Consider the following 115,343-nt stretch of genomic DNA (forward strand, 5'->3'; position numbering starts at 1 on the left):
TTGTAGGTCTTCGCCGTTCTCAAAACGCTCTTGTAGAGAAGAGAACTGCGCGAATTTATCCTTCATTAGGAAGTCAATACCGTATAGAGCAACACGACGGTAGTCACCGATGATACGACCACGACCGTATGCATCTGGAAGACCAGTCAGTACGCCAGATTTACGACACGCCATGATTTGAGGAGTGTAGATATCGAAAACGCCTTGGTTGTGAGTTTTACGGTATTCTGTGTAGATTTTTTTAACTTGTGGGTCTAGCTCGCGGTCGTAGGCTTTGCATGAACCTTCAACCATGCGGATACCACCGTTAGGGATGATCGCACGTTTTAGAGGAGCGTCAGTTTGAAGACCTACGATAGTTTCTAGGTCTTTTTCGATGTAGCCTGCATCGTGAGCAGTGATGGTAGAGATAACTGAAGTATCAAAATCAACAGGAGCGTGAGTCGCGTTCTCTTGTTTGATGCCTTCCATTACCTTAGCCCAAAGCTTGTTAGTCGCTTCAGTACCTTCAGAAACTAGGAAAGATTCGTCGCCTTCGTACGGAGTGTAGTTCTTCTGAATGAAATCACGAACGTTTACTTCGTTTTGCCAGTCGCCTGCAGCAAAACCTTCCCAAGCTTTAGCAAATTGCTCTGCCATGACATACCTACCTTTTTAGTAGAAAAAAATACGTACTGCTTCGCCGTTGAGCCAGCTATCCCCAGATAAAAGAGGGGAACAGTACACTCTTATGAATAACAATATTTATAGTCTTAAATTTACGTATTCGATTTACAAAACTATAAATATTGTCACTAGTTTTAACGTTTCTCTTTTTAAGCAACAGTTAGAGGTTAAACTAAAATTTTTTTGCAAACCTTAAACTAAATCAATAAATCCTCAAAAATCTCGATAAAAATGGGGTAGCGACGAGCGCTACCCACAAATTTCTGGACTGCTAGCTTATAGCCAAGCTTGGATGCCATACTGGCCTTCAAGCATACCAACTGCAAGCATAGCAACTAAACAGATAACGAGCACGCTTACTGGGATCACAATCTTGTCTACAAATGATAGGCGAGACGCGCGCTCTTTATCTCCAATTAAACCGTTGTTATCTAAAAGCATAGTTAGTGCCCAAGCTAGAACTGGGTTAACAACGGCAGAACCAAAGATACAGATACCTGCTGCTTGTGAGTCTTTTGAGTCCTTCACCATCTGCATGCCAGCTTCAAGCAGTGGTAGAGATACACCAACGAGAAGAGCAACGCGCATAACTGGAGGCCATACTGCAACGTCCATAGGAAAACCAAGGATTGCAACAATAATACATAGAGAGCCTAGTAAGATGGCACCAGCAGGAATAGGGCGTTTCGCGATTGCAGCAGGGATCATGTAAGTCCCCCAAGATGATGTGATGTTACCACCACCCACTGCAGTACCGACCATTTGGCGAACGGAACACATTGTCATTGTGTCATCAACGTCCATCAGCACTTTCTCACTCTTACGTGGGTAGTTCATCTCTTGGAAGATACGGTGACCCAAGAAGTCAGGTGACCACATTGCTACCGCAAGAATGGCGAATGGTAGTGAAGCGATGAAGTGTTCCATATTAGGAAGACCAAGCATCCAACCTTCTTCTGTTGAACCCCACCAGTAGATTGGATTTAGGTTTGGAAGGCCTGTCTCGGTTACGAATTTAATATCGAAGCCTGCGCCAAGAGCAAGTGCGATTGCAAGCCCAGTGAAGGCACAAACAGGGATCGCTAGCCAGCGTTTGTTCACTTTAGCAAGGAACGCGTATAAGCCAATGGTAACCGCAAGAACAATTAGACCGATGTAACCCATGCTACCAGCGGCAACCGTATCGGATTGCAAACCAACAGCCCAAGCTTGAATAGAGTTAATTTGGCTCATGGTTCCGGTTAAACCTAAGAAAATAAGAAGGCCACCAGCCGTACCTTCAGAGGTGAGGTTAACCAGTTTTGACCCACCTTTTAAGAGGCTCAAAATCAAACCAAACACACCAATGAGAATTGCTAATGCAAGAGGGTGAGCACCAGCAAGAGCGATGGTACCAATAAGAGGGATCATTGGGCCGTGGTTGCCTGCTAGGTTGGCTTTAGGGTTAATAAAACCAGAGGCAAGTACACAGAAAAGAAGTGCAGGGATGAGCATTTCTACACGCGCAACTTCGATAGCAAAGTCCTTGCCTAAGTTTACGTGGTCCCATGCTGCAGTAAGACCTTCAGCCCAAGACATCATTACCGCAGAGTACATTGCGATAATACCGATAGTACCAGCAAGCGCTGGAACAAGGTCTTCAAGCTCAAAGCGGAAGTCACGACCTGGCAAGTTCAAGCCAAAACGACGTGGTTTCATAATTTGTAGTTCGTGGTCTAGGTAGTCTGAACGGCTTGCGAACTCAGATGCTGGACGATGAAGCTCACGGTAGCTCTTGGTCTCGATATCTGAATCAGAGTGCGTTTTGTTAACTGCGTCTGACATAGATTCCTCATATATTTAAAAGTTATGAATTCTTCATTCAATTGTGTTAATCCGCATCCTGCGGCACGCTTATGCTAGCTATTGTTAGATTTGTTACACGTCGACACTGTGCCTAAGCATAGCTAATAACTTATTGTGTTGAGGCACAAAAAAAGCCTCATCTTTTGGCAGGAGTCTAGCAAGATAGCCATTTAGGGTGATTGATTTAGATCACTTTAAGAATGGTTGTGAAATAAAACTACAGAAAGTTTCTGGCATGCGAATGAGATGCGGAAATCTTGTGTAATTTCATTACACAAGTTGCATAAAATTAGAACTTTTTGTTCTTTTGCACGAGATGCAGACTAAATGTCAATATTCACGATAATTATATAAAGCTGGCTTTATTCTTGCTTTGGACAGAGCAAAGACAATTTTTTGGCTAATCATTGCCGCTCAGTTTAGGAAAAAGACATGAAACAGCTTAAAGTACTGCCACTAGTGGCAATCATCTCAGGGTTAATGGTCGGTTGCGGCGGCGGTGGCGGCGGTGGCGGTGGTGCAGCGCCGAAAACTGCGTTTACTTTTGATTTTGCTATACCAACAACAATGACTGAAAGTGAAGCAACTACGAAAGGTTGTACTGTATATGACCACAAAACTGAGCTGAACGGCGATAAAACGGTTTTAACCTATAGTGCAGCGTCAAAAGAGCAAGTGACCAACTATGTTATCGGTTACTACTCTGATGCCGATGGCAAAAGATCCGGAGACATTATCAAACCTACCACTGATAACTTTAAGTTTTATCTTGAAGATATCCCTGACGGCGGCTTTGTAACGTTTCAAGCAATAGAATTTAACGGCAAAGAAGCTCGCGTAAACACGTTTTCAAAAGAGTTCTTGCAAGATAAGAAACTACGTAATGCTACTTTTGCACTAAACCGAGACTCTTTGAACAAATGCTTTACTGGCGGTAACTTAGCAAGCAATAAGTTTACTAACTTAGATTACCGAAACGCTGAATCAGGTGGCGGAGATTACAACTTTGTCTCGCAAACCGATATTTTCACGTCTCCGAACCCTGATATGTTGCCTACTGATGAACTGATGGGGCTTAAAGGTGAACCAACGGCATTGTTTCAATATGAATCAGGTTCAAGCGACAAAGCGCTTTACCAATATGGTATTGGTTCGTGGGGAACTGATGAGATAGCCTTAGTTAGAGCGGATAATACGTCAAACATTTATTCGTCTTCTGACTATACTTACGACTCGCTTAACATTGGCTTTGTTACTAACGGCTTTGCATATGACGCGTTGAAGCTGGATAAAACGGCCGTTGAATATAATCGCCCTAGTGCAACGAATAAAGAAACTTGGGTATACATGGCGTTCTCAGAGAATCAAGTTAATGGTTGGGAGTCTCTACTTAACGAAACGATCTCTGACGGATGGGATATTGACGTTGATCCGAGTGCTTACTTAAATATTGATAACCTGCCGAACACAAAGCCAAGTGTATCAACGCAAGGAAGTGCAGAGTCCGTGATTGATCTGGACATGGGCTTAACATCGTCTACTGAAGGCTTTACTCGTGTCGCTTACTTTGCAACTTCAGGCGACTACAGAGTCACACATCGCATTTTCACAACAAGTGATAGTGATTCTGTTGTTGTTCCAGAATTACATTACTACAACTTCCCAACATCGGCCGTTAACGGTTTGAAAGTTTCAGCTTCGGACGATTTTAATCGCACTGCTTTGGTAGTGAATGAAGATAGTAATATTGATTCTAAAGTTTTCATGAGCTTCTTCTCCAATGGTGAAGCGTCAGAGCCTGAACTAGATGAAGACCTAGATGGCATCATTACTTCTGAAAAAGAAGGCTTAGAAAATGAAGTGACATTACGTACTTCAAACTCGTTGGTAGTCAGTCGTTTTAATTAATTCATTGCGACCTCGAATAGGTTTCAATTAACACTTTTGTAAATTTATTAAGCCCCTTTGGAAGGGGCTTTTTTATATTTAATATTCAACTTTTGAAGAATATGTTGCTATATATTGCATATTAATTTGTCTATCGTATCTTTCTATTCGAATTATTTAGGTTAATAATTTGTTGCAAGTTTCAAAGGGCGGTGCTAATTTGTTCCGAATTAGAGAGGGCGGAGTCCCTTAATTGCAGTGACAAAAACACAGGGAGTAGGGCGCATGAATGATGTACCAGCGCTAGATATAAAAGACCTGCACAAAACATTTGGACAAAATGAAGTTTTAAAAGGCATTTCACTTGCCGCGCACAAAGGAGATGTTATCTCCATCATTGGCTCTTCCGGCTCAGGTAAGAGTACCTTTCTCAGATGTATCAACTTGCTAGAAACGCCCACCGCGGGCGAAATTTGGGTAAATGGTGAATTAATCCAAATGAAGAACAACAGAGCAGGTGAATCTGTTCCTGCTAATGAAAAGCAAGTCCAACGTATTCGTTCACGCCTGGCAATGGTTTTCCAAGGTTTCAACCTCTGGTCTCACCTAACCGTACTAGAAAACGTGATTGAGGCGCCTGTTCATGTCTTAGGCGTGCCAAAAGCTCAAGCGATTGAAAACGCAGAAGTCTTGCTTAAGAAAGTAGGCCTATATGAGCGTAAAGACTATTACCCTGGGCACTTATCTGGCGGCCAGCAGCAACGTGCAGCTATTGCCCGTGCGCTAGCAGTTGACCCAGAGGTGATGTTGTTTGACGAGCCAACTTCTGCGCTTGACCCAGAACTTGTAGGAGAAGTTCTGGGGGTAATGAGAGATTTGGCAGATGAAGGGCGAACTATGCTGGTGGTCACGCACGAAATGGCGTTTGCGCGTGACGTATCAAACCATGTGATGTTTTTACATCAAGGCTTAGTGGAAGAACAGGGAAATCCAGCTAAGCTATTTACAAACCCGGATTCAGAACGATTACAGCAGTTTATCTCATCCATTTACTAATATTTGTTAGGCGGCAGACTATTGCCTCCTAAGCCAACACAACAAACAAAACGAAATAAAATAGCAATCACAGGAGTATGGAAATGAAAAAGTGGTTATTAGCAGCAACGATTGCTGCAACGGCAGTATCAGGTGTTGCCCAAGCGAAAGAATGGAAAACAGTTCGCTTTGGTATCGAAGGTGCTTACCCTCCGTTTAGCTGGACAGAAACTGATGGCTCAATAAAAGGCTTTGACGTAGACATGGCAAATGCACTCTGTGAAGAGATGCAAGTGAAGTGCAAAATCGTCGCTCAAGATTGGGATGGTATTATTCCTTCTCTGCTTGCACGTAAGTACGATGCCATCATCGCAGCAATGTCTATCACTGAAGAGCGCAAGAAAAAAGTCGATTTCACTGGCAAGTACGCACAAATTCCAAATAAATTTATCGCTAAGAAAGGTGCGGGTCTAGATTTTGATAATCTTAAAGATGTCAAAATTGGCGTGCAACGTGCGACGACACATGACAAGTACTTAACTGACAACTACGGCGATGATGTTGAAATTGTGCGTTATGGCTCTTTTGATGAAGCGTATCTTGATCTAGAAAATGGTCGAATTGCTGCCGTTTTAGGTGATGCTTCTGCTCTAGAAGAGGGTGTGATCAACAAAGCAGGTGGCGAAGCTTATGAGTTTGTTGGACCATCGTTAACCGATCCAAAATGGTTTGGCGAAGGTATGGGTATCGCTGTTCGTAAACAAGACAAAGATCTAACGAAGAAACTCGACGCAGCAATTATTTCACTACGTGAGAAAGGTGTTTACCAAGAAATTGCTGGTAAATACTTTAACTACGATGTGTACGGTGAATAAACCGTAATTAAGCGACCGTTGGCTTGTTCCTAGAAGTAGTCAACGGTCGATTTTTTGAGTTTAGGGATTAGGAACTCACCTATGCTAGATTTACAAGGATACGAAGCTTCGATTTTGAAAGGAGCTTTAGTAACAATAGAAGTTGCAGTGCTTTCACTCATTCTCGCCATGGTCTTAGGCATGCTTGGCGCATTAGCTAAGTTAGCGCCTTACAAATGGGCAAGGGCGATTGCCACTCTTTACACCACCGTCATTCGCGGCATTCCAGATTTGGTTCTGATGATGCTAATTTTCTTTGGTGGACAAATACTTTTAAATAACAGCCTTTACTCCATCAACGAAACGCTCAACGAGTGGTTTGCCTCGAGTGATCCAAACCATGAATGGACGTCTTACTTACCTGATTATATTGATGTCAGCCCATTTATAGCTGGTGTACTCACGATTGGTTTTATCTTTGGCGCCTACATGGCGGAGACTTTTCGTGGAGCGATCATGGCGGTGGACAAGGGTGAATTAGAAGCGGCGAAAGCTTATGGGATGAGTTCTGCTTTATCGTTTAGAAGAATCTTACTTCCTCAGATGATTCGTCATGCATTACCTGGATTTGGTAATAACTGGTTAGTGTTACTTAAGACCACAGCGTTAGTTTCCATTATTGGTCTGGATGACATGGTGAGAATGAGCTCATTGGCAGCAGGTACAACGAAAATGCCGTTCACCTTTTACATGGCTGTCGCGCTCATCTTTCTATTTTTTACCAGCGTTTCGACCGGGCTACTCAAGCTTGTTGAGCGTAAGTTCAGTATTCATGCGAGGTAAGTTATGGACTTTTCTTTGATTATTGAAAGCTTTCCAACTTATCTTCAGGGACTTTGGACAACAGTTTGGTTAGTGGGATTAGCGTTGGTTATTGGCTTGTGTGTCTCTATCCCATTAGCCGTGGCACGTAATAGTACCAATTACGCTCTAAGCTTACCTTCTTGGGGATTCATTTACTTTTTCCGTGGAACGCCGCTATTGGTTCAGCTGTATTTGATTTACTACGGCATGGATCAGTTTTTCCCTGTGAAAGATACCTTGTGGGAGAACGCTTGGTTCTGTGCTTTGGTCGCTTTTATTCTTAATACATCGGCTTACACCGCAGAAATTATTCGTGGTGCGATTAATGGTTTGCCGAAAGGTGAGGTGGAAGCTGCGAAAGCCTATGGCATGAGTAAGTTTATGACATACAGACGTATTATCTTGCCGAGTGCATTGCGTCGAGCATTACCAGCTTATTCCAACGAGGTCATATTTATGCTGCACGGAAGTGCAGTCGCGGGCATCGTTACCATCATGGATTTAACTGGTGCTGCGCGTCTAGTAAACTCGCGCTACTATGCACCATTTGAGTCTTTCCTGACGGCGGGGCTGTTCTACATGGCACTGACGTTTATAATCTTGTGGTGTTTCAAAGTGGCAGAGAAGCGTTTCTTAGCTTATCTGCGTCCTTTAAGCTAATTATCAATAGAGGCAATAGCACCGGAGTGGGTGCTATTGCTTTTGATAATTTTGTTATCTTCATTCCTATTTTTCCTACCGATACAAAAGACTATTTCTTTTTATTCATGTGCTTACATTAATATTTGATAAACTCATTGTTTAGTAAGTAAAAATGAAAAAAACAATTCTATCGTTGGGCATTGCCGCCTTAGCCACAGGATGTGGTGGGGGAGAGGGAGAATCACAACCTAATGCTCAAGTAAAACCAACGCAAGCTCCAGTTCAACAAGCTCTTGAAACTGGTAATGCACTGCTCGTTTCTGACCCGAGCGAATTCATTCGTAAAAGTCGTCAGGTTGTAGAAGCTCACAAGATGCAGTCGAATACGATCAAATCTGCAATTGCGAAAAACCTTTCAGGTCTTTATTGGGATCCAACCCATGATGCCGCGATCTTGGCACCTCAGTATGGCTTCAACGACACCATCTTGATGACCAATAAGGCCATGGCAAGCGGTTACAAAGATCAAGCTCTGTCAATTGGCGTTGCCGGGGAAAAGTCTAATGGTCAACGTTACGCACTATTAGGTAGTAACCCATTTAGAACGGCACAACGTTTTCCCGACTCTTCCAACGCAGCGATGACGAAATGGTTAAGTAACCTGGTCACTTGGTTGTCGGGCGGAGTTACTTCAAACGTCGTCATCGCGCAAATGGATCAGTCTTATTACTTTCCGGATGAGCAAGCGACTCGGAATTGGCTGAAAGACAATGTTTCACAAGAGTTGGCGTTTAACGAGGCCAACCTATGCGATGGTTCGAAGCTACTTAGCTGCTTGCAAACCAATACTCCAAACTTATTGATCTTGTCACAGCATCTGCAATCTGGAGATACCAACAAACCAGTACTCGAAGCTTTGGAATACGCTGAGCAAGCCCAAATTCCTGTTCTATACCTGCATTGGGATGGAGGACTAACTGATCTTGGCCAAGACATTTTGGAAAAATTCCATGTTGATTATGTGGGAGATAACTATTGGCGTAAGTTAGGCTTGGTCGACTGGGAACCTTCATCGTTGATGAACGTTGTGCCGGACTCTGTCATCACACAACAAGCGCTGTTGTCTCGTTTTGAATCTCAAAATTTCAACGTTGACTTGTCAAAGTGTGATGACAAATCCTGCCCTGACACTGCGAATATGGACAGTCAATTTTATGCAGGGGCAAACAGCATTCGCCATTGGTTGCAAAAGCTTGATGAACAAAAAGTAGATTTGTTTAATCAAAACGGCTACCAATACGAAAAACTCATGGTATTGCTGGCTGATCATTATCGTCAAACGGTTGTCTTCCCGATGGACAAACAATCAACCCAAACGACCGAATTCCTAAAGTCGTACTTTGCCGATTACGTGCAATACAACAGCCGAAGCGTAAACCCAAAACAACCAAATATGGGGAACTTCAGCCGTAGTGAGTTTAGCCCTGACATAAAGAGAATCAGCGCAACGATTAATATGGAATCAAAGCGTAACTTCCGTTCGGCTGGTGTGTATGCGCTTCCTGGGGAAACCTTTACGGTTAAACGTAATGACAGCAATGATGTGGCGACTAAGATTGTCATCAACACTTTAAGAAGTGGTGCAAATCATGAGTTCAGCGAAGATGGATACACGCGACCAAAACTGCTGACTTCATTTGCTTACGAAGTCAAAGCGGGTGAAACCATCACGCTGACTTCTCCTTATGGCGGCCCAGTACAGGTTCACTTTGACAAAAATGATGTTCCGGTTGAACTGAAATTTAATCATGTGGCACAGCATCCAGTTTGGAGAAGTGAGAAGGACAACGACGCTTTTATTCAACAGTTAGAAGCCAATTTATTCGATTGGGCTGAGCTGATCACTCCTGGGTTTGAAGTACACTCAAAGCGCGACAAAATGTTGGAGTCGGTCAACGATGAAATGTGGTCTACCCCTTCGGAAATGGCGCTTGCAACAGAAGAATATGTTCACAACTACCCGCATGTGCTGGCAGGTTTCCAAGGGCCGGGCATAGATGAAGTGCCTGAAATTATTCAATACGCCCAAAACCAAGGTTGGGAAATCGCCAATATTGATACAGTGAAGCACATGAACGCTGACCAAGCGACGTGTGGTTATGGTTGTTCGGGTAACCCTTACGATGCTTACTGGTCATTCAGCCCACTCGGTCACGGTGATTTACATGAGCTTGGTCATGGTTTAGAAAAAGGTCGATTCCGATTTTCAGGCTGGGAAGGGCATTCAACGACCAATTACTACTCGTATTACAGTAAGTCTCGTTTCTTCCAGAATACGGGAAAAGTTTCAACTTGCCAAAGCTTGGATTTCAAAGGCCAGTTTGAATTATTGCAAGCTAGCCGAACTCAAGCGGATCCAAACGCATACATGGCTGCGCAAAATCAAACCAGTTGGAGTTGGGGCGCTCGTGTTTACATTCAAATGATGATGGCGGCGCAGCATGAAGGTGTGCTTAAAAATGGTTGGCATTTATTGGCGCGCTTGCACCTGATTGAACGTGAGTTTAACCGCTTAAAATCGGACGACGCGCTTTGGGATGAGAGACGATTGAGCATTGGTTTTGCCAACTACTCTCGGGAAGAAGCAAATAGCATCTCGAACAACGACTGGTTGCTTATTGCTCTGAGCTACATCTCTCAGCGAGATATGACTAACTATCTCGATATGTGGGGGTTCTCGTTCACAGAAAAAGCGAAACAGCAGGTTGTGGCGCTGAATCTACCGCCGATGCCGCTCACTTACTTTGCAAGTAGTAATACAGGCTACTGTCTGAACGAATTTGCTCAAACACCGATAACTATTGATGGTCAAACGGTTTGGCCGCTGAATCAGTGATTAACTGGTAATTTGTATGAAAAGGGAGACAGAGTCTCCCTTTTTATTGGACTAAGCTTAGCGTTGAGTCTCGCTTATAGCTTTGCAATATATTACTTAAATGTTGACCAGATTGGTGCGTGATCTGAAGGCTTCTCGATACCACGAAGCTCATAGTCGATACCAGATTCAATACACTTTTCCGCTAGAGAAGGGGTTGCCAAAATGACATCAATTCGTAGGCCACGGTTATCATCAAAACCGCGAGAACGGTAGTCAAACCACGAAAATTGATCGTTCACCTCTGGGTATAGCTTACGGAAGGTGTCCACAAAGCCCCAGTCTAGTAAGGTTTTCAACCATTCGCGCTCTTCAGGTTGGAATGAACATTTACCTGTTTTTAGCCAACGTTTACGGTTTGGTTCGCCGATACCGATATCTGCATCAATAGGGCTGATGTTGATGTCACCCATAACAATCAATTGCTCGTCGTTATTGTGATGATCGTTTAGGTAGGTCATCAGATCTTTATAGAATTGGCGCTTGTATGGGAATTTGGTTTCGTGGCTGGTGTTATCCCCTTGAGGGAAATAGCCGTTTAGCACAGTGACCTTTTCGCCGTTTTCATTTAAAAACGTTGCCATGATCATGCGCTTTTGATGTTCCTCGTTATCCGTCGGGAACCCTTTTTGTACGTGTAGAGGCTCTTGCTTACAAAGCATTGCTACGCCGTAATGTGCTTTTTGACCATGGAAATACACTTTGTAGCCCATGGCTTCGACAGCTTCAATCGGGAATGCTTCATCGTGAACTTTAATTTCCTGAAGACCAATCACATCAGGTTGGTGTTTGTCGATTAGCGCTTGGAGTTGGTGCAGTCGCGCACGTAGTCCATTGATGTTAAAGCTGATTACTTTCATTATTTATCCTTTTGGGGGCGTACTTTTTTATGAATAGTATCATTGTGTAAGAGCACTGAAAATGAGTCTCGGTGAAAGGATTGAAACGCTCTGAGCTACTTTGCTTTTAATTTGTTTTCTAAGTCGTTTTGCACGATCTTTAAAGCGTTAAGCGCAACTTCTGGATCTATCTCATTGCTCTCAAGCAAATAGATTAAATCGACAGCCAGTTTGATCTCTTCAGGTGCGTCATCTAAAGGCGAGGTTGGTTGATCAGCCATTATTGATGTTTTTCCCTATGTGTAATTTGGTTCTCTAGCTTAAGAAGTGCTGTTTCACAACGCGCTAAACGTTGCTCGGTTGCTAGTAATACTTTTTGAGCGTCGGCACGCATAAAACTAGGAGCGCTTTCGACAGCACGTTCTTTTTCTAACACCATCTCGCGCAAGCGTCTTGCCCACTCTTGATGTTGAGCGAGCTCCTGATAAAGCACGTTGATAGGCTTACGGAAATGGCTGCTATGTTTGATTTCATTCTTACGAATTTTAGTGGTAGAAATCTCGCGTTGAATCGCACCGATTTGCGCCACTAACCGTTCAGTGAGGTACTCAGCACGCAAAGCGGTGAGCTTACCTTCATTTTGCTCACGCACAATCGCACCCAGCGTGGCTTTTGCTTCTTTTACGCAAGGAGTAAGTAAGCGAGAGCGGCAACCAAATAAACGCTCATCAAAAAGCGGAACATGATGTTCGCCTCTTTGACGGTCAAGAACAGCGGCTTGCTTCGCCATTTGTTCTAGATTTTCCTGGAGTTGAGAAATGTTCATGACAAACCTACAAACCATGCGTCATAAGCCAATTTAATGGCTAGTATGCTGACGGCAGTAACAAATACAGGACGAATGAATTTAGAACCAAATCTAATAGCGGAGTGCGCGCCAACAAAAGCACCAGCCATTAAACATACTCCCATTGTTAAGCCTAGCACCCAGTTGATATGTCCGAGGAATGCAAAAGTGATCAAAGAGGTAAAGTTACTGGTAAAGTTCATTGCTTTTGCTAAGCCAGAGGCGAGCAAGATATTCAGCCGGTACAGCGCCATTGAACTTACTGTCCAAAAAGCCCCAGTTCCAGGCCCTGCGAGTCCGTCGTAGAATCCTATGGATAAGCCTTGCATGTACTGTTTTTTATGAAGTTTTGGGCAAGGCTCGGGTATTGGACTTTGATGAGCAGAGTGGGGTGTTTTATGAAAAACGGTATACAACGCTGCCGCCAAAATAACAAGCGGCAATCCTTTTTCCAGCCAATCCGTACTAATCGCATCTACAAATAGCGTACCTAATGTCGCTCCGACGAGTGTTGCCACGAATGCACGCCTCCAGCATTGAGGTTTGAATAGACGTTTTTTGTAGTACGTAAATGCTGCAGTAGAAGAAGCAAAGGTAGCGGCAAGTTTATTGGTGCCTAGTGCAATATGAGGCGGCAAGCCTAGCGAAAGTAGAGCAGGTACGGTAAGCATGCCACCACCACCGGCAACTGCATCAATAAATCCTGCGACAAAAGCGACAAGCGCCAACACCAACAGCATGGTTGGCTCAATCATTTCCATAAATGGTGATTCTTCTAATATTCTATTTTACGTTTAAATGGAGGTAGTGAGTCGATTAAGGCTTGTCCGTATCGCTTAGTGACTAGGCGTCGATCAAGAATCGTTACTCTACCAGAATCTCTCTCTTTACGCAGTAAGCGACCTACGCTCTGGATCAGCTTTTTGCTTGCGTCTGGTACAGTTATTTGCATAAACGGGTTTCCTCCTTTTTTCTCAATGTATTCGGAATGAGCCTGCTCAACAGGGGAGGTTGGAACGCCAAATGGAATTTTTGTAATCACCAAGTTTTCAAGTAATTCGCCAGGTAAGTCTAGTCCCTCAGAGAAACTGCCAGTACCAAATAAGACGCTGGTTTTATTTGATTCTATTAGCTTTTTATGTTTTTTTAGAATTTCTTGACGTGAGCTTTCACCTTGAACTTGCAACGCCCAGCCTTTTTTTATGAACTCCGAAGAGAGTGCCTTCGCGACTTGGTTCATCTGCCAATAGGATGAGAATAATACTAAGTTGGCTTTCTTGTCTTCCAAGTACTTAGGCAATATCTCGATAAGATATTCAGTAAATTGAGGCGCTGGTGGTTCATATTTCATCGCAGGGATGAGCAATTCTGCCTGGTTTTGGTAATCGAATGGTGACGCAAGCGCTAAAAACTGAGTGCCTGATTCTGGTTTTCCATCAATACCAACCTGATGGCAAAAGTAATGGAAAGAGTTTAATGCACGCATCGTTGCGGAAACCAAAATGGCGCCAATACATCTGCTCCAAATCTGTTGGTCGAGTTGCCATCCAATTTCAAGTGGCGAAACACTCACAATGAAATCACCCTCGCGATCGGGGTGGGTTTCTAACCAGCGAGCTAAAGGCGCACCTTTTTCACGAGTTGGTTCAGCCATTAAATGCCATACTTGCGCTAGGTTTTCTAACCTTTGAATGTAGAAACCGAGCTCTGCAAGCGCTGGTTCAGCCAACCTTGTCGCAAGCTCCCCGTCTTTTACTCTTTCCGCAATAAGGTCGGCAATTTTTGCCACACTCTGATTTGCTTTTTTACTGAACTGTTTTAGTTCTTTGGATTGGTTCTCTAGCCACTCAGGTAGTTCACCGTGTTCGAAGCGGTAGATACCCTCTTCAAATTGAGCTGGGTCGAACTGTTTGGGCAATTGAGTCAGTGCCGGTATCAAGTTCTGAACCGCGTCTTGAAGGTCGTTGCGAAATCGAGCTACGCGTTTCTCGTCTGCGAGTGATGAAAACTTACTAATCGACTGATTTAACTTCTCAAGCCATGCTGCCGCACCTTTTAAACTCGCAGATGCTGAAGCATGGTCACGAGCGACGTGAGGTAAGTGATGTGCCTCGTCGAAGACGTATATTGTATTTTCTGGCTCAGGTAAAATCACGCCGCCACCTAAATCTGCGTCTGCCATGACGAGAGAGTGGTTAGCAATGATGACATCGTTTTTATCCAACTCTGAGCGCGCTTTTTGGAATGGGCAGCCGCGGTGGCCTGGTAAACTGTTATTGCAACTGTGTTTATCACTGACAATCAGTTGCCAAAGCTTATCGTCGATGGGTTTAGGCCAAGAATCACGGTCACCGTCCCATTTACCTTGCGCAAGAGAGCGATGCATTGTTTCTAACAGCTCTATATCTTTTTGCTTAGGTTTGGTTTCAAACATGGCTAACTGGCCACTATCAGCACCGCTAGCAGTGGCGAGCTTTTCTGCACAACAATAGCGTTGACGGCCTTTTGCCAAAATAAAAGAAAACTCTCGGTCGGTAATCCGACGAAAAAGAGGGAGGTCTTTATTTATGAGCTGCTCTTGCAGAGCGACGGTCGCCGTTGAGATAACCACTTTCCTATTGTTATGTACAGCCACGGGAATGGTCGCCATTAGATAAGAGAGCGATTTACCAATTCCAGTCCCTGCTTCTGCAACGAGTATTCGGTTAGATTTGTGATACTGACCGCACAGCGTTTTTGCAATCTCTGCAACAAGGTAGTTTTGTGCTCTTCTAGGCACAAAGTTATCAAGTTGATCTTGAAGGTTTTGATAGCTATTACGAATCGATTTTTGAATGTTACTGGTCAGCATACGGGCCTCAAATGCGTTGGAGGCGAATAGTAGCACACATCACTAGTTGTACAGTAGTTCACAAAACGGAATGCTTTTATAAGGAATGTAGATCTCCTTCACAAAAAAATATTGAACCTTATCTTAATGAAATTAATTTCATTATATGAAAAATATAAAACTCCAACTTGGTCTGATTTGTGGGTTTTTATTCTTTTTTTTGTTTTTTTAAATTTACTTATTGGATTAAAAAACCATTTGTTAATAATTTTGTAAATTACAAATAATAATGGAGATTGGTTAGATGTTCGTCGAATAAATAAAGGTAAACTTATCAAGTTATTGTTTTATAATGGTATTTTGTTTTTTTTACATTGGTATTTAGAAAATTTGACAGCCAGAATAATCTTTTGCACTCTTAGCTCCAGATTTTGAGGAGGTGCTGTATAACGTTTTGTTAACGCTCTACCTCAAACATATAAAAAAAGGGAACCGGACAAGGATATCCCGAACTAAGAAAAGGCAGTGGATTAATTATGAAAAAAACTCTATTAGCACTAGCTGTAGTTGCGTCTGCAACTTCAGTGAACGCAGCTGAAGTATTCAAATCTGAAGAAGGTTCTGTAGATTTCTACGGTCAGCTACGTCCAACTCTTCTATTCACAGAAAAAACTGATCACACAGCAGAGCTAAACACTAGCTCTTCTCGTACTGGTGTGAACGCGGTTTACGTTGTTGACGAAAGCCTAAAAGTTCTGGGTGAAGTTGAAATCGGTGTTGCTCTAGGTGACAACTACGACGCAGGTGCTGATTCAAGCGAGCGTACAGATGACTCTGTATACGTACGTCGCCACATCATCGGTTTTGATATGGGTGATATGGGTACTCTTCGCTTCGGTAAAGAAGGTACTTGGGCTGATGACGTATACTTCGCAGATTACTCTTACTTCTTCGGTGGTAACGCAGCGGAGACTGCATACGGTCACGCTTGGAACAACGATTCTCAAATCAAATACGCTTACGAAAATGACGCGTTCTGGCTAAAAGCTGGTTACGCGCTAGGCGAAAAAGATTCTAACGAAGAAGTACTAGAAGTATTCGTTGGTAAATCTTTCAACGACCTATCTCTACACGCTGGTGTACTTACTGCGAACAACGACATCAACGTAACTAAAGAGAAAAAACTAGTTCTTAATGGTGTAGAGCAAACAGTTTCTCACACAGAGCGTACTGATAACGAAAACCTATCTTTTGAAGTAACTGCTGAGTACGCACTAAACGAGCACACTCTAGGTGCTACGTACTACTACAACGAAAACGAAGATAAGCTAGGTAAATCAACAGTTGATTCACACTACATCGTTGTAGCTGGTATGTTCGCTGTTGCTCCTAAAACAACTCTATACTCTGGTTACGAGTACCTAGCTCAGTCTACTGACGAAGCAGGTAAAGTAGACGCAGACTCTTCTTGGTTCTACGCTGGTGTTGAATACAAGTTCTCTAAATGGGCACGTGTATTCGCAGAAGCGGGTTACACTTTCGAAGGTACTGACTTCGATAACAAAGACACAGACGACGCAACTAACTTCGGTGTTGGTGCTCGTTTCTACTGGTAATCAATACCCAGTTTGATATTGTAAGACCCAGCTATATGCTGGGTCTTTTACTATGAAGATAAGGATGAAAAATTCTATGCAGTTATCATTAAAAGTGGCAATGGCACTGTCTATTTTTGCCAGTACAAACCTCTACGCTGCAACGACTTTAGTGGTTCCAGAAGACGTGAAGTTATTGGCCGTCAACATGGAGAAGCCAGATCTAGAAGGTGGTCTTTTTTCTAGTGAGAAGACAATCGAACTACCTGACGGAACGAATCAAATTGTCTTCAAATATCAACCTACATTCGAAATTAACGAAAACCTTAAGACGGTTTACAGTGATGTAATCGTTGCTAAATTTGATGCTGAAAACGAAAAGCTAACATTTGAACTGCCAGAGTTTAAAACTCTTCGCCAAGCGCAAAACAACATCTCGCCTCTAGATTGGCAATTACTGGATACCAAAGGCCAACCTATTGCTTTGGTCGAAGATGTATTAGAGTCAGATGGTGTTCAAATTGGTCGTAATTACCCTCAAGAATCTCGCAACTACAATATTGCTGGCGGTATCGCGAGTGTTGCCGTTAGTTATGTAACTGTGAATCAGCATCAACAATCAGTAAGTGATATCGAGCCTCGAGTTGAGACTAGTGATTCCCGTTCAACAGCCGCATCGAACGACAGCCCAATGGTTGATGTATTAAAGACGATGTACCAGAAAGCGTCTCAGGCGGAAAAAGAGGCATTTAAAAACTGGCTTGCTGAGCAGTAATCCCTTAGTTCATTAGATAGGGCTTAACTGAAAAAGTACGAATCTAAAAAGCAGGCTTTAAGCCTGCTTTTATCTTTTCTGCTTATTAGAGAGAGATTTCTCTCCATTCACCAGGCATTAGGTCGTTAAGGACGATATCACCCATCGAATGACGAATGAGGCGCAAAGTAGGGAAGCCAATGTGCGCAGTCATGCGACGCACCTGACGATTTCTTCCTTCGATAATGGTAATGGCTAACCAAGTGGTAGGGATATTTGCGCGAAAACGAACCGGAGGAGTTCTGTCCCAGACTTGTGGTTCTGGAATAACTTCAACTTCGGCTGGTAGAGTCATACCATCTTTTAGCTCTACTCCCTTCCTCAATTTTTCAAGATCTTGCTCCTGAGGAGCGCCATCGACTTGAACCCAATAAGTCTTCGGCGATTTTGACTTTGGCTGCGTTAACTTCGCCTGCAAGATGCCATCGTTAGTGAGTACCATCAAACCTTCGCTGTCTCGGTCCAATCGGCCAGCCGCATAGACATTTTTGATTGGGATATAGTCCGCTAACGTTTTGCGACCATCGCCATCGGTAAATTGACTGAGCGTATCGTAAGGCTTATTGAAAATAATGACTTTACGATCTTTAGGGGCCACTTTTGGCTTTTGGCTTTTTGTTGGGCGATTAGGGCGGCGGTCTTGCTGAGTACGAGTCTTCGAGCCATTGCGAGCTCCTGAGTGTTTAAAATGGCCCGTTTTAGACTGGTTACGACTGCGACCTTTTTCCTGACCTGTACGAGATGACATGTTAACTACCCTGCAAAAATGTAAATGAACTGTGTTTGAAAGTTTTAAGTTTTCTCATGATCGGATATGATTTGCGCGCCTAAAACTAACAAACGCGCACAGAATGATAGACTAATTCGTGTTATTTGTTTAATTATATCAGTGCACTCATGGATTCAGAGCTTAGAGCTTCAAACTACAACAAAGAGTGCGAACCGCATGTGGCGTTAGTGAGGAGACATGTACTGCTAACGCGCAGCAATGCGTCAATTAAACCAACTCAGACGCTGAGTTGATCAGCCAACAAGTTGATTAAAAAATAGGGAAATTTCATGCCTACAGAAAAACCTACAATTATCTACACCATCACTGATGAAGCGCCGGCGCTAGCAACTTATTCATTACTACCAATCATTCAATCATTCACAGCATCGTCTGGCATCAATGTAGATACTCGTGATATTTCACTAGCAGGTCGAATTATCGCTAACTTCCCAGAGCATCTAAAAGAAGAACAGCGCATTGGCGATGCGTTGACTGAGCTTGGTGAACTAGCTCAAACTCCAGAAGCAAATATCATCAAGCTACCTAACATTTCAGCTTCAGTTCCTCAGCTTAAAGCGGCGATTAAAGAGCTTCAGGCGAAAGGTTACGATTTACCAAACTACCCAGAAGAGCCGAGCACGTACGAAGAGAAAGCGATTAAAGCGGCTTACGACAAAATCAAAGGTAGTGCGGTTAACCCAGTACTTCGTGAAGGTAACTCAGACCGTCGTGCTCCGACTTCGGTTAAGAACTACGCGAAGAAAAACCCACACTCAATGGGTGCATGGTCAGCAGAATCTAAGTCCCATGTTGCGAGCATGTCAGACAATGACTTCTTTGGTAGCGAAAAGTCTACAACTATCTCTGGTGCAACAGAGGTCAAAATCGAGTTTGTCGGTAATGATGGTACAGTTAAAGAGCTTAAGTCTGCGTTCCCATTACTAGATAAAGAAGTCATTGATACTTCAGTAATGAAGAAGAAGGCGTTGGTTGAATTTTTCGAGAAAGAGATTGCTGAAGCGAAAGCACAAGACGTGCTGCTGTCTCTTCATATGAAAGCGACGATGATGAAAGTTTCTGACCCTGTCATTTTCGGCCATGCCGTAAAAGTTTACTACAAAGACGTTTTCGATAAGTACGGTAAGCTGTTTGAAGAGCTAGGTGTTGATGTAAACAATGGCATCGGTGATGTTTACTCAAAAATTGAGTCTCTACCTGAAGCGCAAAAAGCAGAAATTGAAGCGGCCATTCAAGCGGTTTACCAAACTCAACCAGAACTTGCGATGGTTGACTCTGATCGTGGTATCACAAACTTACATGTACCAAGTGACATTATTGTAGATGCTTCTATGCCAGCAATGCTTCGCTCTTCGGGTCAAATGTGGGGACCAGATGGTAAACAAAAAGACACCAAAGCGATGATTCCAGATCGTAGCTACGCAGGTATTTACCAAGCGGTTATTGATTTCTGTAAAGAGCACGGCGCATTTGATCCAACCACTATGGGTAGCGTACCTAACGTTGGTCTAATGGCTCAGAAAGCTGAAGAGTATGGTTCTCACGACAAGACATTCATTCTAGACGCTGCGGGTACTGTTCGCGTTGTTGATGCTTCAGGTAACGTACTGTTAGAGCAAGCGGTTGAAGAAGGTGATATCTTCCGTATGTGTCAGGTTAAAGACGCACCAATCCAAGATTGGGTTAAACTAGCAGTGACTCGCGCACGTGCAACAGGTGTTCCAGCTGTATTCTGGCTAGATGAAAACCGCGCGCACGATGCTGAGCTCATCAAGAAAGTAAACGCCTACCTACCAGATCACGATACTGACGGTCTAGAGATTAAGATCCTATCTCCTGTTGAAGCTTGTAAGTACTCACTAGAGCGTATGAAAGCGGGCCTAGATACTATCTCTGTTACAGGTAATGTTCTTCGTGACTACCTAACAGACTTGTTCCCAATTCTCGAGTTAGGTACGTCTGCTAAGATGCTATCTATTGTTCCATTGATGAATGGTGGTGGTCTATTTGAAACAGGCGCTGGTGGTTCTGCTCCTAAGCACGTTCAACAAGTAGAAAAAGAGAATCACCTTCGTTGGGATTCTTTGGGCGAGTTCCTAGCGCTTGCAGCTTCGTTAGAGCATTTAAGTGTAGCGACAAACAATCCTAAGGCTCAGGTTCTCGCAGATACACTAGATAAAGCGACCGGTGAGTTTTTAGACACCAACAAATCTCCGTCACGTAAAGTGGGTGAGCTAGATAACCGTGGAAGCCACTTCTATCTTGCACTTTACTGGGCGAAAGCGCTTTCAGAGCAAACGGATGATGCGGATCTTGCTGCTGAATTTGCACCAATTGCAAAAGCGCTGTCAGAGCAGGAAGAAACGATCGTTGCTGAGCTAAATAATGCGCAAGGCGTGAAAGGTGAGCTAGGAGGTTACTACTTACTAGACGATGCATTGGTTTCTAAATTGATGCGTCCAAGCGAAACCTTTAACGCAATCATTAACAAGTAAGTTAGTGTAAAAACACGTCGTTTTCGGCGTGTTTCCTATCCTGTAAGTGCGTTGTAAGTGTTCCTTTTGTAACACGTGCTCTAAATAGTAAGAAACCCGCTATCTTGGCGGGTTTATTTTTCTCTTCAAAACATCAACGTGGCGTTTCGAGAGCAATATTTTTATATTTCGACAGCGCTCTAATTATTTGGCTTGGCCTTCAAGAGGCACGACGCTACTCGCGTGACAGCCTTTGGGACCTTTTTCAATCTCGTAAGAGACTTGTTGGCCTGCTTTCAGTGTACGATAACCGTCCATCTGGATTGTTGAGTAGTGGGCAAAGATATCTCCCTCTTCTTCATCTGAACAAATAAACCCAAATCCTTTGGCATTGTTAAACCACTTTACTGTACCTGTAGCCATGCTTTACATCCCTCATGCATTTTTTACTGATGTTGTTACTGCAACCAAGTTATACCTTTAACTTGGTACTACCATTGTCAGCGAATGCCAACAAACGTCAAATCAATGATAAGTCACATTCATCAAACCACTTAAAGAAGAGAAGTTTCAAAATGATGATTTATGCATCGACACTTTCCACTGTAGTCAATGAATTTCGACAGTCAATAGCAGTGAGCAACAAACAGAAACATAATTGAAAACAAATCACTTTTGAGATTAACAAATTTGCAAACAGTTTTTCGTATATACGCAGAAGTTTAGTCAATTTGCCTATGAAGTGGCTCATACTGAAAAAGCCATACTGTCCGTGTTGCTTATGGGAGAAGAATCCTCTGACTGAATAAAAAATGAAGTTTTCGTGATAATTACCGTATTCTCAATGAGGAAGTGTGATCCAGATAGAAGATGATGGGGTGGTTTGCAATAGTCCGAAAGCAATAAATAGAAAGTTCTTTTATAAGAAAAAATGTGTAACTTATCGACAAGCATCTTTTATTTGCGCCGTATCAAGACGTGCATTAGTCTCTATATTAGGTAGCAACTTTTATCGATCAAAGATCGAATTCGGTGCCATAACTCACTACACCGCGCTGCACGCTTGTGGTAGATTGTTTTTATAGGTCGAAAACATCAACCCTTTGATACGATATCTTTAGATTGCCATGAGTAAAAATTTTGAATGGGTCACTCCGGACTCTGATCTTCTGGAGCGAGAAAGTACGAAAGTCCAGCCACCTAAGCTGTACAATGTCGTACTCAATAATGATGACTATACACCTATGGATTTCGTCATAGAGGTGCTTGAGCGATTTTTCTCACATGATATTGATAAAGCAACTCAAATCATGCTTCAGGTCCACTATGAAGGAAAGGCAATTTGCGGCACATACAGCGCAGAAATTGCCGAAACAAAAGTAGCGCAAGTTACGATGTACGCAAGGGAAAATGAACATCCGCTACTTTGCACTATGGAGCAAGCGTAAACAAAGAAGACTTGCTCGAACAACCCCAGTTGTTTTTTCGGGAGGTACTTATGCTAAATAAAGAACTAGAGTCAAGCCTTAACGGTGCATTTGCTCGGGCGCGAGATAAACGCCACGAGTTTATGACTGTCGAACACCTCCTACTTGCATTGTTGGAAAATGATGCAGCTAAGGAAGCCCTTCTAGCTTGTAAGGCGGATCTTGACGCTTTACGCAACGAACTCGATATTTTCATCGATCAAACTACGCCTCTTATCCCAGATAGTGATGAGACGCGTGAAACGCAGCCGACTTTGAGTTTTCAACGTGTACTACAACGCGCCGTCTTTCATGTACAGTCGTCTGGTCGTAATGAAGTAACAGGCGCCAACGTGCTTGTTGCTATCTTCAGTGAACAAGAGTCGCATGCCGCTTACTTACTGAAGAAAAATGACATCTCCCGATTAGATATTGTTAATTTCATCTCCCACGGTATTACTAAAGCATCAGGTGCAGGTGAGGATTCATCATCAGACTCGTTTAGCTCAGAAAGTGTTGAAGAGCCTAATTCTGAAGAACGCCTAGAAAGCTTTGCGACGAATCTTAATCAAGTCGCTAAAGATGGAAACATCGACCCACTCATTGGACGTGATAAAGAGTTAGAGCGCACTATTCAGGTACTTTGTCGACGCCGCAAGAATAATCCACTACTAGTGGGTGAGGCAGGAGTTGGTAAAACAGCCATTGCGGAAGGTCTTGCATGGCGAATTGTCGAAGGGCAGGTCCCTGAGGTCATTCAAAACAGCGTGATTTATTCACTAGATATTGGCTCTTTGCTCGCTGGTACCAAATATCGCGGTGATTTTGAAAAGCGCTTCAAGGCGATTTTGAAACAACTTGAAAAAGAAGAAGATGCCATTTTGTTCATCGATGAAATACATACCATCATCGGTGCAGGCGCGGCATCTGGTGGTCAAGTCGATGCAGCAAATCTTATTAAGCCTCTTTTAAGTAGCGGTAAGTTGCGTTGTATTGGTTCGACGACATACCAAGAATACAGCAACATTTTCGAGAAAGAGCGTGCGTTGTCTCGCCGTTTCCAAAAGATAGACGTTGTAGAGCCTTCATTGGATGATACAACTAAAATCTTGATGGGTTTGAAGCCGAAGTACGAAGCTCACCATGAAGTACGTTATACCAATAAAGCACTGCGTGCCGCGGTAGAACTGTCGGCTAAATACATTAATGAACGCCATCTACCAGATAAGGCCATTGATGTCATTGATGAAGCTGGTGCGCGTAGTCGTCTTGCTCCTGCAAGCCGTCGTAAAAAAACGGTCGGAGTGGCTGATATCGAATCAATGGTTGCCAAAATGGCGCGAATTCCAGAGAAGTCGGTTTCTTCTTCAGATAAAGACATTTTGAAAAACTTAGATAGCAAAATGAAGATGTTGGTATTCGGTCAAGATAATGCGATTGATGCATTGTCCGAGGCGATCAAGCTGACACGTGCAGGTTTAGGTGTAGACAACAAACCTGTTGGTTCATTCTTGTTTGCAGGCCCAACAGGGGTTGGTAAAACAGAGGTGACGGTGCAGTTATCTAAGCTTCTAGGTATCGAGCTACTTCGTTTTGATATGTCTGAGTATGGTGAGCGTCACTCCGTAAGTCGCTTAATTGGTGCGCCTCCTGGTTATGTCGGTTATGACCAAGGTGGTTTGCTAACCGATGCTGTTATTAAGCACCCACACTCAGTCGTATTACTTGATGAGATTGAAAAAGCGCACCCTGATATCTTTAACCTGTTGTTGCAAGTCATGGATAACGGTACGCTAACGGACAACAATGGTCGCAAAGCAGACTTCCGTAATGTCATTCTTGTTATGACAACTAACGCAGGTGTGGCGGAAACCGAGAAGAAATCAATTGGTTTGATTCAACAAGACAACAGTCACGATGCAATGGCGGAAATTAAGAAGGTGTTTACTCCTGAGTTCCGTAACCGTCTTGATAACATCATCTGGTTTAACAGCCTTGATGAAAGCGTTATCCATCAAGTGGTTGATAAGTTCATTGTTGAACTGCAAGTGCAACTTGATGAGAGAGGCGTTTCAATGGAAGTATCGCAAGACGCTCGCCATTGGTTAGCACATAAAGGTTATGACAAAGCTATGGGGGCTCGCCCAATGGGGCGTGTTATCCAAGAACAGCTTAAGAAGCCTTTGGCTAACGAACTGTTGTTTGGATCTTTAGTTGACGGCGGTACAGTGAAAGTAACGCTGGTCAACGATACGCTTGAGTTTGAATACTTAAGTGAGAAAGAGACAGCGATGCATTAATCGTTAGTCGGTAACAAACGCAAAAGCGCACGAGAAGATCGTGCGCTTTTTTATCTGAACTAAATCGGAAAAAATTGTGCAATAAAAAACGGAGCAGCTTGCTCCGTTTTTTATTGCATCCGAAAATCAGAGATTAACGAGCGCGGAAGACGATGCGGCCTTTTGACAGGTCGTATGGAGTCATCTCTACAGTTACTTTGTCACCCGTTAGGATACGGATGTAGTTCTTACGCATCTTGCCAGAGATGTGAGCAGTCACAACGTGACCGTTTTCAAGTTCAACACGGAACATAGTGTTTGGTAGAGTGTCAAGGACTGTGCCTTGCATCTCGATTACGTCTTCTTTAGCCATTTAATCCTCTTTAGAAATTAGGCAATATTAGCGGGCTATATTCTGCCGCTAAATAGTAATTATGTAAAGTTGAGGCGTATTCTACCCTCGCCAACGCTGATTTACTAGCCTTTGGTGGCGTTGAAAGCGTGTTTTGTAGCTCATTGCTGGGCACTCATCAATCTGATATCCCAAATATAGCCACTGTTGTTTGTTTTCTTGGCAGTATTTAATTTGATAAAGCACCGCTAATGTCCCAAGAGATAACTCGTAGTCAGGGTCAAAGAAAGTATAAAAAGCACTCGAGCATTGTGGCATCAAATCTGTCACTGCAATGGCAAGCAATTGATCTGATTCATCGTAAATGTGTAAAAACGACGTTGTCAGCCAGCTGGTTTGAGCAAATCGAGCAAACTCATCACGCTTTGGTGGGTACATAGTGCCGTTTTTATGCCGTTTGCAGATGTACCGACTGTAAAGCTCAAACCATTCCTCATCCATTTCAGGTTTCATTTCCCAGCGTAAAGACTGTGCTTTATTAAGCAGCCTCTTCTGACTTTTTGATAGTCTAACGTCTGGAATCGAGACTCGAATTGGCTGGCAAGCGGTGCAATGCTCGCAATGCGGTTTATATATGGTATCTCCGCTACGACGAAAACCGTTAGCCATGAGCAACTGGTAATTTTCTTCAGTATGCAGCCTTTCATCAAGCGCCACCGCAACCCGCTCTTGCCGTTCAGGCAAATAACTACAAGGGTGATTATTCGTCAACCCTATTCGAATATGTTGTATATCCGTACTCATACTGAATCCTGCAAAACTTGGGGCTGATAGGCATCAAATAGTGTTTGCTTTTCTCTTAAAGATAGTAGTTTTTGCATAAATTCGTCACGCTCAAGTTCAAATGCGCCAAGTGATGCCAAGTGAGAATTCATAACTTGGCAATCGATTAATTGACCTTGCTTTGACGCCAAATGGTTGCATAAGTACCACAATGCAATTTTGGATGCGTTATCTTTTAGACTAAACATCGACTCTCCGCAAAAAAGTTGGCCCACGCAAATGCCATATAGTCCGCCAATCAGGTTGTTGTCATGCCATACTTCTACAGAGTGACAGTGACCAAGTTTGGCTAACTCAATGTAGGAAGCTTGCATTTCCTCGTTGAGCCATGTTTCCTCTGCAGGGCGTGTTGAAGAACATAGTCTAATCACTTCTTCTGTCGCGAAATTGAGTGTTACTTTATAGTTATGTTTACGCTGAAATTTTTTGAGACTTTTAGATGGCTTAAACTGTAATGGGTCAAACACGGCGCGCGGAGAAGGGCTCCACCATAAAATAGGTTCACCAGGACCATACCAAGGGAAAATGCCTTGATAGTAACCATTGAGGATTCTCATGGGGTTTAAGTCACCACCAAAAGCCAGCAAACCATTGGGGTCGCTGAGTGCTTTATAGGGTGAGGGAAAGTTGAACGTTTCATCGAGTTCAGTTAAATAAATAGCCATAAGAAGTCGTTACCAACATTGGAGTCAGAGGAGTTTATGATGACCTGGTTAAGAAATATCGTAAAAGTATGGCTTGGGATCATACTGTTTTTACCACTTGTCGCCAACGCAGCCTATGAAAGAAATGTTGCCAAGCCAGTTAATGAAGTAGTTTACGGGAAGATTGACTCTGTCCGTTATATTACTCAACAAGAGGTTGTTCAATCGAAAAGTAACGGTTGGAAGACACTACTTGGTGCCACTATCGGTGGTTTAGTCGGTAATCAATTTGGTGGCGGTACGGGAAGAGAAGTCGCGACGGCAGTGGGTGCGCTTGCTGGTGCCGCAGTTGCTCAAAACCAAAGTAATTACCAATACACGGTTGAATATAAGTTAGTTGAGCTACTCATCAAAGTGAAGGGTGATAAGCTAATTAATGTCATCCAAGATGTTGATAAAAATATGTTATTTAGTCGAGGGGATGAAGTTCGTATTTTATATTTTGATGATGGAGTCAGGGTTGATATCACTTATTAACCCTAGGTTGTTTTAGTCTAACGAAGCCTAATCAGGCATGTACAGTCGGGCTGGCTTATAGTCAAATAAAGTCGAAATAGTTTGCTGTTTCGCCGTGCTTCTTTCGCTCTGATTTACATCGCTGGCAATGCCTTTAATTCTGTATCTTTAGGCTGCTTGAGGATATTCATAAATTAGCGCCGATTTACTCTGGTTTTGTCGTGTTTTTTTGGGTAGTCTGAATTCACGAAGAATTGTTTAGCCCTCATAAAAATCGTATGTTGAGGGCACAAAGGATTATCAACTTTTAATGGAAAGCCTAACGTTACAACCTATCAATAAAATTCAAGGGGAAGTGAACCTTCCTGGCTCTAAAAGCGTTTCTAATCGAGCTCTTTTACTTGCTGCTCTTGCTAAAGGCAGAACTCGCCTTACTAATCTCCTCGACAGTGATGATATTCGTCATATGCTGAATGCGCTGACTAAACTAGGCGTTCAATACCAACTTTCCGAAGATAAAACAGAATGTCTCGTTGAAGGCCTTGGGCGTCCGTTTTCTGTCTCAGAGCCGGTAGAGTTATTTCTCGGCAATGCTGGCACTGCGATGCGACCATTAGCTGCGGCTCTTTGTCTTGGAGAAGGGGAGTATGTACTGACGGGCGAACCTCGTATGAAAGAGCGTCCAATTGGTCACCTTGTCACGGCACTGAAAGATGCTGGTGCGAACGTTGAGTACATGGAAAACGAGAACTTTCCGCCTCTCAAAATAATTGGTACTGGCCTAAAAGCAGGTACAGTTTCTATCGATGGGTCCATTTCAAGTCAGTTCTTGACCGCTTTCTTAATGTCTGCGCCATTGGCTGAAGGTGAAATTCGCATCAACATCGAAGGCGATTTGGTTTCTAAGCCTTATATCGATATCACCCTGCATATCATGAAGCAGTTTGGAGTCGATGTGATCAACAATGACTATCAAGAGTTTGTGATCCCAGCCGGTCAGCAATACATCGCTCCAGGTGATTTCTTGGTTGAAGGTGACGCGTCTTCTGCTTCTTACTTCTTGGCGGCGGCAGCCATCAAAGGCGGAGAAGTTAAAGTCACGGGTATCGGTAAAAACAGCATTCAAGGTGATATTCAATTTGCTGATGCGCTTGAAAAAATGGGTGCAGAAATTGAATGGGGTGATGACTACGTAATTTCACGTGTTGGTCAATTAAAAGGCATTGATATGGATTACAACCATATCCCTGATGCTGCAATGACCATCGCGACAACAGCGTTATTTGCCGAAGGCACTACCGCTATTCGTAACGTTTATAACTGGCGTGTAAAAGAAACAGACCGTTTGTCAGCTATGGCGACTGAGTTACGTAAAGTTGGTGCGGAAGTGGAAGAAGGGGAAGACTACATCATCGTCAAACCTGTGTCTCAGTTAAAGCATGCTGCGATTGATACTTACGATGATCATCGAATGGCGATGTGTTTTTCGCTGGTGGCACTTAGTGATACGCCTGTGACGATTAACGATCCAAAGTGTACGTCGAAAACGTTCCCTGACTACTTCGACAAACTTAAGGCTTTAAGCTGCTAAATATTCTGACCTAAAACAGGAAAGCCAGAGTGAATAACACTCTGGCTTTTTTGTTTCCCAATACTATTTAACCAGCGTAAATTCCTTAGAAAGGTGATGCGCTAAGTATTTGAACATATTGAATACTGCAGTCGTATTTGAAGTTGGTAAACCTTTGTCATCAAGGAAGTATTCACCTTTAAAAACTAAAACACCTTCTTTTTCTTCTACACTTGTGGCTCGCATTCCCTCGATGTAATCATCGTGCTCTTGGATGATTTGGTTAGCGATCAAAAGAAGGTCGAACTCTTCGATAAACGTTCTATCAGACATATTCTTTCTACCATCCTATTCAGTTAAGAACGCTGAGTATACCTACAACTAAAATGGGTTTGCATGATTAATTCAGTCAATCGTTCAGTAAGACTAAACAGATCAATTTTTAGAGTATAAGCATGATGCGGAGGAAGATGGCAGAGCATTGAACCAAACTATTTTGTGATGGGTAACAAAATTTATTGCATTGGATTAGCGGATGCTAAGTTTGCCTGTTTAGATATGCCGCTCAATACCTTTCAGAACCCTGTCTCTTTGAAGTATAAAGACGATGAATTGTCAACCAATCGGATCTGAATTTCAAAAAAGCAGTTGATCTTCTTTTCATCTCGCACAATAGTAAAAAAAGAAGCAATGAAATAGAACATTATGCGGGTGGCCTTTAAACAAGGTTTCTACCCGCATTATTATGAAGGACGTTAGAGTCAGTTATGGGTAAATCACTCGTTATAGTGGAGTCACCAGCCAAGGCAAAGACGATAAATAAGTACCTTGGTAAAGACTTTATTGTTAAGTCTAGTGTTGGTCATGTGCGTGATCTGCCTACGGCCGGTCAAAGCACTGGTGAGAAAAAAGCCGCAGCCATCTCAACTAAAGGGATGAGTCCGGAAGAGAAAGCGCGCGTTAAAAAAGAGAAAGACCGCAAAGCGTTGATCAAAAAGATGGGGATTAACCCATATCATGACTGGGAAGCGAATTACCAAATCCTTCCAGGCAAAGAAAAAGTTGTCAACGAACTACAAAAACTCGCCAAAGACGCAGATTGCGTATATCTCGCAACCGATTTGGACCGCGAAGGGGAAGCAATCGCATGGCACCTTCGTGAGATCATCGGTGGCGATGAAGAGCGATACAAACGTGTAGTTTTTAACGAAATTACGAAAAACGCGATCCAACAAGCTTTCCAGACACCTGGCGAGCTGAACATGGATGGTGTAAATGCCCAACAAGCACGTCGCTTCATGGACCGTGTCGTTGGTTTTATGGTTTCACCTTTACTTTGGAAAAAAGTGGCTCGTGGCTTATCTGCTGGTCGAGTGCAGTCTGTTGCGGTGAAATTGTTAGTTGAGCGTGAGCGTGAGATTAACGCGTTTGTACCAGAAGAATTCTGGGACATTCATGCGAATACGAAAACGAAAGACAAAGCGGACTTTAAACTGCTTGTTGCGCAGAAAGACGGTTCTGCGTTTAAGCCAGTTAATGAGGCAGAAACCAAAGCAGCGATGTCTGTACTTGAGAATGCAAGTTACGAAGTATGTAAGCGTGAAGACCGTCCTACAAAGAGCAAGCCTTCTGCACCTTACATCACCTCTACGCTTCAACAGGCAGCGAGTACACGTCTGGGCTACGGTGTGAAAAAGACCATGATGCTAGCTCAGCGCCTCTATGAGGCCGGTTACATCACTTACATGCGTACTGACTCGACTAACCTAAGTGCCGAGGCTGTGGACGCTGTACGTGACTTTATTGGTTCTGAGTTTGGTGATAAGTACCTGCCAGCGAAACCATTGACGTACGGTAGCAAAGAAGGGGCACAGGAAGCGCACGAAGCGATCCGTCCTTCAAATGTGGGTGTTAAGGCGGAAGACCTGCAAGGTGTCGATGCTGATGCGCACAAACTTTACGCTTTGATTTGGAATCAGTTTGTAGCGTGTCAAATGACGCCAGCAGAATACGATTCAACAACCATCAGTGTAAAAGCGGCAGAATACACGCTTAAAGCGAAAGGCCGTATCCTTAAATTTGACGGCTGGACTCGTGTACAGCGTCCAATGGGCAAAAACGAGGATACAATCCTTCCTGCGGTACAACTTGGCGATAAGCTAAGCTTAGAGTCACTTGACCCTAAACAGCACTTTACAAAGCCACCTGCGCGCTACACTGAAGCAGCACTGGTTAAAGAGCTGGAGAAACGAGGTATTGGTCGTCCGTCGACTTACGCATCGATCATTTCTACGATTCAAGATCGTGGCTACGTGAAAGTTGATCAGCGCCGTTTCTACGCTGAAAAAATGGGTGAAATTGTTACTGACCGCCTTGATGACAGCTTTAACGATTTGATGAACTACGACTTTACTGCGCGTATGGAACAGAAATTGGACCAAATCGCTGAAGGTGAAGTGAACTGGAAAGCTGTGTTAGACAACTTCTTTGCTGATTTTACTGGCGATCTTGAAAAAGCGGAGCTGGATGAGTCAGAAGGCGGTATGAAGTTAAACCACATCGTCATGACGGATATCGAGTGTCCGACGTGTAGCCGTCCAATGGGCATCCGTACTGCTTCGACAGGTGTGTTCTTAGGCTGTTCAGGTTACGCGTTACCACCAAAAGAGCGTTGTAAGACAACCATCAACTTGGGTGACGAAGAAGGTATTATTAACGTTCTAGAAGAAGACGTTGAAACCGCAGCTCTTCGTGCTAAAAAGCGTTGTCCGATCTGTGAAACAGCGATGGACGCATACCTGATTGATGACAAGCGTAAGATGCATGTTTGTGGTAATAACCCGAACTGTGAAGGCTACCTTGTTGAATACGGCGAGTTCAAAGTAAAAGGCTACGATGGTCCAGTTGTTGAATGTGACAAATGTGGCTCTGATATGGTGCTTAAGAACGGTCGCTTTGGTAAATACATGGATTGTACGAGCGAAACGTGCAAGAACACTCGTAAGATCTTGAAGAATGGCGAAGTCGCGCCCCCGAAAGAAGATCCTGTTCATTTCCCCGAGTTGCCATGTGAAAACTCAGATGCGTATTTCGTACTTCGTGATGGTGCTTCAGGTCTATTTATGGCGGCAAGCAACTTCCCGAAATCGCGCGAGACACGTGCTCCTTTGGTTGCTGAACTGGCACGTTTTGAAGAGCGTTTACCTGAGAAGTTCAAATACCTAGCGACCGCACCGCAAGAAGATCCTGATGGTCGTCCTGCAGTTGTACGCTTTAGTCGCAAAACAAAAGAGAACTACGTTCGTTCGGAAGAGAATGGCAAACCATCTGGTTGGACAGCGCTCTTTGTTGACGGTAAGTGGGAAGTCACTGATAAGCGTAAAAAAGCGAAAGCATAAAAACGTACGATCTAAGTAATGTAAAAAGGCAGCGATATCGCTGCCTTTTTTGCGTTTTGTTTTTGCGTAAAGGCCACTGTGTTGTTCGTATAGATCTTTGCTGCTTTGACTGAGTTTTGCTGACGCGAGAAGATCCCAGTATCAATATTTCGTAGTCGCTGATGTATTTTTTATGTAAAAAATATTCGTTGTAACTTTCATTTTGCATTCACATATTTGTTATACATTGGGCTAAAAAATCGGCGGTGTAGTGAATCCGTTCGTAAATTGTTTTCACAATGTAATCGTTTGCTTTTCCATGTGTGATCTAGATATCGTCTTGAGTACGCAAGAGCTGTATGGTACACAGAATGGCGTATTAAAAATTGTAATTTAGAACCCGCTTAGATAATTTATTACAAAAATTAGTGCAACTGTGTGCATTGTTTGCGTCAAAAAATAAGGAAAGAGTGGACGTTGCATACTGGAAGTGCCGTAGCTTTTTTATCCGTGTTGTAAGAGTTCACAGAAACTCAGAGACGGTTGCTAAATGTATTCGCTTGACTCCCCGAGTATGACTCATTCAAGCGAGTACCAAATCCAAGCTATAACGATATGGAGAACAACAAATGGCTGGTGTTTTGGGAATGATTCTTGCTGGCGGTGAAGGCTCTCGTTTGAGACCTTTAACGGAATCTCGCAGTAAACCTTCGGTACCGTTTGGTGGTAGTTATCGATTGATCGATTTTGCTCTAAACAATTTTGTTAATGCGGATCTGATGCGCATTTACGTCCTAACCCAATTTAAATCTCAATCTTTATTCCATCACTTAAAAAAGGGGTGGAACATCAACGGCATTACAGACCGCTTTATCGATCCTATTCCCGCTCAAATGCGTACTGGTAAACGTTGGTACGAAGGGACGGCGGACGCGATCTATCAAAACCTGCGTTTTATGGAGTTAGAGGAACCAGAGCAAGTTTGTATTTTTGGCTCTGACCATATCTATAAGATGGATATCAAACAAATGCTGAACTTCCACTCAGAAAAGCAGGCTTCTCTGACGGTATCTGCATTGCGCATGCCACTAAAAGAGGCGTCGCAATTTGGGGTTATCGAAGTGGATAGCGAAGGCCGTATGATTGGCTTTGACGAAAAACCAGCAAATCCGAAGTCGATTCCTGGTGACCCTGATTACGCTTTAGTTTCAATGGGTAACTATGTTTTTGAAGCTCAGGTACTGTTCTCAGAGTTGGTCGAAGATGCGGATAATGAAGCTTCATCACATGATTTTGGAAAGGACATCATTCCAAAGATGTTCCCTAGAGGTGATGTGTTCGTGTATGACTTCAGTACCAACAAAATCAGTGGCGAAAAAGAAGAGGTGTACTGGCGTGATGTCGGAACTATTGATGCGTACTGGCAAGCGCATATGGATCTGCTAGAAAAAGATGCACCATTTTCGCTGTACAACCGTAAATGGCCATTGCATACCTACTACCCACCATTGCCACCTGCGACATTTACCGACTCTGATAATGGTCGTGTGCAGATAATCGATAGTTTAGTGTGTAATGGCAGCTATGTTAGAGGCTCAAGAATCGAAAAGTCGGTGCTTGGTTTTCGCAGTAATATTGCTTCTGCTTGCGATATCAGCGAATGTATACTTCTTGGTGACGTAAAAATTGGCGAAGGATGTGTTTTACGTCGTGTGATTGTCGACAAAGATGCCGATATTGCTCCTGGTACTCAGATTGGTGTGAATCTTCAAGAAGATAAAAAACACTTCCACGTGTCTGAGGAGGGCATTGTTGTTATTCCGAAAGGAGCTCGAGTTGGCTACTAACAACTTATCTATTCTGTTTGTAGCTTCTGAGGTTGAAGGCCTCATTAAAAGTGGTGGCTTGGCAGATGTTGCCAAGGCACTACCGGAAGCCCTTCAAAACCTACAGCAAGACGTAAGAATTACCATCCCTGCGTACAGCAGTATTGATAAACTCGCAGACGCAGAAGTTGTATTAGAAACAGAATTAACATCATGGCCGCATACGGAGTATCGAGTTTTGCGGCTCATGTTAGGTCAAAATCCTGTTTACCTGATTGATTGTCCGCCGTATTTCAATCGACCATCAATGTATGCGGAGAACAACCAAGCGTATACTGATAACGGCGAGCGCTTTGCGTTTTTTAGTGCAGCATGTCTCGATATGTTACCCAAGCTCGCCTTTCAACCTAATATCATACACGCGAACGATTGGCACACAGGTCTTGTTCCATTTTTGCTCAAGCACAGGTATGGCAATGATCCGTTTTTTGCTCATACTAAAAGCGTCATTTCAATTCACAATGCGGTCTTTAAAGGCGTATTTAGTTATGAAGATGTGCAGTGTTTGCCAGAGTTTCATTGTAGAAACGTTCCCGATGCTGCGGTGAGTGCAACGCATATTACGATGCTTAAAGCTGGTGTAATGAATGCAGATAAGATAAACGCGGTTAGCCCTACGTACGCAGAGGAACTAAAAACAGAGCTTGGCAGTCACGGCATGGCTTGGGAGTTTCAGCAACGTGCGCAGGACTTAGTCGGCATCTTGAATGGTTGTGATTACAGCGCTTGGAATCCGGAAACTGATACCTACTTGCCGGTTAATTACTGCGCCGACCAGCAAAGTATGTCGCAAGGGAAGAAAGCTTGTAAAAAAGCATTACAACAACGACTAAATTTGCCCGAAAAAAATGTAGCTATGTTCGGTATGGTTTGTCGGTTGACCCAGCAGAAAGGCGTTCATTACTTGTTGCCTGCTTTGGCCGACTTTTTGAAGCACGATGTTCAGCTAGTTGTCGTTGGGACCGGAGACCCTGTTCTTGCCGCTCAGTTACGAGAGGTTGCCGCGCAGTTTTCTAGCAAATTTGCCTTTGTAGAAGCGTATGACAATGAACTTGCGCATATCGTTGAAGCTGGTTCTGATTTCTTCTTGATGCCTTCTGAGTTTGAACCATGTGGCTTAAACCAAATCTATAGTATGGCTTATGGGACATTACCGATAGTACGCGGTGTTGGTGGCTTAAAGGACAGCGTTAGCGATTATGATGTAAACCCATCTGAAGCAACGGGGTTTGTTTTTTTCGAACCGACACCGCAGGCATTGTTGTTAACGATGCTAAGGGCACTGTTGCTCTACGCTCAAAACGAGCCTGAAGTGAATAAAGTACAGTTGCACGCGATGCAACAAGACTTTTGTTGGCAAAAGGCCGCAGAATCTTATTTGCAGCTTTACCACTCAGCGTTAGTTTGACTTAAAATTGTAACGAAAGGCACCGAATGAGGTGCCTTTATTATCTTGAGTAAGGGGAGTGTGGTAGGATGGCTTTTTACTCAATAGCACGATCTTTTTGATACTCAATATGACCCAGCCGCTACTTTTTCATAAAACCTATTTGCACCCTACTAGTAATGAGTGGGTTGTATTTGTGCACGGTGCTGGTGGTAGCTCTTCTATCTGGTTCAAGCAAATTAAAGCTTACAAGCAACACTTTAACTTATTGCTGATCGATTTAAGAGGTCATGGAAAGTCAAATCAGTTACTTAAAGAGCTCATTGCTAGCCGTTATACCTTTACGGAAGTTACCCAAGATATTTTGAAAGTATTGGACCATTTAAAGATCCAATCCGCTCATTTTGTCGGTATGTCGCTTGGTACTATTATTGTTCGAAACCTTGCTGAATTGTCATCAGAGCGCGTACGTTCGATGGTGCTCGGCGGTGCTGTCACAAGGCTTAACACTCGTTCTCAGATATTGGTGAAATTAGGTAATTTTTGTAAGCATATCCTACCGTACATGTGGCTCTACAAACTGTTCGCTTATATTGTTATGCCTCAAAGAAGCCAACGAGAATCTCGCCACCTTTTTATTCGCGAAGCCAAGAAGCTTTGCCAAAAAGAATTTAAACGTTGGTTTATTCTTGCCGCTGATGTAAATCCGTTAATGAAATATTTTAAAGATCGAGAGTTACCCATTCCGACTCTTTACTTAATGGGCGACAGGGATTACATGTTTATTAAACCTGTCAAAGAAATGGTTGCAGCACATAAGCTCAGCATTCTACGAGAAATCCCGAATTGTGGTCATGTATGCAATGTAGAGCGTCCAGAAGACTTCAATCAACACTCCATCGAGTTTATTAAACAGCAAGCTGTATGTGCTTAAAACTGAGTGCATCCACTGAATAGGAGAGCCGCTATAGCTCTCCTAGTTGATATCCACATTGCCAACATGCACCAAATTGCCCTTCGTTTATTTCATGACATTTTGGGCATTGCCAATCTTGATACTCATGCCTATCGGATTGTTTTCGATATGCTTTTACTATTTCTTCAGCTTTCATCTTTTGTGCCGTGTCAAAAAGCCACACATAAGGATCGGTATCATCACCAAACGGCAGTTCTCCTTTTAAGCCGAAAATACCTTCTCCGCGAACTTCACAGTAAATTTGTTCCACTTTAAGCAGCTCACATACAATGTGTGCTTCTGCTGGGTTTTTAGCGATAAATATTTTCATCAAAATACCCACTTCACCAATTACGAGTTTTGCTGACTTGGTGTCGGCCTTACTTTATTCATAACCCATTTAGTGATGATTGGAAATAGTCCCAATAGCGCAAAAGACGCTAATACTGCGGGTGAAACAATGCCCGATAGGCTTTCAATTGTTGCTAATTGAGTACCTGCATTCAGATATACGGCTGTGCCTGGCAGCATACCTATTTGGCTAGTGAGATAAAATCGACCTACAGACATCGGTGTTAAGCCCATCAGTAAGTTGATTAGAAAGAAAGGGAATACAGGGATTAGACGCAAGGAAAATAGATAAAAAGCTCCGTCTTTTTCGACACCTTGATTAATTGCGTTGAGTTTATTTCCGAATTTGTTTTGTACCCAGTCACGCAATAAGTATCGGCTGCTCAAGAAGGCCAGTGTTGCCCCCATAGTGCTAGCGAAAGAAACCAGTAGCAAGCTTGTCCAAAAACCAAATAAGGCTGCACCAAGTAAGGTGACTACTGCCGCTCCTGGGATAGAAAAAGCGGTAATTGCAATGTAGGTAAAAAAGTAAATCGCAGCCGAGAATACAAAATTCTGATCGATGTATGTAGTTAGTGCTTCTTGTTGGGCTTTTGCATTCTCTAAGGTTAAATACTGGCCAAAGTTAATACCTAAAAAGACGATAGCCGCTAGTAGGATGAGACCTAATATCAGTTTCTTATTCATAATTTTGATTCCAATTTGGGATATATGTAATAAGACAGTAGGAAAACCGAAAAAATTTCACAAAAAAACCGCAGATTAGACTGCGGTTTTACAAGATAGTTTTTAGGCCGACTTTTATTGGAGGCCGTTCATCAACTCATCTCGGCGAGCTTGAGGTACCACACTCCAATGAGTGCCGTTGATAGCACCTTCTAGTGCCCATAGCAACTCAATGTTGACGGTTGCAGAGTGCGTATCTCTTATCGCTTTATAGGCGTTAAGCGCACCTTCCTCTTCAAGCTTCTCTACGGATTCGATGCCGGCTTTTTTTAGCATGCGCTCGGTAGCCAGTCGTAAGTTAGGCAAATCTTTCAAACGGTTAGGCTTTGTACTTGCTTGCTGTTCTTTCTCAAGCTTTGCCTTTTTCAATGATTGATTCGCTACTTCGATTAAGCGTTCGCTTGATTCCCATAAATCGCTGGAAATAGCGTAGTACTTTGTAACGACTGGAAAGCCACGTTTTTTATAAACGTAAGGCTTTAGCCCTTGTTTCTCGAAGTCAGATGAAGTTTTTTGGTCTGCTCTGATATGAAGCTGATTGTTTACCACTAGTGCAAACATTGTTTCATCAGCGAATAGTCCGAAGCCACCAAACATTGAGCGCGACTTGATATTACCAAGTGCCTCAAATAGCTTCATAGAGTCTTTGAGTATCGGTTTATCCATGTTTTGTTATCTCGGTGTAATTAATATTACGCCACCAAAAGTCAGGTCCGAGAGAGTAGCAAACATGCGTAAAAACAATGTCATTACAGAGTAAAGTCATTGCTTACACACTTGCCATCGGTAACCCCGCTACCTTCCATATCGTAATATGGTTCAGGCCGGAGGCTTTGCGTCCCACTCTTTCGAATGGTTTGCCCTGTGCGTGACACAATGAGCATACTTCTTATATTGAATTAACATCACGGTTTAGCGTTAAAAGTGTGATTTCGGTTCAATAAAAATGATAGATTGAATGCTCTATTTTGCATATGGAAAGGTGCAAATTGGCCTTTGAAAAGGAGTTCTTAATATATATTACATTTATATAAAACAGGGAGTTAACGTTAGTCAATTGTTATTAGAGTGGTGTGAAGTATTAGAGAATGCTTAATTTTTCCAAAAAAATAAGCGCCCCTGTAGAGCGCTTATTTAACACGGTTAAATACAGTGAAATTTAGTTCATTTTTTTCACAGTATTTCGAATTACAAGCTCAGGTTGCATTTCGAAAATTCGTTTTTCGTGTTCTTTATCTTTGATACGCTCAAGTAGAATTTCGAATGCATTTTTACCAACACGACGTTTAGGTTGGTGGATAGTCGTTAGCGGTGGAGAGAAGTATTCTGCAAGCTCGATGTTGTCGTAGCCGATCACTGAAATATCTTCAGGAATTTTGATCCCGTTTTGTTGCAAGCGGCTCATTAGGCCGAGAGCCATTGTGTCGTTAAAACAGAATACCGCCGTCGGGCGCTTGTCCATTGCGGTAATTTTATCTGCAACTAATACGGCCGTATCACATTCAAAGTTACCTTCAAGGATCCAGTCTTCATTTACAGCTAGGTTCGCTTCGCTCATTGCGCGACGGAAACCTGCAATGCGCTCTTGGCAAGCAAGCTTTTCAAAATGACCGCTTAGACAAGCGATATCCGTATGACCATTGTCAATCAGATGTTTGGTTGCAATGTAGCCACCTTCTTCTGAGTTATCCATGATCTTGTCTGCTTGTGAGCTCTCTGGGCCCCAATCCATGACCACTTTAGGAATGTCCGCATGACGGTCAAGCATCTCTTTTAGTTCTTCGGTTAAGTCAGAACACATCACTAGGATGCCATCAACGCGCTTTTCAGCCAGCATACGAATGTAATCGCGTTGTTTTTCGTAAATCCCGCCTGTGTTACATAAAATCAGAGTATAGCCTTGGCGGTAACAGTAGCTCTCAACGCCATCAATCACTTCTGAGAAAAATAGGTTAGTTGATTGAGTTACTAACATGCCAATCGTACGAGTTGAGTTGCATTTTAGGCTGCGTGCAACGGCACTTGGCGCGTAATTCAGCTCGTCAACGGCTTTCATTACTTTTTCTTGCGTTGCTTCTGCAACGAAACGCGTTTTATTGATAACGTGCGAAACTGTCGTAGTGGAAACGCCGGCTAAGCGAGCAACGTCTTTTATCGTGGCCATAAATGGTGTCCTGTATCGAGCTACTGAAATATGTCGTATTGGATGTACCTGATGCTCTAATGGTTTCACACCTAGCAATATAAAATTGGCGCTAAGTGTCTCGGCAGCGGTTGATCCAAGTGCGACAAAAGGGTACGTAGCAGCATCGGTCGATGAATTTTATCTTTTTTCTATCTGATGAGAAATTGCCATCAACCTGTTAAGAAAACACAAAAACCGCTATATTTCAGCGGTTTACATATAAATCATATTTAATCGTTTGCGCTCACATTTTAGCCCTATGTGGACTGACTAGCAATGTTTTCAGCAAGAGATTTGTGTATTTGAAGTCACATTTTGACTGCTAAATAACCAAGCGTCTTTGCGCTAAGTTAAGGCAAACGAATATTATACCCAAGTTACTTACAATTGGTCACTTTCAGGCATACAGGAAGCCCGATAGGCAGGCTCCCTAAAAATAGGCGGCAATTATTCACCAAGAAGGTAGGCGCTGTCTAGTTTACAAAATGCAACTAATAGTTTCGCGACACTCGAGTAAAATCCAAATTCGTCGAATTTTTTACATTTGTCTGAAAACTGAGGTAACCAAGACATCAATTGTTGCTGGATAAAGTCGTTTTGTTTAACGAAGGCTTCTTCCATGTGTTTTTCTTGTTCAAGCTCGTTTGAGCGGATAATCATGTTCCCGAGAAAGTCGAGCTCAACGGCTAAGTGATCCGCAGGTTCCTTTAGGTTTTCGTCTACTTGAACGCCAAATTCAGCCATCAACTTTTCCATTTCCTCAGCTGGCTTGTCATTCAGTAAACCTGATTCACCAATGTACATGGATGCGTAAGGAAGAGCGCCGTATTTTTCTGTCTTCAAAAACAGTTCACAAAAGTCAGCTGCAAGCTCTAGTTGTGCATCTTCACGATCTTGTAACCGATTCAATGCATCAACTAGGCTATCAACAGCTGGTTTCAGCGACTCATTTTCACCTAAACCTGCGAGAAAACTGCGAATTTCAACACTGTGATAGGCTTCCAATTCTTTCTCTGTTAGTTCTTTTGCGAACAAGCTCGAAAACCACCAGTAAATTTCAGCGCGTTTTTCATTAAAAGCTTTCACTTCTTGCATTTTGGGCTCCTGAATGATGCTTCAAGTCATGCATCACAAAGTCAATTAGGGATATCCCCTAAGTGTAATCAATTAAAATGAATAGCAGTAACTATAATTGTTGTGTTTTATGGTCAAAAATGACCGTTTATTAATAGCAATGGGCAAGCTTGTTTTGAATCAATAAAAACGCTAAATCTTGCGTTTTAATGTATCTATGACTAGAAATGTTACTAGTTATGAATAGAATACGTCTTGGATAATAAGAAGACAGAAAAGTGGTGTAAATGAGCTATCACGTATTAGTCGTAGAAGATGATGTTGTAACTCGTAGTAAGCTTGCGGGATATTTCCAAAATGAGGGCTACCAAGTCAGCGAAGCAGAGAGTGGCGCAGAAATGCGTGAAGTTTTGCAAGCGGGCGATGTAGACCTGATCATGCTGGATATTAACCTGCCTGGTGAAGACGGCCTGATGCTTACTCGTGAGTTACGTAGCCAATCGGATATTGGTATCATATTAGTAACAGGACGCACGGATAGCATTGATAAAATCGTAGGCCTAGAAATGGGTGCTGACGATTATGTGACAAAACCTTTTGAACTGAGAGAGCTGTTAGTTCGCGTTAAAAACTTGCTGTGGCGTATTTCAGCAGCGCGCAGTGGCAGCTCGAAAGCGAATGAAACCAGTGAAGAGCACATTGTGCGCTTTGGGGAGTGGACATTCGACATTCAACGTCGCGCACTTAGCCGCAACGGTGAGCCAGTAAAACTAACTAAAGCAGAGTATGAACTTTTGGTGGCATTATCGTCTTATCCTAACCAGGTGTTAAGTCGTGAGCGTATTTTGAACATGATCAGCCATCGAGTGGATGCGCCGAATGACCGCACCATTGATGTTCTTATTCGACGTATGCGCGCAAAAATGGAGTTCGATCCTAAGAACCCACAGATTTTTGTAACGGTGCACGGCGAAGGCTATATGTTTGCTGGTGACTAGTTTGAACATAACTCAATCGTAAAAAGAAAAGGAGAGCTTCGGCTCTCCTTTTTTGTGGCTTCAAGATAATACTAGTTTGCTTCAACCATTGGTGTTTGCCCGACAGTATCACGCAACCTTTGCCAAATACTGCCCAAGTACTCATGCCAATAAAGCTCTGTTTGTTCTAAGTAACGCGCTTTAGGTGAGTATTTATCCCAAGGTTGACTTATCTCGCTAATAGCTAAGAAGTTGGTCGGGGCTGGGATTGGTTTAATACCTGCTGCGTTGAACTCATACAATGCACGGCTCATGTGACTCGCAGAAGTGACTAACACAATCTCCTTTTGTTGAACGAATGCAGCCGCTTGACGCGCCTCTTCCCACGTATCTTTCGCATCTTCTAATAAAATGATATCGGATTTCGCGACTCCCAACGCAAGGGCAACGTTCGCCATCATTCGCGCGTGGCTAATTTCAGATCCGCCAGCATAGCCGGATAAGATTAATTTCGCGCCTGGATACATTCTTAAAATACGAATGCCCTCAGTTAAGCGCATTAATGCTGCACGGCTTAACTGCGAGGTGGGTGGAATCTCGTCATCGATAACATGACCATTCCCTAAAACCATCACGTAGTCGATGGTGCCAGAAACTGGCAAAAAGGCTTTATGCTCTCGCTCTAACGGCATAAGAAGCTTGGTTGAAACAGGTTGGAAGGCAACAAGAAAAATGCCAACAAAAGAGAATAGAACAACGAAGCAGCCAGTTTTACGTTTTGTAGTAAAACTAATGAGAGCAAGACCCAACAAGCCTATCAGCAGCAATGCCGGAAGGGGCATAAGCATGGCTGACACTACTTTTTTCAGCTCAAACATACATAAATAGTCCGAAAAAACATCAATTGATAATAAAAATGAGGGTATCCCTCTTTATTCCTGCTTTCCTTGTGCCAGAATAGCGGCACAATCCGTTATGATAACTCAGCAGAAGTGACAGAAGACCGCAATTTCGACGATATCGCCCACAAATTTGCAAAAAATATTTACGGCTCCGATAAAGGGGAGATCCGCCAAATCATTGTGTGGGAAGATTTTCTACAGATTCTAAGTGAATTAGATGCTGACCAGCAACCCCTAGAAGTGTTAGACGCTGGTGGTGGTTTGGCACAAATGTCGCAAAAGCTTGCTAAGCTCGGACATCGAATCGCTTTATGTGATCTATCTTCGGAAATGCTGCAGTTGGCTAAGCAGGATATTGAAAAAAACGGTTTGCTTGAGCAGTATCGCCTGATTCATTCGCCTGTCCAATCCATCGGTGAACATATGGATGTACAGGTCGATCTGGTTATGTTCCACGCTGTGATGGAGTGGCTGGTTGATCCTAAGGCCGCACTTGAAACAGTTCTAGAACAAGTAAAACCGGGAGGCATCGCATCAGTCATGTTCTACAACCACCACGGTTTAGTCTATAAAAACGTGGTTTGTGGCAACATTCCTCATATATTAGACGGCATGCCTCACCGAAAAAGATTTAAACTACAGCCGCAAAAAGGCTTAAAACCTGAAGAAGTCTACCAGTGGATAGAAAATTCAGGTTTTAATATTTGTGGCAAATCTGGTATTCGCTCATTTAGTGATTACATAGGCAATATGGAATACATGGGTGATTACGAGTTTGAAGATGTGTTGGCGCTAGAAAAACAACTTTGTCGACAAGAGCCATACCTCTCATTAGGCCGCTACATTCATGTGTGGGCTAAAAAGAACGATAAACAGGAATAACAATGAGTGAGATGACTCTCAATGCTGCAGAGCAACCAATCGATGAGCTGGTTGGCTGGGTTAAGCAGCACGATTTCTCGTTGAACCTGACCACAGAGCGATTGGCATTTTTGATAGCCATTGCCGTACTGAGTAATGAAAGGTTCGATGAAGAACTGGGTGAAGGTGAACTGCATGATGCATTTGCCATCGTCACTCGACTATTTGATGAGACTGGCGAAGCCTCCGCTTTTCGTGCGAACAATGCGATCAACGAGATGGTTAAGCAGCGTCTTATGAGCCGTTTTGTCAGTGAAATTACTGACGGAGCGAGCATTTACCGCTTGTCGCCATTAGCGATAGGAATAACCGACTACTACGTGCGTCATCGTGAGTTCTCAAAACTGCGTCTATCTATCCAGCTATCCATGGTAGCGGATGAAATGGCGAAAGCGATTGAGGCAGCACAAAAAGGTGGCACACCGGGTCACTGGAAGAAAAACGTATACGGTGTTTTAAAATATTCTGTAGGCGAAATCTTCGATCAAATTGACCTCAACCAACGTGTTATGGATGAGCAGCAACAGTCAGTGAAACAACAGATTGCTGACCTGCTTAACAAAGACTGGCGTGAAGCGATCAACAACTGTGAAGCACTTCTGTCAGAAACATCAAGCACGTTGCGTGAACTTCAAGATACGCTGCAAGCCGCCAGTGATGAACTGCAAACTCAGATCCTCGATATTCAAGAAATTGTTTACGGTGACCCTGAGCTGGAGTTTATCGAAGAAGCCTTGTTTGGTCTGCAAATGAAGCTGGACCGAATCACAAGCTGGGGCCAGCAAGCGATCGACCTTTGGATTGGTTACGACCGACACGTGCACAAGTTTATTCGTACTGCAATCGATATGGATAAGAACCGTGCGTTTAGCTCGCGTCTGCGTCAATCCGTCAAAGATTACTTCGATGCGCCTTGGTATCTGACTTATGCAGATGCGGAGAGGCTTTCTGACCTTCGTGATGAGGCCCTAGTACTGCGTGATGACGAGGTCACGGGTCAAGTTCCGATGGAAGTAGAATACGAAGAGTTTCAACAAGTCAATGATGAGCTGTCTGAACGAATTGGTGACATGCTAAAAGCGCATAAAGATCAAGGCACACCAATCGATTTGAGTGTGGTACTGCGAGATTACCTTGCACAGCACCCTTACACTCATCATTTTGATTTAGCTCGCATTATCGTCGATCAAGCTGTACGTCTAGGGTATTCAGAATCGGATTACCAAGCGATTCAACCAGACTGGAAAGCAATCAACGAATTTGGGGCAAAGGTACAAGCGAATGTCATCGACCGATACTAATGAATACATGTCAGAGAATCTGGCAAAAGCAATTTCTAACCCTCTGTTCCCAGCGCTAGACAGCATGCTTCGAGCAGGGCGTCATATCTCAAGTGAAGATCTAGACAACCACGCGTTGTTGTCGGATTTCGAACTTGAGCTTTCTTCTTTCTACCAACGCTACAACACCGAATTGGTGAAAGCGCCAGAAGGTTTCTTCTACCTTCGTCCACGTTCAACATCTCTGATTGGCCGTAGTGTTCTTTCTGAACTGGATATGCTGGTGGGTAAGGTACTGTGTTTCCTTTACCTAAGCCCAGAGCGTCTTGCGCACGAAGGCATCTTCACTAACCAAGAGCTGTACGACGAACTGCTTGCTCTAGCAGATGAAAATAAGCTGATGAAGCTAGTGACGAACCGTGCTACCGGTTCTGACCTTGATAAAGAAAAGCTGTTTGAAAAAGTACGTACGTCACTTCGTCGTCTGCGTCGCCTAGGCATGATCATCAACATCGGTGAAACCGGTAAATTCAGCATCAGTGAAGCGGTATTCCGCTTTGGTGCCGATGTACGTATTGGCGATGACATGCGTGAAGCGCAGCTGCGTCTGATCCGTGATGGTGAAGCAGTAGTGCACACCAAAGAGCCAAGCCAAGGCAGCTTATTGTCTGAAGAAGATCAAGACGACCAAGCCCAAGAAGAAACAACAGAAGAGGGTGAAGCATGAGCATGATTGAACGCGGTAAATACCAATCGCTGACCATGGTCAACTGGAACGGCTTCTTTGCCCGTACGTTTGACATCGATGGTCTGGTCACCACGCTATCAGGTGGTAACGGTGCAGGTAAATCAACCACAATGGCGGCGTTCATCACCGCATTGATTCCTGACCAAACGCTGCTGCACTTCCGTAACACGACAGAAGCAGGCAGCAGCCAATCGTCTCGCGACAAAGGTTTGTACGGTAAGCTACAGCCGGGCGCATGTTATGCGGCGCTAGACGTGGTGAACTCACGTAACCAACGCCTATTGTTTGCAGTAAAACTGCAGCAAGTTGCGGGTCGTGATAAGAAAGTAGACATCAAACCGTTTGTGATCCAAGGTCTTCCAAGCCATGTGAAACCAACGGATATTTTGGTTGAAAGCGTATCTGCGACTCAAGCTCGTGTACGTCAAATCAACGAAGTAAAAGAATCGATCGCGGAATTTGAAGGCGTTCAGTTCAAAGCGTTCTCTTCTATCGTGGATTACCACGCACAAATGTTTGAATTCGGTGTGATTCCGAAGAAACTGCGTAACTCTGGTGACCGTTCTAAATTCTACCGCCTGATCGAAGCATCGCTTTACGGTGGTATCTCAAGTGCGATTACCCGTTCGCTACGTGACTACCTTCTGCCACAAAACGGCGGCGTGAAGAAAGCGTTCCAAGATATGGAATCGGCGCTGCGTGAAAACCGCATGACGCTAGAAGCGATCAAAACCACGCAAGCAGACCGTGACTTGTTCAAACATTTGATTACAGAGTCGACCAACTACGTGGCAGCGGACTATATGCGCCATGCCAACGAGCGCCGTAAAAAACTAGAACAGACATTGTCTTTGCGTTCAGAGTTATTTGGTTCTCGCGAGACCTTGATTGAGCAAAACAATCTGCTTAACCGCGTTCAAGAAGAGCTGGAACTGCTGATCGAATCAGAATCTTCTTTAGAGCAAGACTACCAAGCGGCTTCTGATCACTTGCAACTGGTGCAAAACGCGCTGCGTCAGCAAGAGAAGATCGAACGCTACCAAGAAGATCTTGAAGAGCTGAGCGAGCGTCTTGAAGAACAAATGATGGTAGTGGAAGAAGCGCAAGAACGCGTGATGATGGCTGAAGAGCAAGCTACCGTTGCAGAAGAAGAGGTGGATAGCCTTAAGACGCAGCTGGCAGACTACCAACAAGCACTCGACGTTCAGCAAACTCGCGCCCTTCAATACCAACAAGCGGTTCAAGCGCTGGAAAAAGCGAAGCAACTACTTGGCGATGACAGCCTAACGGCAGAATCGGCTCAAGCGCTTGTCTCTGAACTTAAGAGCAAAGAATCAGAAAGCACCAACGCGTTGCTATCGGTTAAGCACAAACTGGACATGTCTTCTGCAGCAGCAGAGCAGTTCGAAACGGCACTTAAACTGGTACAAAGCATCGTTGGTCAAGTTGAGCGCAAAGACGCGTCTGAACATGCGAAAACCGCAATTGCGAAAGCGCGTGAGTCACAACAAATTGCACAAAACGAACAACAATGGCGAGCACAACACCGTGCTCTCGAACGCAGCCTTAACCAGCAGCGTCAAGCACGTGAACTGGTTGCTGAATACAAAAAGCAATATCACGTTGAACTAACCGATGAGGTTACGTTTGAACAAGAACGTGAACGTCATGCGACGCAAATCGAATCACTAGAGATAGCTCAAGAAGAAGTTCGTGATCAGCGTGGTGAACAGCGCCGTCTAGAGCAAAACGCGGTGGCAGAAATCAGTAAGCTTGAAGCAATAGCACCAGCTTGGATTGCGGCGAACGATGCGCTAGAGAAACTGAGAGAGCAGAGCGGTGAAGAGCTTGAGGATCGCCATGCGGTAATGAACCACATGCAAGTTGTCCTTGAACAAGAAAGGGAGCTGTCTTTAGCTAAAGATAAGCTTGCTGAGCGCCGTAGCCAGCTAGACGCTGAGATTGAGCGCCTAGCTTCTCCTGGTGGTTCAAATGACCCTCGCCTGAAAGGTTTGGCAGATACGCTGGGCGGTGTATTGCTGTCTGAGATCTACGATGACATCACGATTGATGACGCGCCTTACTTCAGTGCGATGTACGGTCCGGCTCGTCACGCTATCGTTGTTTCTGACTTGTCAGGCATCGAAGAGAAACTGGTAGAGCTAGACGACTGTCCAGAAGACTTGTACATCATTGAAGGTGACATCGATGCCTTTGATGACAGCTCGTTCGATGCAGAAGAGTTAGAGGGCGCGGTTTGCGTTCGTATGAACGATCGCCAAATGCGTTACTCTCGCTTGCCTGAGATCCCATTGTTTGGCCGCGCGGCACGTGAGCAGCGTCTAGAGTTGCTGCGTAACGAACGAGAAGAAGTGGTAGAGAAACACGCAAAAGCGGCGTTTGATTCTCAGAAAATGCAGCGCTTGTACCAAGCGTTTAACCTATTTGTGTCTAACCACATTCAGGTTGCTTTTGACGCCGATCCAGAACAAGCACTGGCAACTATTCGTGATAAGCGTAACCAAATTGCTCGCGTGTTGGCGGATCTGGATGCGAAAGAGCAACAACAACGTTCTCAGCTTCAAACCAGCAAGCAAGCGTTGTCTTCTCTGGACAAGCTAGCGTCACACATGGTGCTTGTTGAAGATGAGTCATTGCAAGCGCGTTTTGATGAGCTAGAAGAGAAAATCGCTCAGCTTGCAGAGGCGAAGAACTTCTTAAGCAACCATGCAAAAGCCGTCGCGCAATTAGAGAATATTGCGTCTGCGCTTGATGCTGACCCAGAGCAATTCGATGCACTAGAAGCAGAATACAAAGCGGCAGACGAGCGGCTACAAGATCTTAAGAAGCAAATCTTTGCACTCTCGGATCTCGTTGAACGTCGTCACTACTTCGCTTACTCTGATTCAGTAGACCTACTGAACAAGAGTAGCGAACTGAGTGAGCAGCTAAAAGCTAAACTGGTTCAAGCTGAACAAATGCGTACACGCTCTCGTGAAGAGTTGAAACAGTCGCAAGGCCAAATGAACCAATACAACCAAGTATTGGCGTCATTGAAGAGTTCACACCAAGCGAAACTGGAAACGGTTCAAGAGTTCAAACAAGAACTTCAAGAGTTTGGCGTGAACGCGGACGAAGGTGCTGAAGAACGTGCAATGCGTCGTCGTGATGAATTGCATGAGCGTCTACACACGTCTCGTAGCCGTAAGAGCGAATACGAGCGCACAATCACCTCTACTGAACTAGAGATGAAAGGCTTGGCGAAACGTCTGAAGAAAGTTCAGAAAGAATATGTTGAGTTGCGTACGTTCGTGGTTGCTGCGAAAGCTGGCTGGTGTTCAGTACTTCGTCTGGCGCGTGAGAATGATGTTGAGCGTCGTCTACACAAGCGTGAACTGGCTTACATGTCAGCGGATGAACTGCGTTCGATGTCGGATAAATCACTGGGTGCGCTGCGTCTAGCGGTTGCGAACAATGACGACCTGCGTGATGCGCTGCGTCTATCAGAAGATAACGCACGTCCAGAGCGCAAAGTTCTGTTCTACATCGCGGTTTACCAACATCTTCGCGAGCGCATTCGTCAGGATATCATCCGTACTGATGATCCAGTTGAAGCGATCGAAGAGATGGAAGTGGAGCTAGCGCGTCTAACGGAAGAGCTAACGCAACGTGAAAACCGCCTAGCGATCAGCTCTGAGTCGGTAGCGAGCATTATCAAGAAGACGATTCAGCGTGAGCAAAACCGTATTCGTATGCTGAACCAAGGTCTGTCGAACATCTCGTTCGGTCAGGTGAAAGGCGTGCGTCTAAACGTGAAGATCCGCGAAAGTCACGAAGTGCTACTGAACGGTCTAGCGACACAGCAAGAGCAGCACAAAGACCTGTTTGAATCGACTCGCTTTACTTTCTCCGAAGCAATGGCGAAGCTGTTCCAACGTGTGAACCCACATATCGATATGGGTCAACGTTCTCCTCAGGTTCTGGGTGAAGAGCTACTGGATTACCGTAACTACCTAGAGCTAAGTGTAGAAGTGAACCGTGGTACAGATGGTTGGCTACAGGCTGAGTCTGGCGCACTATCAACAGGTGAAGCGATCGGTACCGGTCAGTCAATCCTATTGATGGTAGTACAAAGCTGGGAAGAAGAGTCTCGTCGTCTACGCAGCAAAGACATTGTGCCTTGTCGTTTGCTTTTCTTGGATGAAGCAGCGCGTCTGGATGCGAAATCGATCGCGACATTGTTCGAATTGTGTGACCGCCTGGATATGCAGCTTCTTATCGCGGCGCCTGAAAACATCAGCCCAGAGAAAGGTACGACCTACAAACTGGTGCGTAAGGTGTTTAAAGATCACGAACACGTACACGTGGTTGGTCTGCGTGGTTTTGGTCAAACGGATAAGCCTAAGACTGAAGTACAAGAGATGATTGAAGAGTTTGAATCGTAAACTTCGAATCTAACAAAACGCCCGCAATGAACGCGGGCGTTTTTGTATCTATTTACGAGGCAGGCTTCGAACAACATAAAATAAGCCGAGACTGTAGGACGGCAGTCTCGGCTTATTAGCGGAACTTAATGAGGAAGCGACGTTTATTCCTCTGGAATATCGTCCCTGACTTCGATCATTTCAGCAAGCTCTTCAAGTGCTTGGACAGAAAGCTCAGACAAGCGTTGTAGGTGTTGGTCTAAGCTCTCTTGTTCTTCAAGCTCTGGTTCATCATTATTTGTTTCTTTTATTAGCATTTCCCAACCTCTCAAGTTGAGTAAGGGGAGCTCTCATCATACTCAAAAGGCAAAGTAGAAAAGAAACGATCTATGTTGATTTTGTTAGCTCGATCATTGATTCAACTTATATATGAGAAGGATGTGTTTAATAAGGAGAGCAAGTGCAAGGTTTTGGATGCGGGAACAAAAACGCCAGTAATCATGACAATTACTGGCGAGTAATAACGAACATTATGTCGGAGGGTTAGAACAACGGCTTCACACCGAACTGCTCTGCCGCGTAAGCGACGCGTTCAATAGGTTTTGGATACTCAGCAGGTGTGCCAAGGCTCTCTATGTGTTTCAAACGAGGAAGCAAGCCTGCACCATTAGCGATTTGGATTGCCAGACCAGGGCGAGCGTTAAGCTCTAAAACCATAGGTCCTTCATCTTTATCCAGCACCATATCCGTACCCATGTATCCCAAACCTGTCATTTCCCAGGCACTTGACGCAAGCTCCAGCAAGCGCTCCCAATGCGGTACTTGAAGGGTCGAAAGGTCTTTACCTGTATCAGGGTGATGAGTCACTGGATGATCGAACTGCACCGCTCTGACGGCTTTACCTGTCGCGATGTCAATGCCTACTCCTACCGCACCTTGGTGAAGGTTTGCTTTGCCGTCGGAAGCCGCTGTAGAGCAGCGCATCATCGCCATAACTGGATAACCTTTAAATACGATGATCCGAACATCTGGTACGCCTTCATAACTGAAGCCATCAAAACAGTCATCAAACTTGATTAAGTTTTCAACCACAGCAACGTCATTTTTACCACCAAGAGAGAAAAGGCCAGCAAGCGCATTACTAATGTGACGCTCGACCTCATCCCTACCAATTGTAGAGCCGGAGGGTTTGGTATATACCCCGTTTTTGTGAGACGTAACAACCAGAATGCCTTTACCGCCACTACCTTGTGCAGGTTTGATTACAAAACCAGGCCAGTTCTCAACCATTTTGTGGATAGTCTTAACTTCAGCTTGGTTATGAATGACACCGATCAGGGCAGGAACTGTTGCTCCTGCTGCCTGTGCAATAATTTTGGTCTTTAGCTTGTCATCGACAAGTGGGTATTTAGAACGATCATTGTAACGGCCAATATAGCTGTGGTTACGCTTGTTCATCCCCATAATGCCTTTATGGCGAAGCTTAGACGGCGAAGTAAAACTTTCGAACATCGTTTAGTCCTCCGCTAGTGGTTTGAAGCGTCGTAGCTCAGTGAGGCGGTAACCTGTGTAAGTACCTAGTAATAGAATACCGGCCAGAACAATCAACTGTAGACCAATGAAGTTAAAGGTTAAGTGTTGAATGTATGAGTTCGTCATTGCAAGGTAAACTAATACCGCTGTCAGCAATGAACCACCACCTTGCAGAGCAACTTCCTTCGCACCTTCCTCTTCCCATAGGATTGACATACGTTCAATCGTCCAAGACAAGATGATCATAGGGAAGAAGGTAATTGTTAGGCCTTCCGTTAAGCCCATCTTAAACGCAACAACGGTGAACACCGAGATGATCATGATAACGGTAATAATGACCGCAGATATCCTTGCTACCAGCAATAAGTTCAACCTAGACAAATAGCTTCGAATAATCAGGCCTGTACCTACAATTAGCAAGAAACCGACAATACCCGTTAATAGTTGAGTTTGAACAAAAGCAACGGCAATCAACACAGGCATGAAGGTACCGGATGTTTTCAGGCCGATAATCACACGCAAGAACACAACGATCAGAGCACCGATAGGGATGAGCATAATGGTTTTGAACATCGCTTGCTCTTCCAAAGGTAGGCTATGAATTGAAATATTCAGTAATCCATCTGCTTCTATTTTGTTGTTCGTAGCTTGTTGTGGTGTCATTTCTTGCTTAATCATCGAGAAATGCACTTGGCTATTTTTACCACCAACAAGGTCAAGTAAGGATACGTTAGATTCATCCCACACTAACAAGTTGGGTTTCACTGCTTTTTGTTCGGATTTTGGCGAAAACAGTACCCAATCTTTACCTGACCAAACCTGAACCATTGGTTGAATTGTTTGGCGTCGACGACCATCTTCTAATTCGATAACACCGACGGTTTTGCTCTGTATACCTGCGGTAAGCAAAATGTTATGCAGTGCATCAGTACGGCTGAAATCGTTCAGTAGTAGCGACGAGTTTTGGCTATCTGGGTCATTAAGCGCTTTGATAAGCTCACGAGTAAACGTCACATTATCGGCTGAGCGACTCATCGCACGTTCGATAAGGGCATTTGCCGCTGCTGCTTGTGGTGCTGATAGCGTTGGTGGCGTAATGTCTTCCGTTGGCAGTAAAGGAGTGACTCTAGCCTGAGGGTCTACTAAGAACTGGGCTTTGTAGTATATGGTTTGTGGCCCTTGAGCTTGGCGAATTGACCATTCTGCACGACGGCCTGAATCGTCATTGATGTAGGAAACGCCATAACCTGATGAGGAAGCAGATTCACCAATAAGTGTGTAACCACTTTGCGTATGAGGTGCTGCAAGTGACGCTTTTACTTCGTTGCCGTTAGCATTGAACTCAATACGAGCTTCTACATCCCACACCTGGCGAGTTTCGCCTGGCGTCCAAGGCACGCCGTAGTTTTCATGTCTGAAAACACTCAGAGCAATGCCCGCAATCACCAATAAGATGATAGAAAGGTAAAACGGTATTTTTGACGTCATAATCTACCTTATTATTTTTTATCTTCGTCCGTTTGAATATAGGTACGACTTACATCGACAAGTGCTATGTCGCGCATAAATTCTCTACCCAGTAAAATAGGATGGTTCATATGTGAGCGATCTGCCAACGTAAATTGCGCTTTTTCATGAATTTTTCCAACGCGCACCCAAAGTTCTACCACAGCGCGGCGTTCTAACTCTTCACTGGTAACCTGGCGGATTTTGACGTAGCGAATGACAGGTGCTTCGATCCAAGTACTTTTCTCTTCTTCGGATTTACTGGTGTCTGCTAAGTGGAATCGGACCCATTTTTTGCCATTTCTTTCGAACTCTTCAATATCAACGGCATTTAAAGACGACGTCGCGGCACCAGTGTCGATACGTGCATCAAAAGTTTGCTTAATCGACTCTACCGTGACCTTTTCGATAGAGCCAAGGACAATATCGTGAGTTGGGGTTGGTTCCACAGGAGCGGGAGATTGGACAATAATCGGCTCTTTCGGTTTTTTTACTTCTGCCATTGCTTCATCGCGAAATGTAAGAAGTTCAACCTGTAGTTTATCGACTTGTTCTTCAAGGCTGTCGATATAGTCCGATTGGTTGCTGAGCTGTAGCTCTAGGTTGGTAATGCGATTATTGACATTCGCTTCTGAATTTTGAATCGCCGCTAACGTTTCTTGGTGGTACTGTTCGCCTTTGGTTAGTGAGCATCCAGATAGTAAGGCGATGGCAACAATCGGGGTCAATCGTAATAACATTGAAAACCTTGGGATTGGATTAAGTTGTTTATTTTTTAGGAGTTTAGCTTATATCGATAAAGCCTCACAAGTAAGAATGTTTCTCTATTACTTATTGTTTGAGGAATAGTGATGAAAAGCCAAAAATCAAGGACATAAAAGCGCATCCTTATTTAGAGCGTGCTTATATTTTGACGTGAAAAATGGATTCAAAAAACAAACTCGCTCATTACGAGGAAAGAGGGTAATGTCTTAACTCGTAAAATGAGTTAAGACAATGTCAGGAATCTCAGCGAATTATGATTTGCGAGCGACAAGAACCGCGCGGCGAGGGGCAGGATAGCCTTCTACAGTTTTGCTTGGGTCGTTCGGATCTAAGTAGTCAGGTAGAGAGTTATGCGTCATCCAATCTGTGGTACGTTGTTCATCTACGGATGTGATGTTTTCATCAACGATACGAACATCTTCAAAACCGACCAATTCTAGCCACACTTTTAGGGCTTTTGCTGAAGGGAAGAAATAGACATTACGCATTTGCGCGTAACGAGAACTCGGGACCAGTACTGCATTCTCATCACCTTCAATCACGAGTGTTTCCAATACGAGTTCACCTCCAGATACCAATTGATCTTTTAGTTGCACTAAATGATCGAGAGGAGAGCGGCGATGGTAAAGCACGCCCATGCTGAATACAGTATCGAACGCTTCTAACTTAGGTAGTTGTTCAATACCCAATGGCAATAGGTGTGCACGTTGGTCATCGCCCATTAGTTTACGAATTGCTTCGAACTGAATTAGAAACAGGTGAGATGGATCGATACCGACAGTTAAGCGTGCACCTTCGCCTAGCATGCGCCACATGTGGTATCCGTTACCACAACCTACATCGAGTACGCTGCGATTCTTTAATGGTGAAATATGCGGAAGCACGCGGTCCCATTTCCAATCACTGCGCCACTCAGTATCAATATGGATGCCGTGTACGTTGTATGGGCCTTTGCGCCAAGGATGGAATGTACGAAGTAAGCTTTCTAGCTTTTTAAGTTCCCCTTGAGGCATGGGCTCATTGTTTGAAATCGTGACAGAATCAACAATGTCGATGTTGTCCGGTCTACCCGCTGGGATTTTGTTCAGGGCTTTCAACCAGCGACCAAAGTCACCGTGCTCTGCATTTTGCCAATCCGTTAGCTGTTGTGGAAGCACATTAAGCCAAGGTTGAAGACGGGTGTCTTGGGCAATCAATTGGTAGAAATTTGCAAAGTTAAACATAGTTAGTTAATCGCTGAGTTGATGGGTATAAATTATTAACAAAAGCCGAAATCGGTATGGTTCAGGCTTGGTATGTATGGTCTATTTAATCGCGAACATGGAGCCGAAGTTAAAGCATTGGAACCAAACGTCATAGCTAGAAAAGCCAATTTTAGCGAAACGCTCTTTATGTTCTTTCTTTGAATCTGGGCGCATTACGTTTTCTATCGCGCTGCGCTTTTGGCTGATTTCTAGTTCGCTATAACCATTCGCACGTTTAAAGTCGTGGTGAAGGTCAATTAACAGCTCGTTCGACACTTCATCTTCGAAGACGAATTTCTCAGATAGAATCAAAATGCCGCCCGGACGAAGGCCAGCGTAAATTTTTTCGAGCAAGGAGTAACGATCTTCTGGAGAGAGGAATTGCAAAGTGAAGTTCAACACCACCACTGACGCGTTTTCAATTTCGATATTGCGAATGTCTGCTTCTACTACATCCACAGGAGTGTCACTGCGGTAAGCGTTGACGTGAAGTTTACAACGCTCAACCATTGCAGGAGAGTTGTCCACTGCGATGATTTGGCAACCTTCTTGTTTGATATGGCGACGCATAGACAATGTTGCAGCACCCAAAGAACAGCCAAGGTCATAGATGTTTGAGTGAGGTTTTACAAAACGCTCTGCCAGCATACCGATTGCAGAAATGATATTGCTGTAACCCGGTACCGATCGTTGAATCATGTCAGGAAATACTTCCGCTACGCGTTCATCGAACGTGAAATCCCCAATTTTATCGATTGGAGCCGAAAAAATAGTATCTGGATTGCTCTTAGGGTTCATAACTAAGTCTCTGCATACAAGCCGCCTGAAAATGTCAGGCACCAAAAAAGGCGCGTATTTTATGGGAATTTCGCGCCTCTGTCATGTGTTGCGTTAGAACATCTGTAACTGCGAGTTGCCATCGTCAGCTGGGAAAGGTGATAACTCAGGGAGTGTGATACGCTTTTGTATGTCTTTATATAGGTTTGCGGCCAACTCTGGCGCAATTATATTGTCTGCGGTATGGATCATGACATATGGCTGTTTACCTTCGGCAATCCATTGTGGCAACTTGTTGAGCCATGGTTTAAAAAACTCGTAATTTTGCTGTTCTTCTGGATGACCAATAAAGCGAATCAAAGGATGTGAAGCGGTAGCAATGGCGTGAACAGGGACTCGTGGTTTTTTCATTTGTGCATCAATAATCGCCTCATTGTCGGGCTTAGCGGCAAAGACTGGGCGGCTATCCATAATAATGCGGTCAATATTATTCTCTACTAACCATTGGTTAAGTGCTCGCTCTTCTTCGCCTTTGGAGAAAAATGCCATATGGCGAACCTCAACACCGAGAGGGAAGTTAGGTGGAAAGCTCGCGCAGAACTTTTTCAGTCGATCAAGGTGCTCAGGACCAAATGCGGCTGGTAATTGAATTGTCCATTGGCCCACACGGTCATGCAAAGGCTCCATGACTTTCATGAAGTCTCTCAGTTGTTCGCTGCAACCTCTTAGCATTTGCTCATGAGTAATGGCTTTAGGAAGTTTGAAAGTAAAGCGAAAATCATCGTGGGTTGCGGCTCTCCAGTTTTGCACTGTATTGAGCGTCGGTGTGGCATAAAATGTCGTGTTGCCTTCCACGGTATGAAACACTTGCGCATACCTTTCTAAACGTTCAGCGGGCTTTGTCCCGCTGCCGTAAAAACTTTGTTGCCATTGGTTGTGCGACCACATCGTCAATCCAAGTCGAAGAGGTAAGTTATCCATTATTCTTTACTGCTTGCTACTCGTGTGAATACTTTACGAGAGTTTTGCTGAAATAGGTAATTTCACGCTATAATCCTCCCCAATTTTTTCGCTTTGGTGCGCTTTTGAACATTTGTTGTACTAAAAAGCACCAGTGAATGATAAAACACACGTAATTGTATGTTGAGTAGTCGATTTTCGTGGACATTCAGCGTATAACAGAATCTTTACTCTGCTTAGCAATGAGGCTGACAGAGCTTAGTTAACAACATTTGAGAGATTGGGAATTTCATTATGCGTACCCATTACTGTGGTCACCTGAACAAGTCCCTTGCAGGACAAACTGTAGAACTTTGCGGCTGGGTTAACCGTCGTCGTGATTTAGGCGGTCTTATTTTTATTGATATGCGAGATCGCGAAGGTATCGTTCAGGTAGTTGTTGATCCAGATATGGCGGATGCGTATGAAGTGGCGAACACACTTCGTAATGAATTCTGTATCAAACTAACGGGTGAAGTGCGCGTTCGCCCAGAGAGCCAAGCAAACAAAGACATGGCAACAGGTGAAGTCGAGATCCTTGCGAAAGGTCTTGAAATCATCAACCGTTCTGATGTTCTGCCTCTAGATTTCAACCAAAAGAACTCTGAAGAGCAACGCCTGAAGTACCGTTACCTAGATCTACGTCGTCCTGAAATGAGCGACCGCATCAAACTACGTGCTAAAGCGTCTAGCTTTGTTCGTCGTTTCCTAGATGACAACGGCTTCCTAGACATCGAAACGCCAGTACTAACAAAAGCGACTCCAGAAGGCGCTCGTGACTATCTAGTACCTAGCCGTGTTCACAAAGGCAGCTTCTACGCGCTTCCTCAGTCTCCACAGCTATTCAAACAGCTTCTAATGATGTCTGGTTTTGACCGTTACTACCAAATTGTTAAGTGTTTCCGTGATGAAGACTTGCGTGCTGACCGTCAACCAGAATTCACTCAGATCGATATCGAAACGTCATTCATGACGGCTGACCAAGTTCGTGCAACGACTGAAAAAATGGTTCGTGAAATGTGGCAAGAGCTACTAAACGTTGACCTAGGTGAATTCCCAGTAATGCCGTTCAGCGAAGCGATTCGTCGTTTCGGTTCTGACAAGCCAGACCTACGTAACCCACTGGAACTAGTAGACGTTGCTGACCTAGTGAAAGATGTTGAGTTCAAAGTATTCTCAGGTCCAGCAAACGACGAAAAAGGCCGCGTTGCCGTTATTCGCGTTCCAGGTGGTGCATCTTTGACTCGTAAGCAAATTGATGGCTACGGTGAATTCGTTGGCATCTACGGTGCGAAAGGTCTAGCTTGGATGAAGGTTAATGACCGTGCAGCGGGCATGGAAGGTATCCAATCTCCAGTCGCTAAGTTCCTAAATGAAGACGTGATCAACGGCATTCTAGATCGTACTCAAGCGGAATCTGGTGACATTATCCTATTTGGCGCTGATAAAGCGGGTATCGTTGCAGAAGCAATGGGTGCGCTACGTTTGAAACTAGGTAAAGACCTAGAGCTAACGGATGAATCTGCTTGGGCTCCATTATGGGTGGTTGACTTCCCGATGTTCGAAGAAGATGACGAAGGCAACCTACACGCGATGCACCACCCATTCACATCGCCTCTAGGTGTGACTGCGGAAGAGCTAAAAGCAAACCCTGCTGCGGCAAATTCTAACGCTTACGATATGGTTCTAAATGGCTACGAAGTGGGCGGCGGCTCTGTTCGTATCCACAACGCAGATATGCAAGAAGCCGTATTTGATATTCTAGGTATCACACCTGAAGAGCAACAGCTTAAGTTCGGCTTCCTGCTTGATGCGCTGAAATTCGGTACGCCTCCACATGCTGGTCTTGCATTTGGTCTAGACCGTCTAGTAATGCTGCTATGTGGCACAGAGAACATCCGTGATGTTATCGCGTTCCCTAAAACAACAGCAGCGGCGTGTCTACTAACAGACGCACCAAGTATTGCGAACCCAGCAGCGCTAGAAGAGCTAGCAATCGCAGTAACTGCAGCGAAAGAAAAAGACGCAGAATAAGCGCACAACATTTGAAGAAAACTCCCGCAACTGCGGGAGTTTTTGTTTAAATAAACCCAAGAAACTTCCAAAGCAATTTCCCAAGCAACGCTTTTTAGAACATGTTTTGTTATTAAGCGTCAAAATACATTAAAAGGTGAATTATGGCTGGTCATAGTAAATGGGCGAATATTCGTCACCGTAAAGCAGCGCAAGATGCGAAGCGCGGCAAAATCTTTACTAAATTAATTCGTGAAATCGTTGTTGCGGCAAAAGAGGGGGGCGGTGAGCCAGAAAATAACCCACGTTTGCGAGCAGCAATTGATAAAGCACTGTCTAACAACATGACACGTGACACTGTCAACCGCGCTGTCAGCCGAGGTGCTGGTGGTGAAGGCGACGACAACATGGAAACCGTGATCTATGAAGGTTATGGTCCAGGTGGTACGGCGGTCATGGTCGAATGTATGACGGATAACCGAAATCGTACGGTATCTGGCGTACGTCATGCATTCTCAAAGTCAGGCGGTAATCTGGGGACGGATGGTAGCGTCAACTATCTTTTCGACAAGAAAGGCGTGATTTCATATGGCCCAGGTTTAGATGAAGATGGGGTAATGGAAGTAGCATTAGAAAGTGGTGCTGATGACATTGAAACGGCAGAAGATGGCTCGATTGATGTCTACACGGCCCCAGGCGATTTTGGACTCGTAAAAGATGCTCTTGATGCCGCAGGGTTTGAGGCAGAGAACGCTGAGGTGTCGCTGATCCCATCTACGAAAGCAGATTTGGACGCGGATACTGCGCCAAAACTACTTCGTTTGATTGACGCTTTGGAAGATCTGGACGACGTTCAAGAGGTTTATCACAATGGTGATATCTCTGACGACGTTGCGGCTACGCTAGATTAAACTCAAGGTGTCGGGAGCGGTATTTGCTCCGAAGTTAGCAAGTAATAATAAAAAGACTGAGGCCGAATTAGGCCTCATTTTTAGGAACATTCATGTCAATTATTTTGGGCATTGACCCAGGTTCGCGCATTACCGGCTATGGGGTCATTCGTCAAAATGGACGCCACTTGCAATACCTTGGTAGTGGCTGCATTCGTACTTCAGAAAAAGAACTTCCGGGTCGGCTTAAACAGATTTATGCAGGCGTCACGGAAATCATTACCCAGTTTCAACCGGACGTTTTCGCGATCGAGCAAGTGTTTATGGCCAAAAACGCGGATTCAGCGCTAAAACTTGGCCAAGCTCGTGGCAGTGCAATTGTTGCTGCGGTGAATGCGGAGTTGCCGGTATTTGAATACGCGGCTCGTCTTATTAAGCAAGCTGTCGTCGGCACTGGTGGCGCGGACAAAGCGCAAGTTCAGCATATGGTTCAGCAGATGCTTAAATTGCCCGCCAAGCCTCAAGCGGATGCAGCCGATGCTTTAGGTGTGGCGATTTGTCATGCCAATACTAACAAGACTCTCGTTGCGTTAGCGGGCAAAGCAACCAGTGCCAGAAAAGGGCGCTACCGTTAAAATTAACTGGATGTCTATCCAGTTCTTTATTATCCTGTCGCAAATTCATTTCCAAAGAGTATTTATAGTGATTGGACGTCTTCGTGGCATACTGATTGAAAAACAACCACCTGAAGTATTAATTGAAGTTAATGGCATTGGCTATGAAGTCCAGATGCCAATGAGCTGTTTTTACGAACTGCCAAATGTTGGCGAAGAAGCCATTATTTATACTCACTTTGTTGTCCGTGAAGATGCGCAATTGCTATACGGTTTCAACACAGTAAAAGAACGAGCACTTTTCCGTGAAGTGATCAAAGCCAATGGCGTTGGTCCTAAACTCGGTCTTGGTATTCTCTCTGGTATGACAGCAACGCAATTTGTTACTTGTGTGGAACATGAAGACGTTTCTACGCTGGTTAAGCTTCCAGGCGTTGGCAAGAAAACCGCAGAGCGATTGGTTGTTGAAATGAAAGACCGCTTGAAAGGGTGGGGCGCAGGCGATCTATTTACACCATTTACGGATGCTGCTCCTGCGGATTCTAGTGCGACATCCAACAACGCGGAAGAAGAGGCAATCAGTGCGCTTCTAGCTCTAGGTTACAAGCCGACTCAAGCGTCGAAAGTGGTATCTCAGATCGCTAAACCGGACATGAGCAGTGAGCAAATGATCCGTGAAGCTCTAAAATCAATGGTGTAACGCTGGTTGCACAGTGAACATTTGTTCAAGATAACTCATTCTCTAAGGTTAATGCCAATCGCTTAACGGTGTTTTTTGTGTCATTCCAGCGAGCCTGGCGAGACTGGGAATCTAATAGCAGCACGCTGAGCGGTTAATGAAACAATTTGACCATAAATCGCTCGGATAGAAGATCCTGTATCACGCTCCTTCGTCGCTGTACAGGATGACGAGATATAGAAATATGCCACTTGCTGTTAAACGAGCGGCATTATTCTCTCAGGTAACCATTTTTCAAGGTAAAAAGATGATTGAAGCCGATCGTTTAATCGCGCCAGAAAACCCTGCCTTTCGTGATGAAGATGTCATTGATCGTGCTATTCGGCCAAAAAAATTAGCGGATTACCAAGGTCAGGACCATGTCCGTGACCAAATGGAGATCTTCATTAAAGCTGCTCAGTTACGTAGCGAAGCACTTGATCACCTTTTGATTTTTGGTCCTCCAGGTTTGGGTAAAACCACACTTGCGAATATCGTTGCCAATGAAATGGAAGTGAACATTCGCACTACTTCAGGCCCTGTACTTGAGAAAGCAGGCGATTTGGCCGCGCTGTTAACCAACCTTGAAGAAAACGATGTGTTGTTCATCGATGAGATTCACCGCTTGAGTCCGATGGTTGAAGAGGTGCTATATCCGGCGATGGAAGATTATCAACTGGATATTATGATCGGTGAAGGTCCGGCCGCTCGTTCTATTAAGATCGATTTACCACCATTTACGTTAATTGGTGCGACGACCCGAGCGGGCTCTTTAACGTCACCATTGCGCGACCGCTTTGGTATTACTCAGCGCCTTGAGTTTTATAAGATAAAAGACCTCCAAGATATCGTGCAGCGAAGCGCGGATTGTTTAGGTTTATCAATGGAACCTGAAGGTGCATTGGAAGTGGCAAGACGTGCGCGTGGCACACCACGTATTGCTAACCGTTTGCTACGCCGTGTTCGTGATTATGCGGAAGTAAAAGGCAATGGTCACATTTGTGCCGATGTTGCTGATAAGGCGTTGAATATGCTTGATGTGGACGCCGAAGGCTTCGATTACATGGACCGTAAGCTACTACTCGCGATTATGGAAAAATTTGGTGGTGGTCCGGTCGGGCTCGACAACATGGCAGCGGCGATAGGTGAAGAAAAGGACACTATTGAAGACGTTCTTGAGCCTTATCTTATTCAGCAAGGTTATTTACAACGCACTCCGCGTGGAAGAATCGCGACAGATCGTGCGTATTTGCATTTCGGAATTGAAAAATAAGATTCCCTCGCTGGGCCTTTGTTGCCCAGCGCTTCATTAAAGTTGACCAAACTCACATTTTTTGAATTTTTTCTCATACTGGTTTAGTAAGTAAAAAGCATTGATTGTTAACTCGATGTTTGCTTGCAACTGGTTAATTTCTCTCCTGATTACTCTCTCTTAACATCCGTATCCAATACTGGTTGATCTAGATCAATGTGATGGATTTTTGTGCAAATTCCGCGCATAAACATTGATGTATATCAAAGCGCGTTACGGCTATAAACCTTTTGAAACAATCTGTTTTTACAAGTAATATTAGCCCCAGCTATATTAGCTGATGCTTAACAATTAACTAACCAATGAAGCACATTTTTGCAACAATGAGTTGTGATAATTCAACATTTTTCAAGTGTAAATAACACCTGAATATGGATTGCAATATGTAGAGAGTGTCATTCAGCCGACACATAGGAGTTACCATGATTGACGTAGTTGATCTATCGCGGTTGCAGTTTGCACTGACAGCGATGTATCACTTCCTATTCGTACCATTGACCCTTGGTATGGCCTTCCTTCTGGCCATTATGGAATCGATGTACGTAATGACGAACAAGCAAATCTATAAGGACATGACCAAGTTCTGGGGTAAGCTATTCGGTATTAACTTTGCACTTGGTGTGGCGACAGGCCTTACCATGGAGTTCCAGTTTGGTACGAACTGGTCTTATTACTCCCACTATGTAGGTGATATCTTCGGTGCACCGCTAGCGATCGAAGCACTTGTCGCATTCTTCCTGGAGTCAACTTTTGTTGGTCTATTCTTCTTCGGGTGGGATCGTCTATCTAAACGCCAACACTTAGCGGTTACCTGGCTTGTGGCACTAGGCTCTAACTTCTCTGCTCTTTGGATTCTTATCGCAAACGGCTGGATGCAAAACCCAGTAGGCGCAGATTTCAACTTCGAAACCATGCGAATGGAAATGGTGAGCTTCTCTGAGGTTGTACTAAACCCAGTTGCTCAGGTTAAGTTCGTGCATACGGTTGCTTCTGGTTACACTTGTGGCGCAATGTTTATTCTAGGCATCAGTTCATACTACCTATTAAAAGGTCGTGACATTGCGTTTGCTCGTCGTTCGTTTGCTATTGCTGCTTCTTTCGGTATTGCAGCTATCTTATCTACCATCGTTCTTGGTGACGAATCTGGCTATGAGCTTGGTGAAGTTCAAAAAGTGAAACTCGCTGCAATTGAAGCAGAGTGGCACACTGAACCTGCACCTGCCGCATTTACGTTATTTGGTGTTCCTAACCAGGAAACGATGCATACCGATTACGCAATTAAGATCCCTTACGTAATGGGTATTATCGCGACACGCTCTTTTGATGAGCAAGTAACAGGTCTTCGTGATTTACGTGATGAACACGTCGATCGTATTCGTGACGGCATGTACGCTTATGAACTTCTAGAGAAGCTTCGTGCGGGCGATAAGTCAGAAGAAAACATGACTGCGTTTGATGAAGTGAAAGGTGACCTAGGTTACGGTCTACTTCTAAAGCGCTACACAGACAATGTTGTTGATGCAACAGAAGAGCAAATCCAAGCTGCTGCGGACGACTCAATCCCAACAGTATGGCCGCTATTCTGGTCATTCCGTATCATGGTTGCTTGTGGCTTCATCATGTTGTTTGTCTTTGGTGCGGCGTTTATCCAAACGTGTCGTCAGAAGATTGAACAGAAACAATGGATTCTAAAAGCTGCACTATTTAGCATTCCACTACCTTGGATTGCAATTGAAGCGGGTTGGTTCGTCGCTGAGTACGGCCGTCAGCCTTGGGCTGTAGGTGAAATTCTACCAGTGCATGTTGCAGCTTCTGCGCTAACTGCAGGTGAAATCTGGACTTCACTCTTCGCAATTCTGGCGCTATACACGGTATTCCTGATTGCAGAAGTTTACCTAATGTTGAAATTCGCTCGTAAAGGCCCAAGTAGCCTGAAAACGGGTCGCTACCACTTCGAGCAAAATGCTGACTCTGTTGAAGACAAAGTTAGTCGCCAAGTAGAAGCGTAAGGTAAGGAGATAACAAGATGTTTGATTACGAAATCTTGCGACTCATCTGGTGGGTACTAATCGGTGTTCTACTAGTTGGTTTTGCAGTAACAGACGGCTTCGATATGGGTGTAGGCGCGCTTGTACCTATCATCGGTAAAAACGACACGCAACGCCGTGTCATGATTAACTCAATTGCTCCTCACTGGGATGGTAACCAAGTTTGGCTTATCACTGCTGGTGGTGCACTGTTCGCAGCTTGGCCTTTGGTTTACGCAACGTCATTTTCAGGCTTCTACTTAGCGATGATTTTGACACTAGCAGCGCTATGGCTTCGTCCTCTTGGCCTAGACTACCGCTCTAAAATCGAAGATCCAAAATGGCGCAATAGCTGGGATATCTGTATCTCAATCAGTGGTTTTGTTCCGCCAATCATCTTTGGTGTAGCGTTTGGCAACCTTCTACAAGGTGTACCATTCCAATTGAGTGAGTTCTTGATGCCAACATACCATGGCTCATTCTTTGGTCTACTAAACCCATTTGCACTGTTGTGTGGTCTAGTAAGCTTGTTCATGATTTTGATGCAAGGTTCTACTTGGCTACAAATGAAAACAACAGGCGAAGTGCATGTGCGTGCGCGCAACGTTGCTCAGTTGGCTGGTTTACTGACGGTTGCTGCGTTTGTAGCGGCTGGTTTCTGGATCCAAAATATCGATGGCTACGTCATTGTTGGCGGTATCGACACTAACGCAGCTTCTAACCCTCTAAACAAAGAGGTTATCCGTGAAGCTGGTGCGTGGATGAAGAATTTTGAAAACTACCCATTACTATGGGCTGCTCCTGTACTAGGTGTTGCAATGCCGCTTCTCGCTGTATTGGCATCTCGTCTTGAAAAATGTGCGATTTCGTTCATTACTTCAAGCTTGGGTGTTGCTGGTGTTATCTTTACTGCAGGTTTTGCGATGTTCCCATTCATCATGCCTTCAGACTTAATGCCAAGCCACAGCTTAACAATGTGGGATGCAACGTCATCTGAGCTGACTCTGAACCTAATGACAGGCGTTGCGTTTGTTATGGTGCCAATCATCCTTGGCTACACATCTTGGACTTACTACAAGATGTTTGGTCGCCTTGATGACCAGTACATTGAAGACAACAAAAACTCACTTTACTAAGGAGCATTTACTATGTGGTATTTCGCATGGATTCTAGGTGTACTACTTGCTTGTGCATTCGGTATCATCAACGCTCTTTGGCTAGAGCACTCAGAAATGATGGATAAAGACAGTGAGTAACCTCGCTGATAAGGTAGCGAAACTTCACGCACCAATGGATAAGACTCTGCTACGAGTCTTATCTCTCATCCTTGGCTTTATGCACGTAGGATTGGTGATGTGGGACCCTGAAGCTTACCATCAAGCAATTGGTGGTTTTAACTCAATCACCGCACCAGCACTGATTTGGTCTGTATGTTCAAGCATGGTGTATGGGGTGGGCTTCAAGCCAAGAAACTGGTACTGGCAAGTTTTGTTTAGTCCTTATTTCTCGTTAGCTATCTTAATTTATCTAACGGCACTTTATTTCATTTAGGCTGAAATATGCTGTAATAAAGTCGGTTACTAAATCATCGAATAAAAGCTAGGTATCTCGCCTAGCTTTTATTTTTTCTACAAATTTCAAAAATATTTCCTTAGCTCGGTACCAATTGCTGTCGCTTCAGTTATAGTAATTACTTTAAAGAATTGAATATATTGGTACTCCCTTGCAAGGCACATCAAATCTCTTTCACTGGCCGATCACCGTGTACTATGAAGACACTGATGCGGGCGGTGTTGTATATCATTCTAATTATCTAAAATTCTTTGAGCGCGCACGGACAGAGATGTTACGTGCTAAAGGCATTTCTCAACATGTGTTACTGGAACAAAATATCGGCTTTGTTGTCCGACACATGGATATCGATTTCAACCAAGGGGCTAGGCTGGACGAGCATCTGACAGTCGTAACCCGAGTGTCAGAAATAAAACGTGCTTCTCTGCAATTCTGTCAAGAGTTGGTCAATGATCAAGGCAAGATATTGTGCAAGGCCTCGGTTAAGGTAGCATGTATCGATAATAAGAAAATGAAACCAATAGCTATTCCAACCTTTATAAATTCGGAGCTAACAAATAGTGACTGCTGATATTTCCATTTTAGATCTCTTTCTTCAGGCCAGTCTGTTGGTAAAGCTTGTGATGCTGACGTTGCTTGGCATGTCAATTGTGTCATGGGCAATGATCATCAAGCGCAGCAAAGTGCTTTCTCAAGCATCAAAAAATGCAGAGCAGTTTGAAGACAAATTTTGGTCGGGTACTGATCTTTCTCAGCTTTACCAAAAAGTAAAAGCGCGTAAAGACGAAATTGAAGGCACAGAAGAAATCTTCTACGCAGGTTTTACAGAGTTTGCTCGCCTACGTAAGAGCAACGCAAATTCACCAGCTTACATCATGGAAGGCACTGGTCGCGCAATGCGCGTTGCTGTTTCTCGTGAAGTAGATGAGCTAGAAACAAGCTTACCGTTTTTGGCAACAGTCGGCTCTATAAGCCCTTATATCGGCCTATTTGGTACCGTTTGGGGCATCATGCACGCCTTTATTGCGCTGGGTGAAGTAAAGCAAGCTACGCTGTCTATGGTTGCACCGGGTATCGCCGAGGCACTTATCGCGACAGCGATGGGTCTATTTGCGGCTATTCCGGCAGTAATGGCGTACAACCGCCTAAGCAATAAAGTGAGTAAACTAGAGCACACTTACGCAACATTTTCTGAAGAATTCCACAGCATCCTTCATCGTCAAGCGATGGCTGGCCGAGACAGCGCGGATAAGGAATAAAGCATGGCGGGTTATCAACCTAAAAAGCGAAAAATGACAGCGGAGATCAACGTTGTTCCGTATATCGACGTAATGCTCGTACTGTTGATCATTTTTATGGCGACCGCTCCATTTGTGACTCAAGGCGTCGACGTTGATCTTCCGAAAACATCGACCGCAGAATCTATGCAAGACCTTGCTGGCGAGACTGACAGTAGCTTTATTATCATCGAAATTGATAGCGAGGGTAATTTAGGCCTAAGCGTAAATGATGAAGAAGTTCAGCGAGGTTTGTCGTTGCAAGATGTTATTGTGCGAGTGAAAGCGGAGCGAGAGGTTAAGCCGGATTCACCAGTTGCGGTAGGTGGCGACGCGGCAACACCATATGCCGATGTTGTTCTATTGCTAGATGAACTAAGTCGAGCTGGTATCCCTAAGGTAGGTCTAATGACCGATATCAGGGAATAGACATCAATTATCTATGAAAGATCACAAGAAGAAACCCAACCAATACGCCAAACCGATAGCAATATCGGTTGGTTTGCATGCAATTCTAGTTGCAGCCCTGCTTTGGGGGACGGACTTCAACATGTCTAAACCAGAGCCTACAGGGCAAATGGTTCAAGCTGTTGTCATCGATCCAAAACTTGTGCAGCAACAAGCGAAAGAAATTCGCCAGCAACGCGAAAAGGCAGCGAAAAAAGAACAAGAGCGTCTTGATAAACTGAGACGCGAAGCAGAGCAGCTAGAAAAAAACCGCAAAGCTGAAGAAGAGCAAATTCGCAAGTTGAAAGAGCAGCAAGCGAAAGATGCTCAAGCGGCGCGAGAAGCAGAAGCTGCACGTAAGAAAAAAGAGCAAGAGCGCAAGCAGGAAGAAGAACGTGTTCGCAAAGAAAAAGAGCGAGCTGCTAAGCTAGAAAAAGAGCGCAAGGAAAAAGAAGAAGCCGTGCGTAAAGCTGAGCAGGAGCGTTTAGCAAAAGAAGCGGCTATAGCAAAAGCTGAGCAAGAACGTTTGGCTCGTGAAAAAGCAGCAAAAGAAGCGGAAGAAAAAGCACGTCGTGAGCGTGAAGCTGCTGAAAAAGCTGAACAAGAGCGCATTGCAAAAGAGAAAGCGGCAAAAGAGGCAGCGGAGCGAGAGCGTAAAGCGAGAGAAGCAGCTGAGCGTGCCGAGCGTGAGCGTAAAGCTCAAGAAGCCGCGTTAGATGATATTTTTGCGGGTCTCGAGGATGAGGTCAGTAAAAACAGTGCTGCGCGCAATCAATTTATTGACGACGAACTTTCTCGTATGTCATCCATCTATACTCAAAATATTCAGCAAAAGCTGATTAAGGATGACTACTTGCTGGGAAAGGAGTGTAGGGTAAACATCAAATTGATTCCGACAGGAACTGATATGATGGTCTCTGGTGTTACCGTTTTGAGTGGCGATACTCGAGTATGTGCTGCGGCGAAGCGAGCAATAGCTCAGGTAGGGACGTTCCCTAAATCTTCAGAATCAGCGGTCAATGAAAGACTAAAAGACATCAACATAACTGTTGCTTTGGACTAAAAGGAATAAGACGTGATTAGACGCCTTTTACTAGGAATGTTTGTACTGTTTAGCAGTATGACAAATGTGGCGAATGCCGCATTAGAGTTGGTCATTACCGATGGTATTGATTCAGCACGACCAATTGCTGTTGTTCCGTTTAAGTGGGAGGGCACACAAGCGCTTCCAACGGATGTTTCTGCTGTTATCGCCTCGGATTTACAACGTAGTGGTAAATTCAGCCCAGTTCCAACGAGCAAGATGCCACAAACACCGTTCAGTGAATCAGAAGTTAATTTTGATGCTTGGACCAATTTAGGTGTGGATGCGCTATTGACTGGTTCAATCAAGCAAAACGACCAAGGTGACTACGTTATCAACTATCAACTTGTTGATATTGTGCGTGGTCAGTTAACAGGTGGGAAGAGTAAGGCGCTTGGTAGTGACGGTGAATTGGTTCTGTCAAAAGATCATGTGCTGTTCAATAAAGTAGCCACTGTTCAAGGGCCTCGTATGCGTGAGTACGCTCACCGTATCTCTGATTTGGTGTATGAGCAGTTGACTGGCGACCGTGGCGCTTTCATGACTCGTATCGCATATGTGGTAGTGAACGATAAAGACCGTTTCCCTTACCAACTTCGAGTCGCTGATTACGATGGCTACAATGAGCGTCTGGTTTTACGCTCTAAGCAACCATTAATGTCACCAGCGTGGTCACCAGATGGTAAAAAGCTTGCGTATGTTAGCTTCCAAAATGGCCAAGCAGAAATCTTCATAATGAACATCTACACCGGTGAACGTGAGAAAATTACTTCATACCCACGTCACAATGGTGCACCAAGATTTTCGCCTGATGGCAATAAGTTAGCGATTGTTCTTTCTAAAACAGGCTCGCTTCATGTTTATACGTTTGACCTTAACACTCGTAAACTGACGCAAATTACGCGTGGCAGATCAAATAATACGGAACCGTTCTGGCATCCGGATGGAAAATCGTTGATTTTCACATCGGATAGGGGTGGTAAACCACAGATTTATCAAGTAAATTTGGGCAGCGGTTCTATTGACCGTTTGACTTGGCAAGGCAGCCAAAATTTGGGTGGTCAGATTACTCCTGATGGGCGATTCCTAGTTATGGTGAACCGCAGCAACGCAGGATTTAATTTGGCGAAACAAGATTTGGAAACTGGTGCTCTTCAAGTCTTAACTAAGACCTTGCTTGATGAGTCTCCTAGTATTGCCCCAAACGGTGGCATGGTTGTGTATAGCTCGATTTACAACAAGAAAAACGTACTATCGATGGTGTCAATTGATGGTCGATTCAAAGCTAGATTACCGGCAACAAATGGGCGTGTTCGAGCGCCTGCATGGTCACCGTTTTTGTAGTAATAAGTTTGATTAATAAAGGAAAATAAGATGCAACTGAACAAGGTTCTAAAAGGGCTACTAATCGCGCTTCCTGTAATGGCTGTTACAGCGTGTAGTTCAAGCGACGACGCTGCTTCTAACACTGGTGCAGCAACAAACAACAATGGCGCAGTGGAAACAACAGTAGCTACGCCAATTGATCAAAGCGGTCAGTTGACAGAGCAAGAGCTAAAAGAGCAAGCGCTACGTGAAACTCAAACAATCTACTTTGCTTTTGACAACTCAACAATTGCAGCAGATTACGAAGAGATGCTAGCGGCTCACGCTTCTTACCTAAGCAAGAACCCAGCACTTAACGTAACTATCGAAGGTCACGCTGATGAGCGCGGTACACCTGAGTACAACATTGCTCTAGGTGAGCGTCGTGCACAAGCAGTAGCGAACTACCTACAAGCACTAGGTGTTCAAGCTGACCAAATCTCAATCGTTAGCTACGGTGAAGAGAAGCCACTTCTTCTAGGTCAATCAGATGAAGTTTACGCTAAGAACCGTCGCGCGGTTCTAGTATACTAATTCGAGGTAATCCTCATGTTCAGTAACACTAAGCGCGCTGTTGCGCTTACGTTACTGGCAAGTGCAGCGAACTTTGCGTTCGCTGCACCAGCTCCAGTATCCGATCTCAACAGCACATCATCCGTCTCTAAGAGCCGTTCATCTGAAACGGAAGTAGAGCGTCTAGAACGTTTGCTCCAAAACCGCAATCGCGTTCAGCTCCAAATGCAACAGCAAATTGACCAAATGTCACAAGAGATCAGTGAATTGCGTGGTCAATTAGAGCGAAATAGCTACGAAATGAAACAAATGTTGCAACGTCAACGTGAGTTGTTTGTCGAGCTGGATCGTGTTCGTGGAGAGATAAAATCCACACCTGCACAAGAAGCACAACCTGTGAAAACAGGTGGCCAGTACACTCCAAATGTTGATGAGCAAACGGCATATCAGAATGCAGTTGACCTCATTCTCAAAAAGCGTGATTACACTGGCGCAATTGCAGCGTTCCAGCAGTTTCAGAAAGATTATCCTGATTCTACATATTCAGCGAATTCTCACTACTGGCTAGGTCAGTTGTACTTCGCTAAAAAGCAGGATGAGGATGCAGTGAAAAGTTTTGCCGCTGTGGTGTCTTACAAAGACTCCAATAAGCGAGCCGATGCGTTGCTTAAGTTAGGCGAAATCGCTGAGCGTAATAACAATGCAGCTCAAGCGAAAAAGTACTACCAACAAGTGGTTGATGAATACCCAGGTAGTGCATCTGCAAAACTTGCCAGCTCTAAGCTGTAAGACGTTATGTTTTGAAAAGGAAGCTTCGGCTTCCTTTTTCTTTTCCATTTTCTGTTGGTGTAGAACGGCTAAGTCGATAGCAATGATGCAGAGCCTCTGACCTTGTGTTGCACCGAATTTCGCTACTCGGAAATGCTACCTGTAACAAAGATATACGGCTAGACCGCTAGAAATCCCCGCGACAAGTTGGTTTTTGAAAATTAACGAGGTTACAATACTCGGATTAAAGGAAGTTGCGTAGAGCAAGAGCAATGAGCCATATATTAGATAAAATCGACACTGTTTACCCATTCCCACCGAAACCAGTTCCATTAAGCGAAGAAGAAAAAGCATCTTACATTGAGCGTATTAAAAAGTTACTCAAAGAAAAAGATGCGGTACTTATCGCGCACTATTATACCGACCCTGAGATTCAAGCCCTAGCTGAAGACACTGGCGGGTTTGTTGGTGACTCGTTGGAAATGGCGAAGTTTGGTAATCGTCACCCTGCAAGTACATTGATTATTGGTGGTGTTCGCTTTATGGGCGAGTCGGCCAAAATTCTGACACCAGAAAAGCGCATTCTAATGCCAACGTTGGAAGCGGAATGTTCGCTCGACCTTGGCTGTCCTGCGGATAAGTTCAGCGAGTTTTGTGATGCTCACCCTGATCATACGGTTGTAGTTTACGCAAACACCTCAGCAGCGGTTAAAGCCCGTGCCGACTGGGTCGTTACATCGAGTATTGCGCTTGAAATCGTGGAACACTTAGACGCTGAAGATAAGCCAATTATTTGGGGACCAGACCGTCACCTAGGATCGTACATCGCTAACAAAACTGGCGCAGATATGCTGCTTTGGCAGGGTGAGTGTGTGGTTCATGATGAGTTCTCTGCTGATGCGTTACGAAAAATGAAGAGCGTGTATCCAGATGCGGCTATTTTGGTTCACCCTGAGTCACCAGCAAGCGTCGTAGAACTTGCCGATGCCGTTGGATCAACGAGTCAGCTGATCAAAGCAGCGAAAGAGCTTCCTCACAAACAAATGATCGTTGCGACAGACAAAGGTATTTTCTTTAAAATGCAGCAACTAGTGCCAGAAAAAGAACTTATCGAAGCACCAACCGCAGGTGCAGGCGCAACATGCCGCAGCTGTGCACACTGTCCTTGGATGGCAATGAACGGTTTGAAAGCAATTGAGAAAGCGCTTAGTGAAGGTGGTAAAGAGCACGAGATTTTTGTTGACGAAGAACTGCGTGTTAAATCCCTTATACCACTTAACCGCATGCTAGATTTTGCTGAGCAGCTAAATATGCAAGTGAAAGGTAATGCTTAAAAAGTAGGCGTAACTGAAAGTAAATCTCAAAAACCAGCCGAATATGGCTGGTTTTTTTGTGCCTTACTATCAATGAGTTACTATTGATGCAATCAATGAATATCGAGGTCATAAATTTATGGCGGTGTGGTTAGTAGTTAAAAAGTGGCTTAGTTCACACCTTTTTAAATTGAGCAACCGAAGCCTTCTCATCTTTAGTGGCTTATATGTGAGCCTTTCATGGTGGCTGCTGGTTCTCGCTGGTGAAACCGCATTAACAGACAGTTTCGCTAACTTTATCTATTACCTCATGGTTACGGCGAGTACGGTGGGTTATGGCGACCATTCTCCAGTAACAGATTTGGGTAAATGGGTTGTCGTGCTATTTGTAATCCCCGGCGGTTTGAGCTTATTCGCCGCATTATTGGGGCGTGTCGCTGGAGCAGCGATGGACTATTGGCGAGCGGGTATTTTAGGAAAACGGAGAGTAAGAGTGGAAAACCATATTGTATTGTTGGGCTGGAATGGATCGAGAACGATGCACCTTATTCGCATGTTACAACATGAAGAAGAGGGAAAGCGTCCGATTGTTTTATGCAGCCGTTCAGAAATAGAGAACCCGTTACCTGGCGAAATCAGTTTTATCAAAGTGACCAGTTATACCGATTCGCAAGAAATGAAAAACGCCAATATTGCCGAAGCCGCTTGCATTATTGTGGATAATCTCTCGGACGACATTACCTTGTCAGCCGCTCTATACTGCGCATCTGTAAACCCTTCCGCTCATTTGGTCGCTTACTTTAAAGATGAAGCGCTAGGCCGACTTCTAAGTCAGCATTGCCCGAAAGCGGAATGCATACCTGCTGTTGGCGCAGAAATGTTGGCAAAAGCGGCGGTTGACCCGGGCTCAAGTGCGCTTCATCAGGAGCTTTTGGCTTCAACACGAGGTATGACGCAATACTCAGTTATTTATCCCGAGGGTCAGTCTGCCACCACTATTGAGAATCTCTTCGTTTTTCTCAAAAGACGCCATCATGCCACGCTGATTGCTTTTGATATTGGCGATGGTATTCAACTCAACCCAGATTTAGATGCTGAAGTACCCGCGAGTACCAAGCTGTTTTACATTGCAGATGAACGTATTGAAGATTTTGCCTGGAAAGAAATGAACAAGGAACAATAATGCACATGATTGCTGGCCTGTTAGCAGGCTTCCCAAACTTTTTACTCTATTTCTCTGTTTCTATTATTTTTGTATTGGCGTTTAAGTTCATCTACGTCAAGTTGACGCCATACGATGAGTGGCATCTGATCAAAGAAAAACAAAATACAGCAGCAGCGATTGCGCTAAGTGGGGCCTTCCTTGGTTACTGTCTCGCGATTTCGGGGGCGGCAAAAAACTCAGTCAATATCGTCGATTTTATGGTATGGGGCGTTGTTGCAATGCTTGCTCAAATTATTGCATTTGCAATTGTACGCTTTATTTTACTTCCGAAAGTGGCAGAGCGTATCGAAAAAGATGAACTGCCAGCCGGTATTGTATTAGCAGCAGTTTCTGTTTCGGTTGGCGTATTGAATGCCGCGTGCATGACCTACTAGGAGGAACGATGAAGCGGAGTTCTAACGTTAAACGTTCTTCCATGGACAAAAGCTTAAAGCTTGGGAAAATTCTTCCCTTTGCTGCCTTTGGTGGTATTTTCTTCTTTGCTACGTACGAGTCAAAAACAGAAGGGTACATTTTTTCTGATGCTGATGAGTGTAAATCTAACTCGCCTGAGTTTAGTGAACAGTGTGACATTGCATACCAAGAAGCTTTAGCTCGTGCCGAACAAAATGCCCCTCGCTACCGCAGCGAGTTCGAATGCGAGAATGATTTCTACGAGGATGATTGTTACTACAGTTCCAGTTCCCGAGCTTATGTACCTAACTTTGGCGGTTTTTTTTACAGTCGCTCATTAAGCGGGTTGAAAGGTTATAACAAGAGCTATTACTCAGAGCCGATGTACCGTTATAAATCCAAATTCTATAATGGAGCAGGACAATTCTTTGGCTCCTACCGAAATCAGCCGACCAAAGTTGCGACGAATAGCCTTAATAAACGTGGTGGCGGCACCATTGGCAGGGCGATGTCTCGAGGCGGGTTTGGTAAAGCGGTGTCGGTCAGTCGAGGCGGTTAAAAAGCACTATGTTTCGACGAGAAATACAAGAGCGCGAAAACTGGCGTGAATTAGCACGCCAGTTTGGTTTTGGTTTCCATACCATGTATGACCAACCGTATTGGGATGAGAGTGCTTACTATCAATTCACGCTGGAGCAAATTGAGCGCGATATAGAAGCGCCCACTGAAGAGCTGCATCAGATGTGCCTGGCTATTGTGGATGAAGTCGTTCGGAGTGAGCGGTTGCTGACGCAATGTGCGATCCCTGAATCTATGTGGGAGCAGGTCGCTTCTTCATGGAGACGAAGCGAACCTTCGCTTTATTCGCGGCTGGATTTCGCGTACAACGGGACCTCGCCAGCAAAATTACTGGAAAACAATGCGGATACGCCAACCAGCTTGTTTGAAACTGGCTTTTGGCAGTGGGTGTGGCTAGAAGATGTTGTAAATAAAGGTCGAGTTCACCAGAGCGCGGATCAATTCAATATTCTTCAAGACTTTTTGATCGAGCGCTTTGCCGAAATAGCAAAATACCAACCAGGACAAACACTTCACTTTAGCTGCTGCAAGTACACTGAAGAAGATAAAGGGACTGTCCAGTATTTAGAGGATTGCGCGCGAGAGGCAGGGTTAGCAACGGCATTCGTGCATGTCGAAGATATTGGAGTGACGGAAGATGGTCTGTTTGTGGATGCTGACGACAGAGCGATTCGTTGGATGTTTAAGCTTTACCCTTGGGAGTTTATGTTTGAAGAGGAATATGCGAAGTACTTAGCGACTGCGAACGTAAACTGGTTAGAACCGATGTGGAAGTCGATTCTATCCAATAAAGCACTTTTACCGTTATTGTGGGAGCGCTTTCCTAATCACCCGAACCTTTTGCCCGCTTATTTTGCTAACGATTCAAAAGCGAACACTATGAGAGATTATGTCATCAAGCCACTATTTTCTCGAGAGGGCGCGAACATCGAGATCGTCATCGATGGAAAACGTTTTGTTAAAACGTCAGGGCCTTATGAATCTAAATTCAATATCGTCCAGCAATACCATCCACTACCTAAGTTTGGGCACAACCATACGTTAATTGGCAGTTGGTTGGTCAATGATAGAGCTGCCGGTATTTCGATTAGGGAAGACAGTAGCTTAGTGACTCAAGATATGGCGCGGTATATTCCACATGTAATTTTAACATGATCAAAAAAGCTCTCCATTTGGAGAGCTTTTTGTCTATTCAGCCGTTCAATCTTGATGGTCGACAGCGTTGCGTCTATTGTTCTTCAGCTAATGCAACACCGCGCTGGGTAAGACCACATAACATCACTGGCATTGCATTGAAGATCTCTTCAAACTGCTCTAAGCCTTCCATACCTTGTTCGGCCAATGTTTCAATGGTTGTTTCTGGGTCGTAAAGCATAGTAAGAGAAAGTAAAACACCACCGAGTAGGGCATTATCTTCGCTATCCTCAGGCATCAACGTTTCCCAGTCATCACGCGCAAGTTGCCAGCCTTGTAATACACCTTCACAGAAATCGCGAGCCTGACTTGTTACAATGTCTTGCTCATCTAGCGCGCACCCTGCAGGCCACTGCCAAGTGCCTTCTAGGAGAGCGGGACGAGTTTGGTTCCACATTTGTACAATCTCGTCAATGTACTGCTCTAGTTGTTCACCGTCAGTAAATGGCGCTGTTTCTTCTCCACCCCATAAGAATGGCAACCACTCTTGAGGCATTAATACGTTTGGCGCTGCAGCCATCGCTGTTACAAAGCCTTGAGTTTTTGCTAGGTTTAGTAGTTTACCGTCAAGTTCTGGGAGAGAAAGGATGTCTTGTAGTTTCAAAATAGAATACCATTTGTTAATGGGCTGGTTGATTGCGCTCATCTTACCAATCAATTAGTGATAAATCGATATTAGGGAATGATTCACACATCTATGGAAATTCGCTCATCACTTAGAAAAAAAAGCATTCTCGCCCTAACACTTTACCTGTGCTTCTTTATCGCCACTATCGGTTCTGTCGCCTATTTGGTTGTTGAGCCACCGGTTAGACAAAAGCTAGAGCAAAACCTAGAGTTACGTACCCAACTCCTGGCTCTTGAGATAAAAGAGCCCCTCCTCAGTTCTACAGGTGTATTGAGCAGCTTAGTAGGGCTAGCCCAAGGGACTGAAAATATTCAATCTCTCAACACAATAATTCCACATATACTTCAATTGAGTGACAAGATGCTTGTTAGTGGTGGCGTATGGCCTAAACCCGAACTCAAAGCAGAACAATGGAGATATAAAAGTCTATTCTTCAATAAAAACAGTGATAGTGGTATTGACCAAATTCACTCCTACAATAACCCCGAATCTGGCGGTTATGATAATGAACCCTGGTATGTCGCTGCCGCCGATGCTCCGGTAGGTTCTGTTAGTTGGTCTACGGTTTACATCGATACCTTTACTCAGGTCCAGATGATTACCGCGTCTTCTCCGTACTACCAAAACGGTCGATTCGCTGGAGTTGTAACGGTAGACCTATCACTTGATGCACTTTTTCAGTTTATTCGAGAGCACACGAACCAGCATTCTTTGGGGGTAGTGGTTCGCGATGCTGACTCAAACGTGATTATTGAGCACAACTTTCAACTGACGGACGAAATTTATGTCAGCGAGCTTGATTTCGGAGAGTTCGATTGGCGCATGGAAGTTGTCAACGCAAAAGCTAAAGTCGCCGATCAAGTGTTTGAACAAGTGATGAGCGTTGAGGGGAGGATCATTCCATTTTTGCTCTTGTGTGTCTTGGTCGGTTACTACTTACTGAATCGCTATATTGTTGAACCAATTGTTCGCATTGCCGCTAAGATTGATGACTCGAAAACTGGTGGGATCATAGATATTGACTACGATAGCGATGACGAAATCGGACAGCTTATCGAGAAGTTCAATGAAAAGACGATCTATTTAGAGCAGGAGAGAATAAAAGCTCAGGCTTCGACAAACGCTAAAACGGCATTCTTAGCCACATTGTCCCACGAGATTCGCACACCAATGAACGGTGTACTAGGAACTGCCCAGATACTGTTAAAAACACCACTTACCGATGAGCAGCGTAAGCACCTGAGAACACTTTATGATTCAGGTGATCACATGATGACATTACTCAATGAGATTTTAGATTACTCAAAAATTGAACAAGGGCATGTTGAGTTTGAAAATAAGCCTTTCCCAATTGAGTCGATTATCGGCAGTATCAAGAGTGTTTATCAAACTCTATGTGCAGAAAAAGGTCTTCGCTTTAGAGTAGTCTCGCATTTACCAACGGGTCGTTGGTACAACAATGACAAAGCCCGTTTGCGTCAAGTACTGTTCAATCTACTCAATAACGCTGTTAAGTTCACCGATCGTGGCATCGTAGAGGTAGAGCTAGCCGAGAAATCGAGTAAGGCAGGCACCAAGCTGATACTAAAGGTAAAAGATACAGGAATTGGTATTTCAAAAGAGGCACAAAAACGCATTTTTCGTCCTTTTGAGCAAGCGGAGTCATCAACGACTAGGCGGTTTGGTGGTACAGGGCTTGGTTTAGCAATAGTCAAAGAAATCGCGGAACATATGGGTGGGCAAGTGGTTGTAGAGAGTCAGGAGGACGCTGGAACGACTTTTACTGTCGAAATTGCCCTTACACCTTGCAAGCCAGGTAAAGTAGAGTCAATCAATACACATAAATTGAACTGTAAAGGGTTGAAAGCACTCATTGTTGAAGACAACCGAACAAATGCGATCATTATGGAAACTTTCCTCCGAGCCAAGGGCTTTGAGTGCACAAGTGTCGAAAATGGTCAGCTTGCAGTCGATGAGGTTGCGATCAAACCATTTGATTTGATACTGATGGATAATCATATGCCTGTTCTAGATGGCGTTGGGGCCATATCAGCCATTCGAGCAATGAGTTCACCTGCTAAGTCGGTACTGATTTTTGGCTGTACAGCGGATGTGTTCAAAGAAACACAAGAGCGTATGATTAATGTAGGAGCAGATCACATAATAGCGAAACCAATAGTGGAGTCTGAATTAAATGATGCACTGTATCTTCATGCGACACAGTTATATCAGTACCAATCGGACTTTGATGGAAATGCAGCAGATAGCTTTAATGCTGAAAAGTGGTTACTCAACTTCTATGTCGCTCTAGATAATGGACATCTTAATGAAGCACTTGAGGCTATTTCAGCGATCATTGCGGAGGCTCCCCTTGAACTCAGTGACGACGTTTCTTCAGTCGCTGAACGGATAAGAAGTAACTTAAAGCGTCAGCAATCCCCAGACCAAGATGATATCGATACATTAACGATTTTGCTGGCCTCACCATAACTGAATCAATATGGCGCAACTGTGAATTGTTCTTACTATTCATACGTCATCCAGCTTCGTGACAAACTCTTCTAACCTGCAATGAACAGGCTTGCAGTTTTACTTTTACGAGTAAAGCAGCAAGACCTTCTACTGTGATTATATCGGTAATACTCTGAATTTTCGCAGCTTGGTAGCATAAGCTATAGGAGTGACTGTTTACAGTCCGAGTTTTGTTCTAACTTTACGCCAAAATAATTATCGTAACCCCTTTTTATTTAAGTGAAATCCGTGTTTTTGTACCATTTTTACGTAATTTTAGGCGTTTTTACTCGCCATTGGTGAAAAAAACTACTTTTACTTTAAAAGTTGGTTATAAATTTACAACTTAATTTTAAATACAGAACCATAAGCTAGTTTTTGTGTGTTCTAATTGCATCATTAGCTGGCTTGATGTCTTTTTAGTGGTTAATAGTTTTATTATTTTTATTAATTGCAGTGTTTGATTTTAAGGGTTTTGTAAATGAAGTCTCGTGGACCATTTTGTATTCGTCACGCCGCAGCGGATACCTTTGCTATGGTTGTTTTTTGCTTTATCACAGGGATGATTGTCGAGATTTTGATTTCAGGGATGACATTTGAGCAATCTCTAGCATCGCGTACGCTATCGATTCCAGTGAATATCGCTATTGCTTGGCCGTATGGGGTTTTTCGTGATTGGGTGCTGCATCAAGGTAGTAAGGTGTCACCGTCTTCCTTTATGAAAAACATCTCCGATCTGGTCGCTTATGTACTATTTCAATCTCCAGTTTATGCGGGTATCTTATTCGCAGTTGGCGCGTCTACAGATCAAATTGTGACCGCAGTGGCAAGTAACGCTGTTATTTCTTGTGGCATGGGTGTGTTGTATGGGTACTTCTTGGATATGTGCCGCCGTTGGTTCCGTGTTCCCGGTTATTCTCAAAGCATGTAAATGCCCCAGTTTTGCTCAATTTAGTTACTTAGTGAGCAATCGATTCGAAAAGGGCGCTTTTTTTTATGTTTAGCCTTGACCATCAGGCACATAATCATTAAATTAGCGCCTCGTTAGCCAATGATGCTAACCAAAATTTGATTCGGTGAGTTGTCCGAGTGGCTGAAGGAGCACGCCTGGAAAGTGTGTATACGGCAACGTATCGAGAGTTCGAATCTCTCACTCACCGCCACATTCTAAAAGGTCTGATTTATCAGGCCTTTTTTCATATCTGCACTAAAGTAATGCGTCATTGAAAGTACATAAGAGTACTCAGAGTGCAAACGCAACTCTATCTACAAGCCAACTGTTCATATCTCACCTCGATACAACGCCAAAATTGAAGAAGCTATACAGAGGCAGCCATAATCTGATTGGTGCGGGTTAGCCCATCCGCTTTAATCTAGAATTTAGCACCCATATCACATGAGGTATGAATACGGCCACAAGAATGAACGTATTGCTACTAGATGCTAAGCAAAACAGCCATGAACACGAATACAACAGCAATCATACCAAAGAGATCTGTGTTTAGATTGAGGTCATTAGGGTTAAATTTTTCAATGCTTTGCGTCGTTTTGCATCTTATCTTCATGTTCTTGTCCTTATTTCATGTACGATTTCAACAGCAACATAACATGCAATTGAGTGTTCACAAGTCATAAAAAGCATAAGTATACTTGCTCCTCATTGAGCGCAAAAAATACTCAAAGCGTTTTAAAGTGGCGGTCTACCTTTTGTAACATCAAATATTCTTTCTGTTTTTGTGCCTGTATCGCTATAGTTGAGAAGCGGTTATCTCGTTCTAGTTAGGAACAAACTACTGGCTGCCGCTACATTCTCTCAGCGTTCCCACTCAGTCGCCTTGGGTAGATACTTTAGTCGTTGAGTACTGCAAAAAAACGCCGCATGAGCAGCGGCGCTTTGTTGAGGAATTCCCTTTCCTACTTGTAGCTAAGTTCTGTCGCTTTGCCTTTGAAGATCCGGTATACCACAAAGGTGTAAAGCAATATCACCGGCATAACAATCATCACACCGTAGCCCACGATTATTAACGTCGCAGGCGAGGAGGCAGCTTGTTGTGCGGTCATTAATCCCGGCACAACTTCTGGGAAGAAGCTATACGCAAGCCCGAGAAAGCTCAACGCGAAAATGACAGTGACACCAAAGAAAGGCCAGCGCACACCCAGATCATTCACCATTGGAACCTGACGCAAATAGCGATCAACTAGGAAGATGGTTGCCAATACAATTAACGGAACTGGGGCAAGCAACAAGATTTCTGGGAAGCTGAACCAACGCAAGGCAACTTGTTGATTTACAATTGGGTTTACAACGCTAACCACCAAGATTCCTAAGGCTGCTAACCAACCAGCACGGCGAGACCAACGGGCCGAGCGTATTTGCAAATCACCTTCCGTTTTTAGTACTAACCATGCGCCACCGATGTAAACGTACGCCGCCGCTACACAAAGTGCGCTTAACCAAGCAAAGCCAAATGCTTCGGTTGATTGTTCAAATCCCATGATGTAACGACCCACCATGTAGCCTTGGGTTAGCGCGGTGACTAACGAGCCAATTCTGAAGCACCAATCCCAGTGAGGTTTATGATCCGAGTTCGCTTTGGCTCGGAAGTCGAACGCCACGCCACGCATGATCAGTGCGATAAGCATAATCGCGGTCGGCATATAAAGTTCCGTCAAAATCAAGCTATGAGCAGTAGGAAAGGCAATCAGCAGAATACCGACGGCTAACACCAACCACGTTTCATTCGCATCCCAGAAAGGGCCGATAGACGCTATCATTCGGTCACGTTGCGCTTCATTATCACTCGGTAAAAGGATACCGACGCCAAGATCGTAGCCGTCGAGCACGGCATACATAAAGACCGAGAAGCCAAGCAGCAGAAGATAAATTTCTGGTAGATAGTCGAGCATGATTAGGCCTCTTGTTGTGTCAGTGGGACTTCATGGGCTGCAACGTCTTTGCGCGCCAAATAGAATAGGGTATGGATGTACGCAACCAGCAATGCAGCATAAATGGCTAAGTACATAATGAGCGAAGTCATCACGCTACTGCTCGCAACCGTGGTGACGGCTTCGGATGTTCGCAATACACCGCTGACCAACCAAGGTTGTCGACCAATCTCAGTAACATACCAACCCGCCAGTGTGGCTATCCAACCAGAGAACGTCATGGCTAATACCGTGTACAGGTAAGGTTTAGGTAGCGCTTTTTTACGTGCTAGCTTCACCGCGCCATACCAGCTAACAAGCAACATAAGGACACCAACACCAACCATCACGCGGAAACCAAAGAACAAGGGCTTCACTGGCGGGTGGTCAGGTGCAAACTCGTTAAGTCCTTGGATTTCCCCATCTAAGTCATGCGTAAGAATCAAACTCGCCAGCTTTGGGATGCCCACTTCAAAATCATTGCTGCAAGTTTCTTCATTTGGCATCGCAAACAGAAGAAGAGGCGCGCCTTGCTCGGTCTCCCACACGCCTTCCATCGCTGCGATTTTTGCAGGTTGATGTTCAAGCGTGTTTAACCCGTGAAGGTCACCGACAAAGATTTGAATTGGGATGAATCCAGCCGCCGCGAACAGCGCGACTTTTAGGCCAAGTTTGGCTGAGCGGTGATCTGGCTTTTTCATTATTTGATAAGCTGAGATACCCGCAATCAAGAAGCTGGCAGTCAGCGCCGATGCTAATAGCGTGTGCAGAAGACGGTAAGGTAAAGAAGGATTGAAAATAACTTCCTTCCAACTGGTTACATGTACAATTCCGTCAATCACTTCATAGCCACTTGGTGTGTGCATCCAGCTGTTAAGCACTAGAATCCAAAACGCGGACATACTTGTCCCAACAGCAACCAGAACGGTGGCGAGAGTATGAACCCATTCCGGCACTCGTCCTCGTCCAAAAAGCATCACGCCAAGGAAGGTGGCTTCCATAAAGAAGGCGGTCATCACTTCGTATCCGAGCAATGGTCCTGCTACGTTACCGACTCGTTCCATAAAGCCTGGCCAGTTGGTACCAAACTGGAAACTCATCGTAATGCCGGATACCACACCTAAGGCGAAAGTAAGAGCGAATATCTTGACCCAGAAGTAATAAACATCGAGCCATACGGGGGCTTGGGTGCGGTTATATCGCCACTTGAAAAACACCAACATCCATGCCAACGCGATGGTGATGGTCGGGAAGAGAATGTGAAAGCTGATATTGGCCGCGAACTGGATCCGCGACAGCATGAGGGTATCTAACATCTTGGTTCCTCAAAAACGTGCCATACTAAAAATCGTGTCTATCTGTAATTTAGTTACGAAAAGTCGGGCAGTTTGGATTCATGTATTGAGAAATACAGGTGATTCTGTTTTCTTCTAACCATGATTTATATCAACTAAGGGAAAGAAAGGAGTGTAGGAAATTGTCTCAAAATGCCACTAATAGTCGCGAGAAGTGAGTAAAAGAAAGCAAATGTAACTGAAGGAGCATGGATTAAGATTAGTTCGAATTATCCTTATGATGGTTTCGATAATCCTGAAATAAAATTACAAAAACAATATTTTTAGTAAGGAAAATTGCCTTGCCTTCACTTTGAACCTCCATACTATTTATACACTAGTCATGTCGAGAACATCTCAAACACAGCAAACTTACTGGCAGTTAAGGTGGGAAACTTTAGCTAATTGATAAACTTAAAATTGCACTGCTAATGACATATGCATCATAAGTTCGTTAGCACTCGACCAGAAGTGCGATAGGCTACATTTTTATACTAGCGAACGATTTGGCGCTAGGTAATTCGGCTTTCACTAGATCAACAAGTCGACTGCGGACCATTTTCGAGTCCTGATGAGTTTCAATCCAAACTGACACTTACTTTTCAGCAAGTGTGCTAGTGTCTTTCTTATTATTTATTAAATAATTAATAGATGCCGATATGGTAAAGAGAGTTGTGGACAGCTATCTCGAGCAGTAGACTGGCGCTAGCCAGAGAGTCTGACTTTGAGGGGGGCATTCTACATGAATTTTGGATTCTGCCACCGCAAAGCTGATATTGAATTTGATGGAGATGGATAATGAATGACAGTTGGGCTAATTTCTTTCCTTACTTTGCTGGAGCTTTTAAGCTTATTGTATTAGGGATAGGAGCCTACTTAGCCATTAAATGGCATTTTGACGAAGAGCGAAGGGTAAGAGAAGCGGAAGGTGTGGTGTTTGATAACCCAAGTCTCATGAAAAAGTTTGCGAAGACGCTAACTCTGCCATTCCTTTTGTGTCTTCTAGTTCTTCTTGTTATATATGCTACCAACTGGTTCCTGTATTGACGGCTTTATTGTTTGTTGTAGTAAAGCTGAATGCTGCCGCCTCTGAGAGTCGAGCCGTAGTTGAAGTTAACGCCTATGCCGAAATTGTCCAACCAATCAAAGGGCTTTGGTGCATAAAATAGCCATCCTATAGAAGCTTCGTAGTAATGCGGACTTCCAAGTTCGTCGCTTAAATCATGCGAAAGGTCGACTCTTTTAATCCCAGTAAATAAAGCTTGCTCACCGTGATAAATATTGTAGTAACCGGTGATTTCATTAGATAGGTACCAACCTTTAGGGTTGCCTATATTGCCGTTATTTGCGCTTCCCCAGCTGTGCCCAATGAATGAATTCAATGTCGAACTGGCATGCCATTTCCCCCAACTTGTGGGAGACGTGTATTTGGCTTTAATGGATGGTTGAACTAATGCCGCCCATGCTGAAACGTTAACGGCACGGCCGTCTAGGATTCTTCCAATGATGGAGGAAAGTTTATTATCGGTAGAGAATGAGTTTTCATAACGCACAAGGTGAGTCGTCGTTCTGGTGCTAAGGGTGACGTTTTCACTTGCTTTGTATAGATACCCATAACCAATCGATGCACCGTATGTCCTTTCCTTGAGAAGATCCTTACTTGTGCCGAATAGTTTGAGATCATTCTCTGTTTGTATCGTAAATGCCTTAAACGACAGCTCATGTAAGTCCTCGCTGCCCTCTATGTCAAAGTTAGTCGTGTAAGGGAGAACATATACGGATTTGCTTCGACGTTCATTGATTGACTCGTCAGTCCCGAACTCTGGGTTGGCGGTATCAAATAATGCATTCGGATCAAAGTCGCCAATACCAAACGCAATTGCGTCAGTATCGGACAGCAACACCGCGATAGAAAAACGTTGTTGAAGAAGGTTGCTAATTTCCTTATCTAGTGGATCCGCATGAGCAGTATGAGGTAGAGAGAGTAGGAGAGCGAGCGAAACGACTCGCCACTCCACTGAGGCGAAGTTGGGTTGGAACATTTTGGCTCTTTTAAATGGTTCATGCATGGAGTTTTCGGACGTATCGGTACGCTAACATTAGTTTAATCGTTGAATGGTCTGTGTAACTTTGAGAAATCTATGTTTTCTCATATTGATATGAAAAAGTTCCTTAAACGAGTTTAGCTTCAATGTGTATGCTGCACCAGATTTGTTTAGCAACATCATTCTTTTCTGAAGATGTAGCAAGACTTTGTGGCTAGGTTGCATTATTTTCTTGAATGCGTCTCTTGAAAGCAAAATAGCAAACTTTTTTATTGCCTTGGCGCTCAAGAAAATCTGAATCGTTCACTGTGCTACTGGTTAACTTCGAAAACTTGTAAGCATCCTGTCTGCCAACATCACGACTAATATCCTCACGGAGTAACCCTAAATACGTCAGATAAACAATGGTTTTTTGAGCTTTAGAAGAAATTTTCGGACCTTTGCATATTACGCGGTCGTGCTCAATCCAAAAACTGTATTTTGTATGTGTTCTCAGTAAATCATTGATTCGATCTATTCTTCAAAATGTGGTCCCTTTTAATTCACTTTCTGTTACATATTTTTCGTTTTGAAAGAGCATTTTAATTTGCATCTTTTGAAAAGATCTCTTTGTTAAATTTTGTATAAAATCAACTAATTGTTGAAATTAGAACCCTTGTCAAAAAGTCATTAGATTTCATGTTGAATAGCCTCTTTTACCTAATGGTATACTCTATTTGTTTGATATAATTTCCGGCAGTTTGTATACCATAAATAAAGAGAGTCTATTCATGTTCCAGAACTTAACGATCAAGCAGAAGATAGTGATTCCGCTGTCATTGATTATTGGATTGTTTATTGTGAGCTCTTTATGAAACGTTATGACAAGTTGGAAGCAATCTGAATTGAGTGAGACACTCAACGAACAGATCGTGCCGAACTTATTAACGATTGAGGATGCTTATCGCGATCTTTACCAAGCAACATCTGCAATCCAAGGTGTTGCACTTTCTGATACTCAAAACGATATTGATCATCACATCGGTGAATACAAAGACAACGCCTACAAAGCGCTGCCACGTATGGAACAAATGATTGAGCTATCACAAGCCGGTGTGATGCCTTCTACACATGGTAATGAAGTTCGAACGCTTGTCTCTTTGGGTGAAAAATGGTTAGTAAGTTATGAAGCGATGCTACGTTTACCTCAATCTCAATGGCGTGGTTACTATAATGAGCACAAACATACCTTTGAAGACCAATTTATCGAGGTTAGAGCGCAGCTTAACGTTGTAAAAGATGCAATAGAAGAAAAGCAAAGCCAATTGAAGGACGAAATATCAGCGGCTGCAACAAGAGCAGAACTCATTCTTGAGGCTGGCATTGTGATTGTTATTTTTGCCGCTATCGCGATGGCTTTTTTGTTGTTACAAACGGTTGTGAAGCCTATCAATGATATTAAAAATGCGATGACAGAAATTGCGTCCGGTGAAGGTGATCTAAGTCAGCGAATCGATGTAAAAACACAAGACGAAATTGGCAATTTAGCAGACGCATTTAACCAGTTTGTGTCCAAAATTCAAATGACAGTCGCTCAGGTAATTGAAAGCTCAAATACCTTACGTAACGAAATGGCAAATCTTAGCTCGTTGACCACGACCATCGCGAACTCGACCGTTTCTCAGCAAAAAGATAGCGAGGCGGTAGCGGCGGCAGTGCATGAAATGCAAGTCACCAGCAGAAATGTAAGCGATAGCGCTAACGAAGCTGCGGTTGCGAGCCAAACAGCGAATGATGAACTTACCAATACCAATGTTATTTTGGATCAAACGGTTAGCTCAATTCGTAGCCTCGCAAGTGAAATCGAAAGCGCAAGCCACGTCATTAACACATTGGATCATGATGTGAGTAACATTGCGTCCGTACTGGATGTAATTCGTGGTATTGCCGAGCAAACAAACTTATTAGCGCTTAACGCAGCCATTGAAGCGGCTCGCGCTGGAGAGCAAGGGCGAGGCTTTGCTGTGGTAGCGGACGAGGTTCGTTCTTTAGCCAGTCGTACGCAACAGAGTACGGGAGAAATCCAAACCATGATTGAAAAGCTACAATCTGGTGCAGGACAAGCTGTAGAAGTGATGCGCGGTAGCCAAAATAGCAGTGATGAAACGATCAAGTCCGCTGGCCGAGCGAGTGAATCCCTTTCTGAAATCTTGAACGCGATTTCACGTATGAACGAGATGAATACACACATTGCAACGGCTGCGAGCCAGCAAAGTACAGTAAGTGACGAAGTAAATAGCAACGTACAAGGCATTGCAGACAGTAGCACTTCAATTGTGGAAATCGTAAACCAAGCGCAAGCTTCTTTAGCCATGTTGTCAGAGCAAACTCAACGTTTAGATCATCAGGTCAGTCAGTTCAAAGTATAAGCTTGAGAACAGCAATCTCACTGACGAAATAACCCGCTTCTTAGCGGGTTATTTTTTAGATAAGTGGCGAACCTGACTTGTGAAATTTCGACTATATTTACATTCCTTTCTCACTTTAGTTCGTATACCAGAGTGGGCAAATAACCCTAGACAGCGGTAACAAACTCTGTACAGCGTGATGATGCTTTTATCATCACTTTTGCTGCTTTTTAACCATTGCAATTGCACACAGGAAAATGTGATTTCCAACCCAAAATCTTCAAATTTGAGAACTTCATAACACCTTTACCATAAACGTTTTTCGTAAGCGTATAGAACTGTAAATTTTGTTGTATGTACAACACTGGGTATTTATCATCCTAATTAATTTGTTCTGGATATACATCCTTTAGTCATTATTAAGTCATTCTAGAAGCTTTTAATAAGGAATCTTGAAGGCTTGTCGGTAGATAAGAGAGAAAAATTCATGAGACGTAAAACCACGCTATCTCTGCTGATTGCGTCGAGCCTTTTTGTGGTTGGATGTCAACCTAGCGAAGAAGGATCGAGCCAAGGTGGTGGTCCTGCGCCCGCAACCGAAGTAGAAGTGTTAACAGTGCAGCCAACGCGCCAAGCATTGACAGTAGAGTTGCCGGGTCGTAGCCGAGCATTCAAAGAAGCGGAAGTTCGTCCGCAAGTCACTGGCATTATTTCGGAGCGAAATTTTGTTGAAGGTGGCCTTGTTGAACGAGGGCAGTCGCTATATCAAATTGATGATTCATCATTTCAGGCGGATTTGCTGAGCGCTGAAGCGGAATTAATCCGTGCGCAAGCTGCGGCAGAGTCGACCTATGCCACGGTGAAGCGTTACAGAACCTTGATCACCAAAAAATCCATCAGCCAACAAGACTTGGATGAAGCAGAAGCGGCATACAAAGAAGCGAAAGCGCAGGTCCTAGTCGCAAAAGCCAAGATCAACACAGCAAAAATCAACTTAGATTATACGCAAGTCAAAGCTCCGATTAGCGGGGTGATCGGTAAATCGAGTGTGACAGCGGGTGCGTTGGTTACGGCTAACCAAGCTGCCAAATTAGCGACCATTCAGCAGCTTGACCCTATCAATGTTGATATTGTGCAATCATCCGCGCAACTGCTGCGTTTGAAAGCATCACTCTCCCAAGGCCATATGCAAGAAGATGACTCTGCGCAAGTTACATTGATGCTTGAAGATGGCAGCACTTACGAACACAAAGGCACAATGAAATTTACTGAGGTCAATGTGAACGAAAGTACGGGCAGCGTGACGCTTCGTGCCGAATTCCCAAACCCTGACGGTTTGTTGCTACCTGGAATGTTTGTTCGTGCGACGGTCATTACTGGTGTCGACCCTGATGCGATTCTAATACCACAAAATACGGTATCTCGTGATGCGACAGGTAAAGCGACAGTGATGACGGTTAATGGCGAGAACAAAGTGGAAGCGAAACCAGTGAAGACTGCTGAAGCGATCAATAGCCAATGGCGCATTATTGATGGTTTGAACGCGGGTGATAAAGTCATTACCGCCGGTTTACAAAAGGTAGGGCCAGGCAGTTCGGTAACTATCCAAAACGGTGAACAGGAGTAATCATGGCACGATTTTTTATCGATCGTCCGGTATTTGCTTGGGTTCTCGCGATTCTAACGATGTTGGCGGGGGTAATGTCATTATTCAATTTACCCGTCTCGCAATACCCAACGATTTCACCGACGACGATCACCATCAGTGCTCGCTATCCAGGTGCATCAGCAAAAACCGTTGAAGACTCGGTAACGCAAGTTATCGAGCAAAACATGACGGGATTAGATTACCTTCGCTACCTATCATCGAGCAGTGATGCATTTGGTAATGCGACAATTACCCTGACGTTTGATAGCGAAGCTGATCCTGATATCGCGCAAGTACAGGTGCAGAACAAACTGCAATTGGCATTGACTTCATTGCCGATGGAGGTACAAAACCAAGGTATTGTCGTCAATAAATCCAATACGGCATTTCTCATGGTTGTCGCAGTTTATTCTGAAGATCCTGACTTTACAGAAAACGATATCGGCGACTTTGTTGTAACGAATATTCAAGACCCGATAAGTCGTGTAACTGGCGTAGGACAAGTGCAGGCGTTTGGTGCGCAGTATGCGATGCGAGTTTGGCTGGATCCATTTAAGCTTACGCAGTTCAACTTGACCGCAATCGATGTAGCGAACGCGATCAGTGAACAGAACGCGCAAGTTTCTTCAGGTCAACTGGGTGCGGCACCTGCGCAGGAAGGTCAGTTGTTGAATGCTACGATTTCTTCTGCAAGTCGTTTGAGCAGTGTAGAAGAGTTCCAAGACATCATTCTTAAGTCCGACGCCAGTGGTTCGAATGTTTATTTGAAAGATGTAGCTCGCGTTGAGCGTGGTGCAGAAAGTTATGATATTCGAGGCCAATATAATGGCTTCCCAGCGTCGGGGTTAGGTATTTCATTAGGTACTGGCGCAAACGCGCTTGAGACAGCCAATGCGGTAAAAGAGCGCTTAGAACAACTGAGTGCAACGTTCCCAGAAGGGTTGCAGATTGCGTACCCATTTGAAACAACGCCATTCGTCAAAGCCTCGATTCAAGAAGTGGCTAAAACGCTATTAGAAGCTATTCTTCTTGTGTTCTTAATCATGTACCTGTTCTTGCAGAACTTCCGTGCGACGATCATTCCAACGATCGCAGTGCCTGTCGTATTGCTCGGAACCTTCGCTATTTTGTACGCGACTGGATTTAGCGTAAACACGTTAACCATGTTCGCGATGGTTCTGGCTATCGGTTTGCTGGTGGATGATGCCATCGTTGTGGTGGAAAACGTCGAGCGTGTGATGCATGAAGATGGGTTGGAGCCCAAAGAAGCGACCAAAAAATCGATGGGGCAGATCACTGGTGCCCTGATTGGTGTGGGGTTGACGCTTTCAGCGGTATTCGTCCCTATGGCGTTTATGTCTGGTTCTACCGGGGTTATTTACCGTCAGTTTTCAATAACTATTGTGGCGGCTATGACGCTTTCCGTTTTGGTTGCGATAATTCTGACTCCAGCATTATGTGCAACATTACTGAAAAAAGGCGATGCTGAGCTTCTAGAAAAGAAAGGCTTCTTTGGCTGGTTTAACCGCAAGTTTGATGCGATGACAGCTGGCTATGAAACCGGTGTTGCTAAACTTTTAAAACGCACAGGTCGCATGTTGGTTGTATTTTTGGCAATGAGTGCAGGTGCTGGCTGGTTATTTATGAACCTTCCAACGTCATTTTTGCCAGATGAAGACCAAGGCACAGTATTCTCAATGGCTATTTTGCCGCCTAACTCAACACAAGAGCAGACGGAAAAAACACTTGAGAAAATGCGTGACTTTTATCTAGTAGACGAAAAAGACAATGTAAAATCTGTCTTCTCCGTTGCTGGATTTAGTTTCGCAGGCCAAGGCCAAAATATGGGTATGGCATTTATCGGCCTGAAAGATTGGTCTGAGCGTGAAGCGCCAGGCGCCGATGCCGCTTCCATTACGGGCCGAGCGATGGGGTACTTCTCTACTATTAAAGAAGCTTTGGTGTTTGCGTTCGCCCCTCCAGCGATTCAAGAGCTAGGTAACTCGACAGGTTTCGATTTCTATCTCCAAGACTCGTCGAATAAAGGGCACGATGCATTAGTTGCGGCTCAAGGGCAACTTCTGGGCATGGCAGCACAAAACCCGAAACTTGTTGGTGTTCGTCCAAACGGTCAGGCAGATGCGCCAATGTACAAAGTGAACATTGACCACGTCAAACTTCGTGCTTTGGATGTCAGTATCAATGACGTAAACCAAATCCTGTCAGCTGCATGGGGCGGGGCTTACATTAACGATTATATTGACCGCGGTCGTGTGAAGAAAGTGATGGTGCAAAGTGATGCGGAATACCGCATGCAGCCAAAAGACTTCGATTCATGGTACGTACGCAACGCTAAAGGAGAGATGGTGCCTTTCTCTGCTTTTGCGAGTGGCGAGTGGACCTATGGGTCTCCTCTTTTGCAGCGCTTTGATGGTTTGCCAGCAATGAATATTCAAGGCGGTGCAGCTCCTGGTGTAAGTACTGGTGAAGCCATGGAAGAAATTGAAGCAATGGTAGAAAAGCTACCGGAAGGCTTCACGGTGAACTGGAATGGTATTTCGTATGAAGAGCGCCTTTCCGGAAACCAAGCGCCGATGCTATATGCGCTATCTATCCTCGTCGTATTCTTAGTTCTTGCCGCTTTGTATGAAAGTTGGTCAGTACCTTTCGCCGTGGTGTTAGTTGTTCCTCTTGGTGTGCTTGGTGCTGTGCTTGCGGTAATGACGCGCAGTATGGATAACGATGTGTTCTTCCAGGTGAGCTTATTAACGACGGTCGGCTTGGCAACCAAAAACGCCATTCTGATTGTTGAGTTTGCAAAGGACTACTATGAGAAAGGCGCTGGGCTTATCGAAGCAACCTTACATGCTGTTCGCGTTCGTCTGCGCCCAATTATCATGACATCGCTTGCTTTTGGTTTGGGTGTGGTACCACTAGCTATTAGTTCAGGTGTGGGATCAGCAGGTCAAAACGCAGTGGGTACCGGCGTACTTGGTGGCATGATCAGTGCCACGATATTGGGTATATTCTTCGTCCCAATCTTCTTTGTAGTGGTTGAGCGATTGTTTGATCGACGTGCGAGAAAAGAGTCGGAGGCAGAGTTGTCTGAGACCAGCACTAAACCCACTCAGCAAAGCGAGTAGGACTTGGTTGTTTTAACTGAGTTATACTAGTGATAATAAACACGATTAAAGGGCGCTTCGGCGCTCTTTATTTTATGTTTTCACTTGGTGGTTACCGTCTATGACGCGAGCCTGAAAGACGGCGTGTTGTGTGCAGTATCAGCACAGCCTTTTCGACCGAATGGAAGCCTAAAGAAGAAAAACGACGATGAAAGATCAGAAAGTTTCCCCAATTTCCGTTTTGGATCAAAGCCCTATGTTTGTTTGTGGTGTGATGCAGCGCATGTACCGCAATCGTGCCCAAGCTGAGCTCTCTCGGCAAAATTTGATGACACTAGAAATGGCAAGTGCACTGGCCGCTTTAGAAGAATTTCAGCCTATGAGCCAGCAAGCGTTAGCTGATGCGGTTCGAACTGAGCGAAGTGTAGCAAAGCGGATGGTGGACAATCTGGAAAAGAGAGGGTTTGTTCAAGTTTCTAAAAGTAAATCGAATCAGCGCCTTAAAATGCTAAGCATGACAAAAGAGGGGGCAAATGCTTTAAAGCAAGTTCATCAAATCATGACGAATTTACAGAAAGAGTTTTTTTCTTGTTTGTCGGAATCTGAAGCGACTGAATTTTTTCGTCTGGTAAGAAAGCTCACTTTTGCGAATCACGACCAGTAACTTACATCAATGCCGTCTAGCGTCTTTATTTTATCGCTGGCCAATTATATTAAGTTGTAGAACTTAAGAAATAGGATGCCCAACGTACAGGTCACGGTAGAAAGCACCGTAGTGAGTGCGATGATATTTGCAGCTAACGTGGCATTGCCTCCCATGGAGCGCGCCATGACATAGCTGGCAGCAGCGACTGGAGAGGCGTTCATAAAGAAAAGAATACCTAGCTCAATTCCTCGAAATCCTACTAAGTAAGCTCCCATGGTGATGATGACTGGCGCTACGATGAGCTTGTAACTGCTCGCAAACCAAGATGGACCTTTCTCTTTTCTCATCAAGCTAAAGTCAAGTGAGCCACCCGTACACAACAGCGCCAAAGGCAATGTCATTTTGGACAAGTAGTCTCCTGCGTCAATAACCACATTCGGTACTGGAATAGCGAGTAAATAAAAAGCCATTCCTAGAACAATGGAGATTATGAGTGGATTCCTAGTCAGTGTTCGGCCCATCATCTTTGCTGCTTGCGAGGCAGACGTTGCTCCTTTGGGAGATAAGCAAATTACCGCTTGGACGTTATAAATAAATGTGGTGACCGCGACATAGAGAGCCGCTAACGCCACACCTTGAGAACCATACGCATTGGCAACGTAAGCGATACCAATAATACCTGTATTTGCTCGGAACCCACCTTGGATGAGAACGCCTTGGTCAGGCGATGCTTTGAATAGAAGTTTGACGGAAAGATAGGTGAAAATGAAAAACGAAATACTAGCGATGACGCCGAAATTGACGAATCCACTTGCCGCGGAAAAGTCGTGTTCTGAAGCCACAATGCTGACAAATAACATTGCAGGCAAGGTAACTTGAAACACCAGTTTAGAGCCTACTTCGATAAAATTATCGTTGATTAGACCAAAGCGCTTAAAAAGAACGCCAAGTACCAACATCAAACAGATAGGTCCGGTTATCGACAAAGAGAATTGCAACTGATGTAAAACAGCTTCCATGTAAGTATCCGCAGCAAAAGAAAAAAGTGTTCCTGTTGCCTATTAAGCCACAAACCCGGAGGGTAGGACAGTAACGTGATGAAATTTTCTTCTGTTGTAGGTTCCGGAGTCATTTACACTCCAAGTTATGGACGAGGTCCCAATTTAACAAAGCGGTACTGGTCCTGCGTGCGATATGTTGATTAACTCGTTGTCGTGATGCATCCACATGCGTATTAGATGTGAGGGCTGGTCATCGTAGTTATGGATAGGAGTTCATCAATGAAAAGGAAACACAACAAAACTGTACTGTGTGCGTTTGTCTCTGGTTCGGTATTTGGTGCGGTTTTGGTCATTGCGATGTCTTTACCAATGTAATCCTCTTAATTGGCTGTTGGAACACTCACTCTAATTCAGTACAAAACAGATTGAGTTCTGCGGTATGTGCTGTTAGTTTAAAAAACATGAAAATACACGTTCGCCCTTCATTAACAACCTTCTCTTGGTGGCGCTCTAAATAGAGCGGCGCGGAATACTTACATTCTTAAGCTGCTGGATGGTAGCTAAGAGTGTTTGATCTTTTTATCTCCAGTAGCGATCTATTAATTACTTGGAGACAAATATGAATACCCATAAAAATACATCTCAGCGTGAAATTATACTTACCGGAGATCGAGCAACAGGTCCATTACACCTCGGGCACTATATTGGTTCATTGCAACAACGAGTCAAATTGCAAACGGAGCACGAGCAAACGATCTTGGTTGCGGACATGCAAGGGCTGACGGATAACGCGCATAACCCATCAAAGGTATCCTCTAATATTCTCAATGTCGTTGCAGATTATTTGGCTGTTGGTATCAACCCCGCTCAAACTACGATCACGTTGCAGTCTCAAATTCCAGCGTTAGCCGAGTTGACAATGTATTACAGTAATCTTGTTTCTATCGCACGATTAGAGCGAAACCCCACGGTTAAAAATGAGATTCAAAGTAAAGGCTTTGAACGCTCTATTCCCGCAGGCTTTTTAACGTATCCAATTTCTCAAGCTGCTGATATTACGGGGTTTCATGCGACGCTAGTACCAGTGGGTGATGACCAGCTGCCGATGTTAGAGCAAACTAATGAAATCGTGAGAAAAATAAACCACCTGGGTGGAAAAGAGGTTCTTAGGGAATGCCGTCCATTACTTAGTGATGCACCTCGTTTGCCGAGTACTGATGGCAAAAATAAGATGTCTAAAAGCATGGGGAATGCAATCAACCTAGGGACGTCTGAAAAGGAGATTTCTGCGGCGGTGAAATCTATGTATACCGATCCCAATCATCTGAAAATTGAGGACCCTGGCCAAGTCGAAGGGAATATTGTATTCATCTACCTCGATGCTTTTCATCCTGATAAAAATCATGTCGAACAGCTAAAAGACCATTATCGACGAGGTGGGTTAGGTGATGGTTTGACCAAGAAAGTGTTAGAAGAATGCTTACAAGAGATGCTTCGCCCTATTCGAGAAAAGCGCGCTATGTATTTGAATAATAAAGCGCAGCTGATTGATATTTTAAAACAAGGTAGTGAGCGTTCTCGCGAGAAAACCGAAAAAGTGCTATTTGATGTGAAAGATGTATTTGGTTTAAATTTGTTCTGAATTAAAAGTAGAGAGTTGAACATAAGGCACGACGACTGGTTAGCAACGTGCCTTTTTAAGTTCCCAGTCAGTCAAAGCGCATTGTTAAGAAGAAAAAAATTCACGACGAAAATCCGCGACTTCTTGTTGGTAATAGCTTTGCCATTCCGGTTCTGACAAATGTGAATGGCTAGAGGCTCTTTGCGTTCTTAGCTTGGACTCAAGTTGTTGTAATGCTTGTTGGTAATCTTTGACTTGTTTTTTTTGCTCTGTAATTTGCTGCTGACGAGCATGAATGTTTTTACTTTCTTCTTTCGTTAAGTAAGTTCGTTCTAGCTCTGCGATGATCGCCAAGCGATCTGGTAGGCTCATACTATTAGGAATCAGGGTGACCGCACGCTCATATTTTTCCTGGTTGCTTGTTAGCCCGATAGCATCTGCATGTTCTTGCCAGTCAATGGTGAGTTGCTCGAAAGCTCGCAAAAAGTTATCTGGGCTTTGAGTGTCCAGCTTTTGGGCTTCTAAATTGAAATCGTACAGCGCGAACTCATCCGCGAAAACAACATCAGCCAATTCTCCCCAGATGCTCCTTGCTTCGTTCTTCAGCTGTGCAATACGCGACGCCAGTGATTGTTGCTCATCAAATAACAAATTTCCTACACTCTCTTGCCATTGGCTGCTGAGCTGAGGGTAGTTCGCCAAAAGCTGGAATCGAGCTGAAGATAAATGCGCCTCAAACAAGGCGACCTGCTCTTCACAACTACGGTTCAACATACACTCTTGCCAAAACGTCTCAAGTTCGGCGACAAGTTTCCTGCCTTTGAGTTGAGTTAATCGCTCAGTCGTTATTTGAACTGTGGAAGGGAGCTTAGCGGTTTGTGGTGAAGTATCTGTATCGGGCACGATGCTGCTTGTTTGTGGTGATGTACTGGAGACATTCTGATTTTTTGTCTTAGGGGAAGGAGAGGAAGCGAGCTCTTCTTTTTGAACATCGTGACTGAAAGTTAAAAATATCATGCCCGCCATAATGGCGGACATGATTATCAAAGCGATTTTCTTCATGGCTTGATTGTTGCGCTTACTGGGAAATGGTCAGAAAGGTTGTAGTGTTTCCATAAACTCTCTGCGGTTGTGCGCGGTACGTCTACACGGTTGTCATTGAATGATTTCACCCCGTATTCACTACTCACCATAACATAGTCAAGGTATTCCACGTTTTCGCCACCTGATAACGCTTCACCTGCGAAGTTATTGATACGGGGATCAAAGGTTGACTCCGTGTAACCAGAGTAGTGAGGCTCTATGGCACTTAAGTTAGCGATCATTTGTTGGTAGTCACCAGGAAACTTTCTTTTGTTTACGTTAAAGTCGCCGCTGTATACCACAGTTTCGCTTGAAGGAATGTTAAGAGATTGGGCGAGTGTGCGGATTTGTTTGAACTGGCGCTGACGATACTCACGGGCGGTGTCTGTATCGAAAGATGCGGTATGGGTAGCAAACACATGATAAGCCTGACCACCTTTAATTATTTCCGCATAATTTACGCCTTTATCGGCAAAGCAGTCTGTACCAGAGCAATCGGGAAAGACATATTGCGCTTCATTCACGATAGGGTAGCGACTAACTATGATTACGCCACCATCATGAATATTAACGCCTTCTTTATCTAACATCTTTGTTTGGTAAGGATATTCCTTGGCTAACTCACGTAAGAATGCTTCACGGCCGCTGGCAAACACCTCTTGCAGTGCCAAAACATCGTAACCTTTTACATGTTGAGGAATCAGTTCGTAACGATCTCCAATGTGCGATGCAATAGCCGTCAACGCCCAGATGTTATAAGTCATCAACTTAAGGTTTTGTTCTTCGTTGTCGACAGATTCCGCTACCTTGCTTGGCGTGATGGTGTAGTAAAGATCATCATATCGAGCGGTACTGTCTGACTTAAATGCCAGTTCGGTTTCTCTCGCACCAAAAGCGTTAGTGTTGGCACGATGAATGTTACGATCATCTTTGAGAGATAACTCGACATCGGCTGCGGACAAGCCGTATTCAATGGTCGAATTGTACCAATGGCCTTCCATTATTTGATTGAGTGTTATGCTTTCACCTTCGGGGCTAGAAACCACAGTTTCAAAACGGTAAGTTTGATTTGATTTCACGCCCTCCCAGCGGTTGAAGCTTAATACAGATTTAGTTTCCCACGGACCAAGTACCTGCACATGTTGTTGCCACTCTTCTCCGTATTGAAGCAAATCACTGCCTTCATGTTTTACTTGAATAGTTAACGGTTGATCAGAGTTATTCGTTAGGTAAACGTCGGTATCTGCAATGCTGGGTAACGCTATCAAGCTACTTACTAAAAGGCTCCACTGCGAAAATTTCATCTTATTTTTCCATCATTTGAACTAGAGCAATCATTCTTGTTTATAAATGTTACTTGCACGTTAAATATGGATGACATCTAAGTCAGTGCTGAAAATTGTTATCAGAATGTGATCTTTATTCAATGGTGAGGGTGGAGGTATTGAGTGTGTTGCCGTTGAAGCGGTGGAAAATAATACCAACAGTCAACGAATTGCATTCACTGCAATCAAGCTGTCATCTTTGCTCTATAAGTTGTGCGGCGTCATTCATCTAGCCATATGGCTAGAACTCAAATTGATAGATGGAGCACCATGGCTAGAGCAGTAAATCCAACCGATGAAACCATCATTAAATTGTTACAAGAGCAAGGTCTGATTAGAAGTGAAGCAGAAGCGCGTTTAAAGAAAGAGGTGTACCGCTTGCAGCCTAATGAGATAGCAAAAGTAAAAAATTATGCCCAGCATTTTGGGATAAACGCGAAAGAAAAGCTCATCGATGAGATCTTGGATCTGCGCCGAGAAGCGCTCATGAAAAGATGTAGACACAATACGGAGCATACGAGCCTATCTCTAAAATAGCATGTGATAAAACTATCAATTACTGGTCAAGATTTGATCTCTCAAGCCGATGTATATAAGAGCGTTCAATGATATCGAGCGCAAAAACAGTGTGTTTTAGAGGTTAAGCTTTCACTTAAGTGAGAGGTTTGGAAAGGCTGCGGGGAGAAAGTGCCTGCGTATTAAAGACTTAAGTGTCGTAAAGAAAATATCGGTTAGTTATTTAACCGTTTTTGCCGTGTTTGGTTTAGTGTCAGTAATGTTGGTGCAAGGTTTGTTAACACTGAATAAAGACATCTCAGTGTTAACAGATAAAAGTTTACCTTCTGTTGCGATTTTGAAAGGTATCCAAGTTGATATTACTAAAGTGCGTAAAGATGAGTTCTCTTTATTGCCAAACGCAAATCACCCCAAAATTGGTGAGTGGTTAAAAGGCCTCGACCAATGGCGTTCTGATGTGCAGGCTGGTATTGCAGAATACGAAAAGCTCGACCTTAATAAGCGTGAAACGCAGTCTTTTAGCGTTTTTAAAGAAACTTGGAATCAATACATCAAAGAAACGAAGACTTACAACGCACTGCTAAGCCAAGGTGATGCTGAAAGTGCAAATGATGTGATTTTATCGAGTTTCGATACCTACTCAAAAGCGTTGAGCAGCTTGGATGATACCCTCGCGTTGAACGATGAGTTGGTGAATTTGATTGGTGAAGAAGTACAAAGTGAAGCGGCATTTACACAATACAGCGCTGCTGTTGGTGCGCTCGTCGTCGCATTGGTCATGGTAATGTCTGCCATGTTGCTTTCTCGAGTCATTTGCGGGCCTGTTGATCGAGCACTGGAATTCGCTTCCAAAATCGCCAAGGGTCAATTGAATAATCAAATCGACGAAAGCGAATTGAGCAAAGACGAGTTAGGAATGCTGCTCAAAGAGCTTGTCGGTATGCAAACAAACTTACATTCGTTGGTTTCTGAGATTAATGACTCAACGATTCAGCTAACGGCAGCAGTAGAGGAAGTGAGTGCTATTTCTTCTCAGACCGCCTCTGGTATGCAAAATCAACAAATTGAACTTAGCTCGGTGGCTTCTGCGATGACAGAAATGCAAGCTGCTGTAAGTGAAGTGGCACAAAATACCGAAGTTGGCGCAACCTCTGCTTATTCGGCTGCGGAAGTGGCAAAGCAAGGAACGGCGACGTTAAAACAAACTATCGCAGTAATTGAGCGTGTATCACATACGATCCAAGAGTCAGATGAACTGGCACGTGAGCTTGAATCGAGCTCAAACAATATCAATGTGGTCGTCGATGTGATCCGCGGGATTGCGGAGCAAACAAACTTGTTAGCACTGAACGCCGCAATTGAAGCCGCTCGGGCAGGTGAACAAGGACGTGGGTTTGCTGTTGTGGCAGATGAGGTTCGTTCTCTGGCGCAACGCACTCAAGACTCCACTTCACAAATTGTGGAAATTGTTAATCAACTACAAGAGAGCAGCAGTAAAATAGGGCATTCAAGCCGTGATTGTCAGGAGGGTATTTCTCAGTGTGTTGAGCAAGTTAATGACGCTGATAGCCAGATAAAAGAAATTGAACATTCTGTCGATAACATAGCGCAAATGAGCACACAAATCGCAACGGCGTGCAGTGAGCAGAATTCTGTATCCGAAGAGCTGAATCGCAGTGTGGAGCATATTAATAGTGCTTCAACAGAGATGGCTGAGGGAGCTTCACAAACGGCTGTGGCTTGTCAGCAGATCAGTAGCCTAGCGCACAACTTGAAAACTCGAATGGGTTCATTCCAGCTCTAGTTGTTGTGTTTCAGCTTTATTCCTAACCTCATTGCTACAATAAATAAGCCGGACGGAGTGTCCGGCTTATTTATTCTCTGTCTATATAAGTTCAGAGTATGCTCAACCTTGGGAGAATATGCTCGCTAGGCTGGAATACCACTGTGAAACTTAAAATCTGTATCTGGCGTAGAAATTAAATCTGCCTCGATACGTCCAAAGTAGGCGATGCGCTCGCTGATATCTTTGCCTGCGATTTGCTCCGCTAATACAAGATAATCCTGGTAATGGCGTGCTTCTGAACGTAATAAAGAAATGTAGAACTTTGCGATATCGTCATCCATATGTGGTGCTAGTTTGGCAAAACGCTCACAAGATCGGGCTTCGATGTACGCACCAATGATGAGTTTATCGATCAGCGTTTCCGGCTCATGAGTCTTCATATGCGAAATCAGTCCTTTAGCATAGCGACTTGCTGGAATATTTTTATACTCAATTCCACGACTTTCCATGATCTCTAAAACTTGATAAAAGTGGTGTAACTCCTCTTTTATCAAAAGCACCATTTTATCGATCAAATCTTGGCTGTATGGTGAGTCGGACTTAGCCATGATTGCCTTGGAAATATTGCTCTTGCCTTTTAAAGTTTCCAATGAGCCTACGTTACGGTAAGCAAAATCTTCGTAGGGCTTAAACCAGTCAAGTAGAGCATGTGAACTGGATTGGTCAACGGCATACTTACGAATTAAAAACATGGCAGATTGGCCAGCTTTTAGTTCATCAAAAGCTGAGGTGTGCATATTGATGTAAAAGTGATATAAATGATTGATTTATATCACTTAAAAGTTTTTTAAGAAATTATGAGAAGTTTGGTGCGCCAGAGTGGAATCTAAACTCTGAATCGTTAGAAGTAATTAACTCAGCTTCAACATTAGCGAAGTGTTCAATGCGCTCTGAAATATCTTTATTAGCAATTTGCTCTGCTAGTTCTAAGTAGTCTTGATAGTGCCTTGCTTCAGAGCGTAACAACGAGATGTAGAACTTTTGAATTGGTTCTTCAAGGAATGGGGCAAGTTTAGCAAAACGTTCACAAGATCGAGCTTCGATGAATGCACCAATAATTAGCTTGTCGATAAGAGCTGCTGGTTCAAAAGTGCGGATATGTTTAATCATCCCTTTTGCGTATCGACTGGCAGTAATAGGGCGGTATTCCAGTCCTTGCTTTTCAATGATTTCTAGAACTTGATAGAAGTGATGTAGCTCTTCTTTAATCAGTAGAACCATTTTATCGATCATATCCTGTCCGTAAGGGCAATTATCTTTTGGTTTGATAGATTTAGATATACTACTTTTTCCTTTAAGTGTTTCGAGGCTACCGATCCCTTTGTAAGCAAAGTGCTCATATGGCTCAACTAGCTGAGTAATAAGCTCTTTACCTTCATCGGTTAATACATAGCGTTTAAGAAGAAAAACAGCACTCTGAGAGGCTTTCAATTCGCATAGTAAATGATCCCGCAAAATCACGGATAGGTTTTCAGGTTTGCGAGCCTCTTCAATCCAAGAGTTTGGGGTAGGGCATTTCAAAAATGAATTGATTGGTTCTAACAGTTCTTGATACATCTTTCTTATTTTGTTGATACGAGCATTTAGCGTGATCTTATCATGTAAATTGGTCGTGCTGGGCTACTTAGATTTAAAAATGGTGTTAACCCCCAAAGTGAGCAAACGTCAAATTGAGTAAAAGTTGAGCGTGAGAAAAATCCCTCAACTACGGTGTTTTTGCGTTTTGAAAATATTATAGTGCTCGGAAAAATAACGATTTTTTAGCTTAAATTGAGGGTTTCGGAAAATAAATTAAATTATTTTTTATACGCCTAGCCCTTACTCTGCAAGGTCTTTACACCATTTTTCTTTAAAAATCAATTAAAATGCAAAAATAATTGTTGACTTTTTCTATTGACTTTTGTAGAATTGGCAGTATCAGAAATTAAGAAGGTATTGTTTTTATGTTTAGAGCGTCAACTTAAACGCTCATAATATCTGGTTATTCTGCGTTAAAGCTTCTATATGCTTTTCTGCAAGTAGCCGCCAAAAGACGAAGATCGAACCATTGCGTGTTCGGACTTCAAACTGCAAACACTTAGGTTTGCTTAAAAATGATTAACGTTAAAAAAACAGGAGTTGAACGTTTAACTGAAATAATTTGCTGATTTAACACTAGATCGCTCTCGTGTTTTCCATTAGGGAGGAAGCGTGAGATATCAAATCGAACTCATAGAGATTGGTTTGATCCGTTGTGAGAAACCACAAGGGGATCGCTAGTAGTCGTAGTGCTGACTTTTGTCAGGATGTTTATTGGCTACAAGACACATAGGACGAAAGTGCTGTTGTGATGTATCGCAAATATTTTGTTAATACGCTCATTGTTGTCTAACTGTTTCATTTTTAATTTGGTGGCTAATTTGGAGGAAAGACTATGTCATTATTTACACTTACACATCTCAACTTATACGCCTACTCGTTCGTGTCTATCACTTACGAGGGATTTCCGTACCTGCAATTCCATCAACACTATTCCTATTTGATGCGCTTTCCCTAGCGTATGTCCCTGAGTTCGTCCGAACTTAGTTATAAACAAAAATAGATAAATCAAAGCGTTAAAGAAGTACACCTACTGGGTGGGGGTTCTTACACCCCGAAGAAAGTTAATAAATAAAAAAGAGGAAAACATTATGACTTATAAAACTTACGAAACTCAATTAGACATGGCAATGAACCATTCAAAATCAAGAAGAACCTTGAGAAAGCACTTTGGCAAGAAATCAATTAGTTACGATGATTTTACTCGTTTAATGGCAAGAGGTGGGGAGTTTATAGATGCTGAAATGAGTGATCTACTGGGAAGGGAGAAACTGTGGGTTGATAGTGGTGAACCGACAATTTTCATCGAAAATAAGGACTTAGCTCAACAGCTTTATTTAGCTTCATTTGATGTCCAAGACTTCAATGTCGAGCCTCCATTCAAGACCTTTGCTATGTCTTTTCCGAAAAATACGGAAATTGAGGGGGTTAAGATGCACACGGCTTTGGTCAGCGTGATGACGGTTGCGGAGCATTTAAAGGCTAACCGAGATGTTTTAGGTATACCGCAGACTTTGGGCTGTGAACTAGAAATGAGTGATGATCTAGTCGTTTGTGCCAGTGCTAATGATGGTGTTCATCTAATGCGTGGACACTCATATCTAAATACTTATGAAAATCCAACAGTCAAGCATTCGGAAAGTGATGAGATTGATATGTTACTAAAAATTGCACTGTCGTTATGCGTTTATCACTCAGCGACCGAAGGCAAGAAGCTTGAAGCGGGCTACCCAAAATCGTGGGTTAAAAAGTCAAAAAAACGACAAGGAACAAATGGTCAAGGAATGGTGCTTCGAGGTATGGGGTGCGGTTCAAAACCGTCAAAAGAGAAAAATGCTGGACGAAAAATCACGCTTAAAGTCCCGTTCTTCCGCAACTTACGTGCAGAGAGATATTACCAAGGAGAGCATAAAAATAAGCCTATTGGTAGTCGTTGGGTGTTCGTTAAGGGGATCGATCTGAATAACAGTCAACATTCGCTGTTAGCTTAAAAAATCACATTAAATCAAACAAATATTAGAGGAGATGCTTATGTGTAAAGAAAATAAAGTCATTCAATTTGACGAAGAAATGGACATTGACCGTAGTCCGAATTGCTGCTGGCGATGCGAAAGCTCGGATTCGAGTGTCGAGGAGACGGATGTCGATTTTGACACTGTAGCCGTTCATTTTGCTTGCAACGATTGTTCAAGCACTTGGGAAGTCAGATATGACGCAACAACACTGTTTATTGCAACACAATAATTTTAACAAAACACAGGAGAATAATTATGAATATTATTGATACAACAAGAAAATACGCTAATAAAAACAAAGAGTTTAATGAAAGCTGTGGCTTGATTGCCGCTTCAATGCGCTTCTTTTTAGACATTGAAATGAGTCCGTTTTTGCAGAACGAGATGAAACTGATGGAGCAACTGTTCAGCTTTAGAGGATCGGTTAGTCTTGATCAGGTTCTGCAAGCTGTCGATGAGTGTGCTTTTGTGGTGAATATGCTCGAAAGAAATATAGATGCGGTTTCGCAGACCGATGATGCCGATATAGTCATCCAGTTCACGATGTTGCTCAGAATGCTAAAGGCTTCAATTGCGTCAATTGAGTTGGTCTTAGGGTCGGAAAACATCAAGTAAAAGCTTTAATCGTTAACTACGACAAGAGTAAAAATGATGAGTAGTCATTTGAAAGAAGGGGAACTTAACGCAACAGGGATGTGCATAACAATTAGGTGATTTTATGAATATACACGAACAAACTTTTCAGCATTTTCAACAACTCTATCAAGCGGCAGAGCCGATCAATGATGTCGATGATTTCTTTGCTGAGATTTTTATGGATTTTATCGAACTACTAGAGCCTTACGTCAGCGAAGGGACTGATTTGGAATTATTGATTAAGCATATGGCAGAGATTGACTTTGAAATGCAGCAAGCCTTCATATCTTGTTTATTGTCCTTGGGTGTGGAGCTTAATGATGAGGAGGATGCACAATGTTAATGACAGAAGTGATGATGAAAAACCGAGCAATCACCAAGGCGATAGAACTTTGGTCTACCAACGAGATTTATGAAAAATGGCAGATTGAGGAACGTATTGAGTCTAATGATTTAGACTTGATAGAAAAAGCAGTAAGAGATTTAGTTGTGTCGAACCAAATCAATGTACTACTGGCATTCCCCAATTACACAAGGTTATGTGTGATAGAAACGCTTGATTGGTATGATCAGCTTTCGATGGATAATGTCTATTACATTGAGCAACAGCTTCACCTTGCAAGAGATGACTATCAAATAGACGATTCTGACTTTGAGGTGATGATGAGAAGGGTGAAACGACACTAAACCGAAACTTGTATGCAAATAAGCCCGTGAAGGGCTTTTTGCTTTTTAAGGCACTTGTTTTTACAGCGATAGACGGGTCGAAGCACGAAGTTTTTGCTCTGGGCTTGTTTCTGCTGCTGGGACGGGATCAAAATCAATTTCGTTAAATAACGACTGCTTTACGTCCAATTCAGCGACTTTCTTTTCTAATTCACTTGCGGCTGGTCCGTAGATCTTCACGGCTTTTTCTTGGCTGAATACCTCAATGCCTTTGCTTATATGGTTAAAACCGACAATCTCTTGGTTTCGCAAAGGGATCATAGTGCCGTAAGTATCGGCTTGGTCATTCAAAAAATCACGTAATTCTTGACGGTATTTAGGCACAAAATCAACAGTTTGGTCTAACTGGTTAGGGATGCGGTAATCTGGCTGATTTTCAAGTTTTAATTTATGCTCTGCTACTTTATCAGAGATGTATTTTTGTGCTTCTTTTGCCTGCTTACAGACACTCAATAACACTTTTTTCTTATCAGAGAAATTGCTTGCCCACCCTTCGATGTATCTGGCGTGTGCATTAAATGTCTCTAGTCCCTGCTCTAGACACAAAAACATAGTGCTAGTCTCAGCGATTAATTCTTCTTTCGAGTAGCCCAAAGTGCCAAAAGCGTTGCTCATATCTCGACCTAGAGCTTTTGAAGTAGAATGAGATAATTCGTGAAGAGCTAAAGCCAAAAATGCTTTATCAGATGAGCATTTTTTACGCAGTGGCAATACTATAATGTGTTCCTTGGGCGAATAATAAGCACGGTCCTCGTTTTTCTCAATCACAGGAACGCCCATTGCGTCAATGATCATCAATGCTTGTTGCACAAAACGTTCATCCTTCATTTCTTGACTCATTTCCTGCTTCTCTAGCTCTTCTTGCTTTGCAAAATAGGGACGCTCATCAATGAATGATTGAGGTAGAAGGTGTTTGATTTTTTCGAGTGGAAAGACTTTGTAAGGCTTTAAACCTTTACGATGTTGATAGCCGTTGTCTCGCATTTCTTTGAAGCTCATACCGTGCGTTTCACGCTCGAACTGACTCTTACCTATTGCTTTACCGTCTTTTTTGAAGCTTTCGAGGTATTTCACTACAACAGAGTCTAATTTTAATCCTTTCAATGGTTTATCGGGTTCAAACGTATCGGATTTTGGTGGTAATTGGTCTTTGTGCTGTTTCAGTAGGTCAGCGGCTTGCTTGAATGTTGCGTAAATCGGTACTTTTGTTGCTTGTTCTTGTTGATCTTGAAGCAGCATTATAATGTTAATACCAGCATATTGATCATTATAAAAATTGACTGGTAACGCATTGAGCGAAGAGCGGTAAAAGCTCACATCAACATCACTGTCAGAGCTTGGCTTTTCGCCCTTGGGCTTTGAAAAATAATCAAATAACCTGTCCAGTATCAGATCTTGTTGGCTCTTTTTTTCGATAGTGTGAGCCGCACTCGGTCTTGTTTTTCTCATAAGTAACTCCTTGTTTCTATGGGGTTACTTATGTCGTATCACGCCTCTGCATTTTTGAAAGTTTCAACCGCTTGAGCGACTGTTTATTCCTGAAAAATAAAGGGTTTTATTTTTGATTTGCTGATAATTTCTGGTGTTAAAACTACCATTTCGTCAGTAGTTTTTGACTTATCACACAAGCTCAACGCACCATTTACAGTGCGACACGCAACGGTGTTTTCGTCAGATACAGCCAAAACCCAAGCTTCGTCTAACTCATCAAGATCTAAATCCAATACCTTTTCTACGTCAGCGGTAGCACTCTGCTTCGTTACTCTCTTATGTTTAAATGTTGTACAACATACTACATTCGTAAGGGGGTCATTATCAGCCTCAAAAACAGCCGAATTAGCGGCAGTTTTTGTTTCGTGAGCCTCTGGCTCACTCTCTTGAATATTTTGTTTCTGAGTGGGTTTTGAGCGTTGTTTTGCTGCTTTGGCTTCGTCTTCACGCATCTTAGCCACAAAACCGTCATCGACATTTTTGATGTTAAACCTAGAAAATGGTTTTGGAATACCAGGCAACTGACACAGCTCTTTTTCATACTCAAGAACGTGCTTTTCTTTCAGCTTTTCAAAAGAAACGGACAGTTTTTTGTTTAAATCGCCTTTAATGCCTAAAATGTTAGAAATGTAGCTCTTTGTGAAAAATGGAGCGTTTAACCCTCTAAGGGATTGAACTATCAGGAAAATAGGGATTTGATTTTTCCTTTTGATTGCGACAAAGTCGCTTTTCTGGATGAATGTAAGTGAATGCTCACGCTCATTCATATAGTCGATAAACTCATCGTGAAGCTCAAATCGCAAAGTATTATCGAAGCGGTTGATGAATAGCCATTCAAAGATAGTGACTGGTTCATCATTAACAAAAAACTCTACTTTCTTGAATCGCTCGATGAAGTTTTCAATCTTTTCAATTAATTGGCTGAGAGTAAAATTACCCTTTAGTTTTAACTGCTTAAAGATTTTTGAGCCTTTGTCCAAGCTTAAAATCACGCACTCGTCATTTTCGTCATTGCTAGAGTTGAGATAGTAGTTATGGTGTTCAACAAGCAACATACTGAAAAGTAGGATCTCCACAAATGTGTCGCAGTAAAGTTCATCTAGATCATAACGCTGCTGTGATAGGTTATGAGTGATCACATCAATGTTTTGTTCAGCGTTATTTCTGAAAAAACCGACCTGAAGAAGTTCTGTTGGTAGGGCTAATGTTTGGTTAGAAAGAAAATCATAGTGGGATAATGGTCTAGTGCTCATTGAGTTACTCCTTGGTTAATTTAAACAAGAAGTCTTGACTCAATGGTTATCCGTGATACGTTGAAATTATGAACTGCTGCAATGCACCTATTGTATTGAATAAGAACCAAGTTGACGCTTGGTTTTTTCTTGTTTTGTCCTTATGTTTTATCGCAGATCGAGAAAACTTCAAGAGCTGAACAGCAAAAAAATCCAGAAATATTATTCTGCTTTTTGAGCCATTGTGTAATCGAATTACACCGTTTCTAAAAATCTATCTTTAATAGAAGGTATATCTATTGGTGGAATGCTATGGAGTAGCAAAAAGAATGGTATGGAGTTTGGGTAGAATGCTATGGAGTTGGATTGTTTCTATCTTTTCGACTTTTACAAGATAATCTCACCACCTTGACGGTTTGCCAAGGCGGTGAATAAATCAGGTTTAGGTTTGAGCTTCGTTTGACTTACCTAAGCCCTTCATCAGCACATCAAACATCAACCCAGCAAAGCCTTTTGCAACAGCCTCATTAGATAGTAGTTTCATTGCCATTTCGTTATGAACATCCATACTTTCAATCACGGCATTGCTGATTGACTCTGGGAATTGCCCTAGCATCGCTTGTTCTTTGGTGTTGCTGCGAAGCTGATCCATTACCACTTCATTTTCTGATATTTTACCTGCAATGGTATTGGCGTAATTGAGCATATCATTTTCAGATAATCCATCTTCAATGAACAAATCGTTCATTCTCTCGATGATCTCGTTGAGCAATTCCGTTTTTGGATCTTTAGGCGCAGCACCAGAACCTTCTTTTGCCGCTGGTAGGTAAGGTTTAGGCTCTTCACCTATTTTATTACCTAGTTGCAAGTCTGCTTCACGCTGCTCGTGTAAACGGTAATGGGTCATTACCACATCAGACAGATCTACATCGTCTTCCACGATATCTAAGCGCAATAGTGGATGAAGGTGTTTAGCGAAGATACTGAGCTTTTCTAGTTCAAAATCATCAAAATTAACGATCTGAGAAGTAAACTCATAGTAGCGATAGAATGAGATTAAATCCTTCTTAAACACTTCCAGAATATCTCGTGCTTCTTTAGCGTGTTTGACGCTGTTTTCAGCGAACTTAATCTTCTTGTCGTTCTTTTCAATCTTCGCTTTGGATAATTCAGCCTGTGCCGATTGAAGCACCTGAGTGGCTTCTTTATAACGAACTGAGAAACGGTCAACGGCTGGTTTACACAAATTGGCTAGTTTGGCTTGATTAGCTTGTTTGTCGTTGTAAGTATCAACAAACGCTTCCACCTCTCGCCATTGGTAAATCCCGACCTTATCAAGCTTTTTCATCAGCTCATAGACGATGTTTGGATCTGACACGCCAGCTAGTTCAGCCGTTTGGAAGTAAACCTTAAACTCTGCCAAGATTTCTTCTGGGTCATTCACAAAGTCGAGAACAAAGGTCTTGTCTTTGCCCTTACACGTTCGATTTAGTCTTGATAGGGTCTGAATACATTCCACGCCTTTTAATGGCTTATCGACATACATAGCGACTAGCTTAGGCTGGTCAAATCCCGTCTGGAACTTGTTCGCAACTAACATTACCTGATAATCAGTAGTATCAAATGCTTTACGCATATCACGACCACGAAGATTTGGGTTCATATTCGTTTCAGTGAATGGCTGATCGGGTAAGTCTGGATCATTCACTTCACCAGAAAACGCCACCATTGCATTAACATTATCGTAGCCTTTAGATTGGACGTATTTTTCAAACGCTAGTTTGTAACGCACCGCCTCTAAACGGCTACTAGTTACAACCATTGCTTTTGCTTCACCGCCTAGCAAATGTTTCACTTTCTCGTTGAAGTGCTCAATGATAGTTTCCACTTTTTGAGCAATATTGTAAGGGTGTAAGCGAACCCATTTCGCCATTTTTGAAGCGGCTTTTTTACTATCCACTTCTTGGTCTAAATCTGGATTTTCGTGGGCAAGTTGGTAAGCAACTCGATAACTGGTGTAGTTTTGCAGAACATCGAGGATAAACCCTTCTTCAATTGCTTGGCGCATTGAATAAACGTGAAACGGCAACGGTTTGTTTGTATCACTTGCTGGTTCATCAAGATTTGGTCTGCGACCAAACAGTTCTAATGTTTTTGCTTTTGGCGTGGCAGTAAACGCAAAATAACTGAGCTTATTTGAGCCTTTACGAGCTTCAAGCGATAAGCGCAGCATATCTTCACTGTCTAGCTCTTCGTTACCGTCTAGCTGCTCTGCCATTAATACTTCACGCAATTTACGTGCGGTGGTTCCTGTTTGGCTAGAGTGTGCTTCATCGGCAATAACCGCATAGCTTCGACCTGCAAGGGTTGAGTCTTTGCGGATCGCTTCTAAGACGTGAGGGAACGTTTGAATCGTTACGATAATGATAGAGGTGCTTGCCTTTAGCTCTCCTGCTAATTGGCTTGATTTAGAGCCTTGCGCCTCTTCTCGATTAACACGAGCAATCATTCCTTCGTTATGGTCAAACTGATAAATCGTATCTTGCAACTGGCTATCAAGTACCGTTCGGTCAGTGATGACGATGACGGAATCAAAAACCTTATCCCCAGCCTGTTTTTCAAGCTCTGGGTGGTCGGTGTAGTAGTGTTTTGAAGCAAGTTGGTGAGACAGCCACGCAATTGAGTTTGATTTACCAGAACCTGCACTGTGCTGAATTAGGTATTTATGACCTGTGCCTTCGCTATCCACCGTTTTAAGCAGTTTAGAAACAACTGCCCATTGGTGATAACGAGGGAAAATCATTGTTTCTTTTGGCTTAATAGAACCGTCTAGCTGTTCAACATCTTTTACTTCTAGGTGAATATATCGGCTTAGGATCAGCAGTAGGTTATCTTTTTGGAAAATCTCATTCCAGAGGTAAGAGGTCGCATAGCTACCATCTTCTGGCACATCATTACCTTTACCACCGTCAGCCGTACCTTGGTCAAAGGGTAAGAAGAATGTCTTTTTGCCAGCTAAACGAGTGGTCATTGCCACATTGTATTGGCTCACAGCAAAGTGAACCAATGCACCACGTTTAAAGGTCAATAGCGGCTCTGGCTTACGAGTTTTTGGATCTTTGGGCTGCCTGTCCTTCATATATTGGACTTTAGCGTTATCGATCGACTGCTTAAACTCAGACTTCAGCTCACAAGTAGCAACAGGGATACCATTTACGAAAAGGGTTAAATCTAAACGCCCATCATAACCATTGGGTGAGTAGACCAGCTCAGGAACAACACGCAGAATATTTTGCTCATAACGTGCCGTTGCCGTTGGATTTAAGTCGTGATCAGGTTTGAAGCTACAAAGGTCAAACTTCGCTCCACGATTATTGAGTTTGTTTCGCAATACCCAAAGTGTGCCTTCGTTTTTAAGCTCCTGTTCCAATGACTTGAGCAAAGCGTCAGCCGTTGCATTTGGGTTACGCTCTGTATCTGGGAAGTGCTGTGCTAACTTGTCCCATTGCTCAGGTTGCGTGGCTTTTGCAAAAGCGATCACATCTTCAGGGTAAAGTGCCAACTCTTTGTTGTACTTGTTCGACTCGCCCAACAACCAACCTTGAGACTGCATCTGGTCAAGGATGTCGTTTTGGAATATTTTTTCTTGTGCCGCATCTGACATTTCAAATCCTATATATTTAAATTAAGCCTTTCACAGAGGTAGTACATTCCAAAAAGAAGCAGAGTGAGCAACTGCCAAAAGATAAGCAGGAATACACTTACAAACAGCCATTCAGCAATATGAAATTGGGACTCTAAAAAGCTTGGAACGGAAGTGATAGCCCCTACTTTTGCATAGATAATAAGAAATATGCTGTCTACGGTTAAGAAAGAAAATAACCGTAAAAGGAAATCTCTACGAGTCAAAGGCTGATCTGTGAGTTCGGTATTACCTGCCTTTATGTCGATAGTTGGAGCATCAATCATCTCTTGATCGATTATGGGGCGGTTAAAGGTAGCAATTGCAGCTAATGCAGCGATTAAAAAACCAGGTAAGCTAACAACAAACCCCGTCAAGTTTGCGACTAAGCCATTTTCCCCTATGACGTCATTGATCTCAGCTAACGATATTAGGATTAACAAACTGAATCCAGTAAGGAACGTTGGAATGATCCAGTTATAGACTTTCCCTGCTTGATGTTTAAGGAACAAGTAGGAGATAGGTCTGGTGAGTTGATAAGCAATTACGTCATATCTTTTCATAACTAAAGATGCTCAAGCATTTTCGCTGTGATTGGTTTATGAATGAGGTTCACTGAGGTCGTCAATATGTCATTAAAATCAGTGATTTTGACTTTTTTTACATATTTTTCAGAGTCGATTAATTGACCTGTATGTATGTCTATTTCGGCCGTATGGGATACATCTCCATCATCTTTAAATGACACCTTAATTGATTCCATATTCATTTCTTTAGCATCATTATTTCTAAATCGATCTATGAGCTTGTAATTACCACCAGCTTTCAAGATTTCATTTTTATCAATTTTAATAGGCAGTTGCACTTCTTTTACACTAGTGTGTTTTTGAGCATCATAGCCAACCACACTATCAATCTTTCCTGTAATAAGAGTTATCGTTTTCAAGCTACCGCCGTTAAGGTCATCTTCAAATTGCTTGGAGATATGACCATTAAAGTGGCAATGACAGTAGGTATTAATCTTTTTGATCTTCCCTTTGCTATCTAGAGCATTTTTAGGATGGTCTATTTCAAAGTCACCTTTGTTAGCCTTGGCAATTCTTCTAAAAAGCTCATTTAAGTAACTAGCGACTAGTTTTACAGGAAGTGCCGTTGATTGCTCATACAAAACAACCCAGCTACCATCCCCTGAAGGAACTGATTTAATAATGATATGAGAAGAAAAATCAGTTCCTACACCATTCTTCTTGGCATTTATTTTCCTAGTCGCTTCATCACCACCGATTTCCCTATGAACCTCATCTGCTAAAGATGTATCTGTAATATTAACTAAAAGTGTCCAACATTTTTTGGCTTTGTCTTGCTCAATATCTGCTAGATAAAGCTCTTTTTTATTGTTATCAGAGCCCCGTAAAAAATTGACATTGTTTGCTTCACGGATAGCCTCAATTTTGTTTAAAAGTTCATCAATCGTAAAGCGGTTAGTCAATCCATTAATTTTGGGTGTAGTTGTCTTAGTTTGAAGGTGCAAATCCAAGAACAATATAGTGCGTTCATTTTTCTTATCCATTTTGAAGTCCTTGTTCTTTGAAATTGAAACTTCTTACATCAATCTTTCCTGTCACTGCCGCTGAGATAAGGGCTGTTTTACGTTCTTTCATTAACTCAATAGCACTAATAGCTTTGGTTTCAAGATCTGAGACTGTTCTCAAGAGCTGTTTCAAATATTCAGCAATTTGGTGTTGCTCATCAATTGACGGTATAAAGCATTTGAAATCAAGCATATCAGCAACATTTAAGCTTGCTTGGTTTGCCGTTCCGTGGGCGTGTAAATCCAAATGATCTCGGTAAGCTCTAGTTTGTAACAGCAAAAACAGATAGTTTCTGTCAATCGCTTCCACAGTTGGGTCAAAAACAACCGTGTTTTGATTAAGTAGGGTTCCATCTAGCTCTTTTGGAACCATTGCAATTTGACCAACAGCACTATTCTTAACATCGGGCGTACTACCTACAGTGCTGAGTATGATATTACCTTGCTTCAAATATGCCTTGGGGTATTTTTTAGTAAAAGTTTCTGGAAGAAAAACGTCTGACTTCCTTAGTGATAACTGTTTAATATCACTAGCTTTTACAACTCTAATGCCGCTATCACAGAAGTCAGATGTACTAAAAGCAACACCTTTCCTTGTTTTGATAAATTGTTTAAAAGCAACCTTCCCCCAATGCTCAGGCACTTCACCCAACCATTCCACACCAGAATCTTTCATTGGTGTATCTGGGTTAAGCCCTTTGGTCACAGCGTGAGAGATCACCGCTTGGCGTTTTTCTTTTAACAGCTCAATCAGCTTTTCTTGCTTGGAGATTAAGGTGTCGATTTTGGCGGTTTCGTGATCGAGGAAGTTGGCGATTTTTTGTTGTTCTTCATATGAGGGAAAAACGAAACTTTCTTGCAAGTAAGCGTCTGAATCTAGGTTTTGTATCCCTGTTGTTTGCTTTATTGATGGGAAGTTGACCTTGCCAGTATAGAGCTGTGAAAATGCATATCGTAAAAAAGAGCTATCAAAACCTTTTTTAGGAGTCATTTTCGCAACAAAATTAGAGGTTACTGCTGGGTAATCCTTATCAAATAGTACAACGCAACCAACTAAAGTTTTATCACCACCACCACTTTTTTCAATAAGCAAATCTCCCTTTTTCAGTAAGCGAGAAGCTCTATCTTTAGGTTCGATTGCCCTAAATGTTAATTTATCATCACTGATGTTTAATTGGTTTCGGTTGAAATCGGCAACTCTCAAAACAATAAGATCATTTTCGCTATCTGGTTCACTACCCCAGATACCATTTGTTACTCTATCAATAGTGCGCTTTAATGAGTGGATAGACCAATTTTGAGGGACTTTACCTAGCCACTCTACGCCAGACTCTTTATATTCAGGATATGCCTTATAACGCCCAGTCATTATGAATGCACCTCTTGAAGAAGTTGCATAATCTCAGCCGATACTGCATCCAAATCAGCATCAATCGCCTCTAATGCTCTTGGTGGTTCATACACATAAAAGTGGCGGTTAAATGGGATTTCATAACCCACAACACCCACTTCACCATCAATATCATCGATCTTTTTCATATCAATCCACGCATCTGGAACGTGAGGTAGAACTTCACGAGCAAAGTATTCGTCAACGGTTTCAGTTAATGGCACATTCTCGTTATCACGCAGATCTGGGTTAGCTTCAACCTTGCCTTTTACTTTACATACTTCAGCTTCATCATCGTGTTCACCTAAGTGCTTCACAATCAATTTCTGTTGCGCTGCGGTTAGCTTGATGCCGTTCATTTTGGTAACAAAGGCTTTTAGGAAAGCATCACGAGATAACAGTTTCTCTTCATTGAATGAAGCTAGAGCTTCTAAAACCGCTTCTTGAACTGGCTCG

Annotated in this window: 99 protein-coding genes, 1 tRNA gene, 2 pseudogenes and 1 riboswitch (2 of these 103 cut by a window edge); of the genes and pseudogenes, 59 read left to right on the plus strand and 43 right to left on the minus strand. The window is 43.5% G+C overall.

Annotated features, from left to right (window positions below; translation table 11 throughout):
• Positions 1 to 639, minus strand: partial view of a formate C-acetyltransferase gene (gene pflB, locus R7E78_RS04440; RefSeq protein ID WP_005378442.1) — the 5' portion only. 1,638 nt of this gene lie to the left of the window's left edge; only the first 639 of its 2,277 coding nucleotides appear in the window; its start codon is at positions 637 to 639; its stop codon lies off the left edge, out of view.
• Between the two features lie 303 nt (positions 640 to 942).
• Positions 943 to 2,490: a DUF3360 family protein gene (locus R7E78_RS04445; protein WP_005378441.1), complete on the minus strand. Its 1,548-nt coding sequence runs from the start codon at positions 2,488 to 2,490 to the stop codon at positions 943 to 945.
• 453 nt (positions 2,491 to 2,943) lie between these two features.
• On the opposite strand from R7E78_RS04445, the gene R7E78_RS04450 reads away from it, so the two are divergent.
• The 6 genes from R7E78_RS04450 to R7E78_RS04475 all read left to right on the plus strand — a co-directional run bounded on the left by R7E78_RS04450 (position 2,944) and on the right by R7E78_RS04475 (position 10,689).
• Positions 2,944 to 4,419 carry a 54K polar flagellar sheath protein A gene (locus R7E78_RS04450; RefSeq protein ID WP_318057689.1) on the plus strand — a complete coding sequence of 492 codons (1,476 nt, stop codon included), beginning with the start codon at positions 2,944 to 2,946 and terminating at the stop codon, positions 4,417 to 4,419.
• A gap of 264 nt (positions 4,420 to 4,683) precedes the next feature.
• Positions 4,684 to 5,454 (plus strand): ABC transporter ATP-binding protein, encoded by a 771-nt coding sequence (locus R7E78_RS04455; RefSeq protein ID WP_005378438.1) that lies wholly within the window; start codon positions 4,684 to 4,686, stop codon positions 5,452 to 5,454.
• Positions 5,455 to 5,537: 83 nt separating this feature from the next.
• Complete coding sequence (locus R7E78_RS04460) at positions 5,538 to 6,308, plus strand: ABC transporter substrate-binding protein (RefSeq protein ID WP_005378437.1); 771 nt, start codon at positions 5,538 to 5,540, stop codon at positions 6,306 to 6,308.
• Positions 6,309 to 6,389: 81 nt separating this feature from the next.
• Positions 6,390 to 7,130 carry an ABC transporter permease gene (locus R7E78_RS04465; protein WP_005378436.1) on the plus strand — a complete coding sequence of 247 codons (741 nt, stop codon included), beginning with the start codon at positions 6,390 to 6,392 and terminating at the stop codon, positions 7,128 to 7,130.
• A 3-nt stretch (positions 7,131 to 7,133) separates the two neighbouring features.
• Positions 7,134 to 7,811: an ABC transporter permease gene (locus R7E78_RS04470; protein WP_042522121.1), complete on the plus strand. Its 678-nt coding sequence runs from the start codon at positions 7,134 to 7,136 to the stop codon at positions 7,809 to 7,811.
• Positions 7,812 to 7,965: 154 nt separating this feature from the next.
• On the plus strand, positions 7,966 to 10,689 hold the full coding sequence (locus tag R7E78_RS04475) for an ImpA family metalloprotease (protein WP_318057690.1): 2,724 nt from the start codon (positions 7,966 to 7,968) through the stop codon (positions 10,687 to 10,689).
• Positions 10,690 to 10,781: 92 nt separating this feature from the next.
• Here the strand turns inward: R7E78_RS04475 and xthA are convergent, their stop codons facing one another.
• The 5 genes from xthA to dinG form a co-directional block, all read right to left on the minus strand.
• Entirely contained in the window at positions 10,782 to 11,588 is an 807-nt protein-coding gene (gene xthA, locus R7E78_RS04480; RefSeq protein ID WP_318057691.1) for an exodeoxyribonuclease III, read from the minus strand.
• A gap of 95 nt (positions 11,589 to 11,683) precedes the next feature.
• Positions 11,684 to 11,848, minus strand: a complete 165-nt coding sequence (gene rsmS / locus R7E78_RS04485; protein ID WP_005378432.1) for a pleiotropic regulatory protein RsmS — start codon at positions 11,846 to 11,848, stop codon at positions 11,684 to 11,686.
• On the minus strand, positions 11,848 to 12,393 hold the full coding sequence (locus R7E78_RS04490; protein ID WP_017820026.1) for a primosomal replication protein: 546 nt from the start codon (positions 12,391 to 12,393) through the stop codon (positions 11,848 to 11,850). Before R7E78_RS04490 ends, rsmS begins: the two co-directional genes overlap by 1 nt.
• Positions 12,390 to 13,175 carry a sulfite exporter TauE/SafE family protein gene (locus R7E78_RS04495; RefSeq protein ID WP_115385848.1) on the minus strand — a complete coding sequence of 262 codons (786 nt, stop codon included), beginning with the start codon at positions 13,173 to 13,175 and terminating at the stop codon, positions 12,390 to 12,392. The genes R7E78_RS04490 and R7E78_RS04495 overlap by 4 nt, the downstream gene beginning before the upstream one ends.
• A gap of 14 nt (positions 13,176 to 13,189) precedes the next feature.
• Positions 13,190 to 15,265: an ATP-dependent DNA helicase DinG gene (gene dinG, locus R7E78_RS04500; RefSeq protein ID WP_318057692.1), complete on the minus strand. Its 2,076-nt coding sequence runs from the start codon at positions 15,263 to 15,265 to the stop codon at positions 13,190 to 13,192.
• Positions 15,266 to 15,780: 515 nt separating this feature from the next.
• Between dinG and R7E78_RS04505 the strand changes: the two genes are divergently transcribed.
• On the plus strand, positions 15,781 to 16,860 hold the full coding sequence (locus R7E78_RS04505) for a porin (protein ID WP_005378424.1): 1,080 nt from the start codon (positions 15,781 to 15,783) through the stop codon (positions 16,858 to 16,860).
• Positions 16,861 to 16,936: 76 nt separating this feature from the next.
• Positions 16,937 to 17,614: a DUF2057 family protein gene (locus tag R7E78_RS04510; protein ID WP_154204716.1), complete on the plus strand. Its 678-nt coding sequence runs from the start codon at positions 16,937 to 16,939 to the stop codon at positions 17,612 to 17,614.
• Positions 17,615 to 17,699: 85 nt separating this feature from the next.
• On the opposite strand, the gene R7E78_RS04515 is transcribed toward R7E78_RS04510, so the two are convergent.
• Entirely contained in the window at positions 17,700 to 18,401 is a 702-nt protein-coding gene (locus R7E78_RS04515; protein ID WP_005387874.1) for a pseudouridine synthase, read from the minus strand.
• A gap of 311 nt (positions 18,402 to 18,712) precedes the next feature.
• Between R7E78_RS04515 and R7E78_RS04520 the strand changes: the two genes are divergently transcribed.
• Positions 18,713 to 20,938 (plus strand): NADP-dependent isocitrate dehydrogenase, encoded by a 2,226-nt coding sequence (locus R7E78_RS04520; RefSeq protein ID WP_005378404.1) that lies wholly within the window; start codon positions 18,713 to 18,715, stop codon positions 20,936 to 20,938.
• Positions 20,939 to 21,121: 183 nt separating this feature from the next.
• On the opposite strand, the gene cspD is transcribed toward R7E78_RS04520, so the two are convergent.
• Positions 21,122 to 21,340: a cold shock domain-containing protein CspD gene (gene cspD, locus R7E78_RS04525; RefSeq protein ID WP_005378407.1), complete on the minus strand. Its 219-nt coding sequence runs from the start codon at positions 21,338 to 21,340 to the stop codon at positions 21,122 to 21,124.
• Positions 21,341 to 22,044: 704 nt separating this feature from the next.
• Between cspD and clpS the strand changes: the two genes are divergently transcribed.
• Both clpS and clpA read left to right on the plus strand, forming a co-directional pair.
• On the plus strand, positions 22,045 to 22,365 hold the full coding sequence (gene clpS, locus R7E78_RS04530; RefSeq protein ID WP_005378419.1) for an ATP-dependent Clp protease adapter ClpS: 321 nt from the start codon (positions 22,045 to 22,047) through the stop codon (positions 22,363 to 22,365).
• Between the two features lie 50 nt (positions 22,366 to 22,415).
• Positions 22,416 to 24,683, plus strand: coding sequence for an ATP-dependent Clp protease ATP-binding subunit ClpA (gene clpA, locus R7E78_RS04535; RefSeq protein WP_318057693.1), 2,268 nt, complete (start codon positions 22,416 to 22,418; stop codon positions 24,681 to 24,683).
• 133 nt (positions 24,684 to 24,816) lie between these two features.
• On the opposite strand, the gene infA is transcribed toward clpA, so the two are convergent.
• From infA to aat, 3 genes are all read right to left on the minus strand, one after another.
• Entirely contained in the window at positions 24,817 to 25,035 is a 219-nt protein-coding gene (gene infA, locus R7E78_RS04540) for a translation initiation factor IF-1 (protein WP_001040192.1), read from the minus strand.
• 81 nt (positions 25,036 to 25,116) lie between these two features.
• Positions 25,117 to 25,818 (minus strand): arginyltransferase, encoded by a 702-nt coding sequence (locus R7E78_RS04545; RefSeq protein ID WP_005378346.1) that lies wholly within the window; start codon positions 25,816 to 25,818, stop codon positions 25,117 to 25,119.
• A complete protein-coding gene (aat, locus tag R7E78_RS04550; protein WP_005387881.1) occupies positions 25,815 to 26,522 on the minus strand; it encodes a leucyl/phenylalanyl-tRNA--protein transferase in 708 nt (235 codons plus the stop codon). Before aat ends, R7E78_RS04545 begins: the two co-directional genes overlap by 4 nt.
• 39 nt (positions 26,523 to 26,561) lie before the next feature.
• On the opposite strand from aat, the gene R7E78_RS04555 reads away from it, so the two are divergent.
• Positions 26,562 to 27,038: a glycine zipper 2TM domain-containing protein gene (locus R7E78_RS04555; protein WP_005378348.1), complete on the plus strand. Its 477-nt coding sequence runs from the start codon at positions 26,562 to 26,564 to the stop codon at positions 27,036 to 27,038.
• Between the two features lie 289 nt (positions 27,039 to 27,327).
• The gene (gene aroA / locus R7E78_RS04560; RefSeq protein WP_005387883.1) at positions 27,328 to 28,608 is read left to right on the plus strand and encodes a 3-phosphoshikimate 1-carboxyvinyltransferase; all 1,281 of its coding nucleotides are present in this window, start codon (positions 27,328 to 27,330) and stop codon (positions 28,606 to 28,608) included.
• A gap of 63 nt (positions 28,609 to 28,671) precedes the next feature.
• Here the strand turns inward: aroA and R7E78_RS04565 are convergent, their stop codons facing one another.
• Positions 28,672 to 28,920, minus strand: coding sequence for a YciN family protein (locus R7E78_RS04565; protein ID WP_005387884.1), 249 nt, complete (start codon positions 28,918 to 28,920; stop codon positions 28,672 to 28,674).
• A 434-nt stretch (positions 28,921 to 29,354) separates the two neighbouring features.
• Here R7E78_RS04565 and topA point away from each other — a divergent pair, with 434 nt between their 5' ends.
• The 4 genes from topA to R7E78_RS04585 all read left to right on the plus strand — a co-directional run bounded on the left by topA (position 29,355) and on the right by R7E78_RS04585 (position 36,171).
• On the plus strand, positions 29,355 to 31,985 hold the full coding sequence (gene topA / locus R7E78_RS04570) for a type I DNA topoisomerase (protein WP_005378351.1): 2,631 nt from the start codon (positions 29,355 to 29,357) through the stop codon (positions 31,983 to 31,985).
• A gap of 608 nt (positions 31,986 to 32,593) precedes the next feature.
• A complete protein-coding gene (glgC, locus tag R7E78_RS04575) occupies positions 32,594 to 33,811 on the plus strand; it encodes a glucose-1-phosphate adenylyltransferase (protein WP_318057694.1) in 1,218 nt (405 codons plus the stop codon).
• Positions 33,801 to 35,258 (plus strand): glycogen synthase GlgA, encoded by a 1,458-nt coding sequence (gene glgA / locus R7E78_RS04580; protein ID WP_017820031.1) that lies wholly within the window; start codon positions 33,801 to 33,803, stop codon positions 35,256 to 35,258. Before glgC ends, glgA begins: the two co-directional genes overlap by 11 nt.
• A 109-nt stretch (positions 35,259 to 35,367) precedes the next feature.
• Entirely contained in the window at positions 35,368 to 36,171 is an 804-nt protein-coding gene (locus R7E78_RS04585) for an alpha/beta fold hydrolase (RefSeq protein WP_017820032.1), read from the plus strand.
• A 31-nt stretch (positions 36,172 to 36,202) separates the two neighbouring features.
• On the opposite strand, the gene R7E78_RS04590 is transcribed toward R7E78_RS04585, so the two are convergent.
• The 5 genes from R7E78_RS04590 to torD form a co-directional block, all read right to left on the minus strand.
• Positions 36,203 to 36,523, minus strand: coding sequence for a DUF2007 domain-containing protein (locus R7E78_RS04590; RefSeq protein WP_017820033.1), 321 nt, complete (start codon positions 36,521 to 36,523; stop codon positions 36,203 to 36,205).
• Between the two features lie 20 nt (positions 36,524 to 36,543).
• Complete coding sequence (locus R7E78_RS04595; protein WP_005378366.1) at positions 36,544 to 37,230, minus strand: TVP38/TMEM64 family protein; 687 nt, start codon at positions 37,228 to 37,230, stop codon at positions 36,544 to 36,546.
• 114 nt (positions 37,231 to 37,344) lie between these two features.
• Positions 37,345 to 37,935, minus strand: coding sequence for a TfoX/Sxy family DNA transformation protein (locus tag R7E78_RS04600; RefSeq protein ID WP_005378367.1), 591 nt, complete (start codon positions 37,933 to 37,935; stop codon positions 37,345 to 37,347).
• Positions 37,936 to 38,051: 116 nt separating this feature from the next.
• Positions 38,052 to 38,141, minus strand: a riboswitch (cyclic di-GMP riboswitch).
• 287 nt (positions 38,142 to 38,428) lie between these two features.
• Positions 38,429 to 39,433 (minus strand): HTH-type transcriptional repressor PurR, encoded by a 1,005-nt coding sequence (purR, locus tag R7E78_RS04605; protein WP_005378368.1) that lies wholly within the window; start codon positions 39,431 to 39,433, stop codon positions 38,429 to 38,431.
• A gap of 468 nt (positions 39,434 to 39,901) precedes the next feature.
• Positions 39,902 to 40,549, minus strand: coding sequence for a molecular chaperone TorD (gene torD, locus R7E78_RS04610; protein ID WP_005378369.1), 648 nt, complete (start codon positions 40,547 to 40,549; stop codon positions 39,902 to 39,904).
• Between the two features lie 266 nt (positions 40,550 to 40,815).
• On the opposite strand from torD, the gene torR reads away from it, so the two are divergent.
• Positions 40,816 to 41,526: a two-component system response regulator TorR gene (gene torR / locus R7E78_RS04615; RefSeq protein WP_005378370.1), complete on the plus strand. Its 711-nt coding sequence runs from the start codon at positions 40,816 to 40,818 to the stop codon at positions 41,524 to 41,526.
• Positions 41,527 to 41,597: 71 nt separating this feature from the next.
• On the opposite strand, the gene elyC is transcribed toward torR, so the two are convergent.
• Positions 41,598 to 42,383 (minus strand): envelope biogenesis factor ElyC, encoded by a 786-nt coding sequence (elyC, locus tag R7E78_RS04620; RefSeq protein WP_005387893.1) that lies wholly within the window; start codon positions 42,381 to 42,383, stop codon positions 41,598 to 41,600.
• 114 nt (positions 42,384 to 42,497) lie between these two features.
• On the opposite strand from elyC, the gene cmoM reads away from it, so the two are divergent.
• From cmoM to mukB, 4 genes are read left to right on the plus strand one after another with little or no spacing between them, the layout of a single operon-like run.
• Positions 42,498 to 43,289, plus strand: coding sequence for a tRNA uridine 5-oxyacetic acid(34) methyltransferase CmoM (gene cmoM / locus R7E78_RS04625; protein WP_025998624.1), 792 nt, complete (start codon positions 42,498 to 42,500; stop codon positions 43,287 to 43,289).
• 2 nt (positions 43,290 to 43,291) lie between these two features.
• On the plus strand, positions 43,292 to 44,629 hold the full coding sequence (mukF, locus tag R7E78_RS04630) for a chromosome partition protein MukF (protein WP_017634722.1): 1,338 nt from the start codon (positions 43,292 to 43,294) through the stop codon (positions 44,627 to 44,629).
• Positions 44,610 to 45,335: a chromosome partition protein MukE gene (gene mukE / locus R7E78_RS04635; protein WP_005378379.1), complete on the plus strand. Its 726-nt coding sequence runs from the start codon at positions 44,610 to 44,612 to the stop codon at positions 45,333 to 45,335. The genes mukF and mukE overlap by 20 nt, the downstream gene beginning before the upstream one ends.
• Before the next feature lie 2 nt (positions 45,336 to 45,337).
• Positions 45,338 to 49,801 carry a chromosome partition protein MukB gene (gene mukB / locus R7E78_RS04640; protein ID WP_318057720.1) on the plus strand — a complete coding sequence of 1,488 codons (4,464 nt, stop codon included), beginning with the start codon at positions 45,338 to 45,340 and terminating at the stop codon, positions 49,799 to 49,801.
• Positions 49,802 to 49,944: 143 nt separating this feature from the next.
• Here the strand turns inward: mukB and R7E78_RS04645 are convergent, their stop codons facing one another.
• The 7 genes from R7E78_RS04645 to R7E78_RS04675 all read right to left on the minus strand — a co-directional run bounded on the left by R7E78_RS04645 (position 49,945) and on the right by R7E78_RS04675 (position 56,586).
• Complete coding sequence (locus R7E78_RS04645; RefSeq protein ID WP_005378381.1) at positions 49,945 to 50,097, minus strand: hypothetical protein; 153 nt, start codon at positions 50,095 to 50,097, stop codon at positions 49,945 to 49,947.
• Between the two features lie 226 nt (positions 50,098 to 50,323).
• On the minus strand, positions 50,324 to 51,292 hold the full coding sequence (locus R7E78_RS04650; protein WP_005378387.1) for an alpha-L-glutamate ligase-like protein: 969 nt from the start codon (positions 51,290 to 51,292) through the stop codon (positions 50,324 to 50,326).
• Positions 51,293 to 51,295: 3 nt separating this feature from the next.
• Positions 51,296 to 52,801, minus strand: a complete 1,506-nt coding sequence (locus tag R7E78_RS04655) for an inactive transglutaminase family protein (RefSeq protein ID WP_318057695.1) — start codon at positions 52,799 to 52,801, stop codon at positions 51,296 to 51,298.
• An 11-nt stretch (positions 52,802 to 52,812) separates the two neighbouring features.
• The gene (locus R7E78_RS04660) at positions 52,813 to 53,559 is read right to left on the minus strand and encodes an ATP-dependent zinc protease (RefSeq protein ID WP_005378391.1); all 747 of its coding nucleotides are present in this window, start codon (positions 53,557 to 53,559) and stop codon (positions 52,813 to 52,815) included.
• 276 nt (positions 53,560 to 53,835) lie between these two features.
• Positions 53,836 to 54,807, minus strand: a complete 972-nt coding sequence (gene cmoB / locus R7E78_RS04665; RefSeq protein WP_130546628.1) for a tRNA 5-methoxyuridine(34)/uridine 5-oxyacetic acid(34) synthase CmoB — start codon at positions 54,805 to 54,807, stop codon at positions 53,836 to 53,838.
• A gap of 81 nt (positions 54,808 to 54,888) precedes the next feature.
• Complete coding sequence (gene cmoA, locus R7E78_RS04670; protein ID WP_017635063.1) at positions 54,889 to 55,626, minus strand: carboxy-S-adenosyl-L-methionine synthase CmoA; 738 nt, start codon at positions 55,624 to 55,626, stop codon at positions 54,889 to 54,891.
• A gap of 93 nt (positions 55,627 to 55,719) precedes the next feature.
• Positions 55,720 to 56,586 carry a DUF72 domain-containing protein gene (locus tag R7E78_RS04675; protein ID WP_064367988.1) on the minus strand — a complete coding sequence of 289 codons (867 nt, stop codon included), beginning with the start codon at positions 56,584 to 56,586 and terminating at the stop codon, positions 55,720 to 55,722.
• A 273-nt stretch (positions 56,587 to 56,859) separates the two neighbouring features.
• Between R7E78_RS04675 and aspS the strand changes: the two genes are divergently transcribed.
• The 21 genes from aspS to R7E78_RS04780 all read left to right on the plus strand — a co-directional run bounded on the left by aspS (position 56,860) and on the right by R7E78_RS04780 (position 75,869).
• Positions 56,860 to 58,638 carry an aspartate--tRNA ligase gene (aspS, locus tag R7E78_RS04680; protein ID WP_005378401.1) on the plus strand — a complete coding sequence of 593 codons (1,779 nt, stop codon included), beginning with the start codon at positions 56,860 to 56,862 and terminating at the stop codon, positions 58,636 to 58,638.
• Positions 58,639 to 58,781: 143 nt separating this feature from the next.
• Positions 58,782 to 59,528, plus strand: a complete 747-nt coding sequence (locus R7E78_RS04685) for a YebC/PmpR family DNA-binding transcriptional regulator (protein ID WP_017635061.1) — start codon at positions 58,782 to 58,784, stop codon at positions 59,526 to 59,528.
• Between the two features lie 92 nt (positions 59,529 to 59,620).
• Positions 59,621 to 60,142 carry a crossover junction endodeoxyribonuclease RuvC gene (ruvC, locus tag R7E78_RS04690; protein WP_005387909.1) on the plus strand — a complete coding sequence of 174 codons (522 nt, stop codon included), beginning with the start codon at positions 59,621 to 59,623 and terminating at the stop codon, positions 60,140 to 60,142.
• Between the two features lie 67 nt (positions 60,143 to 60,209).
• Positions 60,210 to 60,821, plus strand: a complete 612-nt coding sequence (gene ruvA / locus R7E78_RS04695; RefSeq protein ID WP_017820041.1) for a Holliday junction branch migration protein RuvA — start codon at positions 60,210 to 60,212, stop codon at positions 60,819 to 60,821.
• A 286-nt stretch (positions 60,822 to 61,107) separates the two neighbouring features.
• On the plus strand, positions 61,108 to 62,112 hold the full coding sequence (gene ruvB, locus R7E78_RS04700; RefSeq protein WP_005378312.1) for a Holliday junction branch migration DNA helicase RuvB: 1,005 nt from the start codon (positions 61,108 to 61,110) through the stop codon (positions 62,110 to 62,112).
• Between the two features lie 461 nt (positions 62,113 to 62,573).
• On the plus strand, positions 62,574 to 64,160 hold the full coding sequence (gene cydA, locus R7E78_RS04705; protein WP_005378311.1) for a cytochrome ubiquinol oxidase subunit I: 1,587 nt from the start codon (positions 62,574 to 62,576) through the stop codon (positions 64,158 to 64,160).
• A gap of 17 nt (positions 64,161 to 64,177) precedes the next feature.
• Entirely contained in the window at positions 64,178 to 65,314 is a 1,137-nt protein-coding gene (gene cydB, locus R7E78_RS04710) for a cytochrome d ubiquinol oxidase subunit II (RefSeq protein WP_005387923.1), read from the plus strand.
• Positions 65,315 to 65,326: 12 nt separating this feature from the next.
• The gene (gene cydX, locus R7E78_RS04715; RefSeq protein ID WP_000270284.1) at positions 65,327 to 65,434 is read left to right on the plus strand and encodes a cytochrome bd-I oxidase subunit CydX; all 108 of its coding nucleotides are present in this window, start codon (positions 65,327 to 65,329) and stop codon (positions 65,432 to 65,434) included.
• On the plus strand, positions 65,427 to 65,729 hold the full coding sequence (gene ybgE / locus R7E78_RS04720; RefSeq protein WP_025766908.1) for a cyd operon protein YbgE: 303 nt from the start codon (positions 65,427 to 65,429) through the stop codon (positions 65,727 to 65,729). Before cydX ends, ybgE begins: the two co-directional genes overlap by 8 nt.
• Before the next feature lie 172 nt (positions 65,730 to 65,901).
• Positions 65,902 to 66,321, plus strand: a complete 420-nt coding sequence (gene ybgC / locus R7E78_RS04725; protein WP_017820044.1) for a tol-pal system-associated acyl-CoA thioesterase — start codon at positions 65,902 to 65,904, stop codon at positions 66,319 to 66,321.
• Positions 66,311 to 67,009 carry a protein TolQ gene (gene tolQ / locus R7E78_RS04730; RefSeq protein ID WP_005378301.1) on the plus strand — a complete coding sequence of 233 codons (699 nt, stop codon included), beginning with the start codon at positions 66,311 to 66,313 and terminating at the stop codon, positions 67,007 to 67,009. Before ybgC ends, tolQ begins: the two co-directional genes overlap by 11 nt.
• 3 nt (positions 67,010 to 67,012) lie before the next feature.
• Positions 67,013 to 67,456, plus strand: coding sequence for an ExbD/TolR family protein (locus tag R7E78_RS04735; protein ID WP_005378298.1), 444 nt, complete (start codon positions 67,013 to 67,015; stop codon positions 67,454 to 67,456).
• A 13-nt stretch (positions 67,457 to 67,469) separates the two neighbouring features.
• Positions 67,470 to 68,537 carry a cell envelope integrity protein TolA gene (gene tolA, locus R7E78_RS04740; protein ID WP_042522108.1) on the plus strand — a complete coding sequence of 356 codons (1,068 nt, stop codon included), beginning with the start codon at positions 67,470 to 67,472 and terminating at the stop codon, positions 68,535 to 68,537.
• 12 nt (positions 68,538 to 68,549) lie between these two features.
• Entirely contained in the window at positions 68,550 to 69,902 is a 1,353-nt protein-coding gene (gene tolB, locus R7E78_RS04745) for a Tol-Pal system beta propeller repeat protein TolB (protein ID WP_005387925.1), read from the plus strand.
• Positions 69,903 to 69,932: 30 nt separating this feature from the next.
• Entirely contained in the window at positions 69,933 to 70,457 is a 525-nt protein-coding gene (gene pal / locus R7E78_RS04750; RefSeq protein WP_005378293.1) for a peptidoglycan-associated lipoprotein Pal, read from the plus strand.
• 15 nt (positions 70,458 to 70,472) lie between these two features.
• Positions 70,473 to 71,225, plus strand: coding sequence for a tol-pal system protein YbgF (gene ybgF / locus R7E78_RS04755; protein WP_005378285.1), 753 nt, complete (start codon positions 70,473 to 70,475; stop codon positions 71,223 to 71,225).
• A gap of 251 nt (positions 71,226 to 71,476) precedes the next feature.
• On the plus strand, positions 71,477 to 72,538 hold the full coding sequence (gene nadA, locus R7E78_RS04760; protein ID WP_017635054.1) for a quinolinate synthase NadA: 1,062 nt from the start codon (positions 71,477 to 71,479) through the stop codon (positions 72,536 to 72,538).
• Between the two features lie 118 nt (positions 72,539 to 72,656).
• On the plus strand, positions 72,657 to 73,700 hold the full coding sequence (locus R7E78_RS04765; RefSeq protein ID WP_017635053.1) for a potassium channel protein: 1,044 nt from the start codon (positions 72,657 to 72,659) through the stop codon (positions 73,698 to 73,700).
• Positions 73,700 to 74,116, plus strand: coding sequence for a DUF350 domain-containing protein (locus R7E78_RS04770; RefSeq protein WP_005378281.1), 417 nt, complete (start codon positions 73,700 to 73,702; stop codon positions 74,114 to 74,116). The genes R7E78_RS04765 and R7E78_RS04770 overlap by 1 nt, the downstream gene beginning before the upstream one ends.
• An 8-nt stretch (positions 74,117 to 74,124) precedes the next feature.
• Positions 74,125 to 74,694 carry a DUF1190 domain-containing protein gene (locus tag R7E78_RS04775; protein ID WP_025766906.1) on the plus strand — a complete coding sequence of 190 codons (570 nt, stop codon included), beginning with the start codon at positions 74,125 to 74,127 and terminating at the stop codon, positions 74,692 to 74,694.
• Between the two features lie 8 nt (positions 74,695 to 74,702).
• Entirely contained in the window at positions 74,703 to 75,869 is a 1,167-nt protein-coding gene (locus R7E78_RS04780; RefSeq protein ID WP_042522104.1) for a glutathionylspermidine synthase family protein, read from the plus strand.
• 73 nt (positions 75,870 to 75,942) lie between these two features.
• On the opposite strand, the gene R7E78_RS04785 is transcribed toward R7E78_RS04780, so the two are convergent.
• The gene (locus R7E78_RS04785) at positions 75,943 to 76,554 is read right to left on the minus strand and encodes a YecA family protein (RefSeq protein ID WP_005378278.1); all 612 of its coding nucleotides are present in this window, start codon (positions 76,552 to 76,554) and stop codon (positions 75,943 to 75,945) included.
• 51 nt (positions 76,555 to 76,605) lie between these two features.
• Between R7E78_RS04785 and R7E78_RS04790 the strand changes: the two genes are divergently transcribed.
• The 3 genes from R7E78_RS04790 to R7E78_RS04800 all read left to right on the plus strand — a co-directional run bounded on the left by R7E78_RS04790 (position 76,606) and on the right by R7E78_RS04800 (position 80,210).
• Positions 76,606 to 79,026, plus strand: coding sequence for a hybrid sensor histidine kinase/response regulator (locus tag R7E78_RS04790; protein WP_033905057.1), 2,421 nt, complete (start codon positions 76,606 to 76,608; stop codon positions 79,024 to 79,026).
• Between the two features lie 502 nt (positions 79,027 to 79,528).
• Positions 79,529 to 79,978, plus strand: coding sequence for an L-alanine exporter AlaE (locus tag R7E78_RS04795; protein ID WP_005378276.1), 450 nt, complete (start codon positions 79,529 to 79,531; stop codon positions 79,976 to 79,978).
• Positions 79,979 to 80,122: 144 nt separating this feature from the next.
• A tRNA-Ser gene (locus tag R7E78_RS04800) sits at positions 80,123 to 80,210 on the plus strand.
• Positions 80,211 to 80,483: 273 nt separating this feature from the next.
• On the opposite strand, the gene R7E78_RS04805 is transcribed toward R7E78_RS04800, so the two are convergent.
• From R7E78_RS04805 to R7E78_RS04815, 3 genes are all read right to left on the minus strand, one after another.
• Positions 80,484 to 80,612 (minus strand): hypothetical protein, encoded by a 129-nt coding sequence (locus R7E78_RS04805; protein ID WP_318057696.1) that lies wholly within the window; start codon positions 80,610 to 80,612, stop codon positions 80,484 to 80,486.
• Between the two features lie 349 nt (positions 80,613 to 80,961).
• Positions 80,962 to 81,954: a cytochrome d ubiquinol oxidase subunit II gene (locus R7E78_RS04810; protein ID WP_017820054.1), complete on the minus strand. Its 993-nt coding sequence runs from the start codon at positions 81,952 to 81,954 to the stop codon at positions 80,962 to 80,964.
• A 2-nt stretch (positions 81,955 to 81,956) separates the two neighbouring features.
• On the minus strand, positions 81,957 to 83,288 hold the full coding sequence (locus R7E78_RS04815) for a cytochrome ubiquinol oxidase subunit I (protein WP_318057697.1): 1,332 nt from the start codon (positions 83,286 to 83,288) through the stop codon (positions 81,957 to 81,959).
• An 816-nt stretch (positions 83,289 to 84,104) separates the two neighbouring features.
• On the opposite strand from R7E78_RS04815, the gene R7E78_RS04820 reads away from it, so the two are divergent.
• Positions 84,105 to 84,353, plus strand: coding sequence for a hypothetical protein (locus tag R7E78_RS04820; RefSeq protein ID WP_005378271.1), 249 nt, complete (start codon positions 84,105 to 84,107; stop codon positions 84,351 to 84,353).
• A gap of 5 nt (positions 84,354 to 84,358) precedes the next feature.
• On the opposite strand, the gene R7E78_RS04825 is transcribed toward R7E78_RS04820, so the two are convergent.
• Positions 84,359 to 85,348 (minus strand): Solitary outer membrane autotransporter beta-barrel domain, encoded by a 990-nt coding sequence (locus R7E78_RS04825; protein WP_318057698.1) that lies wholly within the window; start codon positions 85,346 to 85,348, stop codon positions 84,359 to 84,361.
• Between the two features lie 773 nt (positions 85,349 to 86,121).
• Here R7E78_RS04825 and R7E78_RS04830 point away from each other — a divergent pair.
• The 4 genes and pseudogenes from R7E78_RS04830 to R7E78_RS04845 all read left to right on the plus strand — a co-directional run bounded on the left by R7E78_RS04830 (position 86,122) and on the right by R7E78_RS04845 (position 93,172).
• A pseudogene (locus tag R7E78_RS04830) lies at positions 86,122 to 87,759 on the plus strand (methyl-accepting chemotaxis protein).
• Between the two features lie 466 nt (positions 87,760 to 88,225).
• Positions 88,226 to 89,365, plus strand: coding sequence for an efflux RND transporter periplasmic adaptor subunit (locus R7E78_RS04835; protein ID WP_005388411.1), 1,140 nt, complete (start codon positions 88,226 to 88,228; stop codon positions 89,363 to 89,365).
• A gap of 2 nt (positions 89,366 to 89,367) precedes the next feature.
• Positions 89,368 to 92,529, plus strand: a complete 3,162-nt coding sequence (locus R7E78_RS04840) for an efflux RND transporter permease subunit (RefSeq protein ID WP_318057699.1) — start codon at positions 89,368 to 89,370, stop codon at positions 92,527 to 92,529.
• Between the two features lie 187 nt (positions 92,530 to 92,716).
• Positions 92,717 to 93,172, plus strand: coding sequence for a MarR family winged helix-turn-helix transcriptional regulator (locus R7E78_RS04845; protein ID WP_017820057.1), 456 nt, complete (start codon positions 92,717 to 92,719; stop codon positions 93,170 to 93,172).
• Between the two features lie 44 nt (positions 93,173 to 93,216).
• Here the strand turns inward: R7E78_RS04845 and R7E78_RS04850 are convergent, their stop codons facing one another.
• On the minus strand, positions 93,217 to 94,173 hold the full coding sequence (locus tag R7E78_RS04850; RefSeq protein WP_005388415.1) for an AEC family transporter: 957 nt from the start codon (positions 94,171 to 94,173) through the stop codon (positions 93,217 to 93,219).
• Positions 94,174 to 94,774: 601 nt separating this feature from the next.
• On the opposite strand from R7E78_RS04850, the gene trpS reads away from it, so the two are divergent.
• Entirely contained in the window at positions 94,775 to 95,797 is a 1,023-nt protein-coding gene (gene trpS / locus R7E78_RS04855; protein ID WP_318057701.1) for a tryptophan--tRNA ligase, read from the plus strand.
• Positions 95,798 to 95,881: 84 nt separating this feature from the next.
• Here the strand turns inward: trpS and R7E78_RS04860 are convergent, their stop codons facing one another.
• Positions 95,882 to 96,838 carry an ATP-dependent dsDNA exonuclease gene (locus tag R7E78_RS04860; protein ID WP_206969721.1) on the minus strand — a complete coding sequence of 319 codons (957 nt, stop codon included), beginning with the start codon at positions 96,836 to 96,838 and terminating at the stop codon, positions 95,882 to 95,884.
• Entirely contained in the window at positions 96,835 to 98,163 is a 1,329-nt protein-coding gene (locus R7E78_RS04865; RefSeq protein ID WP_042522087.1) for a sphingomyelin phosphodiesterase, read from the minus strand. The genes R7E78_RS04860 and R7E78_RS04865 overlap by 4 nt, the downstream gene beginning before the upstream one ends.
• A gap of 291 nt (positions 98,164 to 98,454) precedes the next feature.
• On the opposite strand from R7E78_RS04865, the gene R7E78_RS04870 reads away from it, so the two are divergent.
• Entirely contained in the window at positions 98,455 to 98,721 is a 267-nt protein-coding gene (locus R7E78_RS04870; RefSeq protein ID WP_005388970.1) for a hypothetical protein, read from the plus strand.
• Positions 98,722 to 98,875: 154 nt separating this feature from the next.
• A complete protein-coding gene (locus R7E78_RS04875; protein ID WP_213901066.1) occupies positions 98,876 to 100,504 on the plus strand; it encodes a methyl-accepting chemotaxis protein in 1,629 nt (542 codons plus the stop codon).
• Between the two features lie 125 nt (positions 100,505 to 100,629).
• On the opposite strand, the pseudogene miaE (R7E78_RS04880) reads toward R7E78_RS04875, so the two are convergent.
• Both miaE (R7E78_RS04880) and miaE (R7E78_RS04885) read right to left on the minus strand, forming a co-directional pair.
• A pseudogene (miaE, locus tag R7E78_RS04880) lies at positions 100,630 to 101,262 on the minus strand (tRNA isopentenyl-2-thiomethyl-A-37 hydroxylase MiaE); the annotation flags it as partial.
• A 79-nt stretch (positions 101,263 to 101,341) separates the two neighbouring features.
• Positions 101,342 to 102,103, minus strand: coding sequence for a tRNA isopentenyl-2-thiomethyl-A-37 hydroxylase MiaE (gene miaE, locus R7E78_RS04885; RefSeq protein WP_318057702.1), 762 nt, complete (start codon positions 102,101 to 102,103; stop codon positions 101,342 to 101,344).
• Positions 102,104 to 103,215: 1,112 nt separating this feature from the next.
• Between miaE (R7E78_RS04885) and R7E78_RS04890 the strand changes: the two genes are divergently transcribed.
• From R7E78_RS04890 to R7E78_RS04910, 5 genes are all read left to right on the plus strand, one after another.
• Positions 103,216 to 104,115 carry a hypothetical protein gene (locus R7E78_RS04890; protein ID WP_318057703.1) on the plus strand — a complete coding sequence of 300 codons (900 nt, stop codon included), beginning with the start codon at positions 103,216 to 103,218 and terminating at the stop codon, positions 104,113 to 104,115.
• Between the two features lie 40 nt (positions 104,116 to 104,155).
• A complete protein-coding gene (locus R7E78_RS04895) occupies positions 104,156 to 104,368 on the plus strand; it encodes a hypothetical protein (RefSeq protein WP_318057704.1) in 213 nt (70 codons plus the stop codon).
• A gap of 26 nt (positions 104,369 to 104,394) precedes the next feature.
• The gene (locus tag R7E78_RS04900; protein ID WP_318057705.1) at positions 104,395 to 104,754 is read left to right on the plus strand and encodes a hypothetical protein; all 360 of its coding nucleotides are present in this window, start codon (positions 104,395 to 104,397) and stop codon (positions 104,752 to 104,754) included.
• 103 nt (positions 104,755 to 104,857) lie between these two features.
• Positions 104,858 to 105,118: a hypothetical protein gene (locus R7E78_RS04905; protein WP_318057706.1), complete on the plus strand. Its 261-nt coding sequence runs from the start codon at positions 104,858 to 104,860 to the stop codon at positions 105,116 to 105,118.
• Positions 105,112 to 105,462, plus strand: a complete 351-nt coding sequence (locus R7E78_RS04910) for a hypothetical protein (protein WP_263839981.1) — start codon at positions 105,112 to 105,114, stop codon at positions 105,460 to 105,462. Before R7E78_RS04905 ends, R7E78_RS04910 begins: the two co-directional genes overlap by 7 nt.
• Before the next feature lie 60 nt (positions 105,463 to 105,522).
• Here R7E78_RS04910 and R7E78_RS04915 read toward each other — a convergent pair whose 3' ends face one another.
• From R7E78_RS04915 to R7E78_RS04945, 7 genes are all read right to left on the minus strand, one after another.
• Complete coding sequence (locus R7E78_RS04915) at positions 105,523 to 106,950, minus strand: zincin-like metallopeptidase domain-containing protein (protein ID WP_318057707.1); 1,428 nt, start codon at positions 106,948 to 106,950, stop codon at positions 105,523 to 105,525.
• An 83-nt stretch (positions 106,951 to 107,033) separates the two neighbouring features.
• Positions 107,034 to 108,245, minus strand: a complete 1,212-nt coding sequence (locus R7E78_RS04920; protein ID WP_318057708.1) for a hypothetical protein — start codon at positions 108,243 to 108,245, stop codon at positions 107,034 to 107,036.
• A 421-nt stretch (positions 108,246 to 108,666) separates the two neighbouring features.
• Positions 108,667 to 111,888 carry a type I restriction endonuclease subunit R gene (locus tag R7E78_RS04925; RefSeq protein ID WP_318057709.1) on the minus strand — a complete coding sequence of 1,074 codons (3,222 nt, stop codon included), beginning with the start codon at positions 111,886 to 111,888 and terminating at the stop codon, positions 108,667 to 108,669.
• 8 nt (positions 111,889 to 111,896) lie between these two features.
• Entirely contained in the window at positions 111,897 to 112,469 is a 573-nt protein-coding gene (locus R7E78_RS04930; protein WP_318057710.1) for a hypothetical protein, read from the minus strand.
• A 2-nt stretch (positions 112,470 to 112,471) separates the two neighbouring features.
• On the minus strand, positions 112,472 to 113,476 hold the full coding sequence (locus R7E78_RS04935; RefSeq protein WP_318057711.1) for a hypothetical protein: 1,005 nt from the start codon (positions 113,474 to 113,476) through the stop codon (positions 112,472 to 112,474).
• Positions 113,469 to 114,866, minus strand: coding sequence for a restriction endonuclease subunit S (locus R7E78_RS04940; RefSeq protein WP_318057712.1), 1,398 nt, complete (start codon positions 114,864 to 114,866; stop codon positions 113,469 to 113,471). Before R7E78_RS04940 ends, R7E78_RS04935 begins: the two co-directional genes overlap by 8 nt.
• Positions 114,866 to 115,343, minus strand: the 3' end of a protein-coding gene (locus R7E78_RS04945; RefSeq protein ID WP_318057713.1) for a class I SAM-dependent DNA methyltransferase. It continues 1,562 nt past the right edge of the window; only the last 478 of its 2,040 coding nucleotides appear in the window; the start codon falls outside the window, past its right edge — the gene reads right to left on this strand; the stop codon is at positions 114,866 to 114,868. The genes R7E78_RS04940 and R7E78_RS04945 overlap by 1 nt, the downstream gene beginning before the upstream one ends.

This window comes from Vibrio sp. YT-19(2023), assembly GCF_033337395.1.

What these genes read in the sequence shown, in the direction of transcription:
- R7E78_RS04445 (WP_005378441.1), bottom strand. Translation starts at nt 2,490, where the DNA reads ATGTCAGACGCAGTTAACAAAACGCACTCTGATTCAGATATCGAGACC.
- R7E78_RS04450 (WP_318057689.1), top strand. Translation starts at nt 2,944, where the DNA reads ATGAAACAGCTTAAAGTACTGCCACTAGTGGCAATCATCTCAGGGTTA.
- R7E78_RS04455 (WP_005378438.1), top strand. Translation starts at nt 4,684, where the DNA reads ATGAATGATGTACCAGCGCTAGATATAAAAGACCTGCACAAAACATTT.
- R7E78_RS04460 (WP_005378437.1), top strand. Translation starts at nt 5,538, where the DNA reads ATGAAAAAGTGGTTATTAGCAGCAACGATTGCTGCAACGGCAGTATCA.
- R7E78_RS04465 (WP_005378436.1), top strand. Translation starts at nt 6,390, where the DNA reads ATGCTAGATTTACAAGGATACGAAGCTTCGATTTTGAAAGGAGCTTTA.
- R7E78_RS04470 (WP_042522121.1), top strand. Translation starts at nt 7,134, where the DNA reads ATGGACTTTTCTTTGATTATTGAAAGCTTTCCAACTTATCTTCAGGGA.
- R7E78_RS04475 (WP_318057690.1), top strand. Translation starts at nt 7,966, where the DNA reads ATGAAAAAAACAATTCTATCGTTGGGCATTGCCGCCTTAGCCACAGGA.
- xthA (WP_318057691.1), bottom strand. Translation starts at nt 11,588, where the DNA reads ATGAAAGTAATCAGCTTTAACATCAATGGACTACGTGCGCGACTGCAC.
- rsmS (WP_005378432.1), bottom strand. Translation starts at nt 11,848, where the DNA reads ATGGCTGATCAACCAACCTCGCCTTTAGATGACGCACCTGAAGAGATC.
- R7E78_RS04490 (WP_017820026.1), bottom strand. Translation starts at nt 12,393, where the DNA reads ATGAACATTTCTCAACTCCAGGAAAATCTAGAACAAATGGCGAAGCAA.
- R7E78_RS04495 (WP_115385848.1), bottom strand. Translation starts at nt 13,175, where the DNA reads ATGGAAATGATTGAGCCAACCATGCTGTTGGTGTTGGCGCTTGTCGCT.
- dinG (WP_318057692.1), bottom strand. Translation starts at nt 15,265, where the DNA reads ATGCTGACCAGTAACATTCAAAAATCGATTCGTAATAGCTATCAAAAC.
- R7E78_RS04505 (WP_005378424.1), top strand. Translation starts at nt 15,781, where the DNA reads ATGAAAAAAACTCTATTAGCACTAGCTGTAGTTGCGTCTGCAACTTCA.
- R7E78_RS04510 (WP_154204716.1), top strand. Translation starts at nt 16,937, where the DNA reads ATGCAGTTATCATTAAAAGTGGCAATGGCACTGTCTATTTTTGCCAGT.
- R7E78_RS04515 (WP_005387874.1), bottom strand. Translation starts at nt 18,401, where the DNA reads ATGTCATCTCGTACAGGTCAGGAAAAAGGTCGCAGTCGTAACCAGTCT.
- R7E78_RS04520 (WP_005378404.1), top strand. Translation starts at nt 18,713, where the DNA reads ATGCCTACAGAAAAACCTACAATTATCTACACCATCACTGATGAAGCG.
- cspD (WP_005378407.1), bottom strand. Translation starts at nt 21,340, where the DNA reads ATGGCTACAGGTACAGTAAAGTGGTTTAACAATGCCAAAGGATTTGGG.
- clpS (WP_005378419.1), top strand. Translation starts at nt 22,045, where the DNA reads ATGAGTAAAAATTTTGAATGGGTCACTCCGGACTCTGATCTTCTGGAG.
- clpA (WP_318057693.1), top strand. Translation starts at nt 22,416, where the DNA reads ATGCTAAATAAAGAACTAGAGTCAAGCCTTAACGGTGCATTTGCTCGG.
- infA (WP_001040192.1), bottom strand. Translation starts at nt 25,035, where the DNA reads ATGGCTAAAGAAGACGTAATCGAGATGCAAGGCACAGTCCTTGACACT.
- R7E78_RS04545 (WP_005378346.1), bottom strand. Translation starts at nt 25,818, where the DNA reads ATGAGTACGGATATACAACATATTCGAATAGGGTTGACGAATAATCAC.
- aat (WP_005387881.1), bottom strand. Translation starts at nt 26,522, where the DNA reads ATGGCTATTTATTTAACTGAACTCGATGAAACGTTCAACTTTCCCTCA.
- R7E78_RS04555 (WP_005378348.1), top strand. Translation starts at nt 26,562, where the DNA reads ATGACCTGGTTAAGAAATATCGTAAAAGTATGGCTTGGGATCATACTG.
- aroA (WP_005387883.1), top strand. Translation starts at nt 27,328, where the DNA reads ATGGAAAGCCTAACGTTACAACCTATCAATAAAATTCAAGGGGAAGTG.
- R7E78_RS04565 (WP_005387884.1), bottom strand. Translation starts at nt 28,920, where the DNA reads ATGTCTGATAGAACGTTTATCGAAGAGTTCGACCTTCTTTTGATCGCT.
- topA (WP_005378351.1), top strand. Translation starts at nt 29,355, where the DNA reads ATGGGTAAATCACTCGTTATAGTGGAGTCACCAGCCAAGGCAAAGACG.
- glgC (WP_318057694.1), top strand. Translation starts at nt 32,594, where the DNA reads ATGGCTGGTGTTTTGGGAATGATTCTTGCTGGCGGTGAAGGCTCTCGT.
- R7E78_RS04585 (WP_017820032.1), top strand. Translation starts at nt 35,368, where the DNA reads ATGACCCAGCCGCTACTTTTTCATAAAACCTATTTGCACCCTACTAGT.
- R7E78_RS04590 (WP_017820033.1), bottom strand. Translation starts at nt 36,523, where the DNA reads ATGAAAATATTTATCGCTAAAAACCCAGCAGAAGCACACATTGTATGT.
- R7E78_RS04595 (WP_005378366.1), bottom strand. Translation starts at nt 37,230, where the DNA reads ATGAATAAGAAACTGATATTAGGTCTCATCCTACTAGCGGCTATCGTC.
- R7E78_RS04600 (WP_005378367.1), bottom strand. Translation starts at nt 37,935, where the DNA reads ATGGATAAACCGATACTCAAAGACTCTATGAAGCTATTTGAGGCACTT.
- purR (WP_005378368.1), bottom strand. Translation starts at nt 39,433, where the DNA reads ATGGCCACGATAAAAGACGTTGCTCGCTTAGCCGGCGTTTCCACTACG.
- torD (WP_005378369.1), bottom strand. Translation starts at nt 40,549, where the DNA reads ATGCAAGAAGTGAAAGCTTTTAATGAAAAACGCGCTGAAATTTACTGG.
- torR (WP_005378370.1), top strand. Translation starts at nt 40,816, where the DNA reads ATGAGCTATCACGTATTAGTCGTAGAAGATGATGTTGTAACTCGTAGT.
- elyC (WP_005387893.1), bottom strand. Translation starts at nt 42,383, where the DNA reads ATGTTTGAGCTGAAAAAAGTAGTGTCAGCCATGCTTATGCCCCTTCCG.
- mukF (WP_017634722.1), top strand. Translation starts at nt 43,292, where the DNA reads ATGAGTGAGATGACTCTCAATGCTGCAGAGCAACCAATCGATGAGCTG.
- mukE (WP_005378379.1), top strand. Translation starts at nt 44,610, where the DNA reads ATGTCATCGACCGATACTAATGAATACATGTCAGAGAATCTGGCAAAA.
- mukB (WP_318057720.1), top strand. Translation starts at nt 45,338, where the DNA reads ATGATTGAACGCGGTAAATACCAATCGCTGACCATGGTCAACTGGAAC.
- R7E78_RS04645 (WP_005378381.1), bottom strand. Translation starts at nt 50,097, where the DNA reads ATGCTAATAAAAGAAACAAATAATGATGAACCAGAGCTTGAAGAACAA.
- R7E78_RS04650 (WP_005378387.1), bottom strand. Translation starts at nt 51,292, where the DNA reads ATGTTCGAAAGTTTTACTTCGCCGTCTAAGCTTCGCCATAAAGGCATT.
- R7E78_RS04655 (WP_318057695.1), bottom strand. Translation starts at nt 52,801, where the DNA reads ATGACGTCAAAAATACCGTTTTACCTTTCTATCATCTTATTGGTGATT.
- R7E78_RS04660 (WP_005378391.1), bottom strand. Translation starts at nt 53,559, where the DNA reads ATGTTATTACGATTGACCCCGATTGTTGCCATCGCCTTACTATCTGGA.
- cmoB (WP_130546628.1), bottom strand. Translation starts at nt 54,807, where the DNA reads ATGTTTAACTTTGCAAATTTCTACCAATTGATTGCCCAAGACACCCGT.
- cmoA (WP_017635063.1), bottom strand. Translation starts at nt 55,626, where the DNA reads ATGAACCCTAAGAGCAATCCAGATACTATTTTTTCGGCTCCAATCGAT.
- R7E78_RS04675 (WP_064367988.1), bottom strand. Translation starts at nt 56,586, where the DNA reads ATGGATAACTTACCTCTTCGACTTGGATTGACGATGTGGTCGCACAAC.
- aspS (WP_005378401.1), top strand. Translation starts at nt 56,860, where the DNA reads ATGCGTACCCATTACTGTGGTCACCTGAACAAGTCCCTTGCAGGACAA.
- R7E78_RS04685 (WP_017635061.1), top strand. Translation starts at nt 58,782, where the DNA reads ATGGCTGGTCATAGTAAATGGGCGAATATTCGTCACCGTAAAGCAGCG.
- ruvC (WP_005387909.1), top strand. Translation starts at nt 59,621, where the DNA reads ATGTCAATTATTTTGGGCATTGACCCAGGTTCGCGCATTACCGGCTAT.
- ruvB (WP_005378312.1), top strand. Translation starts at nt 61,108, where the DNA reads ATGATTGAAGCCGATCGTTTAATCGCGCCAGAAAACCCTGCCTTTCGT.
- cydA (WP_005378311.1), top strand. Translation starts at nt 62,574, where the DNA reads ATGATTGACGTAGTTGATCTATCGCGGTTGCAGTTTGCACTGACAGCG.
- cydB (WP_005387923.1), top strand. Translation starts at nt 64,178, where the DNA reads ATGTTTGATTACGAAATCTTGCGACTCATCTGGTGGGTACTAATCGGT.
- cydX (WP_000270284.1), top strand. Translation starts at nt 65,327, where the DNA reads ATGTGGTATTTCGCATGGATTCTAGGTGTACTACTTGCTTGTGCATTC.
- R7E78_RS04735 (WP_005378298.1), top strand. Translation starts at nt 67,013, where the DNA reads ATGGCGGGTTATCAACCTAAAAAGCGAAAAATGACAGCGGAGATCAAC.
- tolA (WP_042522108.1), top strand. Translation starts at nt 67,470, where the DNA reads ATGAAAGATCACAAGAAGAAACCCAACCAATACGCCAAACCGATAGCA.
- pal (WP_005378293.1), top strand. Translation starts at nt 69,933, where the DNA reads ATGCAACTGAACAAGGTTCTAAAAGGGCTACTAATCGCGCTTCCTGTA.
- ybgF (WP_005378285.1), top strand. Translation starts at nt 70,473, where the DNA reads ATGTTCAGTAACACTAAGCGCGCTGTTGCGCTTACGTTACTGGCAAGT.
- nadA (WP_017635054.1), top strand. Translation starts at nt 71,477, where the DNA reads ATGAGCCATATATTAGATAAAATCGACACTGTTTACCCATTCCCACCG.
- R7E78_RS04765 (WP_017635053.1), top strand. Translation starts at nt 72,657, where the DNA reads ATGGCGGTGTGGTTAGTAGTTAAAAAGTGGCTTAGTTCACACCTTTTT.
- R7E78_RS04770 (WP_005378281.1), top strand. Translation starts at nt 73,700, where the DNA reads ATGCACATGATTGCTGGCCTGTTAGCAGGCTTCCCAAACTTTTTACTC.
- R7E78_RS04775 (WP_025766906.1), top strand. Translation starts at nt 74,125, where the DNA reads ATGAAGCGGAGTTCTAACGTTAAACGTTCTTCCATGGACAAAAGCTTA.
- R7E78_RS04780 (WP_042522104.1), top strand. Translation starts at nt 74,703, where the DNA reads ATGTTTCGACGAGAAATACAAGAGCGCGAAAACTGGCGTGAATTAGCA.
- R7E78_RS04785 (WP_005378278.1), bottom strand. Translation starts at nt 76,554, where the DNA reads ATGAGCGCAATCAACCAGCCCATTAACAAATGGTATTCTATTTTGAAA.
- R7E78_RS04790 (WP_033905057.1), top strand. Translation starts at nt 76,606, where the DNA reads ATGGAAATTCGCTCATCACTTAGAAAAAAAAGCATTCTCGCCCTAACA.
- R7E78_RS04795 (WP_005378276.1), top strand. Translation starts at nt 79,529, where the DNA reads ATGAAGTCTCGTGGACCATTTTGTATTCGTCACGCCGCAGCGGATACC.
- R7E78_RS04805 (WP_318057696.1), bottom strand. Translation starts at nt 80,612, where the DNA reads ATGAAGATAAGATGCAAAACGACGCAAAGCATTGAAAAATTTAACCCT.
- R7E78_RS04810 (WP_017820054.1), bottom strand. Translation starts at nt 81,954, where the DNA reads ATGCTCGACTATCTACCAGAAATTTATCTTCTGCTGCTTGGCTTCTCG.
- R7E78_RS04815 (WP_318057697.1), bottom strand. Translation starts at nt 83,288, where the DNA reads ATGTTAGATACCCTCATGCTGTCGCGGATCCAGTTCGCGGCCAATATC.
- R7E78_RS04820 (WP_005378271.1), top strand. Translation starts at nt 84,105, where the DNA reads ATGAATGACAGTTGGGCTAATTTCTTTCCTTACTTTGCTGGAGCTTTT.
- R7E78_RS04825 (WP_318057698.1), bottom strand. Translation starts at nt 85,348, where the DNA reads ATGTTCCAACCCAACTTCGCCTCAGTGGAGTGGCGAGTCGTTTCGCTC.
- R7E78_RS04835 (WP_005388411.1), top strand. Translation starts at nt 88,226, where the DNA reads ATGAGACGTAAAACCACGCTATCTCTGCTGATTGCGTCGAGCCTTTTT.
- R7E78_RS04840 (WP_318057699.1), top strand. Translation starts at nt 89,368, where the DNA reads ATGGCACGATTTTTTATCGATCGTCCGGTATTTGCTTGGGTTCTCGCG.
- R7E78_RS04845 (WP_017820057.1), top strand. Translation starts at nt 92,717, where the DNA reads ATGAAAGATCAGAAAGTTTCCCCAATTTCCGTTTTGGATCAAAGCCCT.
- R7E78_RS04850 (WP_005388415.1), bottom strand. Translation starts at nt 94,173, where the DNA reads ATGGAAGCTGTTTTACATCAGTTGCAATTCTCTTTGTCGATAACCGGA.
- trpS (WP_318057701.1), top strand. Translation starts at nt 94,775, where the DNA reads ATGAATACCCATAAAAATACATCTCAGCGTGAAATTATACTTACCGGA.
- R7E78_RS04860 (WP_206969721.1), bottom strand. Translation starts at nt 96,838, where the DNA reads ATGAAGAAAATCGCTTTGATAATCATGTCCGCCATTATGGCGGGCATG.
- R7E78_RS04865 (WP_042522087.1), bottom strand. Translation starts at nt 98,163, where the DNA reads ATGAAATTTTCGCAGTGGAGCCTTTTAGTAAGTAGCTTGATAGCGTTA.
- R7E78_RS04870 (WP_005388970.1), top strand. Translation starts at nt 98,455, where the DNA reads ATGGCTAGAGCAGTAAATCCAACCGATGAAACCATCATTAAATTGTTA.
- miaE (WP_318057702.1), bottom strand. Translation starts at nt 102,103, where the DNA reads ATGTATCAAGAACTGTTAGAACCAATCAATTCATTTTTGAAATGCCCT.
- R7E78_RS04890 (WP_318057703.1), top strand. Translation starts at nt 103,216, where the DNA reads ATGACTTATAAAACTTACGAAACTCAATTAGACATGGCAATGAACCAT.
- R7E78_RS04895 (WP_318057704.1), top strand. Translation starts at nt 104,156, where the DNA reads ATGTGTAAAGAAAATAAAGTCATTCAATTTGACGAAGAAATGGACATT.
- R7E78_RS04900 (WP_318057705.1), top strand. Translation starts at nt 104,395, where the DNA reads ATGAATATTATTGATACAACAAGAAAATACGCTAATAAAAACAAAGAG.
- R7E78_RS04905 (WP_318057706.1), top strand. Translation starts at nt 104,858, where the DNA reads ATGAATATACACGAACAAACTTTTCAGCATTTTCAACAACTCTATCAA.
- R7E78_RS04910 (WP_263839981.1), top strand. Translation starts at nt 105,112, where the DNA reads ATGTTAATGACAGAAGTGATGATGAAAAACCGAGCAATCACCAAGGCG.
- R7E78_RS04915 (WP_318057707.1), bottom strand. Translation starts at nt 106,950, where the DNA reads ATGAGAAAAACAAGACCGAGTGCGGCTCACACTATCGAAAAAAAGAGC.
- R7E78_RS04920 (WP_318057708.1), bottom strand. Translation starts at nt 108,245, where the DNA reads ATGAGCACTAGACCATTATCCCACTATGATTTTCTTTCTAACCAAACA.
- R7E78_RS04925 (WP_318057709.1), bottom strand. Translation starts at nt 111,888, where the DNA reads ATGTCAGATGCGGCACAAGAAAAAATATTCCAAAACGACATCCTTGAC.
- R7E78_RS04930 (WP_318057710.1), bottom strand. Translation starts at nt 112,469, where the DNA reads ATGAAAAGATATGACGTAATTGCTTATCAACTCACCAGACCTATCTCC.
- R7E78_RS04935 (WP_318057711.1), bottom strand. Translation starts at nt 113,476, where the DNA reads ATGGATAAGAAAAATGAACGCACTATATTGTTCTTGGATTTGCACCTT.
- R7E78_RS04940 (WP_318057712.1), bottom strand. Translation starts at nt 114,866, where the DNA reads ATGACTGGGCGTTATAAGGCATATCCTGAATATAAAGAGTCTGGCGTA.